Here is a 113,658-nt window from a genome sequence, read left to right as displayed (position 1 = left end):
GTGCTGCGAGCGCGATGCTGAAGGTGATGAGACCGGCCCAGTCGGTGGGGTGCGCCCGCCGGTTGAGCGACTCGCGGACCCACAGCGCGCCGATGACGATGGCGATGACACCGACCGGCACGTTGATGTAGAAGATCCAGCGCCAGGACAGCGAACTGGTCAGCGAGCCGCCGATGAGCGGCCCTGTCGCGACGGCGAGACCGACCGCAGCGCCGAAGACGGTGAAGGCGGTCGCCCGCTCCTTGCCGTGGAACTCATGGCTGAGCATCGCCGGACCGACCGCGAACATGATGGCGGCGCCAACGCCCTGGACGGCACGGTAGGCGCTCAGCGCCGTGGCATCGCCGGCCAGGCCGCAGGCCAGAGAGGCAACGGTGAAGATGGCGAAGCCCACCTGGAAGACCCTCTTGCGGCCGAGTCGGTCGGCGAGTGAGCCCGCCGCCACCAGGAAGATCGCGAGCGTGAGGGCGTAGGCGTCGAACACCCACTGCAGGTCGGCGAAGCTGCTGTCCAGGGACTCGTGGATCTGCGGCAGTGCGACGGCCACCACGCTCAGGTCGAGCATCAGCATGAACGTGCCCAACGCGACGATCCCCAGTGTCCACCACCTTGCGGGCGATGGTGCGCGTTCTGCGGTCATGCGGTGACTCTCCTATCAACCGGATTCATCGATGATGGAAAAATAGATGATTGGAAAGCAGGGGTCAACAAGCATCACCGTACGTAGCGAACACCCGGCTATCTACACAGAGGACACGTAACGATTACGCAGAGTCACCAAACTGGTCGCGACGGGACTCCGGGGCTCGGGATCTCGTGGTGGGGACGGCCGCCGACGGCATGGATCGCCTCGGCAGACGGGAACGCGAAAGCGGTGCCCGCGCGAGGCAGTCCGAACGGCGCACCGGAGAAGTAGCGCCGACATGTGCCCCGGCGCCGTGGGGCGACTCTCAGTCGGAGCAGACCGACGCGGGCCAGCGACCCGCCAGCATCCTGCCGAGCATCTTGTGCAGCACCTGGCGCTCGTCCTCCGCGAGCATGCCGAAGAAGGCCGACTCGACCTCTGTGACCACCTTGTCCGCCGCCACCAGCACCTCGCGGCCGGAGTCGGTCAGGATCAGGTTGTAGCGCCGCCGGTCGGCCGGGTTGCGCCTGCGCTCGACGTGCTGGTTCCGCTCCATCTCGTCGATGACGGTCACGACCGTGGTCGGGTCGAGATTGAGCAGTCGGCTCAGGTCCTGCTGGGAGAGCTCGGGTCCGCCGGCCAGGGACGCCAGCACGAAGAAGTAGCGGCTGCGCATGCCGACCGTTTCGAGAGCCTTCTCCACGTCCTCGACCAACAGCAACGCCGCCTTGTGGAGCAGGTACCCGGGACGCTCGGCGATGAAGAAGTCCTGCCGGGGCGACAGACGCGCCCCTTCTCGCTCGGCGTTGCCGCTGTGCGCCATGAGCAGACTCCCTCCAACCGTCCGTGTTTCCACTATCGAAGATACCAACGCTTCCTCGGGTGGAACACGGCCCGTCCACGGTGGTCGCCGCGGGCGGGCGCCCCGGGAGTGCGGAACCGGTGCCGCAGGGCGCGTGCTCGACGGCCGCGTCGAAGACGGGCCTCACCGGCCTCGCCCGCTCCCTCGCCCGGGAGCTGGGCCGCCGCGGCATCACATCCAACGTCGTGGCCCCGGGCTTTATCGACACCGACATGGTCGCGGGCGTCAGCCCCAAGCAGCGCGCCGATTACCTCTCCATGACGGCACTCGGCCGCCCCGGCGCCCCCGAGGAGGTGGCGAACGTGGTGCGGTTTCTCGCCAGTTCGGAGGCGTCGTACCTCACCGGTGCGTTCCTGCCGGTCAGCGGCGGCCTCGGGATGCAGGTGCGCGGCCTCGGGATGGGTGTATGGGTACGCCGGCACCGGGCGACCCGGCCGGTAGCGGGCTGCTCGCCGGGAAGCGGCTGCTGATCACCGGCGTGCTCAGCGACACGTCGATCGCCTTCCATGTGGCGCGGATCGCCCAGCGGGAGGGTGCCCGGGTCGTCTCAGGACGATCGCCGCGCCGAGCACGAGCGGCGAGGACGACTACGCCGACACCACGGCGAACGAGACCGCGATGAGCACGAACGCCGTGGCGCTCACGGCCCGCTGACGGCCACGGTCGGCGAACCTGCCCACCAGGCCTGTACGTCTGGCCGTCCTCGATGGGCTCCAGGGACCAGTAACTTCCGCCAGCACAGGGCTTGTTGGCGGTTGTCGGCGTCCTCATGGCCGACAAGCTCACGATCAGCGGGGTGCACCGTGGCGAACAGCGAGCCATCTACGACGCCCGGCGCGACACAGAGATTCCGGCACACGGCTTGCGCCTCGTGGCGATCCGGCCAGCGGACCTCAATGCGAACAGCCGAGGCCGGTTGACATCCCGGAACCGGGAATCTGACCTCGAAGTGGTCCGGAAGCTCCTCGCACGGGCGAGCGATGAAGACCGCGTGACCGACGACTTCCGGTGTTGGCTGCTCGCCCAGGGATGGGCGTCCGTCACCCCAGCCGACGAACACACCGACATCGAAGCAGTTCGAGGTGACGAGCGGCTGATAGGCGAGGTCAAGGGCAAAAACAAGGAGAAGGGCGGAGCTGTCGACATCGGTTACGGTCAGCTCCTGCGCCGGATGACCAACGAGTCACCGTCAACCCGATACGCGCTGGTGGTGCCCCCCTCACTGGCCTGGCACGCCGAGCGGGTTCCGGCTCACATCCGGCGTCTGCTCCGGATCGACCTGTACGAGGTGGCGGACGACGGCCAAGTGCGCCAGCTCCCGGCGTAGCGGTCCCGTCGTGGGGTCTCGCTGGCCGTCCCCCGACACACGAGAGCCCCGCCGGGCGGCGAGTACCGGCGGGGCTCTTTCGTGACCTCCGGGACTTTACGCGGCGGTAACTGCCAGCCGGAACGGGATCGCAGCCAGAGCGGACCCCTGGAAAACAGGGCTCGGCAGCCCGGTGACGCGGGCGGCGGGGCAGTGGTCGTCAGGGGGCGCGACACCAACGTGCGCCGTGCTGGGCGGTACGGCGGGGGTCGGTTTCGGTCTAGTGTCCGTCGCCGCCCAGTTGGAGAAGGGTCGGTCAACCGTCGATCGCCTGCAGAGGGGTGGCGAGATGTTGCGGCTGGAGCGTGTTCTGGTGAGCGGGGGTGAGTCCGGGCGGTTGTTGGTGTGGTGTGTCTGTCGGTCGTCGTGCCGGTCTTCCAGGAGGAGAACGGAAGTACTGATGTCGAATGCGTGACCTTTGCGGGCGGGCTTCGTTGGATGCGATGACAGGGGCTGGGGTTTTCGGGACGGAGCCGGGCGGGGGTGACGGGGTGGGCGGGCTGCGGGGTGTGGCGGAGCCGTTCGTGGCGTCCGGCCCGACCGGGGTCGCGATCCGCACCCGGATCAAGCAACTGACGTCCGAGGACGAGCAGGTGCTGCGCCTGGTGGGCGCGCATCTGGGCGCGCTGGCCTCGAAGGACCTCAAGGCGCGGTGCGCGGACGGCCTGGAGCACTCCACCGGCACCTGGGCGGCCCGCAAGCGCGCGCTGACGCCCGCCTCGTCGTCGCGCTGGGCCGGAGCGATCACCAAGGCGTCGCACGACCAGTGGGCGCTGGCCCGCCGCTGCCAGTCGGCGCACCTCCAGTCCCTTCAGGCCGGGGTCGCCACGATCACGCACCGGCTGGCGCAGCCGCTCGGGGCGAAGGGATCGAAGAATGCCCCGGGCGGCTACCGCTCACGGCAGGAGTGGCACGCGAAGTCCCGCCGCCTGCATGTCCTGCAGGACCGGCTGGAGCGGGAACGGGCCGACCACCAGGCCGGGACCGTGCACGTGGTGCGCGGCGGCAAGCGTCTGGCCCGCACTCGCCACCACCTCGATGACGCGCAGCTGACCGAGGACCAGTGGCGCGAGCGGTGGCAGGCCGAGCGCTGGTTCCTGCAGGCCGACGGCGAGTCGGGAAAGCGGTACGACAACGAGACCATCCGCATCACCCCCGAGGGCCGCCTGAGCCTCAAGTTCCCCGCCCCGCTGAGGGACCTGGCGAACGCCTCGCACGGCCGGTACGTCCTCACCGGCACCCTCCGCTTCAACCACCGGGACACCGAGTGGGCCGACCGCGTCGAGGCCAACCGGGCCATCGCCTACCGCATCCACTACCACACAGCCCGCCACCGCTGGTACGTGACCGCCGCCTGGCAGCATCCACCGCCCACGACGACGATCCCCCTGGAAGCCGCCCTCGCCCACGGCGTGATCGCCGTCGACACCAACGCCGACCACCTCGCCGCCTGGCGCCTCGACGTGCACGGCAACCCGATCGGCAACCCCAGGCGGTTCTTCTACGACCTGACCGGCACCGCCGATCACCGCGACGCCCAGGTCCGGCACGCCCTGACCCGGCTGCTGCACTGGGCGAATGCCTGCGGCGTCAAAGCCATCGCGGTCGAAGACCTCGACTTCACCGCGGAGAAGACCCGCGAGAAGCACGGCCGCAAGAAGCGGTTCCGGCAGCTGATCTCCGGCATGCCCACCGGCAGGCTGCGGGCCCGGCTGTCCTCGATGGCCGACGCCACCGGCATCACCATCATCGCGGTCGACGCCGCGTACACCTCGAAGTGGGGAGCCCAGCACTGGAAGAAGCCCCTCACCACGAAGTACAGGAAGACCACTCGCCACGACGCGGCCGCCGTGGCGATCGGAAGGCGCGCCCAGGGACACCCGATCCGGCGACGGACGGCACCGCCCCCGCACGACCGGAGTGATCGTGCGGGGCATCGGACCGTCCAGGCCCGACCGGGCACCCCTGGGCGTGAGGGACCCCGCCCCCGCATTCCCGGACCACGGCACGATCCGTCGGCGCCGGACGCGGAGCGAACGCGGGCAACCAGAACGCCCAACACCGTCCGGGGCGTTCGGCTGAGCATGAGTCCTGGCAACAGGACCCACTCCCACTCAGTCCATAGGAACGGTGTCCATGAGGCTGGCCGCCAGCCACTGTTCGACGCCGGCGATGTGAACGGCCGCGGCGGAGGCCCCCAGCAGGGCGTCGCGTGACTGGAGTGCCTGGAGGATCTCCTCGTGATCCTGGTGGGCGTTGTCCAGGGCGCGCTGGGTTCGGCTGCCGCGGACGATGCGGACGCGCTGGGTGCGGGTGGACAGCACCTGGAGGAGCATCGTCAGGACCGGGTTGCCGACGGCTTCGACGATACGCAGGTGGAAGGCGATGTCGTGGGCGACGAACTCCTCGACGGTGGCGGCGGCCCGGCATCGGTCGAGAATGTCGCGGAGTGCCCGGAGGTCGTCGGCCTGCAGCAGGGCGGCGGCGAGTCCGGTCGCCTGGGGTTCGAGCAGTCTGCGTACCTGGAGCAGTTGCAGGGCGGTGTGGCCCTGGGAGACGTCGGCGGCGAAGGAGAGCGTTTCGAGGAGGAGATGGGGCTCCAGACTGGACACATAGGTGCCGTCGCCCTGGCGGGTGACGAGGATCCGCATGGCGGTCAGCGCCCGCACCGCCTCGCGCAGTGAACTGCGGGACAGGCCGAGTTGTCCGGCGAGGACCTCCTCCTTGGGCAGACGTGAGCCGGGCGCGAGTTCACCGGCGACGATCATCGCCTTGATCTTGTCCATCGCCTCGTCGGTCAGTGCCACGACGGGTGCCTCTCTGTGCCGGGGCTCACGGGCGCGTACGGATGCGTACGGATGCGTACGGGGTACCTACGGACGCCTTCGGGTGCGTACGGGTGCCGGCTCCGCCCGGTCTCGCGCCGAGGCCGGGCGGAGCAGCCCGGGAGCCGTCGTCTACTCCTGCTTCTCGCCGGAGGCGAAGCGGGAGATGATCAGGGCGAGGATGATGATCGCGCCGTTGAGGAACTGGTTCCACAGCGCCGGCACACCCGCCAGGGTCATGACGTTGACGACGAGCTGGAGGGTGAGTACGCCGGTGAGGGCGCCGATGACGGAACCCTTGCCGCCGTTGAGGCTGACCCCGCCGATGACGGTGGCGGCGAAGACCTGGAAGATCCAGCCGCTGCCCTGCGTCGCGGAGATGGAGCCGTAGTGTCCGCTGTAGAGGATGCCGGCGAAGGCGGCGAGCAGGCCGGCGAGGATCAGGACGGCCCAGACGATGCGGTCGACGCGGATGCCGGCGGTACGGGCGGCTTCGGCGTTGCCTCCGATCGCGTACAGCGCCCGTCCGTGGCGCAGCCAGGCCAGCGCGCTGCCGCCGAGTGCGAACAGCACCGCGCAGATCCAGATGGCGGCGGGGACGCCGAGCCAGGAGGCCTTGCCCAGGTAGGTGAAGGAGGGCGGCAGGTCGACGATGGACTGGCCCTCGGAGAGGGCGACCTGGAGGCCACGGAGCATGGTCAGGCCGCCGAGGGTGACGATGAACCCGTTCAGCCGCAGCTTCAGTATCAGGAACCCGTTGAGGGCACCGATGGCCACGCCGACCAGCAGGCAGAGCGGGACCGCCATCCATTCCGGGAAGAGTCCCAGGCCGGTGAAGCGTCCGCCGGAAGCGGGCAGCACGAGCCATACGGCGATGACCGGCGCCACGCCGATGGTGGACTCCAGGGACAGGTCCATCCGGCCCACGATGAGGACGAGTGCGGTGGCGAGGACGAGCAGGCTGAGCTCGGTGGACTGCTGGGCCACACCGATGAGGTTGTCGGCGGTGAGGAAGGCCGGCGAGACGATGAACCCGATCAGGCCCAGCACGAGGATGGCCGGGACCAGGGACAGGTCACGGAAGCGGCCGAGAGCGAGTCCGCGCCGGGCGGTGTCCGCGGCGGCCGGCTCCGCCGTCTTCGCCGGCGGCTCGGTGAGATCTGTGGTGGCGGACATGACTACCTTCCGTGCTCTTCGGTGCCGGACGCGGCGGATTCGGCGGATGCTGCGGATTCGGTGAGGGCCTCGGCGACGCCCTCCATGGCGGCGACGACGTGTTCGTCCTGCCAGCCGCGGTCGAACTCGGCGACCACCCGGCCGTGGAACATGACGACGACCCGGTCGCAGACCTTGAGGTCGTCCAGTTCGTCGGAGACGATCAGCGCGGCCTTCCCGCCGTCGGCGACCTGCCGGATCCTGCGGAGCAGGAATTCCTTGGACTTGACGTCCACCCCGTTGGTGGGGCGGATGGCGACCAGGACGTGCGGGTCGGTGGCCAGGGCGCGGGCGACGACGACCTTCTGCTGGTTGCCGCCGGAGAGGGCGGAGACCGGGGTGGCCGCTGCCGGGGTCTTGATGTCGAGGTCCCGGATCATGCGCTGGGCGAAGGCCCTGGTGCGGGCGGGCAGCACCGTGCCGAACGGGCCGAGCTGGTCGGTGACGGTCAGCGTGGCGTTCTCCGCCACGCTGCGGTCGTTGACCAGCCCCTGGAGGTGGCGGTCCTCGGGGACCAGACCGACTCCGGCGGCGAGGGCGGACGGCACGCTGCCGGTGCGTACGCCGCGGCCGTCGACCGAGATACGGCCGCCGTCCGCGCGGTGCAGACCTGCGATGGCCTCTCCCACCCGCACATTGCCACTGGCCGCGGCGCCCGCCAGCCCCACCACCTCGCCGGCGCGGACCGACAGGGACAGATCCCGGCAGCCGCCGGGCAGCGTCAGGCCGTCGACGGTCAGCAGTTCCCCGGAGCCGGTCCACGCGGCCGGGGGCCCGGACGCGGCGGCCGTGCCGGCGGAGGCGGACTCGCCGGTCATGGCTTCCACCAGGGCCTGGTGGCCGAGTTCGGCGACGGGTGCGGTGAGGATGTGGGCGGCGTCGCGGTAGACGGTGACCGTGGTGCAGAGGTCGTAGACCTCCTGCAGGTGGTGGGAGATGAAGAGGAAGGCGACGCCCTGGCGCTGGAGGTCGCGGAGCTTGTCGAAGAGGCGGCCGATGCCGCGGGCGTCGAGTTTGGCGGTCGGCTCGTCGAGGATGATGAAGCGGGCGCCGAAGGACAGGGCTCGCGCGATCTCGACGAACTGCCGCTGTTCGACGGTGAGGTCCCTGGCCCGGACGGTGGGGTCGATGTCCACGCCGTACTCGGCGAGCAGTTCCCCGGCCCTGCTCCGCAGCTCCTTCCAGCGGATGGGCCGTATCGCGCCGGTGCTCTGCCGGTTCAGGAAGAGGTTCTCGGCGACGGTGAGGTCACCGATGATGGTGGACCGCTGGTAGACGCAGGCGACGCGGGAGCGCCAGGCGTCGATGTCGCCGAAGGGGGGCGCGGGTTCACCGGAGAAGCTCAGGGTGCCGGTGTCGGGCTGGCGAAGTCCGGTGAGGACGGAGACGAGCGTGGACTTGCCGGCGCCGTTGCGGCCGACCAGTGCGTGCGACTCGCCGGCGGCGATGGTGATACGGGCGTCGCGCAGCGCGACGGTGGCGCCGAACCGCTTGCTGATACCGGTCGCCTCGGCCACCGGCACCGGGTGTCCGGTGCCGGTCGCCGGGGCGGTCGCGGTGTCCGCCATGGTGGATACCGTCCTTCGTGTACGGATGCTGGGGGCCCGGGGAACGCGGGGTGCTCCTGGTTCTCGGGTGCGTGGGAGGGGTGTAGGGACGGGAGACGCCCGTCCCCCCGCTCGGCTGGGAGAGCCGTCGGTCACTGGCCGACGCTGTTGCCCCACAGGGACTCGTCGTCCACGTTGTCCTTGGTCACCAGCGGCGCGGGCAGCTGGTCCTCCAGGCCGCCCGGGATCTCGATGATGGTGGAGTCGTGGTCGGTCGGGCCCGGCTCGAAGGTCCTGCCCTCGGCGGCGGCCTGCGCGTAGAAGAGGGCGTACTTGGCGTAGAGGTCGGCGGGCTGGGAGACGGTGGCGTCGATCTGGCCCTTGCGGATGGCGTCGAACTCCTGCGGGATGCCGTCGTTGGAGATGATGCTGATGTGGCCCTCCTCACCCGCCGGCTTGAGCAGGCCCTTCTGCTCCAGCAGGGCCAGGGTGGGCTGCAGGAAGACGCCGCCCGCCTGCATGTAGATGCCGTTCAGGTCGGGGTGCTGGGCGAGCAGGCTCTGCAGCTTGGCGGAGGCGACGTCGCCCTTCCACTCGGTGGGCAGCTCGAAGACCTTGATGTCCGGGAACTTCTCCTTCATGCACTCCGCGAAGGCCTCGGAGCGGTCGCGGCCGTTGATGGAGTCCAGGGCGCCCTGGAACTCGGCGACCTTGCCCTTGCCGCCGAGCTGCTCGCCGAGGAACTCGCAGGCCTGGGTGCCGTACGCCCTGTTGTCGGCGCGGACCACCATGTAGACGTCGCCCTTGTCGGGCCTGGTGTCGACGCTGACCACCGGGATCTTCTCGGCTGCCAGGGTGTCGAGGGTCGAGGCGATGGCACCGGTGTCCTGGGGGGCCATGACGACGGCCTTGGCCCCGGTGTTCCGGAAGACCTGGACGTTGGCTACCAGCTTGGTGACGTCGTTCTGCGAGTTGCTGATCGGCAGGGCGTTGATGCCCTCGCTCTTGATGTCCTTTTCGAGGTACTGCGCGTAGGAGTTCCAGAAGTCGGAGTCCGAACGGGGCAGGTCGATGCCGATGGCGGGCTTGCCACCACCCGATGCGACCGAGTCCGTGCTCTCGCGGTTGCAGGCGGTGGCGAGCGCCATCACCGCGAGGACGGCGGTGGCGGCTGCGGCGGTGGAGCGCGTGCGGGTGAGCTTCATGGCTGGGTTCTCTCCTTGGCCAGAGCGGGGGCCGTGGGGCGGCGGTGGGAGGGGGTGGCGTTATTCGGGGGTGCGTATTCGGGGTGCGTATTCGGAGGTGGCATTCAGGGGCGGCATTCAGGGGTGGCGTATTCGCCCGAGAGGCAGGGCGAGACCGCCGACCGGGCAGCGGACGGTTCGGCACGGGGCAGGTGCGGACCGCGCCCGGTGGGGAACGGGATGAGGGGGACAGCAGACGGCCGAGGAAGCGGAGGCCGAACGGCCGCACTGTATGACCTCGGCCATTCCTCCGATGTCTCTCGGACGTCGAGGACGTTACGACGGCGTTGCCGACGTTGACAAGAGTCCACCTCCATCGATTTGTGTGACATTCCGCAGCAGGCGGCCATTCCCTGACAGGGCGCATTGCGACATACCTCACAATTCGGAAACATGGCAGGGCGAGTGGTCCTAGCTCGTCGGCGGGTTCATCGGAGGCCGAGCGATCACGGCACGATCACTGAGGCGTGAAGTGCGCGCTCAAGTCATGGCGTCTGCAGGGGAGTTGGGAGCGAGAACAAAATAGATCCGAGGTATCCGTTGCGTGTTGCTCTGGTTGGCCTCTACAGTCGCGGTGCCGCCATTCATCCGATGACTGGGCGCAAAGCGTTCAAACCCGTCCTTCGCGGTCCCCCACGAACCACCCATGGCAAGGGAGCTCGCCCTGTGAAACTGCTACGCGTCGGCGCCCCCGGCGAGGAGCGGCCCGCTGTCCGTGCCGACGACGGCCGGCTGCTGGACCTGTCCTCCGTGGCCTCCGACATCGACGGGGACTTCCTCGCCTCAGGGGGAGTCGACCGGGCCCGCGCGGCGGTCGAGGCGGGAAACCTGCCCGAACTCGACCCGGACGGACTGCGGGTCGGCGCGCCCGTGGCCCGCCCCGGCAAGGTCATCTGCGTCGGTCTGAACTACCGCGACCACGCCGCCGAGACCGGGGCCGCGATCCCGCCGCGTCCGGTGGTCTTCATGAAGGACCCGGGCACGGTCGTCGGCCCCTATGACGAGGTGCTGATCCCGCGCGGCTCGGTGAAGACCGACTGGGAGGTGGAGCTGGCGGTCGTGATCGGCCACCGGGCCCGCTATCTCGCGGGCCCCGAGGAGGCGGCGTCGGTGATCGCGGGCTACGCGGTCAGCCATGACGTCTCGGAGCGCGAGTTCCAGCTGGAGTACTCCTCGCAGTGGGACCTGGGCAAGTCCTGCGAGACCTTCAACCCGCTCGGTCCATGGCTGGTCACCGCCGACGAGGCCGGCGACCCGCAGGACCTCTCCCTGCACCTGAGCGTCAACGGTGTGAAGCGTCAGCACGGCCATACCCGCGACATGATCTTCCCGGTCCACCACATCGTGGCGTACCTGAGCCAGTACATGGTTCTTCAGCCGGGCGACGTGATCAACACCGGTACGCCCGCGGGCGTGGCCCTCGGCCTTCCCGGCACTCCCTTCCTCCGCCCCGGTGACACCGTCGAACTCGGCATCGACGGGCTCGGGGGCCAGCGCCAGACCTTCGCCCAAGCGTGAAAGGCACCCCCTTGACTGCGACACCAGCCCGGATCACCGCGGTTGACACCTACGACATCCGGTTCCCCACATCGAGGGAGCTGGACGGCTCGGACGCGATGAACCCGGACCCCGACTACTCGGCCGCCTATGTGGTGCTGCGCACCGACTCCGGCGACGGGCTCGAAGGCCACGGCTTCACCTTCACCATCGGACGCGGCAACGACGTCCAGGTCGCCGCGATCGACGCGCTGCGCCCCCACATCCTGGGCCGTTCCGTCGACGAACTGTGCGCCGACCCCGGCTCGCTCAGCCGGGACCTGATCGGGGACAGCCAACTGCGCTGGCTCGGCCCCGAGAAGGGCGTGATGCACATGGCGATCGGCGCCGTGGTCAACGCCGTGTGGGACCTGGCCGCCAAGCGGGAGGGCAAGCCGCTGTGGCAGCTGCTCGCACACGCCACCCCCGAGTGGCTGGTCTCACAGGTCGACTTCCGCTACATCGCCGACGTACTGACGCCCGAGGACGCGCTCGCCCTGCTGAGGGCGGGACGTACGGGGCTGGCGGAACGCGAGGCATCCCTGCTGGAGCGCGGATACCCCGGTTACACCACCTCGCCGGGCTGGCTCGGCTACTCCGACGACAAGCTGAGCCGGCTGGCCAAGCAGGCCGTCGCCGACGGCTTCACTCAGATCAAGCTCAAGGTAGGGGCCGATCTGGCGGACGACATCCGGCGGCTGCGCACCGCACGCGCCGCAGTCGGCAACGGCATCCGGATCGCCATCGACGCCAACCAGCGGTGGAACGTCGACGAGGCGATCGAGTGGACCAACGCGCTCGCCGAGTTCGCCCCGTACTGGATCGAGGAACCCACCAGCCCCGACGACGTCCTCGGCCACGCCGCGGTACGCGGGGCCGTCGCCCCCGTCAAGGTCGCCACCGGCGAACACGTACAGAACCGGATCGTCTTCAAGCAGCTACTCCAGGCCGACGCGATCGACGTGCTGCAGATCGACGCGGCCCGGGTCGGCGGCGTCAACGAGAACCTGGCGATCCTGCTGCTCGCCGCCAAGTTCGGCGTCCCGGTCTGCCCGCACGCGGGCGGAGTGGGCCTGTGCGAACTCGTCCAGCACCTGTCGATGTTCGACTACCTCGCCCTGTCCGGCACCACCGAGAACCGGGTCATCGAGTACGTCGACCACCTGCACGACCACTTCACCGCGCCCGTGGTGATGCGCGACGGCCACTACACCGCGCCGCTCACCCCCGGGTTCTCCGCCACCATGCGGGAGGAGTCCATCGCCGCCTACCGTTACCCGGACGGCACGTTCTGGGCCGCCGATCTCGCGGCACGCACTCAGGAAGGCAGGGCGGCATGACCGGCATGTCAGGGCTCAGGGCCGTCGTCACCGGCGGCGCGTCCGGCATCGGGCTCGCCACGGCCCGCGCACTGGCCGCACAGGGCGCGGCGGTGGCCGTGCTCGACCTCGACCCCGGTGGCGTGCCGCAGCCGCTGCTCGGCCTGAAGGCCGATGTCGGCGACGACACCTCGGTACGGGCCGGTGTGGACGCCGCGGCCACGGAACTGGGCGGCCTCGACATCCTCGTCAACAACGCGGGCATCGGCGCCGCGGGCACCGTCGAGGACAACCCCGACGAGCAGTGGCACCGCGTCCTGGACGTCAATGTCCTCGGGATCGTCCGCACCACCCGCGCCGCCCTGCCGTATCTGCGCCGCTCGTCGAACGCCGCCGTCGTCAACACCTGCTCCATCGCGGCCACCGCCGGGCTTCCGCAGCGCGCCCTGTACTCGGCCAGCAAGGGCGCCGTGCTCTCGCTGACCCTGGCCATGGCCGCGGACCACGTCCGCGAGGGCATCCGCGTCAACTGCGTCAACCCCGGCACCGCCGACACCCCCTGGGTCGGCCGGCTGCTGGACGCCGCCGACGACCCCGAGGCCGAACGCGCCGCCCTCAACGCCCGCCAGCCCATGGGCCGGCTGGTCACCGCCGACGAGGTCGCGGCCGCCATCGCCTACCTCGCGAGCCCCGCCGCCGCATCCGTCACCGGCACCGCCCTCGCCGTCGACGGCGGCATGCAGGGACTGCGACTGCGCCCGGCGGCCCGCCCGTGACGGCCACGGCCATGCGACGTACGACACTGGGCGGCAGCGCCGTCGAGGTCACGCAGCTGGCCTTCGGCTGCGCGGGCCTCGGCAACCTCTACCACCCGGTCACCGACGAGGCCGCCCTCGCCACCGTGGAGGCGGCCTGGGACGCCGGTATCCGCACCTTCGACACCGCGCCCCACTACGGACTCGGGCTCGCCGAACGCCGCCTCGGTGCCGCACTGCACGGCCGCCCCCGCGACGCCTACACCGTCTCCACGAAGGTGGGCCGGCTGCTCGTGCCGAACCCGGACGACCGCCCCGGCGACGACACCGCCCACGGCTTCGCCGTCCCCGCCACCCACCGAAGGGTCTGGGACTTCACCGCCGACGGAGTGCTGCGCTCCCTGGAGGCCAGCCTGGACCGCCTCGGCCTCGACCGCGTCGACATCGCCCTGCTGCACGACCCGGACGACCACGCCGAGCAGGCCCTGACCGAGGCGTACCCGGCCCTGGAACGACTGCGCGGCGAAGGCGTGGTCGGCGCCATCGGCGTCGGGATAAACCAGTGCGCCCTGCCCGCCCGCTTCCTGCGCGAGACCGACATCGACGTGGTCCTCCTGGCCGGCCGCTACACCCTCCTGGAGCAGGAAGGACTCGCCGAGCTGCTGCCCGAGGCCGCCGCCCGCGGCAGGAGCGTCGTCATCGGCGGCGTCTTCAACTCCGGCCTGCTCACCGATCCCCGGCCCGGAGCCACGTACGACTACGCCCCCGCGCCGCAGCCGGTGCTCGACCGTGCCCTGCGGCTCAAGGCCGTCACCGAGCGTCACGGTGTCCCATTGCGCGCCGCCGCCCTGCGCTTCCCGTTCGGCCACCCCGCGGTCGCGAGCGTCCTGACCGGCGCGCGTTCCGCCGAGGAGGTGCGCGACACCGTGGAGCAGCTGCGGCGCCCCGTCCCGGACGCCCTCTGGGCCGAGCTGCGTGGCCAGGGCCTGCTGGCCCCGGGTGTCCCCGCCCCCGTATCCACGCCCGTATCCACGCCTCTGTCCGTCCCCGTATCCACGCCCGTCGAGGAAACCCCGTCGTCGAAGGAGCCGTCGTGAGGGTCGCCCTGCACACCAAGGTCCGTGCCGACCACGTCGAGGAGTACGAGGCGGCACACCGCGAGGTCCCCGAGGAGCTGACCGCCGCCATCCGGGCCGCCGGGGTGAGCCGGTGGACGATCTGGCGCAGCGGCACCGATCTCTTCCACCTGCTGGAGGTGGAGGACTACCCGGCGATGATCGCCGAGTTGGAGAGACTCCCGGTCAACATCGCCTGGCAGGCCCGGATGGCCGGACTCCTCGACGTCACCCACGACTATTCGGCGGAGGGCGCAGACGCCTCCCTGCCCGTGGTGTGGGAACTGTGACCACCGGGACGAGCACCGGGATGAGCACCGGCCCGGAGATCGGGACGGCCGCCGGCCCGGGGATCGTCGACGCTCACCACCACGTGTGGGACCTGTCCGTCCGCGACCAGGACTGGATCACCGGAGCCGAACTCGCCCCGCTGCGCCGCGACTTCTCCCTGAGCGACCTGGAGCCGGAGGCACGCGCCGCCGGGGTCACCGCGACCGTGCTGGTGCAGACGATCACTGTGCCGGAGGAGACCCCGGAGTTCCTGGCCCTGGCGGCGGGCAGCGAACTGGTCGCCGGAGTCGTCGGCTGGACCGATCTGACCTCTCCCGATGTCGCCGACGCCCTCGCCGCGCTGCGCGAAGGCCCCGGCGGCGCACACCTGGTGGGCATCCGCCACCAGGTGCAGGGCGAACCCGACCCCCGCTGGCTGCTGCGCCCGGAGGTACTGCGGGGACTGACCGCGGTCGCCGACTCCGGACTCGCCTACGACCTGCTGGTCAAACCCCACCAGCTCCCCGCGGCCATCGAGGCCGCTCGGCGTCTGCCGGGCCTCACCTTCGTACTGGACCACCTGGCCAAGCCGCCCGTCGCCGCCGGTGAACTCCGGCCGTGGGCAGGGGAGATACGGCGACTGGCGGCCCTGCCCAACACGGTGTGCAAGCTCTCCGGCCTGGTCACGGAGGCCGACTGGGACTCCTGGACCGTCGCGCACCTCACGCCGTACGCCGATACCGTGCTGGACGCCTTCGGCCCCGAGCGGCTGATGTTCGGTTCCGACTGGCCCGTCTGCCGACTCGCCGCCGACTACGCCGAAGTCGTCGACGCGGCCCGCTCGCTGACGGCGGGCCTGTCTCCCGCCGAGCGGCGGGAGGTCTTCAGTGGCACCGCCGTCCGCACCTACGGCCTGACGACGCCTCAGGCAGACCCCACATCCGTTGGCGTGCGCTCGCTGGAGTGACATCGGATGTATTAACGGGCAACAACGCAGGACTTGTCCGGGGCTCGACTGAAACCACGAGATGAATGGTGACATCTCGCCCAAATATCAGGAACAAGCCACCGAAACGCGAGAGGGAATCAGCCGACAGATCGGATGAATGAAGCGACGCAGGGTTGACGAAGATTCGCTTCAGCCCTACGGTCTGCCGACGGAGCCGCACACAGTCCAACCATCAAGCAGCCTCTTCGAATGAGGAGCAGAATCGCGACCGACACGGTGCGCCTCTGCCCGGGACGCTGTGATCCCTGATGCCCCGACGTGCCGTCACGTTTGTGCCGGCCGCCTCCCTGAGCGTGTTCACGCTGCTCGTCCACGCGTCCACCACCCACGGCGCCCGCCTCATCCAGCGGCCCTGCGGCGCCGGCGCCAACCAGTGGTTCCAGCGGAGTGCCGTCCGACTCGTCGTCACCGCAATCAACGCCAGCAACTGACAGGAGAGTGTCATGTCCGCATCCAGAATGACTCGCCGTACGTTTCTCGGCGCGGCGGGTGCTGCGACCGCCGCGACCGCCCTGCCGGTCGTCCCCGGCTTCTCCGGCTTTCTCCCGGAGGCGGCCGCCGCGGACACCCAGACCAACCTGAGCAAGATGGTCGATATGCGGTTCGGCATGTTCAATCACTTCAGCCTGGGCACGTTCACGAACCAGGAGTGGGCGGCACCGAACCAGAGCCCCACCCTCTTCGCTCCCCCGAGCGTCGACTGCGCGCAGTGGGCCGACGCAGCGGTCGCCGCGAAGATGAGTTACGGCATCCTGACGACCAAGCACCATGACGGCTTCGCCCTGTGGCCCAGCGCCCATGGCACCCAGAACGTCGCGAACAGCTCCTACAGGCAGGACGTCGTGCAGGCGTACTGCGATGCTTTCCGGTCGAGGGGACTGAAGGTCGGGTTCTACTACTCGATCTGGGACCGCACCTTCGGCGTCGAGGCGTGGGAAGACCGGCACAACGTGACCGGGCTCGAAATCACCGATGCCATCCAGCCCAGCGACATGACCTTCATCCTCAACCAGATCACCGAGTTGCTGACCAATTACGGCACCATAGACATGTTCATGACCGACGGTTACGCATGGCAGATGGGGCAGCAGGCCATCTCCTATCAGAGGATCCGTAACCTGGTGAAGGAGCTGCAGCCGGACTGCGTCATGATCGACATCGGCGGACTGGCGGAGCCCTTCCTCAGCGACGCGATCTTCTTCGAGGAGCCGCTGGGCATCACGGCGCCGGCGGGCAACACCTACGCCGGAATGCAGGGGCAGACCATCAGCAACGGCTGGTTCTGGCACCCCTCCACCCCGACCGAGAGCCTCATGAGCAGAAGCGCGATCCTGTCGCACCTGGCCGACCTGGAACCGAAGTACACCTCGTTCATCCTCAACTGCCCGCCCAACCGCAACGGCCTGCTGGACACCAACGTCGTGAACCGGCTGGCCGAGGTCGGCGCGGCATGGAGCCCCGACACCTCCCGACCGCCGCTTCCCGCCCAGCTGCTGCGCGCCGAGCACCCCGTCACACCGGTCAACGCGTACGCGACCGACTTCCACACCGGAGAGGGCCCGCTCCACGCCATCGACGGACTCAGCGACGTCCGCTACGAGACCTGCTGGTCGACCTGGAGCCTGTCGCTGCCGCAGTCCATCACCATCGACCTGGGCGGCGTGTGGAGCAACGTCACCACCCTGGAGTACCTGCCCAAGCAGTGGAACCGCACCAACTCCACCGCCGGCGACATCACCTCGTACACGATCCTGACCAGCACCGACGGGGTCAACTTCACCCAGGTCGCCACCGGCACCTGGGCCGGCAACGGCAAGACCAAGCTGGTGGAGTGGCCCGCCCGGAACGCGGGCTTCGTACGGATCCAGGTCAACGCGGCCACCGGCGGCTACGCCAACATCGGCGGCGTCAGGATCGGCGGCCGGACGGCCAAGCCGGCGCTGGTGTCCACCACGCTGCCCGGTGACGGCACGGTCTACCAGTTGGTCGCCCGGCACAGCGGCCAGGTCGTCGACGTGGCGGGCGCGCGCACCGCCAACGGCACCAACGTCCATCAGTGGCCGTGGCTCAACCAGGCGAACCAGAGGTGGACCTTCACCAGCACCGGCGACGGCTACTACAAGATCAAGGGTGTGGGCAGCGGCAAGCTCCTGGAGGTCGCGGGTCTCTCCCGCACGGACGGCGGCAACGTCGGCATCTGGGCGGACGCCAGTGCCCCCCAGCAGCACTGGGCCGTGACGCCCACCGGTGACGGCCACTACTTCCTCATCAACCGCTACAGCGGGCTGTCCCTCGGTGTCGAGGAGGGCAGCACCACCGACGGAACCAACATCGAGCAGCAGCCGTACGCGTCACAGACGCGGCAGCAGTGGCAGATCATCCCCTCCTGACCCTGCCAGGCCGGCGGGGCTGACACCGGAGCGGCGCAGACGGCGTCCACCGCGTCGAGGCAGGCGCTCAACGAGCGTCCGGCGCCGGGGGCGCGGCCCAGCAAGGCGTTCGGCGGCGGCGCGCTGCGCGGGGGCGCGGTCGGCCAGGGCCTGGCGGGCGGTGGCCAGGCCCGCCCGCCCGGTCGGCGGGCAGGTTCACCGCGGCGGCGGTGTCGGCGAGTTCGGTGGCCGCCTCGGCCTCCCGCCGGGACGCCTCGGCCCGTGCCCGGTGCGCGGCCGTCGCGGCCGGCACGGGCCCGGTGCGCGGCAGCGAGCGCGTGTGCGCGGGGCGCGGGGCGGCGTCGTCGGAGACGGCGGCCGGCTCGGCGTCCAGGGTGCTGCGGCGCCGGGCCACGGCGGCGCGCTCGGCGTCGACCCGGGCCATGTCGCCTGCCAGGCCGTCGAGTTCGGCGCGCAGGGCCGGCGATCCGGGCCCGGCGCGCCTCCTCGCGGGCACCCTCACCGACGTACACGGCCGCCGGTTTCGACCAGCTGCCGGTCAGCGCGCTGTCGTGCAGCGCCACCGCCTGCAGGGCGCCGCGCCGCCCCAGCGCCGCGTGCACCTCTCCTCGGGCCGCAGATACACCGCGAACCGCACCGGCCGCACCGGTCGGTGCGGTCGGTGCGGCCGGTGCGGCCGGTGCGGCCGGTGCGGCCGGTGCGGCCGGCAACACCAGTTCCCGATCAGTCAGCGCCTCAGCCGGCGGCTCGCCGCTGGAACTGCTGGTTGGTTCCGGAGCCGCAGGGCCACTGGATGAGACGGGCGCCGTTGGTGGTGGACGCGTTGGCGACGTCCAGGCACTTGCCGCTGTGCCGGGCCTGGAGGCGGTGGTAGCCGTTGCCCTGATCCTGGAACAGCCACTGCTGGTTGGTGCCGGTGGTGCAGCGGTACTGCATGACGGAGGCGCCGTCGGCGGTGGAGTTGTTGGCCACGTCCAGGCACTTGCCGCTGTGCTGGGCGAGGACGCGGACGTAGCCGTCGCCCGCGTCCTGCAGCCGCCACTGCTGGTTGAGGCCGCTGTTGCAGGAGTACTGCAGGACGACGGCGCTGTCGTCGGCGGAGTTGCCGGAGACGTCGACGCACTTGGAGCTGTGCCGGGCCAGGAGGTTGTAGTACGGGCCGCCGCCCGCGCCGGTGACGGTCCCGGCCTCGGTGTCGATGGCGAGCTCCGGGTACCACGGCATGTTCATGGTGCGGGTGGTGGGGAAGGTCAGCGGAAGCCAGACGTACTGGGAGTCGTTGACGGTGCCGCCGATGGAGTTGCCCCAGCGGTCGCCCATGTAGAGGTACGAGGTGCCCGAGGTGCCCTGGACGGGCAGGACGAAGGCGGTCTGGGAGCCGTAGGCGGTCGCGTCGCCGATGTCCTCCATCGTGGTCCAGGGGCCGGAGATGCTGGTGGCGGTGGCGTACTGCTGCTGGTTGGGACTCCAGCCGCTGTTGCCGGAGGTCAGCATGAAGTAGACGCCGTTCCGCTTGAACAGGGCCGGCGCCTCACGGAAGTCGCCCGCCCAGGGGTTGGCGACCAGGCCGTCGTAGGCGGTGTAGTCCGCGGTGAGCCGGTAGATGTGCAGGTCGGCGTTGCCGTTGGTGGAGGCGATCTGGTAGGCCGTGCCGTCGTCGTCCTTGAACAGCGTCATGTCCCGTGACGTGGTGCCGCTCGACGGCCGGAAGCTGCCCTGCCAGGTGTAGTCGCCGTCGATCGTGTCGGAGACGGCGACCGCGGCGCGGGCCTGGCTGTAGTCGCTGCCGTTCTCCTTGTGCATCCACATGACGTACTTGTCGGTGGCGCTGTTGTAGATGACCTTCGGGCGTTCGATCTTGGCGGCGGCCAGTTCGGGATCGCTCGCCCGGGTCAGGACGTCGTTGCGGAACTCCCAGGTCTTCAGATCGGTCGAACGGTATGCGGAGACCGCTCGGAACGTGTTGTCGGGATTACGGTTCTCACCGAACCAGTAGTAGTACGCGCCGACCTTGATCACCCCGCCCCCGTGGGCGTGCACCACGGAGCCGGAGGTGTCGGTGAACTGCGTCCCGTTGGTGACGGTGACCGAAGCGGCGTGCGCGGGTGAGTCGATGACCAGCAGCGTGGCCGCGCCCATGAGGGCGGCCAGGAGGAATCTGAGGGCACGTCGGAGCATGGGTGTCCTTCGCGAGGAGAGAGCGAGGAGAGAGGGGGAGAGAGGCGGGGCGGGTCGTGAGGCCGGAACCGTCTTCGTGCGCGCCCGGCGCACACCAACCGGCTCAGGTTCCGCTGAATGAACGAACTGTCTACGATGCCGTGGGTTTTTGTTGAACTGTGTGCGGCTCTGTCGCAGGACCGTAAGGGGGAAGCGGGCGCGCGTCAACGGGTCCGGCAAGACGCGCGCCATGAGACAGCTTCACTACATACATCGGATGACCGGCGTCGGCTGATGCGGCTACCGCGAAGGCAGCTCGCGGTTTTCCCTTTTTCTGCGTCAACCCCTAGACAGATTCCACAAATCTGCCCCTTAATACATCCGATGTCACTACGACGAGGGGCACCTCGTGCGGCTCTCTCCCTCGCCGTCGCAACTCCCTGCCTGTGCAGTCCCCCGAGTTGAGCCGCAGCGCCCGTAGGGCCGTGTCTGCGGACAGACAGGAGACCCCACCGATGTCCGAACCGATATCGCGCCGGAGAGCACTCGTCGGCCTGGCGGCCATGACGGTCGCCGCGGTGGTGACGCCCGCCCTGGCGACACCCGCTCATGCCGCCACGCAGCCGCTGCCGATTCCCCCGCTGCGGATTCCCAGGGTGGACATGGGCGTTGAGCAGCAGCCCGACGACAAGATCCAGTGGCTGCGCGACGCGAAGCTCGGCATGTTCATCCACTGGGGCGTCTACTCCGGCCCGGCCAGGGGCGAGTGGTACATGGAGAACGCCGCCATCACGCCGGAGAACTACCGGAAGTACGTCACCGACGCCACGAGCGAGCAGTTCACCGCGAGCGCCTACAACCCCGCCGACTGGGCGCAGCTGGCCAAGGACATGGGCGCGAGGTACACCGTGCTCACGGCCCGCCACCACGACGGTTTCGCGCTGTGGCCGAGCACCACCCACTCCAACACCTGGCACTCCGGACAGGCGCCGCTGCAACGGGACTTCATCAGCGAGTACGTCACGGCCGTACGGGACGCCGGGCTCCGCGTCGGCATCTACTACTCCCCCATGAGCTGGCGCTACCCCGGCTACTACGACGTCACGGGCACCAACTGCCTGCCCAACAAGTGGGGTTACGTCACCGATCCCGCGCACAAGGAGAACGCGCGGATCATGAAGAACGAGGTGTACCAGCAGGTACGGGAACTGGTCACCCAGTACGGCAAGATCGACGACCTGTGGTGGGACGGCGGCTGGCTCGGCCAGCGGGGCTCCGACGCGGACGCCGCGTTCTTCTGGGAACCCGGCATGTTCCGCGAGGCTTCCAACGAATGGCCGGTGGACGCCGCCTACAGCGAGACCGACACCGCCACCGGCCGGCCACTGGGCCTGACCGGCCTGGTGCGCAAGCACCAGCCCGACATCGTCACCACCCTGCGGTCCGGCTGGATCGGCGACTTCACCAGCGAGGAGGGCGGCTCCGTTCCCAGCGGAGGTATCCGCACCGGGCGCGTGGCGGAGAAGTGCTTCACCATCGGCGGCGCCTGGGGCTACCGGGCCGGCGCGAGCGTGATGAGCTTCGGCAACGCCATGAACCTGCTGGTCAACGCCTGGGTGCGGGACATCACCTGCCTGGTCAACGTCGGCCCGGACCGCACGGGTGCGGTACCCACCGCCCAGGCGGACCTGGTACGCCGCATCGGCTCCTTCATGGCCACCTGCGGCGATGCCGTCTACGGCACCCGCGGCGGGCCGTGGAACCCGGTGGACGGCCGGTACGGCTTCACCCACAAGGACAACACCCTCTACGTCCACCTGCTGCCGGGCTACAGCGGCACGGCCTTCACCACCCCCTCGACCGGCGACGCGCAGGTCACCCGCGTCTACGACGTCGCGTCGGGCACCGACCTGCCGTACACCGTCGACGCCGACCGCAAGGTGACCATCACCGGCATCAACCGCACCCGCATCCCCGAGGACAGCGTGGTCGCGGTCGTACTCGACCGCTCCGTACAGCCCGTCGACATCGCCGCCGGCAGGACGACCGCCGCCAGCAGCCAGGAGACCTCCAAGGGCAACACCGCGGCGAAGGCCGTCGACGGCTCCACGGCCACCCGCTGGTGCGCGAACAACGGCAACACCGGCCACTGGCTGAAGGTGGACCTGGGCTCCACGCGGTCCCTCACGGGCGCCCGTATCGCCTGGGAGTTCGACGCCCGGAACTACCACTACCGCGTCGAGGGCTCCATCGACAACAGCAACTGGACCACCCTCGCCGACCTCACCGCCACCACCAGCACCAGCACCAGCCAGGTGCAGACCGCCACGTTCACGGCCCAGGCCAGATACGTGCGCGTAACGGTCACCGGACTCCCTTCCAGGACGTGGGCATCCATCCGCAGCCTTGAGGTCTACGACCGGCCCTTCAGCACCAGCCTGTCCATCCCCGCCTGACGGAGACGACGTACGGGGCCGCAAGCCCACTGCCGAGGCCGCTGACCCTGGAGTCGGCGGAGCCGGTGGGTGCGCGGCCCTCCGCCGCGTCGGACGAGCAGCTCGTCGCGATGCACGGCTATCGCTCCCGGTGCGACGCCTCGCGGCCGCGCAGGCCCGGAGCCCCGCCGGGCTCCCCCGGCCCGGCCGGGCTCCAGCCCCCTGGCACCGACAGCGGCCCACCCCTCCCCGGGACACCACACACCGCAGCCCACTCCCGACCAGTCACCGAACCCGGAACGCGGCCCAACCCGCTCGCCAATCCGCACCCGCCGCCGAGCCACCCGCCCATGCCGGAGCCGTTCGTCCATGCCAGGGCCGCCCGACCGGGTTCAGACCGCCCCGGCGAAACCCCCACCGAAAGCGAGCAGCACCGCCGACCGCTCGGCCGGGAGGCCCACCCGTAGGACGCGGCCCTGTCCGTCCCACTCGTACGTCGGCCGCGGGCCGGCCGCGAACAGCACATGCGGCCCGTCGCCTCCGGCCACCCAGGGCAGTGGGACAGTAGCCGTTTCCGGTGCGCCGTCACGGCGCCACAGGGCCAGCAGGGTCGTACCGCTCTCGGCGGTCAGCGCCAACGCGATCCAGCCGTCGCGCCAGCCGGGAAGGCCCAGCGGCCAGCGGGGCAGGGCGCCCGGCAGCAGGGGACGGTATGTCTTGTACGTGTCCACCGCCCGGCGCACCAGGGCCGCCTGATCCTCAGTCAGCAGGTCGGGGCGTCCGCTGAGGTGGACGCGGCCCAGCATCGCCGAGACCATCACCATGCCGAGCTCGGCCTCGCAGGGGCGCCGCGCCCCGCCAGCGAGAAGGAGGACACCGATATGGCTCTGACGGAGGAGGACCTCGACAGGATCGCCCGCCGGGTGTGGGGGCACATGGCGGACTCCCCCCTCGAAGGCGGGGACGCCAAGACCAGCATGGAGCAGCGGTCGTGGGGCATGGCCGCCCGGCTGGCCCGCGTCGAGAGGATCGCAAAGCAGCTGCTCGCGCGAGGTGCCGCGCGTGACGCGGTCCTTGCCCGCCTCGCCGAGGGGGCGGGCTGACCCTGCCGGAGATCGAGGCCGCAGCCGAGGCCGGCGCACAGGCCGCCCTCGACCGGCTCGCCACCGCACTCACGCAGGAGTCCTGACCCATGTCCAGCTTCGACCTGCCCTCGACCGAGACCGTCGTGAAGACGGCGAAGACCTACGCGCGGGACCTGACCGAGCGCGTCCTGTCCACGTTCCTGCAGGCGTTCATTGCCGGGATCGTCGTCACGACCCCGCTCGACGGCAGCATGTGGCATGCCGCCGCGGTCGGTGGAGGCGGCGCCGTCCTCGCCCTGGCGAAGGGCCTGGTAGCGCGTTGGAGGGATGTCACCAACAGCACGTCCCTCGCCAGAGGCGTGTGAGTGGTTCCATGGATCTGCTCGAATTGCTCGGAATAGCAGCCGGGTCCCTCCTCATGATCGGTGCCCTGGCTCGCGGGGGGTGGGCGGTTCTTCGCCGCCTCGTCTTCATCGGGGAGGCTGTGAAGGAGCTGGCGCCGAACGGCGGCGAGTCGATGAAGGATCAGGTGTCCAGCACGGCCCGGGACATGGGGGAGATGAAGGAGGCCGTTACCGAGCTGACGCGCCGCTTCGACGAGCATCTCGCTGAACACGCCCGTACGACGTCGTGAACCACCACGCCCCCTGCACGGCCTGATGGTCGTGCAGGGGGCTCTTCGTCGTGTCCGGGCGCCGACAAGCGTGCCGAGCGGGCCGGAGACGGGCGTATGGCCGTCCTGCTATCGGAGGGCGGGCATGTCGCCACTTCGCCAGTCGTTCACGCGCTTGCGAATGCTGGCGACCATGGGTAGCGCGTCCACTTCTTCGGGCTCGAACCACGCCACATCCGTGGACTCCTCAGACACCGCCAGGTGGCCAGCCACGGGACGCGCCAGGAAGCAGACGGAGAATTCCTGACGGACCTCTCCGTCGTCGTAGGCGAATACGTGCCGAGGGTTGGTATACGTGCCGACGATGCCCGTGACCTCGACCTCGTAGCCGGTCTCCTCGCGCGTCTCACGTACGGCGCAGTCCGGCAGCGACTCGCCGAGCTGCATCGCACCGCCGGGTAGGGCCCACATCCCGTTGTCGGCGCGCCGCTGGAGCAGGATGCGCCCGGCGTCGTCGACCACGACGGCAGAGGCCGCCGCGACCAGACTGTTCGCGGGCGGGGCAGCCGGGTCGTCTTCGTAGTCACGCCGTGCCATCGGTGATGTCCTCCCATACTGGGCTGCCCTGGCGCCACAGCTCTTCGACGTGCGACGCAAAGCGGTCGAACATGCCATCGTCCTGGTGTCGATGCAGGTGCAGCGTTGGGGCGTCATGCCCGACGCTGTGCGTCAGCAGAGGCGTAACGATCATGTCATCGTCGAAGCGGAACACGGAAAGGTACGCGTGGCCACTGCTGTACCGTGCATTGATGCCCGGCTGGCTCCTGATCTTCTCCAGCTCGGCGAGCGTCACCCGGATCCGCGTGGACAGAGTGAGCGCAACGCCCTCGTCCCGCTCCCGCGACCGCGTCAGGTCGCTGTCGGGGTTGCCGAGCAGGAAGCGCACCCGGCATCCCTGTGCCGCTTTGCGTCGAAGTGCCGTACCGAACCGGGCCTGCTCTAGCCATAGGAAGTAGTTCGTGTAACCAGCGAACGTCAGCTCTCGCTCAGCTTTGGTGATCAATGATCGCCACAGGGAGGCCGGGCAGCCGGAGCGGTACGGGTAGACGGAGACGACCTCACGGTCCGGCCCAGCCTTGATCGCTTTCTTCACGACTGCCGGCCACAACACCGCCTCGTCCTCCCCGAGAGCCTCGCAGACGGCCCAGCGGTGACGAGCATGCGGAACACGTCCGGCTTGCGTGATCCACCGGCCGACCGTCTTGGTATCGACGCCACACTTCTCGGCCAACTGTCTGTCACTCATATGCGCCTGGGCCATGGCCCGGCTCAGCGCTTCGTTCACTGACACCCCCGTGGGACGTTAGGCACGTTTCAAACGGTAGCCCTCTTCCGTGTCTAACGGCCCCAAGACGCAGTAGGAACGCACCTCTTGACTCGCAAGGGTGGACGCAAGACCCCGGCGGTGCGCGAACACCCCGGGGCGTGGCCGAACGCTGCTGAGGAGCGCCGACAGTGACTGTTTCTACCACCCGCCCAACCGACACGGCAGAGGCGGCCGCCTTGCCCGTCGATATCGAGACGATGCGCACGGCCGCGCGCCGTCTCCTCGCCGACGACGCCGTACTGCCCACGCCGGAGGAACTGGAGACCCTCACCCTCCAGCTCCGCGGGCACCTCGCGCTCACCGTCCCCGAAGTCGAGGCCGCGGCCGAGAAGCTCCCCGAGGACGACATCCCGCGCGCCTGCGCCCTCGCCTGCGTCGGCACCGCCCGCATGCACCTCGGCCTCGAACCCGGCCACGGACTCCCCGCGGGCATCGCGCACGCGCAGCGCCTCGCCCGCTCCGTGAACGCCCTGTGCGACCACGTCGAGAACCTGAGGCACGCCTCGTGAGCCGGATCGAGTGGCAGTGGCGCGACGAGGGCAGCGGGCCCGGCCACATGCAGCGCGTCTCTGTCCACGACGAGGATGACGTCACGCGCGCCCGCAGGGTCCTGCGGGCGCACCTGGCCGCCTGTAGTGCGTGCACAGGACCGGAGCAGTGGTGTCCCGCCTCCGAGCGCCTGTACGCGGCGTACCAGCGCACGAAGGAGCCGGTCTCGTGACCGTCACCGGCCGGGCGCCGCTGTCGGCGCACTGCGACGTCGCGCAGCGGCCCGAGTACAAGCATCTGCACGCTGAGTGCCGCCGGACCAAGGACATACCGCTGCCGCACTACAGCACCGTGCTGCTCGTACGGCGCTGTGGCTGCACCTGCCACCCGTGGAACCGGAAGCCGTCCACCCCCTGAACGCCCCTCCGGCCGGGACAGGAAGCCCGGCAGGAGGTGGCAAGCCCGCCCCGTCGCTGGTCCCGGAAGGACTGCGGCGGGGCGGGTCTTTGCGTGCGGAGCGCCGAACCTTGATCGGCTACCGTTCGGGCCAGCATCGGGCCAGCTAACGATCACCTGAGACGACGAAAGCCCCTCGGCTTCCGAGGGGCTGGCCACCTATCCGCAGGTGAAAACGTTCCTGCCCTGGAGGCGCTGTGGTGGGGCGGGTGGGACTCGAACCCACGGCCGACGGATTATGAGTCCGCTGCTCTAACCGGCTGAGCTACCGCCCCGTTACGGCGCGTCGCGCACATTTGTGCGCGCCGTCTGCCGCAGCATAGCCGCTCATACGATCTCCTGCTTCGGATGGTCGGCTTCGCATGCGCTTCTTGACCTTGAGGACTGTGGCGCGGCCCGCGCGGTTCCGCAGGACATGAAAAAGGACCCCTACGGGGTCCTCGTTCAGGCTGCTCCCCCGACTGGACTCGAACCAGTAACCTGCCGGTTAACAGCCGGCTGCTCTGCCAATTGAGCTACGGAGGACCGAGCTCCCCCGACTGGACTCGAACCAGTAACCTGCCGGTTAACAGCCGGCTGCTCTGCCAATTGAGCTACGGAGGAATGCCTCGTTGCATCGAACGTACCTACCTGGGTATTCGCCAGGGGGCGCGCGCTCGCTGCGACACATACATTAGCGCAAGCAGGGGGGTGCTCCGCCAATCGGTATCCCCCGGCCCCGGCGCCCGCAGGGGCAACGCAGGGGACCGACGCAGACGCAGCAGACGCAAGGGAAAGGTGGCCGCCATGCGCTATCGGCTCACGTTCGTCGCCGGAGTGGCCCTGGGGTACGTGCTGGGCACGCGAGCCGGGCGCGAGCGGTACGAGCAGTTGAAGAAGTCCGCCCGGCAGTTCGCGCAGAACCCGGCGGTGCGCAACACCGCGGAGTCGGCCGCCCAGCAGGGGCGCGCGTTCGCAGGGAAGGCGTACCACACGGTGAGCGAGAAGGTCGGGGACCGTGTGCCCGACTCGGTCGCCGAGCGGGTCCGGTCGCTGCGGGAGCGGAACGCGAACAACAGCGGCGAGGACGACTGGGGGACCAGTAACACCTAGCTCGGTCCGACATCTCGGTCCGACATCGCGGTCCGACATCGCGGTCCAACGCCTGAGGCCAACGTCTGGGTTCAGGCCCCAGGTCCAGCGTCCAGATTCAGCGTCCGGGTTCAGTGTCCAGGCCTGCGACGCCCGGCCGCGCGCCCGTCCCGGCTCGTGCAGCGCGGCACCCCCACCCCTTCCCGTACGGCAGAATTTGTGGCATGGGGATAGTCGCCGGGCTGGACAGTTCGCCCGATTTCACTCGTATCGTCGTCTGTGACTCGGACACAGGGGCCGTGCTCAGGCAGGGCTATGCCCCGCACCCGGTGGAATCGGCCGAGGGCGGTGGGCGGCCGTCGGACATCGACCCGCAGGCCTGGCTGTTGTCCCTGGGTGAGGCGGCCGGGGGCGGGCTGCTCGAAGGTGTGCAGGCGATCGGGGTGTCGGCGCAGCAGAACGGGCTGATCGCCCTGGACTCGCAGGGCAACACCGTGCGCCCGGCCATGGTCGGCGGGGACAAGCGGGCGCAGGTCGCGGCGGCTGATCTCGTCGACGCGCTCGGGGGGCGGCAGGCCTGGGCGGAGTCCGTGGGATGCGTACCGGGGGCCGCGCAGCCCGTGACCAAGCTGCGCTGGCTCAGCAAGACGGAGCCCGACGCCGCCGTACGCACCGCGGTGCTGATGCAGGCGCACGACTGGCTGGTCTGGCAGTTGCTCGGGAGACCGGTGCGGCGGACCACCGACCGGGGCGGGGCCTCCGGTACGGGGTACTGGTGCGCGGCCAAGGGCTCGTACCGGACCGACCTCGTCGAACTCGCGCTCGGGCATCAGGTCATGCTGCCCGAGGTGCTCGGGCCGTCCGACGCCGCCGGTACGACGCCGGAGGGGCTGCTCATCTCCGCCGGCACCGGGGAGACCATGGCGGCCGCCTTCGGGCTCGGGATAGGGCTCGGGGACGCGGTGGTGTCGCTGGGGGCCTCCGGGTCCGTCATGGCCGTACATCCCGAGGCGCTCGTCGACTCCAGCGGGATGATCACCTCTCTCGCCGATGCCACCGGTATGCATCTGCCGGTCGTGACGACCCTCAACGCCGTACGGACCCTGCGCGGCGCCGCCGAGATGCTTTCGGTGCCGGATCTGGAGGGGCTGTCCGACCTGGCGATGAAGTCGACGCCGGGCGCCCACGGGCTTGTGCTGCTGCCGTATCTGGAGGGTGAGCGGACGCCGAACCTGCCGCACACCGCCGGGACGCTGAGCGGGCTGCGGCGGGAGTCGATGAGGCCCGAGCACCTGGCGCGGGCGGCGTTCGAGGGCATGCTGTGCGGGCTCGCGGACGCGCTGGACGTGCTGCGCGGGCGCGGGGTCGACGTACGGCGGATCTTCCTGCTCGGCCCGGCGGCCGAACTGCCCGCCGTGCAGGCGGCCGCGCCCATGCTGTTCGGGGTGCAGGTCGTGGTGCCGCAGCCCGCGGACTACGCCGCCCTCGGCGCCGCCCGGCAGGCGGCCTGGGCCCTCGGCGCCTCCCAGGGCACCCTCGACCCGCGCACCCCGCCGGCCTGGCAGGGCGCGGTCGGGCAGGTCCTGGGGCCCGGCGAGGAACTGGCGGTCGGACAGGCGGTGCGGCAGCAGTACGTGTCGGTACGGGAACAGACGCATCCGGGGGCGTTCCGGGCCTGACGGCCTGACGGTCTGACAACCCATCGGCAACCCACGGCAACCCATTGACACCTCACCGACAAATCACCGACAAACCCACCTCTTGGCTTAATCAGTTGAGGTAACGCAGGCGGAGTGTCCGACGATGGGGGGTGGTGCACCCAACCCCGTCGCCGACTCCGAGAGACCACGCGTGCTCATACGACTGCTGAAAACCCATCTCCGTCCGTACAAGAGACCCATCGCCCTGGTGGTGCTGCTGCAGTTGGTGCAGACCTGCGCGACCCTCTACCTGCCCACCCTGAACGCGGACATCATCGACAACGGCGTCGTCGAGGGGGACACGGGTTACATCCTGACCTTCGGCGCGCTGATGATCGGCGTCTCGCTGGCGCAGGTCGTCTGCAACATCGGGGCCGTGTACTACGGCGCCCGTACGGCCTCGGCGCTCGGCCGGGACGTCCGGGCGGCCGTCTTCGACCGGGTGCAGTCGTTCTCCGCGCGTGAGGTGGGCCACTTCGGGGCGCCCTCGCTGATCACGCGGACGACGAACGACGTGCAGCAGGTGCAGATGCTGACCCTGATGACGTTCACGCTGATGGTCTCGGCGCCGATCATGTGCGTGGGCGGGATCGTGATGGCGCTCGGGCTGGATGTGCCGCTGTCGGGCGTGCTGCTGGCCGTCGTACCGGTGCTCGGCATCTGCGTCAGCCTCATCGTGCGGCGGCTGCGTCCCCTCTTCCGCACCATGCAGGAGCGGCTCGACACCGTGAACCGGGTGCTGCGCGAGCAGATCACCGGCAACCGGGTGATTCGCGCCTTCGTACGGGACGACTACGAGAAGCAGCGCTTCCGGGGCTCGAACACCGAACTCACCGATGTGTCCCTCGGGACCGGGCGGCTGCTCGCGCTGATGTTCCCCATCGTCATGACGGTCGTGAACCTGTCGTCGATCGCCGTGCTGTGGTTCGGCGCGCACCGTATCGACAGCGGCGGGATGCGGATCGGCGCCCTGACCGCCTTCCTCGCCTACCTCATGCAGATCGTCATGTCCGTGATGATGGCCACCTTCATGTTCATGATGGTGCCGCGCGCCGAGGTCTGCGCCGAGCGCATCCAGGAGGTGCTGGACACGGAGAGCAGTGTCGTGCCGCCCTCCGCGCCCGTACGGGAGCTGCGGCGGCACGGGACGCTGGAGCTGCGGGGAGCCGGGTTCCGCTACCCCGGTGCCGAGGAGCCGGTGCTCAGATCCGTCGACCTGGTGGCCCGGCCCGGCGAGACGACGGCCGTCATCGGGTCGACCGGCAGCGGCAAGTCCACCCTTCTCGGCCTGGTCCCCCGCCTCTTCGACGCCACCGACGGCGAGGTGCTCGTCGACGGTGTCGCCGTGCGGACGCTCGACCCGACGCTGCTGGCGCGGACCGTCGGGCTCGTACCGCAGAAGCCGTACCTCTTCTCGGGGACGGTCGCGACGAACCTGCGGTACGGCAATCCGGACGCGACCGACGAGGAGTTGTGGCACGCGCTGGACGTGGCGCAGGCGAAGGAGTTCGTGGAGAGGCTGGAGAACGGGCTCGACTCGCCGATCGCGCAGGGCGGCACGAATGTGTCGGGTGGGCAGAGACAGCGGCTGGCGATCGCGAGGACGCTGGTGCAGCGCCCGGAGATCTACCTCTTCGACGACTCCTTCTCGGCGCTCGACTACGCCACGGACGCGGCCCTGCGTACCGCTCTCTCCCGCGAAACCGCCGAGGCGACCGTCGTGATCGTCGCCCAGCGCGTGGCGACCATCCGGGACGCCGACCGGATCGTCGTCCTCGACGAGGGCCGGGTCGTCGGCACCGGACGCCATCACGAGCTGATGGCGGACAACGAGACCTACCGGGAGATCGTCCTGTCCCAGCTCACGGAAGCGGAGGCTGCCTGATGGCGGGGCCGATGGCTCGGATGGTGGCCGGGAGCGGCCCCGACGCGCACACGATGGACTTCAAGGGGTCCGGGAAACGGCTGATCGCGCAGTTCAGGCCCGAGCGGGCCACCATGTACGCGATGCTCGCGTGCGGAGTGCTGAGCGTGGGCCTGTCCGTGCTGGGGCCGTGGATTCTCGGCAGGGCGACGGACCTGGTGTTCGCGGGGGTCGTCGGGCGGGAGATGCCCGCAGGTGAGACGAAGGCCGAGGTGCTGGAGTCCAGGCGGGAACGCGGGGACGACGGCGTGGCGGACATGCTGTCCGGCACCGACTTCACCCCCGGCCAGGGCATCGACTTCACGGCGGTGGGCAACGTCCTGCTCGTGGCCTTCGCCGTGTTCGTGGCGGCGGGTTTGTTGATGGCCGCGTCGACGAGACTCTCGAACCGGGCCATCAACCGGACCATGTACCACCTGCGCGAGGACCTGCAGGCCAAGCTGTCGCGACTGCCGCTGTCGTACTTCGACCAGCGGCAGCGCGGTGAGGTCCTCAGCCGCGCCACGAACGACATCGACAACATCGGCCAGACCCTTCAGCAGTCGGTCGGCCAGCTCGTCAACTCGCTGCTGACGATCGTGGGTGTGCTGGTGATGATGTTCTGGGTGTCACCGCTGCTGGCGCTGGTCGCGCTGGTGACCGTACCGCTGTCCTTCGTCGTGGCCACACGGGTCGGCAAGCGGTCGCAGCCGCACTTCGTGCAGCAGTGGCGGACCACCGGGAAGCTCAACGCCCACATCGAGGAGATGTACACCGGGCACACGCTGGTCAAGGTGTTCGGGCGACAGGAGGAGTCGGCGAAGCTGTTCGCCGAGCAGAACGAGCGGTTGTACGAGGCCGGGTTCCGCGCTCAGTTCAACAGCGGGGTCATGCAGCCGCTGATGTTCTTCGTGTCGAACCTCAACTATGTGCTCGTGGCCGTGGTCGGTGGGCTGCGGGTCGCGTCGGGGGCACTGTCGATCGGTGATGTGCAGGCCTTCATCCAGTACTCGCGGCAGTTCTCGATGCCGCTGACGCAGGTGGCGTCGATGGCGAACCTGGTGCAGTCGGGGGTTGCCTCGGCCGAGCGGATCTTTGAGCTGCTGGACGCGGAGGAGCAGGGGGCGGACCCTGTGCCGGGCGTGCGGCCGGAGGAGCTGCGGGGGCGGGTGGCGTTGGAGGGGGTCTCCTTCCGGTACGAGCCCGAGAAGCCGCTCATCGAGGATCTGTCGCTGAAGGTCGAGCCCGGGCAGACGGTCGCGATCGTCGGGCCCACGGGCGCCGGCAAGACGACGCTCGTGAATCTGCTGATGCGGTTCTACGACGTCACGGGCGGGCGGATCACGCTGGACGGGGTCGACATCGCGGCGATGTCCCGTGACGAGTTGCGGGCCGGGATCGGGATGGTGCTCCAGGACACGTGGCTGTTCGGGGGGACGATCGCCGAGAACATCGCGTACGGGGCCTCTCGTGAGGTGACGCGGGGGGAGATCGAGGAGGCGGCTCGGGCGGCTCACGCGGATCGGTTCGTCCGGACGTTGCCGGACGGGTACGACACGGTGATCGATGACGAGGGGGCGGGGGTGAGCGCGGGTGAGAAGCAGCTCATCACCATTGCCCGGGCCTTCCTGTCCGACCCCGTGATCCTGGTGCTGGACGAGGCGACGAGTTCCGTGGACACCCGGACCGAGGTGCTGATCCAGAAGGCGATGGCCAAGCTCGCGCATGGGCGGACGTCGTTCGTGATCGCGCATCGGTTGTCGACGATTCGGGATGCCGACACGATTCTGGTGATGGAGAACGGGGCGATTGTGGAGCAGGGGGGCCACGCGGAGTTGCTGGCGGGGGGCGGGGCTTATGCGCGGCTGTACAAGGCGCAGTTCGCGGAGGCGGTGGCTGAGGTGGATTGATCGGGGGTGGGGGGGGTGGGGGTGCGCGTGCATTGGTTTCGCCCCCGCCGCCCCTACCCGTCCCATCCTCCAGGGGCTCCGCCCCTTCGACCCCGCCAGGGGATGGGTGGTGTGGGTTGTCGGGGAGCTGCGGGTTGTGTGTGGCTTGTCGCGCCCACGCGGCGTAGCCGCATATCGATACACCCCGCGCCCCTGAAGGGGCGCGGCTCCAGCCCACGCCAGCCTTTGCAGCCCGGGCCAGGCACCACCAGCCCGTCCGGCGCTTGAGGACGAGGCCGTTCAGGCCGATCCCGCAGCACCCCCACCCACCCGCAGGCAACCCACCCGCCCCGGGGGTCCAGGGGCGCAGCCCCTGGCGGGGTCGAAGGGGCGGCAGCCCCTGGGGGATGGGACGGGTAGGGGCGGCGGGGGCGAGAAACGCCGGTGCGGGCCCCCGCGTGCAACCCCCGTCAGTCCAAGTAACCCCGCAACTGGTCCGCGAACGCGTGGTCGCGGAGCTTGTTGAGGGTTTTGGACTCGATCTGGCGGATCCGTTCCCGGGTGACGCCGAAGATGCGGCCTATCTCCTCCAGGGTGCGGGGGCGGCCGTCCGCCAGGCCGTAGCGGAGTTGGACGACCTTGCGTTCGCGTTCGCCGAGGGTGGAGAGGACCGCTTCGAGGTGCTCCCTGAGGAGCAGGAAGGCGGCCGACTCCACGGGACTGGTCGCGTCGCCGTCCTCGATCAGGTCGCCGAGGGCGACGTCGTCCTCCTCGCCCACCGGGGCGTGCAGGGAGACCGGCTCCTGGGCGAGGCGCAGGACCTCGCTGACCCGCTCGGGCGGCAGGTCCAGGTGGGCCGCCACCTCCTCCGGGGTGGGCTCGTACCCCCGTTCCTGCAGCATGCGCCGCTGGACACGGACGACCCGGTTGATCAACTCGACCACGTGGACGGGGACCCGGATCGTGCGGGCCTGGTCGGCCAGGGCACGGGACATGGCCTGGCGGATCCACCAGGTGGCGTACGTCGAGAACTTGTACCCGCGGGCGTAGTCGAACTTCTCGACGGCCCGGATCAGACCGAGGTTGCCCTCCTGGACGAGGTCCAGCATGGTCAGACCGCGCCCCACGTACCGCTTCGCCACCGACACCACGAGCCGCAGGTTCGCCTCGATCAGGCGCCGCTTGGCCATCCGGCCCATGACGACGAGCTTGTCGAGGTCGAGGGCGAGCTGGCTGTCGAGGTCGGGGGTGTTGCCGAGCTTCTCCTCGGCGAACAGGCCCGCCTCGACACGCCGGGCGAGCTCGACCTCCTCGGCGGCCGTCAGCAGCGGGATGCGGCCGATCTCGCGCAGGTACTGGCGGAACAGGTCCGAGGAAGGTCCGCCCGTGTCGGTGCGGACACGCGGCAGGCTCACGGGTTCCGCGGATTCCACGGATTCCGGCGCCTCGGCCGTCGTCTCCACCACCGCGTCCGCGGGCGGCTCGCCGAGTTCCGGCGGCGCCTCGGGCTCCGCCTCGGGGTGGTGTGCGATCCGGCTCTGCGCGGGCACCGCCGTGAACACGGCGCTCTCCGCGTCCGGCTCCGTGCCGTCGGCGGTATCCGTACCGGCCGTACTGGCCGTACTGATGTCGGTCTGGGTGAGGGTCTGGGTCTGCACGGGGGCGACCTCCAGGAATGTCGCTGCTGAAGCGTGCGGCAGCGGAACGTCGGGGATGGCGTCGCCGGCCTCGCCGCCGTCCATCCCGTAGTCATTGAGCGGAACCGCGGGGAACTCGGACCCGTGGGGGACGGGTCGGCCGCGCTCCGAGGACTCAGGCACCGGAACCCAGTGTGGAGTACGACACATCGCCGCCACGAGGGGCGTGCGGTGACTTTTTGAGTCCGGTCCGTGACCGCGTGGTTACCCTGCCGTACGAGTGCGCTGCTGAGAGGGCGTGAAACGCCTTGAGGGGCGTACCGGATTGGCATGTGCGCCAGGGCCTCTCAGCCAAGGCCCGGCCGGGGTCGGCCAGGGCCCACGGCCTCAGAGCGCCTCCGCGCCCCTCTCCCGCAGCGCCTGGTCGTACTGCTGGAGCACCCACAACTCGTTCTGTACGGCCGCCAGGGCGGCAGGGTCGCCGCTCATCGTCAGGCGGGTCAAGGTGGACTGGACGTCGTGGATCCGGCGCTCGACCGCGCGGCGGCGGACCGAGACCAGAACGCTGCCCGCGTACATCTCGTCCACGGCGCGCCGCATGATGGCCTCGACCGCCAGCTCCGTCACCATCGCACGCACCGCGTCGTCCGGGGCAGCCTCGCGGGCCTGGACCAAGTAGTCCTGAGGGTTCTGAGCGCCGTACTCCGTGCCACCCGCATCCGCGATCGTCTGCCGTACGGCCGCGTAAGGCAGGGCGGTGAACTCGTCGACTTCGAACGCGTCGAAGGCCGGGGAGACCAACTCCGGTTGCTGCAAGGCCAGTTTGAGCAGCTCGCGCTCCGCCTTGTGGACAGGGTTGCGCAGGTTCAAAGGGGGACCCCCGAAGGCCCGGGGAGGAGACGTATCAGTCTGGCCGGAAGGTACGGGCCTGGACACCGGGCCCTGGCCGCCGCTGCGCCGATGAAGGAAGCCGACACGGTCCACTACGAACTCGGGGTCCAGAATGCCCACCAGGCCGGCAAGCTCCACGGCCATCTCACGCCGCGCGGTGCGCTCCTTGATCCGGGCCGCCACAGGGGCGGCCTCTTCCAGGGCTGCCGCTCGGCCTCCAGGGGTCTCCAAGTCGTAGCGCTTCACGATCTGTTGCAGAGCAAACTTGAACAGCGGCGTACGAGACTCGATCAGTTCTGTGACTGCCCCGTCGCCCTTCACCAGGCGCAGTTCGCACGGGTCCATGCCATCCGGTGCGATCGCGATGTACGTCTCGGCAGCGAACTTCTGATCGTCCTCGAAGGCTCGCAGGGCCGCCTTCTGGCCGGCTGCGTCGCCGTCGAAGGTGAAGATCACGCTTGCCGACGTCTTGTCCATCAGCAGGCGGCGCAGGATCTTGATGTGGTCGCCGCCGAAGGCGGTACCAGAGGTCGCGATGGCCGTGGTCACCCCGGCCAGGTGGCAGGCCATCACATCCGTGTAACCCTCGACCACCACCGCGCTCCTGGTCCTCGCGATCTCCTTCTTGGCGAGGTCGATGCCGTACAGGACCTGGGACTTCTTGTAGATCGCCGTCTCGGGGGTGTTGAGGTACTTGGGGCCGTTGTCGGACTCGTACAGCTTGCGCGCGCCGAAGCCGACGACCTCGCCGCCGATGTCACGGATCGGCCACATCAGACGGCCCCGGAAGCGGTCGATGGGGCCGCGGCGGCCTTCCTGTGAGAGGCCGGAGAGGAGGAGCTCCTTGTCGGTGAAGCCCTTGCCGCGCAGGTAGCGGGTGAGGTGGTCCCAGCCCTGGGGGCTGTAGCCGACGCCGAAGTGGAGGGCGGCGGCCTGGTCGAAGCCGCGTTCGGCGAGGAAGAGGCGGCCGGTCTCGGCCTCGGGGGAGGTGGCGAGCTGCTCGGCGTACCACTCGGCGGCGATCTTGTGGGCCTCGACCAGGCGGATGCGCTCGCCGCGCTGGTGGGACGGGTTGTAGCCGCCCTCCTCGTAGCGCAGCGTGATGCCCGCCTGGGCCGCGAGCCGCTCGACCGCCTCGGAGAAGGAGAGGTGGTCGACCTTCATCACGAACGTGATGGTGTCGCCGCCCTCCTGGCAGCCGAAGCAGTGGAAGAGCCCCTTGCTCGGGCTGACCTGGAAGGACGGCGACTTCTCGTCGTGGAAGGGGCAGAGTCCTTTGAGGTTTCCTCCGCCCGCGTTACGCAGCTGGAGGTACTCGGACACCACGGCGTCGATCGGGACCGCGTCCCGTACCGCCTTCACGTCCTCGTCGTTGATCCGTCCTGCCACGCCGTGATTCTACGGGGCAGGACCGACAACTCTGGGGCACGGGCAGCGCCCCTTCAGGGGCGCGGGGCTGTGCCATGGTGCGGCTCCGCCGCGCGGGCGCGACCAGCCACACAGAAACCGTTCCCTTCTTTCTTACGGTTGGCCGCCTGGTCGGCCTTCTCCGGGATCACCGCCCGGATCTTGCGTCTGCGCACTCATGAGGGCTGGGCTTGTCGAGGACAGACGGGTGCCTGGCCCTACGACGTGTTCGGGGCCGGTGCCGGGGTGGAGGGGTCTGTGGATCTTCAGCCGGGAGTGTCGGTAGTCCCCGGAGACAGGTCGGGCGGAGGAGGTCTCACATGCACCCATTCGGCTCCATGCACCGTCGCCGGGTCGGCGCCATGGGGTAGGAACGGTTGGCGCGGGAGGAGTACGCCATGACCTTGGAACCTCAAGATCCCCGACCGTCGCTCACTGGAGGCCGCTGCTCCGGTGACACCCGGGTTCCGCAGCGGAAGTCCCGCGGGGCGATACCGTATTCGGCCTTGAAGATTCTGCCGAAGTAACTCGGGTCGTGGATGCCCCAGCGGGCTGCCACGGCGTATGCCGGAAGGTGGGCCAGGTCGGGGTCGGCCAGGTCCTGGCGGATACGGTCCAGACGTCGTCGTCGGATGTGGTCGCCGAGCGTCTCCCCCTGTCGCTGGAACATGGCGTGCAGGGACCGGACCGAGATGTGGTGGGCGGCGGCGATCCGAGCGGGGGAGAGCTCCTCGGCCAAGTGCAGGTCGATGTGTTCAAGGACGCGCTCCAGCCGGTGCCCGTGAGCGGGCTGCGGGTGCCGGCCGTGCCGACCGTACTCGCGGACGAGGGTCCGGACGATGCCGGTGACGTGCTCGCCCATCTCTCCCTTCGACAGCGGGCCGAGGTGGTGGCCCCGGTGGGCGAGTTCGACGAGCATCGAGGAGAGGATCCGGCCGCCGGGGGACCGAGCGAGCTCCTGGTTCACCATCGCCTCGGGGGTCCGCCGCGTGAGCGTGTCCGTGCTGTGGTCCAGCCTCATCAGGAACCAGTGGTAGTCGCTGCCGAAGTCGAGGCGGAACGGGCGCCCACCGCTGTAGAGGATGAAGTCGCCCGGCGACAGCGTGCAGCGGCGGCCCTTCTGTTCGATCGTCCCGTCTCCCGCCACCAGCAGCCCCAGCAGCGTCTCGGCTCTGAGGGCCGAGGCCGGCGGGTGCGAACCGACCTGGGCCCGTTGCTCGCCGACGATGTCGCAGGCGGGAAGCGCACCGAACCGCTCCGAGCGTATGTCGGCGGCATAGGGGGCCGCCGTCTTCACCAGGACGGTGTCGGACGCCCTGGCGCGGTCGGAGGACTCCGTGTCCAGGTAACCGAAGACGAGCGTGCCGTCCGGACGGGCTTCGAGGGACATCAACTCCTCCACTGCGCTCCAGTACCAGAGGTCTGCGCTCTGGGACCAACGCGGACGTCGGGGTTGGCAGATAGTCGCACTCATCCCCGGTCCGCGGAAGTGGAAGGACACCATCACGTGGACGTACTCCTCGCGATCCTCACCCTTTTCGGCCTCTACGCGCTCACCACCGTCGGCATGGCCGTGACCTTCGCGGCGAGCCGGGTGGTGAATCTGGCGCAGGGCGACCTGGTCATGGTGGGGGCCTACACGGCGGCGATCGCCACCGGCCCGGCTTTCGGCTGGAGGGTGGCGCTTGCCCTGGTGGCGAGTGTTCCGTTGCTGCTGCTGATCGAACGGCTGCTGCTGCGGCGTCCCGTCGCGGACGGGCTGGCGACCCTGCTCGTCACCTGGGGGGTCGGCATGGCGCTGCGGCAGGTGGCGGAGCTGCTGTTCACCTCCACTTCTCGTTCGGTCGGGGCGCCGGTCGACGGGACGGTGACGGTGCTGGGCGCTCCCTATCCGGTCTACCGGCTGGTCTGCGGCCTGGCCGCGGCCGCGGTCGTCGCCCTGGTGCTGTTCGCCGCCTACCGGACCGACTGGGGTCTCACCCTGCGCGCGGTGGCCGACAACCCGACCATGGCGGCGTTGCTCGGCATCGACCCGCGCCGGCTGCGCAGCACCGCGTTCGTGGTGGGAGGGCTGCTGGCGGTGCTGGCAGGGGTGCTGTACAGCCCGCTGCTCGCGGTGAATCCGACCATGGGCTTCAGCCTGCTGGTTCCGGTGTTCTTCGGGCTGCTGTTCAGCCGCCCCGGCGCGCTCGCGACGGCGGCGGGGGCCGCACTCCTCATCGCCACGCTGTCGGTGCTGCTGCGTACCTGGCTGACCGACGTGCTGGCCGAGGTCTTCTTCTATCTGATCGTCGTCGCGGTCGCGGCGCTGCGCTCGCGTCCCTGGATTCGGAGGTACACGTCATGGCTCACTCGCGTTCGCGTTCGCGTGCCGGCACGGGCGTCCTGACCGTCGCCGCCCTGCTGGCCCTGAGCGGCTGCGGCGGATCGGCGATTTCGGACACCCAGGACGGCGGGGACGGGCCGTTGAGGATCGGTCTGATCGTGCCGCTCACCGGGCCCGTCTCCACGACCGGCAAGGCCCTGCGCAACGGCTTCGAACTGGGCGTCAAGAAGGTCAACGACGCCGGCGGTGTGAACGGCAGGAAGGTCGAGTACATCGTCGTCAACGACGCGGGCGACCCGGCCACCTCGACGCAGCTGGCCCGCAGGCTCGTCCAGCGGGACGGGGTGTCGATGCTCTTCGGCACGATCACCGGGGACACCGCCGAGGCCGTGTCCAACGTCGCGGACGACGCGGAGGTCCCGTTCGGCACGGCGATACTCGGCGATGCCGAGAAGTGCCACCCCTACGCCTGGGGCTTCGGCGAGAGCACCCGCCAACTGCTCAAGCCGACCGTCCCCGAGCTTGTCGACACCTACGGCAAGAAGGTCGCGATCGTCGGGTCGGACTACAGCTACCCACACCTCTACGCGGAAATCGCCAAGAAGGCGGTGAAGCAGGCGGGCGGCTCCGTCGTCGCCGAAGAGTTCAGCCCGATCGGGCAGACCGACTGGCAGCCGGTGATCAATCGGCTCAAGGCCGCCCGGCCGGACGTGCTGCTGACCATGGTCGTCGGTTCCGACGCGGTCTCGTTCAGCCAGCAGGCCGATCAGTTCGGACTGCTCACACCCGAACTCGGCTACGAGGGCGCACCGCTGGACAGCGACTACTACCCGGCCCTCAGCAAGCTGGTGAACGGCCGCACGCACACGGTCCGCTGGACCGACAGCCTGGACGACCCCGACAGCCGCGCGTTCGTGGCCGACTACCGGGCGGCGTACGAGTTCAAAGGCCCGATGCCCGAGGTGGCGGGCAACGCGTACTTCGGCGTCCAGTTCTTCCTGGCCGCCGCGCAGAAGGCCGACGACGCCGACGGCAAGGCGGTCAACACCGAGATCGGACGGCTGAAGTTCGACTCGCCCCTGGGCAAGGGCACCCGATTCGAGCCCACCAATCACGTGCTCCAGGCGGACATGCTCCAAGTGACGATCAAGCAGGGCGGCACATACGAGGTCAGCCGCGAGCTCGGCCGCGTCGCCGACACCACGAGCAAGCCGGGGTGCGCGTGACCGCCCCGGGGCGCGACGCCGGCCGGCGCGGCGACGAGGTCGGCGTGCTGCCGCCGCCGTCCGCCCGCGACGCACACGACGGGCCGGGCGGCCGCGGTGACACGGCCGCGCCGCGATCCGTGCGGCGACGTGCCCGCGCGGGTGCGGCGGTGCGCTTCGCGCTGGTCCTCGTGCTCCTGGCGGCGGCTCCGTTCGGGCTGAGCACGTTCGCCCTGGCCACCCTGACACTGGGACTGTGCAACGGGCTGTTCGCCCACGGCCTCGACCTTTCCTGGGGGCGGGCCGGACTGCTCAGCGTGGGCCACGCGTCGTTCTTCGGGCTCGGTGCCTACGCCGTCGCGCTCAGCCAGGAGCACCGCTGGCCGCTCACCGCGCTGTTGGCGGCGGCCCTGGTGGCCTCCGTCCTCATCGCGCTGCCGATGGTCCGGATCGGACTGGCCTCCGGTGTGCCCGACGCACCACTCATCCTGCTGACGATCGGTGTGAGCCTGCTGCTCCAGCACGCGGCCAACAGCCTCACGGATCTGACCGGTGGGACCAACGGGCTGTCGATCAGCAGCCAGGGAACGGTCTCCGCCTATTACCTGACCCTCCTGGTCGTGGCCGTCGTCGTGGCCACGACCAGCGTCACGGTGGTTCGCAGCCGGTTCGGTGCACGGTTGATCGCCGCGTCCCGCAACCCGGAGCGCGCCGCCCAGACCGGCACCGACCCGGTGCGCGTGCGGACCACGGCGTTCGCGGCCAGCGCGGCGGTGTCGGCGGTCGCGGGCGCGCTGTACGCGCCCGTCGCGGGGCTGGTGTCACCGCAGGTCTTCGGGCTCGCTCTGTCGACCAGCGTGCTCGTCTGGCTCGCCCTGGGGGGCAGGGAATCGACCCTGGGCCCGTTCCTCGGGGCGATCCTGATCACGGCGGGCGGACAGATGCTCGGCAGCACCTGGCAGGGCTGGTACGTGCTCGCGCTCGCCGCCCTGTTCGTGCTGGTGGTCCAGGTCGCCCCGGCGGGTCTGGCGGGGTTCGCCAAGGCCTTCACGCGCGGCCCGGCGGTAAAGCTGCCGCCGGCCGCGGCGGTGGCGCACCACCGGAAGGACGCGGGCGACGACGCCGGTGAAGGACCCGCCGTCGCGCTGCAAGGCATCCGCAAGTCCTTCGGCCCGGTGAACGTGCTGCGCGGCGTGGACCTTACGGTCGAGGACGGCCGGTGCGTATGCCTGATCGGCCCCAATGGTGCGGGCAAGTCCACCCTGCTCGCCGTCATCGCGGGCCAGCTCGCCGCCGACGCGGGAGAGGTGAGGATCTTCGGCGCGGACGCCACCGCGATGCCCGTCCACGAGCGCGTACGCCTGGGCCTGGGCCGGATGTTCCAGATCCCCAGCATCCTGACGCAGCTGTCGCCGGCCGACAACATCAGGCTGGCCCGGCTGGACGCGCCACGGCACGTGGAGCTGCCCGCCGAGTACGACGACCTGGCCGGCGACGAGACGAGTGAGGCCAGGGCCCTGCCGCTGGCCGACCGGCGGCGGCTGGAGCTGGCCATGGTGCTGGCCGGAGCGCCCCGGCTGATGCTGCTCGACGAACCCGCGGCCGGGCTCGGACCCGACGACGCCCGCGCTCTCGTCCGCGAACTGAGGAACGTCTCGCGCCGGACGGGTTGCGCACTGCTCGTCGTCGAGCACGACATGGCGATCGTCCGCGAACTGTCCGACGATGTCGTGGTCCTGCACGACGGACAGGTGATCGCCCACGGGTCCATGGACGAGGTCGCCGCCGATCCCACGGTGCGCGAGGCATACCTGGGGGTGCACTGATGCTGCGACTGGACGGACTGTGCGGCGGGTACGGGCAGGCGGCCGTCGTCCGCGACGTGACCCTGCGTGTCGCTCCGGGCGAGCGCGTCGCGCTGCTGGGCCGCAACGGAACCGGCAAGACCACCCTGCTGCGCACCGTCTTCGGCCTGGCCGACCGGCAGGGCGGAGGCGTGCGCCTGGCGGGACGTGCCGTGCCGCCGGGCCGCCCGGAGCTGCCGGCGCGATGGGGCGCGGCCCTCATGCCCGAGGACCGAGGTGTGTTTCCCACCCTCACGGTCGCGGAGAACCTTCGCCTGGCCGTGCGCCGGGGTTTCGTCCCGGCGGTCGATCCCCACGAAATCTTCCCCCTGCTGACCGAACGGAGCCGGCAGCCCGCGGGAACGCTGTCCGGCGGGCAGAAGCAGCAACTCGGCATCGCCCGGGCGATGCTCTCCGGACAGTCACTGATCGTGGTGGACGAGCTCACCCAGGGGCTTCAGCCCTCGGTCGTCCAGCAGGTCCTGGACGCGCTGAGCCTCATCGCCGCCACCGGCGTGGCCGTGGTGACCGTCGACCAGCACACCGGGCTTCTCGGCGACCGCTGGGACCGGGCGGTCGTCATGGAGGCCGGCCGGGTCGTCTTCGACGGCCCGAGCACAGCGCAGAACCGGGAGGAGCTCGACCGGCTGCTCACCATCGGCTGACCCCGCAGCCCCACATCCGTCACCGTCACAGATTGGACCCCCATGAACCCGTTCGACTCCGCCGTGCGTCTGGCAGAGGCGGTACGCAAGCGTGAACTCAGCCCCGTTGAGATCGTCGACACCTATCTGGAGCGCATCGACCGGTTCGACCCCGCGATCGGGGCATTCGTCTGGCGCAACGACGAGGAGGTGCGTGAAGCCGCCCGCAAGGCCGAGCGTGCCGTCATGGACGGCACAGAACTGCCCGCCCTTCACGGGGTGCCCATTCCCATCAAGGATCTGACCATGGTGGCCGGGCAGCCGGCCACGTTCGGCAGCCGTGGCTGCGACGACACGCCTCGCGCGGTCACGGACCCTGTCGTGACCAGGCTCCTGGACGCCGGGGTCCTGTTGATGGGCAGGACCAGCACGCCGGAGATGGGCCTGCTGAGCGTCACGGAGGGCTCCCGCTACGGGATCACCCGCAACCCCTGGAACACGGACTACTCGCCGGGGGGTTCGAGCGGCGGTGCCGCGGCGGCCGTCGCCGCGGGGCTCGCGCCCGTCGCCCACGCCAATGACGGCGGTGGCTCGATCCGCATGCCGGCCTCGTGCTGCGGGCTGGTCGGGCTCAAGCCCAGCCGCGGGCGGGTGCCGCAGTACGTGGCGGCCTGGGAGCACGCCACGGTCGAGGGGGCGGTCACCCGGACGGTGCGGGACGCGGCCGCGTTGCTGGACGTCATGAGCGTGCCGGACAGCCTGGTGATGTACGGGGCGCCCGCGCCGGAGCGGCCGTTCTCCGAGGAACTGGGCCGGGAGTGCGGGCCACTGCGGGTGGGCCTGCTGCTGGAGGCGCCCACCGGACTGCCCGTGGATCCGGTGTGCGTGGAGGCGGCCGAGCGGACCGCGAGGATGCTTGAGTCGCTCGGACACGCCGTCTTCCCGGTGGCGCCGCGCCTCTTCACCGAGGAGGCGGTCCTCGGGTACGCGCAGACCATCCTGGACGCGGCGCTGTGGTCCGCGCCCTACGACAAGCCTGAGCTGGCCGAACCGCATCTGCGGTTCCGGATGGAGCGTGCCGAGACCCGCCACTCGGGTGCCTACGCCAAGGCGGCCGTGCTTCTGCAGCAGGAGGCCGTGGAGGTCCGCGCCCAGTGGGGCCGCGACTTCGACGTTCTGCTCACCCCGACCCTCGCCTGCCCGCCTCCGCGGGCCGGAGCCTGTCTGGCGGAGGCCAACGCCGACCCCGGCGGACCGCGGATGACCGAGAACCAGATGATCTCGTTCACCGCCCTCTGCAACATCTCCGGTCTGCCCGCCATCACGCTGCCGGTCCACACCTCGCCCGACGGCCTGCCCATCGGCAGCCAGTTGATCGGCGGGCCCTGGGACGAGGCGACGCTCGTGCGGCTGGCCTCCGCCCTTGAGGAGATGGACGGCTGGCCCCTGCGCTGTGCTCCGCGCTTCGAGTGAACCCTGGTGGCGCCGCTGCTCGGCGCGCTCGGTCTGGAAAGCGGCACCGTGCTCGCCATCGACAACTTCGGCATCCTCACCGGGATCACCGGCGGCCCGGCCTCCCTCCTGCCCTGGCTGATCCCCGTCGCCGGTCTCCTGGCACTCGCCGCGGCGGCCTACGCCTCCCTGCGCGGACGGGTCGTACGGCTCACGGCCCCCGCCACCGCTTCTCCCACCGCGACGGCTCCGGAAGCGGCCGGAACGCCCACGACGTCGTAACCGGCCCGCGGGATCCCGAACCGCCGTACACAACCCGCCGGTCTCGAACCGCCGTGAACAACCCGCCGGACTCTAGAACCGCCGTGAACAACCCGCCGGCCTCTCGAACCGCCATAGAAAGGAACACCGTTGACCACGCGGAACCTGCAGACCCTGCTCGATCTCGACCGCCGCCACGTCGTCCACCCGTACCTCCCTCTCGACGCCAAGGACCGCACGGTCTTCGTACGGGGCAAGGGCTGCACCCTGTGGGACGCGGCGGGCCGGGAGTACCTCGACGCGACGGGCGGCCTGTGGCTGGCCCAGGTCGGCCACGGCCGGGACGAGATCGCCGACGCCGCCTCCGCACAGATGCGGTGCCTGGAGTACTTCACCACCTTCTGAGACTTCTCCCACGAGCGCTCCATCGAGCTGGCGCAGAAGCTGGCACAGCTCTCCCCGGAGGGCCTCGACCACGTCTACTTCACCTCCGGCGGCTCCGAGGGCAACGACGCCGCCATCAAGACCGCGCGCTACTACCACGCCCAGCGCGGCGAGTCCTCCCGTACGTGGATCCTGTCCCGCACGACGGCCTACCACGGCCTGACCTACGGCGGAGGCACCGCGACCGGCTTCGACTACATGAAGGCGGGCGTCGGCCCGCACCTGCCCGACGTCGCCCACCTCACCCCGCCGCACCCCTTCCGCACCTGGCTGTTCGACGGGCAGAACCCGACGGACCACTGCGTCGCCGAACTCGAAGCCACCATCGAGCGGATCGGCCCGGAGAACATCGCCGCCATGATCGCTGAGCCGGTCATGGGCGTCGCCGGCATGGTCATCCCGCCGGAGGACTACTGGCCCCGGATGGACGCCGTACTCCGCCGCCACGGCATCCTGCTCATCCTCGACGAGGTCGTCACGGCCTTCGGCCGCATCGGCCACTGGTTCGCCGCCGACCGCTACGGCATCACACCCGACATCATGATCACCGCCAAGGGCCTGACCAGTGGCTACGCCCCCCTCGGCGCGGTCCTGCTGAGCCGTGAGGTCGGCGAGACGGTCATGACGGGCCACGGCTACCCCGTCGGCTACACCTTCAGCGGCCACCCGGTCTCCTGCGCGGTCGCCCTGGCCAACCTGGAGATCATCGAACGCGAGAACCTGCTCAAGGCGGCCCTGCGCACGGGCGCCCACCTCGCCGCCCGGCTGGAGCCGCTGCGGGACCTGCCCGTCGTGGGCGAGATCCGCCAGGCGGGCATGGGCATCGCACTGGAGCTGGTGGCCGACAAGGAGAGCCGCCGGCCGCTGCCCGAGCCCGGCCCCGGCATCGCCGACGTCATCCGCGACGAGACCGGCGTCGTCGTGCGCGTCGGCAACAGCCACAACCTCGTCCTCTCCCCGCCGCTCGTCATGACCGAGGCCGAAGCGGACCGGGCGGTCGAAGCCGTCGCCGGCGTCCTGCGGCGCGTACGGCCGGGCGGCACGATCGCGAGCGCGGGCTCGGGCTCGGGCTCGGGCTCGGGCTCGGGCTCGGTGGCCTGACGGCCAAGCCCCTTACCGGCCAAGCCATTTCACCCAGCGACCGGCGGGGAACGACGACGTCCCCGCCGGTCGCTGGGTGCTGTCACGTCGGGGTGAGAATGACGGACAGCGGGCGGCAGCGCCGGTCGCGAGGTGGACCGACCACCATGCCCGCCGCCCGGTGATGCGCGGGCAGCGGTGGAGTCCACGCTGACGCCCCGATGGTGATCCGGACTCAGAACACGCCCTATGCGCCCAGGCTCTCCAACGACACATGCGGATCCGACAGCGCCTCCGGGTCCACCTCCCTGCCGGAGCGGACCAGAGCCTGAATCCCCTCTGTGACGTCCCACACGTTCACGTTCATCCCCGCCAGCACCCGCCCCTCCTTCAGCCAGAACGCGATGAACTGCCGCTTCCCCGCGTCCCCACGAATCACCACTTGGTCGTACGAACCCGGGGGCGCCCAGCCGCTGTACTCCATGCCCAGGTCGTACTGGTCGGAGAAGAAATAGGGCACACGGTCGTACGTCAGCTCACGGCCGAGCATGGAGCGGGCGGCCGCCGGGCCGCCGTTGAGCGCGTTGGCCCAGTGCTCCACCCTCAACCGCGTGTCGAACAGCGGATGCGGGAACGCGGCGACGTCACCGGCGGCGTAGACGTCGGGGTCGGACGTGCGCAGCCGCGCGTCCACCACGATGCCTCCGCCCTGTGCGCGGTCGGCCAGCTCCAGCCCCGCCGCCTCCGCGAGAGCGACCCGGGGGGCGGCGCCGATGGCGGCGAGGACGTCGTGGGCGGGGTGTTCCTCGCCGTCGTCGGTGCGGGCGGCGAGGACCATGCCGTCCTGGCCGGTGATCTCGGTGAGGCGGGCGCCGAAGTGGAAGCGCACGCCGTGCTCGCGGTGCAGCTCGGCGAAGAGCTGGCCGAGCTCGGGGCCGAGGACGCCGTGCAGCGGAGTCGGCTCGGGTTCGACGACGGTGACCTCGGCGCCGTACTCACGGGCCGCCGCCGCGACCTCCAGGCCGATCCAGCCGGCGCCCGCGATGACGATGTGGCCGTTGTCCCGGCCGAGGGCGGCGAGGACGTGCTTGAGGCGCTCGGCGTGGGCGAGGCGGCGCAGGTGGTGGACGCCGGCCAGGTCCGTGCCCGGGATGTCCAGGCGGCGGGGCTCGGCGCCGGTCGCGAGCAGCAGCTTGTCGTAGTGGACGAGGGTGCCGTCCTCGCCGAAGCGGACCGTCCTGGCGGCGCGGTCGATGGCGTCGACGGTCTGGCCGAGGTGCAGCTCGATGTCGTGGCGCGCGTACCAGCCGGGTTCGTGCACGAAGACGCTGTCGCGCTCCTCCTTGCCCAGCAGGTAGCCCTTGGACAGCGGGGGGCGCTCGTAGGGGTGGTCGCGTTCGTCGCTGATCAGTATGACGCGGCCGGTGAAGCCCTCCGCTCGGAGCGTCTCGGCCGCCTTGGCGCCGGCGAGTCCGCCTCCGACGATGACGAATGTCTGATCCGCGTCGACCACTTGATGCCTCCTGCCGGGGGTCCCGGGAATGTCTCCCGGATGAACACTGCGGCTGTCGCCACATGCGAGCGTCCCGCACGCAGCGTGATGCGGGAAGAGGGAGTGGCCCGTTCAGGCCACGCAGGGTCACACCCTGCTCGTTTGAACGTCACATACGTCCCCTCAGTCTCGCGTGCAACGTGCGCGCCGACGCGTCGGTGAGGGCCGCGATCTGATCGACGATCACACGTTTGCGCGCACGGTCGTCCGCCGCCGCGTCCGCCTCGTCGAACAGCGCGCGGAACTGCGGATCCAGTCCGTCCGGCGCGCGGGCCGTGAGCGCCTCGGCCAGTTCGGCGACGACGATGCGCTGGTCGGCGCGGAGCCGCTCCTGTTCGGCGCGCTGCATGACGTACCGGTCGGCGACCGCCTTGAGCACCGCGCACTCCATCCGTGCCCCGCGCGGGACGACCAGTTCGGCGGCGTAGCGCGTGAGCCGTCCGCTGCCGTACGCCTCCCGCGTCGCGCCCTCGGCGGCCAGGCAGAAGCGGCCGATGAGCTGGCTGGTGGCGTCCTTCAGGCGGGCCTGCGCGACCGCCGAGCCGTCGTAGCCGTGCGGCCACCACTCCTGGTCGAGGAGCCGGTCGAGGGCTTCGGCGAGCTCGGCCGGGTCGGTGCCGGCGGGGACATACCGCCCGATGGCCACCTCGAACACCGCCTGCCGTTCCGGCTCGGCCTGCAGACAGTTGGGGTCGATGTGGCCCGCGTGCAGTCCGTCCTCGAAGTCGTGCACCGAGTACGCCACGTCGTCCGACCAGTCCATGACCTGCGCCTCGAAGCAGGTCCTGTGCCGGGGCGCGCCCATGCGGACCCAGTCGAAGACGGGACGGTCGTCGTCGTACACGCCGAATTTCGGTGACGCCGGGGCGGTGGGGTGACTGCCGCGCGGCCAGGGGTACTTGGTGGCGGCGTCGAGGGCGGCGCGGGTCAGGTTCAGACCTACGCTGACGAGTTCGCCGGTCCCTGTGCTTCGTTCGCCGGTCCTCGTGTTTCTTTCGCCGGTCCCTGTGCTTGTTACGAAGCGTTTGGGTTCGATGCGAGTGAGGAGCCGGAGGCTTTGTGCGTTGCCTTCGAAGCCGCCGCAGTCCTCGGCGAACTCGTTGAGGGCCTGTTCGCCGTTGTGGCCGAAGGGCGGGTGGCCCAGGTCGTGGGAGAGACAGGCGGCCTCGACCAGGTCGGGGTCGCAGCCGAGGGCCGCCCCGAGTTCGCGGCCGACCTGGGCGCACTCCAGGGAGTGGGTCAGCCGGGTGCGGGGGCTGGGGTCCCAGGCCTGGCTTCTCGTGCCCGGGGTGACCACCTGGGTCTTGCCCGCGAGGCGGCGGAGCGCGGAGGAGTGCAGTACGCGGGCGCGGTCGCGCTGGAAGGCGGTGCGGCCGGGGCGTTTGTCGGGCTCGGGGGCCCAGCGGGCGACTGACGCCGGGTCGTAGCCGGGGGGTGGGGTGTGGTTCGCGTACGGCTGGAGGGTGCTGTTGGTGGGGGTAGGGGTGCCTTCCATGTCTCGACACTAAGCGCAGCCACTGACAAATGGGGCGTGTGCGTTGCGCCTATGCGTCTTGCGCCTATGCGTCTGCCAGGACCTGCCGTCGTGCGGGTGCGGGCTGTTGATGGCTTGTCGCGCGGTTCCCCGCGCCCCTGCCGGTGTCGGCCGGGGCTGCCATGGTCTGGTCGTAGCGGTGGAGGATCAGGCGGGCCATTCCGGGGTGGGCACCGAGGGGGGCGGCGGCGATCCAGGGGGCGGACTCGGCGCACTCGGTGGCGAAGCGGCCGGGGGCGGTGAAGTAGGAGGCGACGGCGACCCGGTGGTGGCCGCGGGCGGCGAGGGAGCGTACGGCGGCGGGGACGGTGGGCGCGGCGGCGGAGGCGTAGGCGGGGACGACCGGGACGCCGAGGCGCTCGGCGAGGAGCTGGGCGGTGCGGCCGGTGTCCACGGCCGCCTCGGGGTCGCGGGAACCGGCAGCCGCCAGCACGACCGCGCTCGCGCGGCGCTCGGCTGCGGTCGTCCGGGTGCGCCATCCGGCCTCGACGAGCCGCGTGTACAGCGTCTCCACGAGGAGGGGGTGCGGGCCGAGCGGGGCGGCCACGCGCGTGCGTGCCTCCGCGGCGGCGGCCATCTCGGGGATGTCCTGCTTGACGTGGTAGCCGCGGCTGAGGAGGAGGGGGACGAGCACGGCCTCGCTGTCGCCGAGGGCGGCGAGCGTGTCGGGCAGCAGGGGTTCGTTCAGCTCGATGTGGCCGAGGTGGACGGGCAGGCCGGGGCGCAGTTCCCGGACCCGCTCCATGAGGGTCCGTACGGTCGACAGCGCGCGTGGGTCACGGCTGCCGTGACCCACGAGGACGAGCGCGGGCGGGGCGGGGCGCCGGGTCCCGTTCAGCGAGACGACACTGAGCTGGCTGGCGAGCTGGCTGCTGATCCGGTTCATCATGTGCGCCGTACTGTCGAGGTGAGCGCCACGGAGCGGCTGGCCGCCGGGGCGGGGGCGGGCTTCGGACTCGTCGCGAGGAGGGTTCGACGCCGTCATGAACCGATGGTGGCGGGGAGAGGTTGCCACCCCGTTGCGCGGGAATGACGGGTGTTTTCCGGGGGTTCACGGTGGGGTGCTTGGGGTGTGTGAGGTGGCGTGACCTGCGTTTTTCTCCCTGCGAGTGATCCTGGTCACGTAGGCTTCGGTAAACCGGATCACCGTCTGGGGCGTCCTCCTGGTCGAAACCCGAGGGAGGGATCCCGGGGGATCAAGGGATCAGGGGATCAGGGGAAGGACCGTCGGATGCGTCGCCTGAGGCTGCCGGAGCCGCTGCGGCTGCCACTGCGAATGCCGCTCCGGCTGCGGCAGTGCCGGCCCCGGCTGCCACGCACTCGCGCGGGGCAGCGGCGCGCCGTGCAGGCGCTGATGCTGCTGTGCGTGCTGGCGCTGCTGCCGACGACGTGGCTGTTCACGATGGCGGGCGACCGGCTGCGGACGGCGTACTCCGTCCCGCGCACCGAGGTCGCGGTCGTCTTCGGCGCCGGTCTGTGGGGCGGCGAGCCGTCGCCGTACCTCGCCCACCGCCTGGACGCGGCGGCGGCGCTGTACCGCGAGGGGCGCGTGGAGGTGGTGCTGGTCACCGGTGACAACAGCCGCGCGGACTACGACGAGCCGGACGCGATGCGCGCGTATCTGACCGAGCGCGGGGTGCCCGGCCGGCGGATCGTCAGCGATTACGCCGGCTTCGACACCTGGGACTCCTGCGTCCGCGCCAAGAGGATCTTCGGCGTCGACGAGGCCGTGCTCATCGGGTGCTAGGGTCGGTCTCGTCCAGCTGGCGAAAACCAAGTTGGCCGGACCTACCGCCGGGCTGGCGGAATGTCAGGTCTGTGGAGCTGGCGTAAGACCGATGGTTGGCACACCAACCCTCGCCGTTCATTCGGGTCGGCAGCCGTCGATGAAGCAGAAAGATCAACCCGCGAGGGTTGAATCCTCCGCGTTAGCTGGGGAGAAGTCAACAGCCAGGGCTTCCACATCCAGCCATGCGGGAGCTTCGCGGCGGGGAAGGCCGCGCTGGACGCCGTGTTCGAGCCGGACCCCCGGTTCCTGGGGCCTCAGGAACCGGGGGTGGCCAGGGCTTTGGCGTCGGCCAGGTAGGTAGCGGCCGGCCGGCGCGATCAGACCTGTGCGTGGATCAGCGGTTGCCCCATGTGCCCTGGTTGACCGCGCAGCTCCAGCCCTCGCCGCGCAGGATGAGCTTGACCTTGTACACGTTGGTGTTCAGCAGGCGGGTGCGGACCTTGAAGCCGACCTTGTCCTTCTTGCCCGCCATGTTCTTGTCCTTGACGGTGATGACCTGCTTCCACTGCTTTGTGATCTTGTCGTACTTGGTCGGCGTCGCCTTGCCGAAGCGAATGTTCTTGACGTTCTTGACGGTGAACCTGACGTTCTTGAAGTGCTTCTTGCTCGTGCCCTTGATGCCGAAGTACAGGCCGCCGTTGGTCACCCAGCCGTTCGAGTCCACGTAGAAGCGGGACGGGGTGCTGATCTTGATCGGGCAGCCGGGCGTCGCCGCGGACGCGGCCCCGGCGAAACCGACCTGGGAGGCTATGACGGCCCCGGACGTGGCCAGAACAGCGGCAGTTCTGTGGATGCGGTTCATGCGGTGTTACCTCTCCCCCTGAGGCCCTTCACGGGCCCAACGACAGGACGTGCGCCACACGTTGAGCACCGGAAGACCCCCGTATCCGTGGCGCCCGTAGTTTTTAGCACGCCCAGGCGTCCACGCGGACGTCCGGTACCGGAGCGGCACGACCCGGTGACAGAACCGGGACATCGGCGCGAGACACACGGGCGCGGGGCCCTCTCAACACCGAACGGTACCGTGTCCGCCCGGCGTTGAGAGCCCAGCCCGTCGAACGGTCAGGGAACGGTCAGCGAATGAAACGCGGTTGCCGCTTCTCCAGAAACGCCCGCATCCCCTCTTTCTGATCCTCCGTCGCGAACAGCGCGTGGAACACCCGGCGTTCGAAGAGGACACCGTCACGCAGGCCCGTCTCCATGGCGCGGTCGACGCACTCGCGGGCGGCCGTGACCGCGGCGCGGCCGTAGGAGGCGACGGTGGTGGCCGCCTCCGTGGCCGCCGTCAGGACCTCGGTGTCGGGGACGACTCGGGACACGAGCCCGGCGCGTTCCGCCTCGGCCGCGTCCATCGTGCGGCCGGTGAGGATCAGGTCCATGGCCTTGGCCCTGCCCACCAGGCGGGTCAGCCGCTGGGTGCCGCCGATGCCCGGGATCACGCCCAGCTTGATCTCGGGCTGCCCGAAGACCGCCGACTCGCCCGCGATGACGAGGTCGCACATCATCGCCAGCTCGCAACCGCCGCCCAGGGCATAGCCGTTGACGGCGGCGATCTTCGGGGTACGGAAGGCGGCGAACTCCTCCCAGCCGGAGAAGTAGTCCTCGGCGGCCATGTCGGCGGCTGTCCTGCCCGCCATCTCCTTGATGTCGGCCCCGGCCGCGAAGACCTCCTCCGAGCCGGTCAGCACGAAGCAGCCGACCTGTGGGTCCGCGTCCAACGGGCGCAGGACGTCGAGGAGTTCGGTCAGCAGCTCGCCGCTCAGGGCGTTGCGGACGTGCGGGCGGTGGAGGCGTACGGTCACCGTCCCACCGTGGCGTTCGACCTTCAGGGTGCTCGTCGTGCTCGTCGTGCTCGTCGTGCTCGTCGTGTTCATCGGCTTCCCCTCAGGAGTCCCAGATCGCGCCGTACGCCGGTATCCCGCGCCGTTCAAGGCCGTGCACCACCTGCCAGGTGAGCTTCTTGTTGGAGATGCAGATGACCGCTTCGGCGCCGAAGTCGCGGTACGCGGTGTACGCGAGGCGGACCATGTCCGGCTTGCCGTGCAGGCTGGTGTCCCAGATCAGCGCGTCGGGCTGGACGGCGAGGATCTCGTCGACCAGGGCGTCGCCGTAGGTCGAACGGGGGTCACGGGTCGCCCAGACCAGGCGGGAGGGGACCTCGGCGGCTAGCAGGTGGGGCAGGCAGGGGCCGATGCCGCTGCCGGTGGCCACGTAGATCACCTTGGTGAAGAGGGTCTCGATATTGGCGACCCCGGCCGTCGTGATGCCCTTCACCCACACCTTCGACGGCCTGTCGTCGATGAACGATCCCGTCCAGTCCCCCGCCCGCGAGATCGTGAGCCGGAAGCCCGGCTCGCCGGGCGAAGGCACGTTCGCGAAGGAGTGCCACTCCTTCAGCGGGCTGCGGCTGATCGCGGTCGAGGAACCCGCGAAGGGGGTCTCGCCGTGGTCGAAGCGGGCCAGCACGACGTGGGACGACGGGCGTTCGACGCGTACGTCCACCTTGCGCAGCCGCAGCCACGGCAGCGCCACGCTGAAGGTGACGACCCCCAGGACCCAGAACCCGGCCTGTCGCCCGCCTGCGCTCAGCGCGGTGTGCGTCCAGAACAGCGCCAGTGCCGTCCAGCCGCCGAAGCGGTGGATCTTCTCGAAGTGGTCGTGGAAGCGGGAGCGGAAGGGTGGGAGGGCCGTGACGACGATGACGGCAAGCAGGGCGATCAGTCCCCAACTCACTGCCAAGAAAGACGCGTTGCTCCCCTCACCTGTCACAGTCACCGTCACGGTCAAGCCGAGGAACCACAGGCTCCCCGCCAGCGCCCCACCCACATGCAGCCCGCCGAAGTGGTACACCTTCCCCAGCGTCCATCGCACCCCCAACGGCCACGACGTCGGCGCCCAAGTCGCCAGCCGGAAGAGGGCGTTGATGACGTACTGCTGGCGTACGAGGACCGCGATCGCGAGGTTCGCGAGGGCGGCATGGCCGAGGGAGACGGTCTCCATGGGCCAACTCGCGTACAAGACAGCGAGGTTGACGCACAGGACCAGGGCGGCCAGGCGGTTGTAGTGCATCAGGCGGGGGTGCTTGAAGGCGCGTCTGACGGTCGACGTCGGCGGGGGCAGCTCGGTGGCCGCCGGTGGCGCCGTACGCCGAGCTGACGATGTCACGACCGTACGCGGAGGTGAGGACGTCATCGCGTCACCGCCGTGAGCTCCTCGGCCAGCCGCAGCAGCGCCGACTTGTCGATCTTTCCCCGGTCGGTCTCGGGGAGGGACGCCAGGGGCAGTACGTCGGCCGGCACGCAGTAGTACGGCAGGGCCGCCTCCACGGCCTCGCGCGCGGTGGCCGGGTCGACGTCGGCCGGGCAGACGAAGGAGACCAGGTTGCGGGCGTCCCGCTGCAGGGTCACCGCGCGGGTGCAGCCCGGCACCCGTTCCAGCACCGAGGAGACGGAGTCGAGTTCGACGCGGAAGCCGCGGACCTTGACCTGGTCGTCGGTACGGCCGAGGTGTTCCAGTTCGCCGTCCGCGGTCCATCTGCCCAGGTCACGGGTGCGGAACATACGGTGGTCGCCGCCGAGGAAGGGGTCGGGGGCGTACCGTTCGGCGGTCAGCCGCTCGTTGCCGAGGTAGCCCGCCGACACGCAGTCGCCGCCGGCCCACATCTCGCCGACCTCACCGATGGGGAGGGGGCGGCGGTCGGCGCCGAGGACGTACACCGTGTTGTTGGGGGTGGGGCGGCCGATCGTGAGCGAGGGCGCGCCCGGCTCGTGGCGGCGCATCGTGTTCACGATCGTCGTCTCGGTCGGGCCGCAGCAGTTGTAGAAGGCCGCCCGTGCCGCCCACCGGTCGGCCAGCGGGCGCGGGCACGGCTCGCCGGCCACCGCCACCGTCCGTACCCGGGGGCAGGCCGCCGGGTCGATGCCGGACAGCACCGTCGGCGTGGCGACGACGATGTCCGCCGTACGGGCCGCCACGGCGATGTCCTTGCCGCGGATGACGAGCGTGCCGCCGTGGGCCAGGCAGCCGAGGATCTCCCAGGCCGCCATGTCGAAGGCGATGTTGAGGAGCTGGGCCACGCGGTCGCCGGGACGGATGCCGAGGTCGCCGGGGGCGGTGAGGAGGATGTTGGCGACGTTGCGGTGGGTGACCTTCACGCCGTTGGGGCAGCCGGTGGTGCCGGAGGTGAAGAGGACGTAGCAGCCGTCGCCGGCCCGCACATCGACAGCCGGGCCGGGCTCGTACGGCATCGGCTCGTCCAGCGCGATCAGGCGGTGGCCCGCCGGCACGGGCACGCGGGCCGCGTACTCCCGCAGCGTGAGGATCACCCGGGTCCCGGCCGTGCGGATGACGTGGTCGAGCTGGGGTGCGGGTGCCAGGCCGACGTCCTGGGGGACGTAGGCAGCGCCCGCCTTCAGGGTGGCGAGCAGGCCGACCAGCATGGGCAGGGAGCGGCGGACGAAGAGGGCGACGTGGTCGCCGGGGCGGACGCCCTCGCGGACGAGGCGGGCGGCGAGGGCGTCGGCCGAGCGGTCGAGTTCGCCGTACGTGATCGTCGAGCCCTGGTGTTCGGCGGCCACGGCGGCGGGGGTGGCCGTGGCCCAGCGCTCGACGGCGTGATGGAGGAGGGGGTCGGGGATGGGGACGGTCGGCCCTCGGCCGTACGCGTGGAACAAGGCCCTGTCGTGGGGGGTGAGATGGCGCAGAGGCATGGTTCGGAGACCTCCTTGGCTGTTTCGAGAGACGGATGACATGGCCGTTGGACGCGGCCCATGCTCGGTTTCGAACGCCGTGCGGGGTCTTGCGTGGGGCCCGACTGTAGTCCCGTTTTTTGAATCCTCAACTAGGTGTGATCAGCCAACTACGGAACGGAATGAGCCACATGAGGCGTTCTCTGCCACAGCGGCAACTCTCGTCGCGGCCGGTGGCGACTTGAAGTGGGCACCTCTGTGCCCGGCGCCCGGCCCCTGCTCCGGCCCCTGCTCCGATCTCTGCTCCGCCCCGCTCCAGTCCCTGCTCCGGTCCTTGCTCCGGCCCTCACGCCCGCCTCTCCCCCGCCGGGAGGTCCCCGTCCCGGCCGCGTAACGGGCCGCGTTCCGCCGCGTAACACGCCCGCCGCACGCTGAGCGGTATGGAGACCTCCGCGACGCCCACGCACTGCCCGTACTGCGCCCTGCAGTGCGGGATGAACCTGACGCCCGCGCCGGACGGGGGCGTGGAGGTCGGGGAGCGTACGGACTTCCCGGTCAACCGGGGCGCGCTGTGCGGCAAGGGGCGTACGGCTCCCGCGCTGCTCTCGCCGGCGGTACGGCTGACCTCGCCGCTCGTCCGGCGGGACGGGGTGCTCACGCCCGCCACCTGGGACGAGGCGCTCGACCGGATCGCCGAGGGGCTGTCCCGCACGCGTACGGAGCATGGCCCGGACGCGTGCGGGGTGTTCGGCGGGGGCGGGCTGACGAACGAGAAGGCGTACGCGCTGGGCAAGTTCGCGCGGATCGCCCTCGGGACCTCGCAGATCGACTACAACGGCCGCTTCTGCATGTCGTCGGCCGCGGCGGCGGGCATCAAGGCGTTCGGACTGGACCGCGGGCTCCCCTTCCCCCTGGAGGACATCCCGAAGACGGGGTGCGTGATCCTCGTCGGCTCCAACCTCGTGGAGACCATGCCTCCCGCGCTCCGCTACCTCACCGAACTCAAGGAGAACGGCGGCAAGCTGGTCGTCATCGACCCGCGCCGCACCCGTACGGCCGAACAGGCGGACCTCCACCTGGCGCCCCGCCCCGGAACCGATCTCGCCCTCGCCCTGGGCCTGTTGCACCTGATCGTGGCCGAGGGGCGCACGGACGAGGCGTACATCCGGGAGCGGACCAGCGGCTGGGAGGAGACGCGGGCCGCCGCCATGGCGCACTGGCCGGAGTACGTGGAGCGGATCACCGGCGTCTCCGTGCCCGAGCTCCGGGAAACCGTACGGCTGTTCTGTGAGCCGGAGGCCGCCATGGTCCTCACCGCGCGCGGGCCCGAGCAGCAGTCCAAGGGCACGGACACGGTCGGTGCCTGGATCAACCTCTGCCTGGCCACCGGCCGTTCGGGGCGCCCCCTCTCCGGCTACGGCTGCCTGACCGGCCAGGGCAACGGGCAGGGCGGACGCGAGCACGGCCAGAAGGCCGACCAGTTGCCCGGCTACCGCAAGCTGACCGACCCCGAGGCGCGGCGGCACGTGGCCGAGGTGTGGGGCGTCGACCCGGACTCGCTGCCCGGGCCGGGCCGGAGCGCGTACGAGCTGCTCGACGCGCTGGGGACGGACATTCGCGCCCTGCTTCTGATGGCCTCGAACCCGGTCGTGTCGGCCCCGCGCGCGGCACACGTCGAGGACCGCATCCGCTCGCTGGACTTCCTGGCCGTGTGCGACGTCGTCCTCTCGGAGACGGCGGCCCTCGCGGACGTGGTCCTGCCGGTCACCCAGTGGGCCGAGGAGACCGGCACGACGACCAACCTGGAGGGCCGCGTGCTGCTGCGCCGCCAGGCGATCACCCCGCCGGAGGGCATCCGCAGCGATCTGCACGTCCTGCACGAACTGGCCGCCCGGCTGGGTGTGGAGAAGGGCTTCCCGACCGATCCGGAGGAGGTCTTCGAGGAGCTGCGGCGGGCGAGCGCGGGCGGGGTCGCCGACTACTCGGGGATCACGTACCGGAGGCTGGTGGAGGAGAACGGGGTGTTCTGGCCGTGCCCTGCGGACGGTCATGCGGACGGTCATGCGGGTGGTCAGACGGACCAGGGCTCGGACGACTGCGAGGACGCCGCCCTCGACGTACTCCCCGACGACCCGACGGGCGAGCCCACCCAGGTAGCCACCCAGGCAGCCGCCGAGGCGGCCTCCGGGGCGGCCTCGGTCCACCCCGGCACTCCCCGCCTCTTCCTCGACCGTTTCGCCACCGAGGACGGGCGGGCACGCTTCGTGCCCGTGTCGCACCGGGCGGTCGCCGAGGAGCCGGACGACGAGTACCCCGTCCTGCTGACCACCGGACGCGTGGTCGCCCAGTACCAGTCCGGCGCGCAGACCCGGCGCGTCGACGAGCTGAACGCCGCCGCGCCCGGCCCGTTCGTCGAGCTGCACCCGCGGCTGGCCGAGCGGCTCGGGGCGGCCGAGGGCGACCCGGTGGCGGTGGTCTCCCGCCGTGGACGCGCGGTCGCTCCGGCCCGCATCACCAGCACGATCCGCCCCGACACGGTGTTCATGCCGTTCCACTGGCCGGGCGAGGGCCGCGCCAACACGCTGACCAACCCGGCGCTCGACCCGACGTCCCGTATGCCGGAGTTCAAGGCGTGCGCGGTACGGCTGGAGACGGTACGGAACTGACGTTCACCTCGGGGTTCGCCAGTCCCCGCCCTCGATGAGCTTGCCGCGTGCCCGCAGCCGGGCGGCGACGGCGGGGGCGGCCACGTACACCCAGGCCCGTACGGCGGTGCCGTCCGCGCGGGTGACCTCCCGTGCCACGCGCTCGTAGAGGTTGCAGGGGTCGCCCGGCGCGTAGTTCTCCAGGTGGTCGAGTGCGCGGAGCAGTTCGTCGTACGCCCCGGGGCGCGCCGTCACCACCTCCCCGGCGACGACGCCACCCGGTTCTTCCACGGCGTACGGGTAGCCGGGGCCGTCGTACAGGACGAGCCCCCGCATCACCGCCGGCTCCTCGGACTCCGTGCGGCCGCGCAGGAAGAAGTCGTGGTTGTGCTCGCCGGGGCGGAGGGTGCCGTAGACGAAGAACGGGAGCGTCACTCGGCGGTCTCCTCGGGGTGATCCGGGGGACGGGGGGGCCTACTCAATGATGCGGTCACGCGGGGCATCGATGCACCGCCTCGGAGGTCGTGGGGGTCACTGCCCGACGAGTCCGGTTCCTGGATCACCGAGAAGTCGATCTCCCCATCAGCCACCATCTGCCGCATCCGTTCCACCGCCGCCGCACGCCGCCGCCGGTCGGCGATCTCCCGCAGCGCATCCGGCGTACGACGGCGTCCCGGTCTACGGCCAGAATCCCATGGCGCCGAGACTACGAGGGCGGCTTCGCCCCATAAGGGCAGGCCAGTCCCTCCGTAAGCGGGCAAGCGGCTCAAGCGACACCCCGCCTCTTGGTCTCGTCCACGGCGAGCCGCTCCAGCAGCGCGTCGGCCTCCGGGGCGGGTACGGCCTCCAGCATCCAGTGCCGCATGACGGCGTGGATGTCGTGCACCCCGGCCCCATTGATGGCCCGGTCGAACTCCTCCTGCCGCCCCTCAGGCAGGGCCGCGCGGATGGCGGGGATGCTGTTGGGCACCTCGGTCTCGACGCCGTTGACCTGGTCGGGAGCCACCGGTCGTACAACATCGAGCTCACACCACACCGACTTCCCGACCGTCAGCTCGCACACCCCCCACCGGTCGGCCACCTCCCGCACGATCAGCAGCCCCCGGCCGAACATGTCGTTCTCCGCCGCCACCCGCGGCTTCGGCAGTAACTCGCCCTTCGGGTCGGAGACGGATACGCGTACGACGTGCTCGGTGAGGGTCAGTTCCACTCGGAAGAGCCGGTCGCGCAGACAGCCGTGCAGTACGGCGTTGCCGCCGAGCTCCGACACCAACAGGGCGGTGTCGGCGGCGAGTTCGGGGTGCCCCCATTCGGTGAGGAGGCGGTGGGCGCGGTGGCGGGCGAGGGTGACGCTCTTGGGGAGAGGGGTGTAGTCGAGACGGTCGTGGTGGAGGGCTGGGGGTTCGTCCATGTCGTGTGCCTCCGGGCAGGGTTGGGCAGCGCCATGCATCAACTGGCGGGCGCTCTGCGAGCGATTCGTCACCGACGGTAGGGGCAGCATATGGAAGCCCGCAAGCTCCTCTGGGAGGAAATCCTCCGATCGAGTTGCATGGCGATCACGCACCGCGCCAGACTGACCGCGCACCGACACCACGAGGAGCGCCAACGTGACCGCGAGCCAGCCGACGCAGGGCAACAGCACGTCCACTGTCCTGGGGCGCCGACTGGGCGCCGAACTCATCAAGTTGCGCACCGCGGCGGGGCTGACGCAGACCCACGCAGCCAAGGCACTCACGGCATCGACCACCAAGGTCGCGAAGATGGAGCGCGGTTGGGTGCCGATGCGTGACCCGGACATCCGGGCGTTGTGCGAGCTGTACGACGTCCGCGACCCCGGCGTCGTCGGCGGGCTCCTGGAACTGGCGAGGATCGACCGGGAACGGCGCAAGGCAAAAGGCTGGTGGGACGACTACGCGATCCTGGGTGACATGCAGGAGTACGTGTCCCTGGAGAGCGCCGCCACCGCCATCAAGGCATGGCAGCCCGCGTTCGTACCCGGTCTGCTCCAAACCCCTGACTACGTACGCGCATTGAGACATGGGCGCGCTTCGGTGAACACGACAGAGGACGACGAGTTCGTAGCGGCACGTCTCGCCCGACAACAGCGCCTCACGGACGACCCGCCCATCACCCTGCGAGCAGTGATCTACGAAGCCGTCCTGCGGAACTTCCCCGGCGACGCGAAAGTCGCTCGCAAGCAGCTGGACCACCTTGCGAAGATGGCCGAACAACCGAACATCAACCTGCTGGTCCAGCCTTTCAGTGCCGGCCCGCACAGAGGGTTGAACAGCTCATTCAACATCATCTCGTTCGCAGACCCCGGAGCCATGGACGTCGTATACCTGGAGATCCCCTTCACCCGCCTCTGGATCGAGGGCGGTGAAGGCGCTGCGGCTCACGACGAGTTGTTCGAGACAATCGCCGAAAGCTCCCTGAACGAACGCGACTCCGTCTCCCTCCTCCATCGCCTCCGCAAGGAACTCTGAGCCATGCCCGACTTCCAGTACCGCACGTCCAGCTACAGCAACCCCGATCGTGAGTGCGTCGCAATAGCCACCAACATCCCCACCACCATCGCCATACGCGACTCCAAACACCCCACCGGCCCCTCCCTCCACCTCCACCCCACCACCTGGACAACCTTCCAAACCGCCCTCGTGCGCGGGCAGTTGTGACCCACCACGCGTCCCACTCAAGAGTCCGTCGGGCAGGTCTCCGCCCCGCCCTCGTGCAGGCGGCGGAGATTACGGCGGCGACTCATCCGGCTGAGGGCGGTGTACAGCCACCCCACCGGATTGACGAGCCGCACCAAGCCAAAGAGCGTGGAGTCGGCCAACGACAGCCAATACGCCTCCTGTTCGGCCACGGTGACGACCCGTTACACAGGAACAGGGTCGAAGATTCTCGCCAGGTCGAGCAAGGTCGCCGCACGTCATCGCGGCATCAAGTAGACGACCCACGCCCCTGCCTCGCCGGCCACAGGTGAGGCGTGCGCGTTGCGCAGGGCACCCTCTGGAGAGTCAGATTCTGCGTTCGTAACACACGACCAGCCAAAACCCGGCGATCGCACGCGGAGAGACAACGATGTCTCAAGTTTTACTCGCCGGTAGGGATATTTGACTCTACTGTGACTCCGCTCCCTGGCAGATACTCAGTCGCGCCGGAATCGCGGCCTCATCGGGCTACAGGAAGAGCGGAAACAGTGGATTCCTTCGCATCCCCAGAACCGCAGAACTCGGACGCGCCGAGCAAGGCTCGGCCCTCGCGGAAGCGCAAGCGCGGCAAGGCCAAGCTGGCAACGCTGGGCGTCGCCGCGGCGGTCGTCGGCGGCGCCTTTGCCGCCACACTCTCGGCGAACGCAAACGCCAACCAAACCGAAACCGAAACCGCCCAAACCTTGGCGGACGAAGACCCGCCGACCGACCAGGAGTTACTCGATGCCTGCCAGGGGGCGGACGTCTGCCAGTACAACGTGACGAGTACCTCTCGCTACCCCGGCCCGGAGCACGTGGTCGGCGACATAGTCATCAACTGCGAGCCCGAGACGGTTACGCGCAACATCACCTGGTCGGACACGACGAAGGCAAGCGCGAACGTCAATCTCTCGCTCGCAGGCAAGGTTGGCTTCCTGAGCGTCCTCAACGCCAGTTTCACCGCGTCACTCGGGGTCGGCTTCGAGAGTTCCCACACCACGTCAGAGTCGTTCACCGAAACGCTCCGGCCATTCTCAAAGTCGGAGGTCGTCAGGGCAGCCCCGATGATGGCGACTGTCGGCGACTGGGAACTGCATTTCCCAAGCCGCTTCCACGGTCACTTCATCTGGTTCGACAGGAATGTAGTGATCGAGGCGGAGGATTCTAACGGCGCCGGATTCATCGTTTTCCGCCAGAGGGCCTTGACTCAGGCCGAGATCGACAGAGACTGCACCGATTTCGCCAATGCTGTCGCGCCCGAACCGTTCGAGGAGGAAAAGATTATCTCGGCACTCACCGAGAATGGTTCGAAGCCGGGCGGGAGCGGGAGGATCGAACCCGGGGACGCCGCGGCGGCTCCCGAAGAGACACTTCCTCCTGTCGAGGACGCACCTACGCTTCCTCCTGTCGAGGACGGGCCCGCGGATAGCTGAACAGTGCAAACGATGGCCGACCCGCGTTGTGAGTCGGCCATCCGGCCAAGGTCCCGGAACAACACGGTCGCGCCCACGAACGTGACCGACCGGCAAACCGGCAAACCGGCGAAGCAGCCCTGCGTACCAACGGCGACTTCGAACACCTACTGGACCTGGCACGAGAAGCAGGAGTTCACCCGCAACCACCAAGCCCGCTACCGCGACCAACTCAAACTCACCGCCTGACCGACAGCACCCTCACCGGATCTGCACCCGAGTCAGATCCCGGGCCCATAACCGGGATCCGGCTCCTGGCGGGGGTTCCACCACTCGGTGAGCCCCCACACCCCGAGCGCGAGCGCGGCCACGGCGGTGAGGGCCGCGACCCAGGGGCGGCGTACCCACCGCACCGTCAGCGTCCAGGTGAAGAGCGGGACCAGAACGCCGCCGAGCACGATGAGCGGCAGGTCGACGAAGAGTACGGTCAGGTCGCGGGCGTGGGCCTCGAAGCCGCCGTCGAGGCTGAACGCGGCTCGCGGTGCCCAGACGAGCACGGCGGTCGTGGCGCCGAGGGCGGCGAGGAGGTACCGGGCCGAGTCCCTGGATCTCGGAGTCACGACTGTGCCGCGTTCCGTGGCGCTCCGTTCACTCCTACGGCAGCGGCCTCGCCTCCCGTGAGGGTCACCAGTTCCTCGAAGGTGGTGCGGAACATGGTGTGGGGCAGCCCGGCGCCGGCCCAGACCTGGGGGTGGTCGGCCAGGGCGGTGTCGACCAGCGTGCGCAGTGGGGAGGGGTGGCCGACGGGAGCCACCCCGCCCACCTCTTGTCCCGTGGCCCGGAGAACGAACTCCGGGGTGGCGCGGCGGACCTTGCGGACTCCGACCAGGGCCGCTGCCTTCTTGACGTCGACGCGGTGGGCGCCGCTGGCCACGACGAGCAGCGGGGTGCCGTCGGCCTCGAAGACGAGGCTGTTGGCGATGGCCCCGACGGGGCAGGCCAGTTGCTCGGCGGCAGCGGCCGCGGTGGGGGCCGGGCTGGGCAGTTCGGTGATGTCACCGGAGTGGCCGTGCAGGGTCAAGGCCAAGCGGACATGTTCCATGGCTGAGTTCACGGGGCTCACAGCGCTCCAAGGGTCAGCGGCGGTCGAGTACGCGTGCCGGGTAGAACACGACGAGGGTCGCGCGCGTCTCGCCGTGCAGGCTCTCGTAGGAATGAGGGCGGTCCGCGGTGAACGAGACGAAGTCGCCCGCGCGGAGGTACACCTGCCTGTCGTGCGGGCCGACCAGCATCTCTCCGTCATGCACGATGAGGTGCTCCAGTACGCCTTCGCCGTGCGAGTCCGACTCGTACGTGCCCTCGGCCAGGCGGAGGTCGAAGATCTCGTACAGGACACGTTCCCCGGTGGCACTGTGGACGAGTCGCAGCGCGAGGCCGTCGTCCCGGACCACCATGCCTTCGGCGGCCCGGGTGACCTGAGGCTGCGGGGTGCCGTCCGTCGCGAACAGCTCGGGCAGCGGGATGCCGAGGTGGGTCGCCAGGGAGGTCAGCGTCTCCAGCGTCGGATTGCCCTGCCCGCGTTCCAGTTGGACCAGCGTCGCCTTCGCCACGGCAGCCAGTCTGGAAAGCTCGTTCAGGGACAGTCCCCGGGCCAGCCTGGCACGGCGAATCCTGCCGCCGACCTGGGCCGTCACGCTCGTACTCGTCACAGTGAGGGAGCGTACTGGCCGCACCGGGAGGGTGGCAAGGCGACCGGACGGTCATTATAACGACCAGCACCAGCACCCCTATTCCCCGTACGGCCGCCTCCCCTTCGCCTCCCTCAACGCCCGCCCCCACCAAGCCAGCTGATCCAGCATCACCTTCGCCGCCGCGTCCGGCCCGGACGGGTCCCGCAGGCGGCCCCGGTCGTCGAACGAGCCGTGCGCGTTGTGGAAGGACACCGTGTCGCGGACGGTGACGGCGTGGAGTTCGGCGAAGACCTGGCGGAGGTGTTCGGTGGCGCGCAGGCCGCCCGCGAGGCCGCCGCAGGAGACGAGGGCGACGGGTTTGGCGCGCCACTCGCGGAAGTGCCAGTCGATCAGGTTCTTGAGGGCGGCGGGGTAGGAGTGGTTGTACTCGGGGGTCAGGACGACGAAGGCGTCGGCGTTCGCGAGCTTCGGGGTGATTTCGGCGAGCTGCGCCGTCGCCTCGGGGGTCGGGGCGAAGCTCGTGGGCAGCTGGACCTCGGCCACGTCGACGACGTCGGCCTCGAAGTCGTCGCGGGAGCGGAGCCGGTCCAGCAGCCAGTCGGCCACGACCGAGCCGAAGCGGCCCTCGCGGTTGCTGCCGACGACCAGGGCGACACGGACGGGCGCGTCCGCAGGGGTGACCGGTGCTGGGGTGTCTGTTGCTGTCTTCATGGCCCCTACCCTCGTACCTCAACTTTGGTCGAGGTCAAGTCGTCGCCCGGGGACCGCCCGTGCGCGGCCCGGTCACCCGTTCACAGCCCCGCCCGCCGCTCTTCGGGGTGCTCTTCGCGACACGCCGGACGTACGGCCATGACCTGCCTGAACGCCCGCCGTCATGCCCCCGGGTGCCGCCCCCCTGACACCCATTCACCTCAATTCCGACGATCCGTCAGGAAGCGGTCGCGCCCGTATGCCCCTTACCTCAGAAGGAGGCCCCGCCCACCGAGGACCAACGCGCTCGACAGGAGCAGGCACGATGCGACGTACCGTCGACCGGCGTACCGCCCGGCCGCTGACCGCCACCGCGCTCGGCGCCGCCGCGCTCGCCGTCACGGGGTTCGTCGCCGCGCCCGCGCACAGCCGCGAGACGGCGGAGGGCAGCCTGGACGTGCGGCCGGCCGGTGGTGTCGTACCGGGCGGCGAGGTCACCGTCAGTACGGGGGCGTGCGGTGCCGGCGGTACGGCGGTGGGGGACGCCGGCGCGGTCGGCGCGGGTGCCTTCTCCCTCGTGTCCCACGCCGGGGAGCGGAACTCCGTCGGACGGTTCAAGGTGCCGCCGAGCGCGCATCCGGGGACGTACGAGATCGCCGCGCGGTGTGCCGGGGACGGGCGGCGGGTCGCGGGGGATCTGGTGGTCAGGCTGACCGCCGCCCCGGAGCGACAGCCGCACCAGCAGGTGCATCCGCGAGGAAGTGTGAAGACGGGGGTCGGCGGCGCACTCGGCCCCGACCCCGTGCAGACCGCGGCAGGCGTGGCCACCCTCGCCGTCGCCGCCGCGGGCGGTACCTGGCTCCTGCATCGCCGGGCGAGAGGCGACGGGATCTGACGGGCACCCTCCGCTGCCCGTCCGCCGGTACCGCCGTCCCCCCCTCCCCTCCGGGCCCGACGCCCCTCGGCCCGGAGGGGCGGAACACCACCGAGGAACACGACAGGAGGAGGCCCTGTGCGCCGGTTCCCCAGCACCGCCATAGCGGGCGTCACCGTCGTCGCCCTCGTCACCGGCGCGTGGCTGCTCCGCAGCGGCACCGAGTCCCATGCGCCGCCCCAGCCGTCGGCCGCCCAGGCCCGCACCGCGAGCGCCCCGGACCATGGCCATGAAGCGCTTCCGCCCTCCCGGCCCCACCGCATCCGCATCCCCACCCTCCGCGTGAACGCCCCCCTCATGGGCCTCGGCCTCACCCCCACCGGCAGCCTCGACGTCCCCCCGGCCGAGTACGACAGCCTCGCGGGCTGGTACGAGGCCGGGACCACGCCCGGCGAGAAGGGCACCGCGATCGTCGCCGGGCACGTCGACAACGCGGACGGGCCCGCCGTCTTCCACCGTCTCGGGGCGGTGGAGAAGGGTGCGCGCATCGACGTGGAGCGCCGGGACGGGCGTACGGCGGTCTTCACCGTCGACGCCGTGGAGGTATACGACTCCCGCGCCTTCCCCGACGAGAAGGTGTACGGCGCCGCCGCCCGGCCCGAGCTGCGGGTGATCACCTGCGGGGGCGGCTACTCGAAGCGCACGGGGTATCAGGGCAACGTGGTCGTCTTCGCCCACCTCACCGGCGTACGGTAAGGACTCGACGGCGTACAACGGCGTACGTCGTCCCCACCGCTCTCAGACGGTCACGCCACCCACTGCTCGTACGCCATCTTGGCCACCAGCGTGAACACCACCGTCAGCAGGACCACCCGCACGAAACCGCTCCCCTTCTTCAGCGCCGTGCGCGCCCCCACCGTGCCGCCCACCAGGTTGAAGACGGCCATCAGCGCGGCGAGCTGCCAGTACACCGTGCCCTTCCAGGCGAAGGTGGCGAGGGCGCCCGCGTTGGTGCAGCAGTTGACGATCTTGGCGGTGGCGGAGGCGGTGACCAGGTCGAGGTGGAGGACGGCGGTCAGCGCGAGGACGAGGAAGGTGCCCGTGCCGGGGCCGACGAGGCCGTCGTAGAAGCCGATGCCGACGCCCGCGAGGCCGATCGCGGCGAGGACGCGGCGCGCGGAGACCGGGCCGGCGGCGGGCGCCGTGCCGAAGGCGGGGCGGAGGATCACGAAGGCGCCGACGGCGACGAGCACCACCATGACCACCGGCTTCAGTACGTCCGTGCTCATCCCGGCGGCCACGAAGGCGCCCGCCGTCGATCCGGCGAGCGCCGCCAGGCCGATCCGTACGGCGATCCCGACGTCCACGGGCGTCTTGCGAGCGAACGTCACCGCCGCCCCCGTGGTGCCGACGATCGCGACCGCCTTGTTGGTGCCGAGGGCGTACTGCGCGGCCGACGCGTTGTTCGGCAGGCCGAGCAGCAGGGTGGGGAGCAGGAGGAGCCCGCCACCGCCCACCACGGCGTCGATCCAGCCGGCCGCGAGGGCGGCGAGGCAGAGCAGGACGACCATGGTCAGCGATATGTCGGGCATGATCGCGACCCTACGGACGGGATAGGTGTGCCGTCCATGGATTTGAGGGTCTACTGAGGGTCCGGAGCCTGCCAAGGGGCTCGACCTGCGCCTTCGCCTCATCTCACACGGGCCCCGGGCAGGCCGGAAAACCCCTCACACCCGCCCGGCAGCGGTGCTGAGGGCAGCGTTCCCCGTGGGAAACAGACGTGATGCGGCCGGGTAACACCGGCACCGCACGCTGCGATGCATGACCTCGAATACGCGTGTGGTGGTGATCGGCGCCGGACTCGCGGGCGTACGTCTCGCCCGGCGGCTCGGTGAGCTCGGTGTGCCCGCCACACTTGTGGGCGACGAGGAGCACGCCCCGTACAACCGTGTGCTGCTCGCCGAGGTCCTCGCCGGGCGGTACGCGCCCGAGGTGATCTCGCTCCCGGCGCCGGCGGGGCTGGTCCGGGCCCGGGTCACCCACATCGACCGGCAGGCGCGGGAGGTCCACTGCGCCGACGACGGTCCCGTGATCGCATACGACACGCTCGTCCTCGCGACCGGCTCCAACCCCGTACTGCCGCCGCTGCGCGGACTGTGGGACCCCGAGCGGCACGAACTCCCCGAGGGCGTGCACGCGTTCCGCACGATGGACGACTGCCTCGGGCTCTCCAAGGCCGTACGGACGGGGTCACGGGCGGTCGTCATCGGCGGCGGACTCCTCGGTGTCTCCGCCGCCCGCGCGCTCGCCGTACGCGGTGCACAAGTCGTCCTCGCCCAGCAGGGCGAGCGGCTGATGGAGCATCAACTCGACCCAGCCGCATCGAAGTTGGTACGACGCCATCTGACCGACCTCGGGGTGGAGGTGCACACCGAGTCGCGGGTACGGGGTGTGCGCTGCGTCGGCGGGGCGGTCCGGTCGGTCGAGATGGCCGACGGGTACGCGCTCGACGCCGACCTCGTCGTCCTCGCCTGCGGGGTGCACCCGCGTGTGGGGCTCGCCCAGGAGGCGGGGCTCGCCGTGCACAAAGGCGTCATCGTCGACGACGAGCTGTGCACCTCCGACCCGCACATCCGGGCGATCGGGGACTGCGCGCAGCACGAGGGGGTCGTGTACGGCCTCGCCACACCCGCGCTCGAACAGGCCGACGCACTGGCCGAATCGCTGGCGGGTGACCCGAACTCGCGCTACACCGGCACCCGCACACTCACCCGGCTCACCCTCACCGGGCCCACCGGGCCCACCGGGCAGGAGGGCCCCTTCGGCCCTCTCGACCTCGCCGCGTTCGGCGAGCCCGAACCCCGTCCGGGCGATGACGTCATCCAGCTCGCCGACGCCACCCGCGGCACGTACCGCAAGGTCGTCGTCCGTGACGACCGGCTGGTCGGCGGGGTGCTCGTCGGCGAACTCGGCACCGTCGGCGCGCTCGCCCGCGCCTGGGAGGGAGCAGAGCCGCTCCCGTCGGACGGCGCTCCACTGCTCCACCTGCTCACCAACGATGGAGGCTCCTGATGTCCGCGACCGCACTTGTTGGGGACCGGCCCCGCCCCACGATCGTGCTCGTCGGCCATGGCATGGTCGGCCAGCGCTTCCTCGAAGCGCTCGCCGAGCGCGGCCTGACCGCCACGCACCGCGTGGTCGTGCTGTGCGAGGAGCCGCGCCCGGCGTACGACCGTGTCCAGCTCACCTCGTACTTCTCGGGCAAGACCCCGGACGAACTCTCCATGACCGACATGGAGTTCATCGAGAAGCACGGCATCGAGCTGTACGTCGGCGACCCGGCGGAGACGATCGACCGCGACGCCCGCAAGGTGACTGCCCGCTCAGGCCTGGTCGTCGAGTACGGCACCCTCGTCCTCGCCACCGGCTCCTACCCCTTCGTGCCGCCCGTCCCCAACAAGGACGCCGAGGGCTGCTTCGTCTACCGCACGATCGAGGATCTGCTCGCGATCGAGGAGTACGCGAAGTCGAGGGCGACGACCGGCGCCGTGGTCGGCGGCGGTCTGCTCGGGCTGGAGGCGGCGGGCGCGCTCAAGGGCCTCGGACTGACCACCCACATCGTCGAGTTCGCGCCGCGCCTGATGCCGGTCCAGGTCGACGACGGCGGTGGCGCCGCGCTGCTCCGCACGATCGAGGACATGGGCCTGACCGTCCACACCGGTACGGGCACGCAGGAGATCGTGGTCGCCAAGGACGGTTCCGTCTCCGGCATGAAGCTGTCCGACGGCTCCGAACTCGCCACCGACATGGTGGTGTTCAGCGCCGGTGTCCGCCCCCGCGACCAGCTGGCCCGCGACTGCGGACTGACGGTCGGCGAGCGCGGCGGCATCACGGTGGACGAGCAGTGCCGTACCGTCGCCGACCCGCACGTGTTCGCGATCGGCGAGTGCGCGCTGGCGGCGGACGGCCGGGTGTACGGGCTGGTGGCGCCCGGCTACGAGCAGGCGGAGACCGTGGCCGCCACGATCGCCGCCGACGAGGCCTCCTTCACCGGCGCCGACCTGTCCACCAAACTGAAGCTGCTCGGCGTGGACGTGGCGTCCTTCGGCGACGCGCACGGTGCCGCCGAGGACTGCCTCGACGTCGTCTACTCCGACTCCCGCGCGGGCCTGTACAAGAAGCTGGTCATCGGCCGGGACGGCACGCTGCTCGGCGGCATCCTGATCGGCGACGCGGACGCGTACGGCACGCTGCGTGCGCTCACCGGTTCCGTACCTCCCATCGCGCCCGAGGCGCTGGTGCTGCCGGCCGGCGCCGGGGCCCCCGCGCAGCTCGGCCCGTCCGCGCTGCCCGACGAGGCGGTCATCTGCTCCTGCCACAACGTCACCAAGGGCGCGATCCGCGGGGCGGTGACGGAGCACTCCTGCACGACCGTGCCCGAGGTGAAGAAGTGCACCAAGGCCGGTACGGGCTGCGGGAGTTGCGTCAAGGTCCTCGGCCAGCTGGTCACGGCCGAGCTGGAGGCCGGCGGCGTCGAGGTCGACAAGGGCCTGTGCGGCTGCTTCTCGCAGACCCGCGAGGAGCTGTACGAGATCGTCCTCGCCCTGCGCATCAACTCGTACCAGCAGCTCCTGGACCGCTACGGCCGCGAGGGCGCCCGCGGCGGCGACGGCTGCGAGATCTGCAAGCCGACGGTCGGCTCGATCATCGCCTCCCTCGCGCCCACCATCGGCGCCGACGGCTATGTCCTTCAGGGCGAGCAGGCAGCCCTCCAGGACACCAACGACCACTTCCTCGCCAACCTCCAGAAGAACGGCTCGTACTCGATCGTGCCGCGCATCCCCGGCGGCGAGATCACGCCCGAGAAGCTGATCGTGATCGGCGAGGTGGCGCGGGACTTCGGCCTCTACACCAAGATCACCGGCGGCCAGCGCATCGACATGTTCGGCGCGCGGGTCGAACAACTCCCCCTGATCTGGGCGAGGCTGGTGGACGCGGGCTTCGAGTCCGGGCACGCGTACGGCAAGGCGCTGCGCACGGTGAAGTCCTGCGTGGGCCAGACCTGGTGCCGCTACGGCGTCCAGGACTCGGTCCGCATGGCGATCGACCTGGAGCTGCGCTACCGGGGGCTGCGCTCCCCGCACAAGCTGAAGTCGGCCGTGTCGGGCTGTGCCCGTGAGTGCGCGGAGGCCCAGTCGAAGGACTTCGGCGTGATCGCCACCTCGAACGGCTGGAACCTGTACGTCGGCGGCAACGGCGGCGCCACCCCGCGCCACGCGGACCTGCTCGCCCAGGACCTCTCCGACGCCGAGCTGATCCGCCTGATCGACCGGTTCCTGATGTTCTACATCCGCACCGCGGACCGCCTGGAGCGCACGTCGACCTGGCTGGAGCGGATCCCGGGCGGCCTGGACCACATCCGGGACGTGGTGGTGGAGGACTCCCTCGGCATCTGCGAGGAGCTGGAGGCCCTGATGACGGCCCACGTCGCGGGCTACCGCGACGAGTGGGCCGAGACCATCAACGACCCCGAGAAGCTCGCCCGGTTCGTGTCCTTCGTGAACGCGCCCGACACCCCCGACCCGGTCGTCGGCTTCGTCCCCGAGCGGGACCAGATCAAGCCGGACCTGCCCCTGCTGTCCATCGGCATGCGGCCCGCCGAAGAAGTCCTGGAAGGAAGCGCCCAGCGATGACCCTGGCCCCCGAGAAAACCGACGTCAATGTCCAACTGCGCCTCGACGGAGACTGGTTGACGATCTGCGACCTGTCGGCGCTGCTGCCCGGCCGGGGCGTGGCCGCCCTGCTCCCCGACGGCCACCAGGTCGCCGTCTTCCTGGACCGCGCGGGCAAGCTGTACGCCATCGACAACCGCGACCCGTTCAGCGGCGCGGCCGTCCTCTCCCGCGGCCTGACCGGCACCCACCAGGGGCGCCCGTTCGTCGCCTCACCTCTGCTGAAGCAGCGGTTCGACCTGGAGAGCGGGCAGTGCCTGGACGACGAGGCGGTGCGGGTGGGGACGTACGAGGTTCGGGCGAGCTGAGGTCGGGCGTCACCTGACTTACGGCTTACGGCCGTTACACCCTCAGTGCGTCGTACGTCACCCCGGTGAGCCGCTCCGAGGCTTGCCAAAGAAGCTCGCCCGCCCGGTCGTTGAGGGTCCACGGGGCCCGCCCCCGGGTCTCGGTGGGCGTGCTGCGCCACATCAGGAACGCCGGCCCGATGAAGGAGTCGGGCCGGACGCCGGGCTCGGTGGCGGCGTACAGCGTGGGGAGGGCGCCGGTCCGGGCGGGTTGCGCGAAGAAGCGGTTGCCGATCCGCATGAACAGCTCGGTGCCCTTGCGGCCTTCCCGCCTGGCCGCGGCGGTCTGGAGGTTCGTCGCGGCGTACCCGGGGTGCGCGGCGGCCGCGACGACGTCCGCGCCGGCTGTGGCGAGGCGCCGGGCCAGCTCGTGCGTGAAGAGCAGGTTGGCCGTCTTGGACCGGGCATACGCCGTCCAACGACCGTACCGCCGCTCGCTGTTGAGGTCGTTGAGGTCGATGTTGGCCATCATGTGCATACCGCTGGACACCGTGACGACCCGCGCCCCCGGCGTGGCGAGCAGCGCGGGCAGCAGCAGCCCGGTGAGCGCATAGTGCCCGAGGTGATTGATCCCGAACTGCGTCTCGAACCCTTCGGCCGTGCGCCCCTTGGCCACGGCCATGACACCGGCGTTGTTGATCAGCAGGTCGAGCCGGTCGCTCTCCCGCTCGTAGGCTGCCGCGAACTTCCGTACGGAGTCCAGGTCCCCGAGGTCGACCACCGCCAACTCGACGTCGGCCTCCGGCACTTCGGCAGCCATCCGGTCCCGGGCCGCCCCGCCCCGCTCCGCACTGCGGCAGGCGAGGATCACCCGGGCGCCACGGCGGGCGAGTTCGCGGGCGGTGGCGTAACCGAGGCCGCTGTTGGCACCGGTGACGATCGCCGTGCGGCCGCTCTGGTCGGGGATGTCGTGCGCGGTCCAGCCGGTCATGACGGTTCCCTCTCGACTCCCTGTCGGCCTGTCGGCTCCCTGTCGACGTACTCGGAAGCTTCTTCAGGTTAGTCGGTGAGGGGCGGACCCCAGGATGCGGCAGACGGGGTTTACAGAACACAACCTCATGAGCGGATAGCTACCTTCCGGTCACGTCACGTTCGCATCACGGGTCCGCCATTCCGCCTCCGCATCAGCAGCCCCCCAATACGTTCATCACCTCAAATCCGGCCGATCGCCAGTTCGTGATCAAGCGTACGGATATCCACACGAACCCCTGGGGGCTCTCCATGAACTCGTTCCGCAAGTCCGGTGCTGTCGCAGTAGCCATAGCCGCGCTGTCGCTGGCCGCCCTGCCGTCCGCCGCCCAAGCCCATGACGGCAACCACCCGTTCGAGAACTGCACCGAGGCGTACGAGAACGGATACTCCAACATCCCCGAGGGCGACGAGCACTACGGCAAGCACCTGGACCGCGACGGCGACGGCATCGGCTGCGACCAGCCGCCCTCGGACTTCGTCCCCGCCGACGACGAGACCAGCGGCAGCGGCGAGGCCGACGCATCCGGAGAGCAGCAGGGCACCGACCTGGCCGAAACCGGAGGCAGCGACGCCACCCCGTACCTCGCGGGCGGCGGCGCCGCCGTCCTCCTCGCCGGGGGCGGCGTACTGATCGCGGCACGCAGACGCCGCAGCGCCGACTGACCCGCACACGGGGACACCCCGAAAGGGCGGCGCCTCCGCCGCGCGTCCCGTTCCGGCGAGACCGCACCCGTGTGGCGGCGGCGTCGTGTTGCGGGCCTCCGTGCCCGGTGCGACGGTGATCGAGGGGGCGGTGCCGACGGTCTGGCAGGGGTCAGCCTTGCCTGCACGGCGGCATGACGCGTCGATGCGCGACTGAGCCACGCCCCTATTCCTTGGCGTTGACACTTCGTGATTCGGCATGTGTCCACGATCGGGGGGAAGCACACAGAAAGCGGGAAATTCAATGGCGAACGGACCCATGGACAGGCGCGCCTTCGGCGAGCAGCCCGATCGGCCCACTGGCCCCCTCACGGGCCAGAGTTCGGAGTACACCGGTCGGTACGTGGTCCTGCTCGACCCGAGTGACCAGGAAAGCGGACTGAACGCACTGCGTTCCAACGCCGGTATCGCGTCTGTCGAACGTGTCCGAGGAACAGAGACCGCGAACATCTCCGAACTCCTTGAGCGCTCCGATGTCTCGGTGCTCTTCGAGGACCTCGCCGCCGCCGTCGTCGAGGTCCGGCCCGAGCAGCGCCACGCGCTGGTGACCACGGCCGAGACGGAGAACTCGATCATCGCCGCCGAGCCGGAGCGCATGGTCTACGCCATGCCGATCACCGCTCCGCACCAAGCGCCGACCGAGTTCTTCCCGGCCTTCCGCAGTGACGAGGAAGTGGTCAGCCGCCACACCGAGGCCGAGATGGCGCTCGCCCAGGGCCCGGCCTGGGAAGAGAAGAACTGGACCTGGGGTCTTCAGGCGATCAAGGCCAACCTGGCCCACCAGACCGGAAGGGGTGTGAAGGTCGCCGTCCTCGACACCGGCGTGGACCCGAACCATCCGGACCTGGCCGGACGCATCGCGGCGACGGCCTCCTTCGTGCCCAACGAGACCGTCGAGGACGGCAACGGCCACGGCACACACTGCATCGGCACCGCCGCCGGTCCGGCCAACCCCAAGCAGGGACCCCGCTACGGCGTGGCACCCGAGGCGCAGATCCTCGCGGCGAAGGTGCTCAGCAACGCGGGCTCCGGCACCGACGGCCAGATCCTGGCGGGTATGGCCTGGGCCGTCTCCCAGGGCGCGAAGGTGATCTCCATGTCGCTCGGCGCCCGGGTCCGTCCGGGTGAGCTCTTCCCGCAGACGTACGAGCACCTGGCCCTGCGCGCGCTCAAGCTCGGGACGGTGATCGTCGCCGCCGCAGGCAACGACAGCCTCCGGCCGGGCGCCATCGTGCCCGTCAGCCGGCCCGCCAACTGCCCCTCCATCCTCGCGGTGGCCGCGCTCGACAAGGCACTCAGTCCTTCGTACTTCTCCAACGGAGGGATCAACGGCCAGGGCGGCGAGATCAACATCGCCGCGCCCGGCAGGGACGTGCGATCGGCCACCCCTGGTGGCGGGTACCAGGTCCTGAGCGGCACCAGCATGGCCACCCCGCACGCCGCGGGTGTCGTCGCGCTGCTCGCCCAGGCGAACCCCAGCGCTTCCGGGGTCCAGCTCGCGGCCATGCTGAAGGGCAGTGCGTTCCCGCTGGTACAGCCCGCCGGAGACGTCGGCTCGGGCCTCCTCCAGGCCCCGTGAGCGAGTCCCCCCAGTCCGCACCGGTCGGGGTCATCCTCGCAGTCGACCCCGACCGGTTCGCGGAAGTCGTCGAGGCCTTGCGGCGGGCCGGACTGACGGTCAGGAGCGAGCAGCCGATCCTCGGCACTCTCTCCGGCACCGTCGCGGAGGACCGGATACCAGCTCTGGAGGCCGTCGACGGCGTCGATTCCGTCGACCGTGACCGCACCATCCGGCTTCCCCCGCCGGACTCCCCCATCCAGTGAGTCTCAGGGGGCGGCACCCCCGCACGGGTGCCGCCCCCTTCTTTTGCGCACCGGAACCGCCGCCGCGTCGGTGAGGGTCAGGGCGACCGACGGCGGTTCCGGGGGTTCAGGGCCGTCGGCTACCGGTGGTCGCTGCCCGTGGACTGGGAAGCCGCGCGCCCCGCCTCCAGCCGGGCCACCGGAATCCGGAAGGGCGAGCAGGAGACGTAGTCGAGCCCCACCTCGTGGAAGAAGTGGACGGACTCGGGGTCGCCGCCGTGCTCGCCGCAGACGCCGAGCTTCAGGTCGGGCCGGGTCTCGCGGCCCGCCTTCGCCGCCGACTTGACCAGCGAACCCACGCCGTCCTTGTCGATGGTCTCGAAGGGGGAGACGCCGAAGATGCCCTTCTCCAGGTACGCGGTGAAGAACGAGGCCTCCACGTCGTCCCGGCTGAAGCCCCACACCGTCTGGGTCAGGTCGTTCGTGCCGAAGGAGAAGAACTCCGCCGCCTCCGCGATCTGACCGGCGGTCAGCGCGGCCCGCGGCAGCTCGATCATCGTGCCGATGGCAAGCTTCAGTTCCGTACCCGTCGCCGCCTGGACCTCCGCGATGACCTGGTCGGCCTCCTCGCGGACGATCTCCAGTTCCTGGACGGTGCCGACGAGCGGGATCATGATCTCGGCGCGTGGGTCGCCCTTCGCCGCCTTGCGCTCGGCCGCCGCTTCCGCGATGGCCCGTACCTGCATGGTGAAGAGCCCCGGGATCACCAGTCCCAGCCGCACACCCCTCAGCCCCAGCATCGGGTTCTGCTCGTGCAGGCGGTGGACGGCCTGGAGCAGGCGCAGGTCGTTCTCGTGCGGGTCCTTGCGGGACTCCGCCAGGGCCACCCGCACCGACAGCTCCGTGATGTCGGGGAGGAATTCGTGCAGCGGCGGGTCCAGGAGCCGGATCGTGACCGGGAGGCCGTCCATGGCCTCGAAGAGCTCGACGAAGTCCTGCTTCTGGAGCGGGAGAAGCTCCTTCAGCGACTCCTCGCGCACCGCGTCCGTGTCCGCGAGGATCAGGCGTTCCACCAGCTCACGCCGGTCGCCGAGGAACATGTGCTCCGTACGGCAGAGCCCGATGCCCTGGGCGCCGAAGCGGCGGGCGCGCAGGGCGTCCTCGGCGTTGTCCGCGTTCGCCCGTACCCGCAGGCGGCGCTTGCGGTCCGCGAAGGCCATGATGCGGTGGACGGCCTCGACCAGCTCATCGGCGTCGTCCGCGCCCGCGTGCATCCGGCCTTCGAAGTACTCGACGACCGGGGACGGGACGACCGGTACCTCGCCCAGGTACACCTTGCCGCTCGAACCGTCGATGGAGATCAGGTCGCCTTCCTCGACGACGTGTCCGCCCGGGACCGTCATCCGGCGGCGCTTGGTGTCGACCTCAAGCTCTTCCGCACCGCATACGCAGGTCTTGCCCATGCCCCGGGCGACCACGGCCGCGTGCGAGGTCTTGCCGCCGCGCGACGTCAGGATGCCCTCGGCCGCGATCATGCCGTCCAGGTCGTCGGGGTTCGTCTCCCGGCGGACCAGGATGACCTTCTCGCCCGAACGGGACCACTTCACCGCCGTGTACGAGTCGAAGACCGCCTTGCCGACCGCCGCGCCCGGCGAGGCCGCGATGCCCCGGCCGACCTGGTCGACCCCCTTCCCGCCGCCGGCGTACTCGTCGTCGAAGCGGGGGAACATGAGCTGCGCGAGCTGGGCGCCCGTCACGCGCTGGAGGGCCTCCGCCTCGTCGATCAGACCCTGGTCGACGAGCTGCGTGGCGATACGGAAGGCCGCGCCCGCCGTGCGCTTGCCGACGCGCGTCTGGAGCATCCACAGCTGGCCGCGCTCGATGGTGAACTCAATGTCGCAGAGATCCTTGTAGTGGTTCTCCAGGGTCTCCATGATCTGCATCAGCTGGTCGTACGACTTCTTGTCGATCGTCTCCAGCTCGGCGAGCGGCACCGTGTTGCGGATGCCCGCCACCACGTCCTCGCCCTGGGCGTTCTGCAGGTAGTCGCCGTACACGCCCTGGTGGCCGGAGGCGGGGTCGCGGGTGAAGGCGACGCCCGTGCCCGAGTCCGGGCCGAGGTTGCCGAAGACCATGGAGCAGACGTTCACCGCCGTACCCAGGTCGTGCGGGATGCGCTCCTGGCGGCGGTACAGCTTCGCCCGGTCGCCGTTCCACGAGTCGAAGACCGCCTTGATGGCGAGGTCCATCTGCTCGCGCGGGTCCTGCGGGAAGTCGCGGCCGGCCTCGGCCTTGACGATCTTCTTGAACTTGGTGACCAGCTTCTTGAGGTCCGCGGCCTCCAGCTCGGTGTCGACGACGACCTTCTTGGCCGTCTTCGCCGCCTCCAGCGCGTCCTCGAAGAGGTCGCCGTCGACGCCGAGGACCGTCTTGCCGAACATCTGGATGAGGCGGCGGTACGAGTCCCACGCGAAGCGGTCGTCGCCGGCCTGCTTGGCGAGGCCCTGGACGGACTTGTCGGAGAGGCCGATGTTCAGGACGGTGTCCATCATGCCCGGCATAGAGAACTTCGCCCCGGAACGCACCGATACGAGGAGGGGGTTATCGGCCTGCCCGAGCTTCTTCCCCATCGTCGTTTCGAGGGCTTCGAGGTGCGCGCTCACCTCGTCACGCAGTGCCGCGGGCTCCTCACCGCTGTCGAGGTAGACCTTGCAGGCCTCGGTGGTGATCGTGAAGCCAGGAGGGACGGGAAGACCCAGATTGGTCATCTCGGCGAGGTTCGCACCTTTGCCGCCGAGCAGGTCCTTGAGGTCCCTGTTGCCCTCGGTGAAGTCGTAAACGAACTTTTTGTTTTCCGACACGGGTCCCAACTCCTCGAGGACGCGGTGGCTGCCCTGACGGCGAGGAACATACCCAGATCGAAGGCTCCTGGGTACGTCCACTTGCGCGTCACGTGCCTGTAACCACCCGTCCGCCAGCAGATCGAAAGTCAAGGCTTGGCAAGGAGTCGGCGAGGGATGTGTTCACTTCTTGAAGAGGTGAGTGAAGTGAGCCCGATTGGATTGCTCACGTGAGCGGCAATCTCTACGTCTGAGTTCAGTCGATGAACGATCAAAGGATGGCACTCAGTGTCACACCTTGAAGAACCGGAACCATCCAAGATTCGCTCATCTGAGCGCACCCCTGATCAGAGGTGGCGAGAATCACGCCTTGAGGCGCGGCGGGATTTCACCATGCGGACGGCGATACAGACGGAAACACGACCGTCACACCCCCAGCGCCGCCAAGCGCTCCTCGACCCGCTCCGGCGCGTACAAGTACTCGACGACCAACGCACCCGCGCCGACGAGCCCCGCGCGCTCCCCCAGCCGGGAGGTCACCACGTCGAGGCGGGCGGTGGAACGGGGCAGCGCGCGCTGGTACAGGAGTTCGCGGACGCCCGTGAGGAAGGGAGTTCCGGCCAAATCCCCGGCGATCATCAGAACGCCCGGGTTGAGGAGGGTCACGACCGTCGCCAGGACGTCCCCGACACGACGGCCCGCCTCGCGCGCGAGCGCCATCGCCTCCGGGTGCCCGGAGGTCAGCAGATCGCGCACATCCGAGCCCGAGGCGGCCCGGACCCCGGCCTCGGCCAGCTTCCGCGCGACGGCGCCCCCGCTCGCCACGGCGGCCAGACAGCCGTACGAACCGCACTTGCACAGCGCGTCCGCGCCCTCGGGGACCCGGATGTGGCCGATGTCGCCGGCGCCGCCGTCGATGCCGCGGAAGACCGAGCCGTCGACGACCATGCCCGCGCCGATGCCGGTGGAGACCTTGACCAGACAGAAGGCCGAGCAGTCGCGGTAGGCGGTGCGCTGTTCGCCGTACGCCATGAGGTTGGCGTCGTTGTCGACGAGGACCGGGAGGTCGGCGGGGCCGCCCGCGTGCTCGGTGACGGCGCGGGACAGGCGGCCTGTTATGTCGTAGCCGTCCCAGCCGGGCATGATCGGCGGCTGGACGACGCGGCCGGTGTCGGTGTCGACGGGGCCGGGGACGGCGAGGCCGATGCCGCAGACCGCGTCCGCCGGCCGGCCCGCCTTCACCAGCAGGTCGGCGAACCACCGGCCCAGTTCGCCCAGTACGGCATCGGGGCCCTCCTCGATGACCAGGGTGCCCGTGTGCTCGGCCTGGATCTCGCCGGTGAGGGAGAGGACGGCGGCGCGGGCGTGGCGGGTGTCGAGGTCGGCGGCGAGGACGACGGCGTGGGCGTCGTCGAACTCCAGAGTGATCGAGGGACGGCCGCCCAGGGGTGAATCGACCGGGCCGCCCGCGCCCTCGCGGAGCCACCCGGCGCGGAAGAGTCGGTCGAGGCGCTGGCCGACCGTGGCCCGGGACAGGCCCGTGGCCTGCTGGAGCGCGCCGCGTGTGGTGGCCCGGCCGCTGCGGACCAGGTCCAGCAGATCTCCGGCTCCGGCGTGACTGCCCACCTTCACGGCCCTTCCACTCATGCGCACCCCCTTGCGTTCACCAACTCTGCATTACATATTGAGTTTTGCGTGTTAAATAGACGTAACCCTACGGTAGCCACTGCCGAACCGGTCGGCCCGACGTCATCGGGGAGCCCAGCGTGGACCGCACAACCCAGCTCACCACTCGTCACACGGGAAGCGCAGGCACTTCCGGCCCCGCGTTCACCCCGACCTCACCACCCGCGGTCGGCACCGGTGAGATCGGGCACGGTCCGGGAGGCCGGGGGAACGGTCCGGGAGGCCGGGGGCACGGTCCGGGAGGCCGGGGGAACGGTCCGGGCGGGGCCGGGCATTCCGGAACGCGCGTCTCGCAGGTACCTGCCGTATACGATCCGGCCGCGGTGGCGGGTTCTCTCCACTCCCGGGCGGCCGGGGTGCTGGAGGGCAACTGGACGGGTGCCTCGACGGTGCCCTCGCGCGGACTGTATCCGCACCAGTGGTCGTGGGACTCGGCATTCATCGCGATCGGGCTGCGGCATCTGTCGCCGCTCCGGGCCCAGACGGAGCTGGAGACGCTGCTCGCCGCCCAGTGGGGCGACGGCCGGATCCCGCACATCGTCTTCAACCCCTCCGTGCCCCTCGACGCGTACTTCCCGAGCCCCGACTTCTGGCGCTCCTCGACCGCGGGGCGCGCTGCGGGCGCCCCGCGCACCGTGCAGACCTCGGGCATCGTGCAGCCACCGGTGCACGCGCTGGCCGCGTGGCTCGTCCACCGGGCCGACCCGGGCCTGTCCCGGGCGCGCGGCTTCCTGCCCCGGGTCTACCCGCGCCTCGCCGCCTGGCACCGCTATCTGCTGCACCGCCGCGACCTGGGCGGTGGTGGCCTCGCCTCGGTGGTCCACCCCTGGGAGCAGGGCATGGACAACTCCCCGTGCTGGGACGCCCCGCTCTCCCGCATCACCCCGGCCCCGGCCCGCTCCTTCCGCCGCGCCGACCTCGGCCACGGGGCGGCGGAGGACCGGCCCACGGATCTGGACTACGGGCGGTATGTGCGGCTGGCGACGGAGTACCGGGACGGGGGGTATGCGGACGGGCACCGGGACGGAGGGTACGCCGACGGATACCGGGAAGAGGGGTACGCCGACGGCAGGGGCCGGTTCGCCGTCGAGGACCCCGCCTTCAACGCCCTGCTGATCGCCTCCGAGCACGCGCTGGCCCGGATCGCGAAGGAGCTGGGCGCGACGGGGACGGCCCGGCACGCGCGCGCGGAGCGGCTGACGGCGGCGCTGGTGGAGCGGCTGTGGGACCCGGCGGAAGGGATGTTCTTCTGCCGGGACGCGGTGACCGACACGCTCATCCCCGAGCGCAGCGTCTCCGGGCTCGTCCCGCTGCTCCTGCCCACCCTCCCCCGCGAGGTCACCGCCACCCTCGTGCGGACCATGTCCGGCCCGCACTTCGGGCTCGGCGGCACGACACGCCTCGTCCCGAGCTACGACCTCACCGGGGAGGCCTTCGACCGGCACCGGTACTGGCGTGGGCCGGCCTGGTTCAATACGAACTGGCTGCTGGAGCGGGGGCTGCGGCTGCACGGGGAGCGGGCGCGGGCGGACACGTTGCGGGCCGCGGTGCTGGACACGGCGGGGGCGTCCGGGTTCGCCGAGTACGTGGACCCGTACACCGGTGAGGCCTGCGGAGCGCTCGGGTTCAGCTGGACCGCCGCGCTGACGCTCGACCTGCTGCACCAGGACACGGGGCACGGGGGCCAGGGGGAACAGAGGGACCACAGGGATCGCGGAGATCGCAGGGATCACGGGGATCACGCGAGCCATGGGGATCACGGAGACCACAAGGCCGGGGAAATCGGCCTGCCCGGCGCGGTGATCGGCACGTTCGCGTTCACGTTCGACATGAAGGACACGCAGGACACGCAGGACACGGGAGGGGACCGGCGATGACGGACCGGCATCATCTGCTCGTGCGCGGCGGGACGTTCGCCGCCGTGGGCGACGGCGGGGACATCAGCGGAGTACGGGGCGGTGGTGCGCCGGACGGGTTATTCGTACGGGACGCCCGCCACCTCAGCCGTTGGCAGCTCACGGTCGACGGGGCCGTGCCCGAGACGCTCACGCCGGTGGCCGGCGGCGACACCGCGCGGTGTGTGCTCGTGCCGCGCGGCGGCCGCCAGGAACCGGCCGCGTACACGTTCTTCCGCGAACAGGCCGTCACCGACGGCGCGTTCGTGGAGTCGCTGCGCGTCACCAGCAACCGCCCGGTGCCGACCACGGTCCGCATCGCGGTCACCGCCGACGCGGACTTCACCGACCAGTTCGAGCTGCGCTCCGACCACCGTACGTACGCCAAGACCGGCGCCGTACGCCGCCGCCAAGTCCTCGACGACGGCGTGGAGTTCACCTACCGGCGCGGCGAGTGGAAGTCCTGCACCACCGTCCGCTCCGAGCCCGCCCCCGACGCCGTCGAGGAGACGGGCACCGGCGCGCGCCGCCTCGTCTGGGCCCTGGACCTCGAACCGCACGGCTCGGCGGAGCTGATACTGCGGGTCATCGCCCGCCCGCACGGTGAGCGTCGCGCTGTGCGCGTACCGCGCTCCCCCACCGCCGCCAACGAGCAACTCCTCGCCCTGGAAGGCGAGTTCGCCCAGGGTGTGCCCTTCCCCACCGGCTGGCCGGAGCTCGCGGCGGCCTGCTCGCGCGGCCTCGCCGACCTCGCCGCGCTCCAGGTCCCCGCAACGGGCCCCGACGGGCGGGAACTTCGCGTCCCGGCCGCCGGAGTCCCCTGGTTCCTCACCCTGTTGGGCCGTGACGCCCTGCTGACCTCCCTCTTCGCCCTCCCCTACCGCCCCGGCCTCGCCGCCGCCACCCTGCCCGCGCTCGCCGCGACCCAGGCGACCGAGGTCGGCGTGGACGCCGTGGCCCAGCCCGGCAAGATCGTGCACGAGGTACGGCACGGAGAGCTGGCGCACTTCGGGCAGGTGCCGTACGGGCGCTACTACGGTTCCGTGGACGCGACCCCGCTGTTCCTCGTGCTGCTCGGCGCGTACGTCGACCAGACCGGCGACCTGGCGCTGGCCCGCCGCCTGGAGCCCAACGCCCGCGCCGCCATCGGCTGGATGCTCGACCACGGCGGCCTCACCTCCCGCGGCTACCTCGTCTACCGCGCCGACCAGGGCGGCCTCGCCAACCAGAACTGGAAGGACTCCCCCGGCGCCATCTGCTCCGCCGACGGCAGCCGACCCGGCGGGCCGGTGATGGCGGCGGGCGCGCAGGGATACGCATATGACGCGCTGCGCCGCACGGCGTGGCTGGCGCGGACGGTGTGGGAGGACGAGACGTACGCTGCGCTGCTGGAGCAGGCGGCCGGTGACCTGCGCGACCGGTTCCAGCGGGACTTCTGGATGGCCGAACGCGCCTTCCCCGCACTGGCGTTGGACGGCGAGGGCAACCACGTCGACGCTCTCGCCTCGGACGCGGGGCATCTGTTGTGGTCCGGGTTGCTGGACAAGGAGTACGGGGAACTGGTGGGGCGGCGGTTGCTGGAGTCCGACTTCTTCTCCGGCTGGGGCGTGCGGACGCTCGCCTCCGGGCAGGCGGCGTACCATCCGCTGTCGTATCACCGGGGGTCGGTCTGGCCGCACGACAATGCGCTGATCACGTTGGGGCTGGCGCGGTACGGGTTGCATGACGAGGCTCGTACGGTCGCCCATGCGCTGGTCGACGCGGCGGCGGCCACGGGGCATCGGTTGCCCGAGGTACTCGCCGGGTACGGGCGGGGGGCTTATGCGGAGCCTGTGCCGTATCCGCATGCGTGCGTGAGGGAATCGAGGTCGGCGGCGGCGCCGTTGGCGTTGTTGACGGCGGTGGGTGGGGCCTGAGGGCTCTGTTCGTGGGTGCCGATAAGGGTCGTTGGGAGACTGCGGGCCGGTTTGTGGCTGGTCGCGCCCACGCGGCGGAGCCGCAAAATGTCACAGCCCCGCGCCCCTGGGGCGCGCTCACCTCAGCTCAGCCAGCAGCCGGACCGCTGCTTCCCTCGCCTCTCCTTCCGACCATGCCCACATCGCCGCCGCGTCCGGAGTGGTTGGAGCCCTGCGCGCCGTCCACGTCTCCCAGTAGTGCCGCGCCTTGCCGTACCGGTCGGCGATGAGGACGTGCGGTAAGCCGAGGAGCAGGCTGAGCACATGGCCGTGGAGGCGGTCGGTCACGGCCACCCGCCCTGCCCGCAACAACCGGCAGCCACGCCGGAGTTGGAGGAGGGCGAGGCCGTCGTAGGCGTCGAGGAGGGCGGGCATGGCGCCGGCCGGGTCGCCGGAGCGGGCCCGGCACAGGGCGCGTGCCCGGCTGCGCCACAGGGCCTCCTTCGCCTGCCGCCAGGCCCCGTCGCCCCTGGGCTCGCGGGTCCAGTCGAAGACGTGTGCGCCGTCCGGGAGTCGTCCGGCGCGTCGGGCCGACTCCTTGTCCTGCCTCGCCAGCCAGACGACGTCGTGCGAGGCGTCACCGTCGGCGCACGCCAGGACGGCCAGCGGGAGCGCGAACGCCAGGTCGGGGGCGAGCAGCGCGGGTGCCTCGAAGACCGTACGGGCGCGGCGCAGGCTGTGCAGGTCGCGCAGCAGCAGCGTGAGGTCGGGGTGGGCGTCGAAGACCCGGCGGGCGCGGGTCAGGTTGGCGTGCTCGATGAAGTGGATGGACTGGGGCAGTTGGACGACCCGGCTGTCGGGGAAGTCGCGGATGACTTGTTCGCGCAGGAGCTGGCCGGCCTCCCACACATCGCCGAGGGTGCCCCCGCCCGTCAGCAGGATCGGCCCGTCCGGCACACAGGCGGCCAGCTGCCCGGCGTCGTACGACATCCGGTCGCACGCGTAGCGCACCTCGGCCCCCAGCGCGTGGAGCAGTGCCCGCTGGCCGAGCCAGATCGCGCTGTCGCCGACGCCCGAGTGCAGGGGTGCGTCGATGAGCGCGCAGCGCGTGCCGGCCGGCACCAGGCGGTCGAGGACGGTCAGGGCGTAGGAGACGTACGGCACGCAGGGGCCGACGTACGAAGGCGTCCAGTCCATGGACCGGCGCTACCCGACCTTTCGGGCCAACAGTCCAGGTGGCGGTAAAACAGCCGAAGAGCGGCCGATGCAAAGAAATGAGAGGAAAGGGCGCTGGCGCACGCAGGCCGCGCGCCGCGACGCGCCCGCGGAAACCAGCCCCCCGATGCGCCCGGCTCAGCCCCCGGAGGTGTCCAGCTCCGCGTCCTCGCTCACGCCCGCGCAGTCGTACGGGTCCTTGAGCCAACCGTCCGGCAGGACGACCCGGTTATTGCCGGAGGTACGGCCACGCGGCCCGTCGGCGCCGGTCGGCCAGGGCTGGTCGAGGTCCAACTCGCCGAGCCCGGAACGGAGTTCGTCGAGGGACGACGTGATCGCCAGCCGCTTGCGCATCTCGGAGCCGACGGCGAAGCCCTTGAGGTACCAGGCCACGTGCTTGCGGAAGTCGATGACGCCACGGGAGTTGTCGCCGATCCACTCGCCGAGCAGGGTAGCGTGACGGACCATCACCTCGGCGACCTCGCGGAGCGTCGGGCGGGCGCTGCATCCATCAGTGCCTCCGGCACGGGCCTGGCCCCGCCCCTCGAAGGCCGCCACCAGATCCGCGAACAGCCACGGCCGCCCCAGGCACCCACGCCCGACCACGACCCCGTCACACCCGGTCTCCCGCACCATCCGTACCGCGTCCTCGGCGGACCAGATGTCGCCGTTGCCGAGCACCGGAATCTCGGGCACGTGCTCCTTCAGCCGGGCGATGGCGTCCCAGTCGGCCGTACCGCCGTAGTGCTGCGCGGCCGTCCGCCCGTGGAGCGCGATCGCGGTCACGCCCTCCTCGACGGCGATGCGCCCGGCGTCGAGGTAGGTGATGTGGTCGTCGTCGATGCCCTTGCGCATCTTCATGGTGACCGGGAGGTCGCCCGCCCCGCTCACGGCCTCCCGCAGGATCGCGCGCAGCAGGTTCCGCTTGTAGGGCAGGGCGGAGCCGCCGCCTTTCCGCGTGACCTTCGGGACCGGGCAGCCGAAGTTGAGGTCGATGTGGTCGGCGAGGTCCTCCTCCGCGATCATGCGGACGGCCTTGCCGACGGTCGCCGGGTCCACGCCGTACAGCTGGATCGAGCGCGGCGTCTCGGTCGCGTCGAAGTGGATCAGCTGCATGGTCTTCTCGTTGCGTTCGACCAGCGCCCGGGTGGTGATCATCTCGCTCACGAAGAGGCCCTTGCCCCCGCTGAACTCCCGGCACAGGGTGCGGAAGGGCGCGTTCGTGATCCCGGCCATGGGGGCCAGGACGACGGGCGGCCGGACGGGGTGCGGACCGATCTGCAGAGGGCTCCGTGTGAGACGCTGCACAGGGATCTGCACGGGGTTTGTGGGCGCGGGCATTCCCCTATTGTCGCGTACTCCGTAGACGCTCAAAAGCCCGCAATTCATTAGTTAGGCGCACTATCGACTTAGTTGTACGGTGGAACGTATGCCCGAGCTCAGCCACCGTTGTCGTCTGCTCGTGCTCGCGATCTGCTGCATGAGTCTGCTGATCGTGAGCGTCGCCGACAGGTTCCGTGGGGGAGCCTCGAAGGTCGATTTGTACGGCACGATCTGCCGGGAGCACCGTGAGCGGATGCTCTTGATCCGGGCTATGCAGAGTCCCGGATCGGAGGTGCGACGGCAGGCCGGAACTGGGGCCTGGCTGTCCGCCGCGGGCGTTAATCGCCTTTCGCGCCGGGTCGCCGAGGGCTAGTGTTCGGGTGCAGCGAGTGACCCACCAGGAGCCGAGACATGCCCAGTCGTCCGAGCGCGCGTTGACGTTGTAGGCCGTGATCGGCCTGTCATCGCGTGCTGCCCTTGATGTTGCGGCACAGCGAGCCTTCCCCTGCCTGAATCGCAGGCGCACCTGGTGTGCGCCGGGTGATGGGCCTCGTCGTCGGCAATCCAAGGGATCTTCGTGCCGTCCGCTTCCTCCGCTGTATCCGATTCCAGTCGACCTGTTCCGCCAAGTCTGTGGCGGGATCGCGACTTCCGCAGACTCTGGGTGGGTCAGACGGCCTCCCAACTCGGCGAACACACCACTCTGATCGTTCTCCCGCTCTTCGCCGTCCTGACGCTCAACGCCGGCGCCGGCGAGTTGGGCGTCCTGCGCGCGGTGGGGCAGGCGCCGCTCCTGTTGCTCTCGCTCTTCGTCGGCGCGTGGGTGGACCGGTGGCGGACCCGCACGGTGATGGTGGTGACGGACGCCGGCCGAACCCTGATACTGGGCGCCGCCGCCGTGGCCGGTCTCCTCGGTTGGCTCGGTCTGCCCCCACTGCTCGTGGTCGCCTTCGCCGTCGGGGCGCTGTCCGTGTTCTTCGACGTGGCCTATCAGGCGTCTCTCGTACGACTGGTGAGACGCGATCAGTTGCTGCAGGGCAACAGCGCGCTCGAGGGCAGCCGGTCCGCGGCGCAGATCGGCGGGCCCGCCCTCGGCGGTGCGTTGGTGTCATTGCTGTCGGCGCCGATCGCTGCCGCCTCCAGCGCGCTGTTTTTCGCGCTGTCGTTCCTGTCGATCCGGCGGATCCGTCGGACCGAATCGATCCCGGAACGCTCGGAACGTCCCCCTCGGGTCTGGCGGCGTATCCATGAGGGCCTCCGCTTTGTCGTCAGCGATACCTCGCTGCGGACCGTGTGCCTCGCCTCGGCCGCCTTCCAGTTCTCCTTGGCGGCCATGATGACCGTCTATCTGCTCTTCCTGCCGCGGGAACTGCACTTGTCGGGCACCGCCGTCGGGCTGGCGCTTGCGGCGATGGGGCCGGGCGCGCTGCTGGGCTCGGTGCTGGCCGCTCGCCTGCCGAGCCGGTTCGGTTACGGCGCGGTGCTCGTGTCCGCGGCGGCACTCGGCGACGGTGTGTTCCTGTGTGTGCCTGCGCTGCACGGCTCCTCGGCGGTGACGGTTTCCGCGCTCCTGGCGATCAACTTCGTGTTCGGGACCGCTGGCCAGTTGGTGAATGTCACGGTCATGGCGGTGCGGCAGGCCGTCACTCCGGACGGGATGCAGGGCCGCGCGGCCGCGACGATCACGTTTGTCGGCATGGGGATGGCCCCGCTCGGCTCCCTGCTCGGTGGGTTTCTCGCGATGGAGTGGGGGTTGCGCACCAGCCTCCTCGTGACGGCCGCAGGCATGATGCTCTCCCCAGTGCTGATGGCCTTGTCCCCGCTCGCCCGCCTGGGACGGGCACTCCCGGTCTCGCAGGACGCGCCGCCGCCCGGGCCAGTGCCTGGTTGAGGCGGCGGATGCGGGCGCACACCCGCTCGTACTCGGTCTGCAGCACCGCGGCTTCGTCCAGGAGGTCGGCCCAGGCCAGGTGGCCCCGCCCACAAGTTGAGCGACTGCCCTCGGGTAGGCCAACTCACGCCGCGAGACACCCCGTTGATCTTGACCTTGCTGCACACTCCTTGCGGACAGGCATCCCCGAACTGTCGTCCGGAGGCGTCATGCTGCAGATCAACACGAGCAAGGTGAGCCGCTGGGACCAGCACGGGCGCGAGCACACCGTGCGGGTCATGCGCTCGGGCGTGCAGCGCACGGTCAGATGCGATACGTGCGGCTGGCGGAAGGGCGCGCAGTTCCTGCCGTGGCTGAAGGCGGCGGACCACCTCGCCGAGGCCCACCAGGCGACGGTGGACCCGAGGGACACGTGAGTCCCCCGACAGTCCCCCGCCGCGTCAGGCCCGTTCGTCGAGGGCGGCGGCGACCCGGTCCATCACCCGCCGCCAGTGGGCCCGTTGGCGTTCGCGCTGCTCGGCGCTCGCCATGCGTTCCTGGTGGAAGCGGAGTACGGTCCTGCCGCCCTCGGCGGCCGTCACGGCGACCTGGACGGTCGTGTCGCCGTAGGTGACGCGGACGCGGTCACCCGGGCGGTAGCCGCGCACCTCGCCGCCGATGCCCTCTGCGGTCTCGTACGGCGCGCCGCGCTCCGGCACGAGTCGGGCGCCGGGGCCGAGCCACAGTTCCAGGCCGCGCGGGCCGCTGATGAACTCCCATACAACGGAGGGCGGTTGGGGCAGTGTGCGGGAGACGCCGATCTGCCGGCCGGCGTCCTTCGTGAGTCCGGTGGTCATGGTTGGTCACCTTCCCCGAGTGATTCCTCCTCGGAGCGGCGCGCGCGCAGGGCCCGCACCTTGTGGCGGTTGCCGCAGTGCTCCATCGAGCACCAGCGGCGGCGGCCGGGGCGGGAGGTGTCGACGTAGAGGAGGTAGCAGCGCTCACCGGAGCACATGCGGATGCGGTGCGCGTACGGCCCGGTGAGCAGGTCGACGGCGTCCCGGGCCACGGTGGAGAGCAGCTGCGCCCCGGTTGCCGCCCCGGCCGCCCAGCCCCGTGTGCCGTCCACTCCGACGGCGGGGGCGAGCGGCGGCCGGGCTGCGGCCTCGTTGATGACGTCCAGGTCGTCCTGCCCGGCCTCCGGGACACCCAGCTCGGGCAGTCCGCCGTGGGCCCGCGTCACGGCCGTACGGAAGAGGGCGTCGCGCAGTCGGCGGGCGTACGGCACGTCGTGTTCCGTGAGCGCCAGCTCGGGGGTGGGGGTGAGCCGGGAGCGCCCGGCCCAGGCAATCAGGTCGGCGGGGGTGTGCAGCACCTCGTAGCGGGCGAAGGCGCCCGGGCCGCCGGTGGTGAGGAGTTCGAGGCAGAGGGTGCCCGGGTCGAAGCGGTAGGCGGTCCCCGTGTGGGACCGCATCGGGATGCCCGACACGCCCGTTCCCGCTGATGCTGTGGACCAAGACGCCATGTAACCAATATAACTGGTTACATGACGGCACTGAACTGGAAACTGGTCATCGATACGCACGACGCCCAGACCCTGGCGGACTTCTGGGCCGCCGCGCTGGAGTACGAGGTGGAGGACCCGAGCAAGCTGATCGAGCAGCTGCTCGCCACGGGCGCCCTCCCCGAGGCGGCCGTCGCCGAGCACCACGGCCACCGCGTCTTCCGCGGCTACGCCGCCGTGCGGCACCCCGAGGACCCGTACGACGCCTTCACCGGTATCGGCAAGGGCCGCCGGCTGCTCTTCCAGGACGTCCCCGAACCCAAAACGGTGAAAAACCGCCTCCACATCGACGTCCACGCCGAACCCGGCGACCGCGACGCCCTCGTCGGCCGCCTGGAGACCCTCGGTGCGGTCCGCGTCCGCGAGGTGGACAAGGGACCGGCGGGGCACTGGTGGCTCATGCGGGACCCGGAGGGGAACGAGTTCTGCGTGGCGTAGGTGCCACCCCTTCGGCACCCCTGGCCGCACAGGAAAAAGCCCCGGTCCCGTCACATCCACCACAGACGTGACGAAACCGGGGCCTTACGGATGGACTAGCAGCCGATCAACCGCCCCGCCAGGTACCCCTCGATCTGGTCCAGAGACACCCGCTCCTGCTTCATCGAGTCCCGCTCACGCACCGTCACCGCATCGTCGTCGAGCGTGTCGAAGTCGACGGTCACGCAGTACGGCGTACCGATCTCGTCCTGGCGGCGGTAGCGGCGGCCGATGGCGCCGGCGTCGTCGAACTCGATGTTCCAGTGCTGGCGGAGGGCGGAGGCCAGCCCCTTGGCCTTCGGGGACAGCTCCGGGTTGCGGGACAGCGGCAGCACCGCGACCTTGACCGGCGCGAGGCGCGGGTCGAGGCGCAGCACCGTGCGCTTCTCCATCTTGCCCTTGGCGTTCGGGGCCTCGTCCTCGATGTAGGCGTCGAGGAGGAACGCCAGCATGGCGCGGCCGACACCGGCGGCGGGCTCGATGACGTACGGGGTCCAGCGCTCGCCGGCTTCCTGGTCGAAGTAGGAGAGGTCCTGGCCGGAGGCCTTGGAGTGGGCGCCCAGGTCGTAGTCCGTGCGGTTGGCGACACCCTCCAGCTCGCCCCACTCGTTCCCGCCGAACTGGAAGCGGTACTCGATGTCCGCCGTCCGCTTCGAGTAGTGGGAGAGCTTCTCCTGCGGGTGCTCGTACCAGCGCATGTTCTCTTCACGCAGGCCCAGGCCGGTGTACCAGCCCCAGCGCTGCTCCATCCAGTACTCCTGCCACTTCTCGTCCTCGCCCGGCTTGACGAAGAACTCCATCTCCATCTGCTCGAACTCGCGGGTACGGAAGATGAAGTTGCCCGGCGTGATCTCGTTGCGGAACGACTTGCCCATCTGGGCGATGCCGAACGGCGGCTTGCGGCGCGAAGTGGTCTGCACCTGGCCGAAGTTGGTGAAGATGCCCTGCGCGGTCTCGGGGCGCAGGTAGGCGACCGAGCCGGAGTCCTGGGTCGGGCCGAGGTGGGTGGAGAGCAGGCCCGAGAACTGCTTGGGCTCGGTGAACTGGCCCTTGTTGCCGCAGTTGGGGCAGTTGACGTCCGCGAGGCCGTTCTCCGGGGGGCGGCCCTTCTTCGCCTCGTACGCCTCCTCCAGGTGGTCCGCGCGGAACCGCTTGTGGCAGGAGGTGCACTCGGTGAGCGGGTCGGTGAAGGTGGCGACGTGCCCGGAGGCGACCCACACCTCGGAGGCCAGGATCACCGACGAGTCGATACCGACGACGTCCTCGCGCGACGTCACCATGTAGCGCCACCACTGACGCTTGATGTTCTCCTTGAGCTCGACACCCAGCGGTCCGTAGTCCCAGGCGGCGCGCTGACCGCCGTAGATCTCGCTGCACGGGAATACGAAGCCACGGCGCTTGCTCAGGCTGACGATGGTGTCGATCTTGTCGGCGGCCACGGTGCTCTCTTCATTACGACGACGGGCGACGAAGCGGATGCGCTCCACAGCTGCGTTCGCGGCTGTGTTCCACGGCTGCGTTCCACGGCGGAGCGGCTGCGCTTCAGAGCGAATGCTTCAGGTTACCGGCGGGGCCTGCCCTCCAATCAAATCGGTTCGGACCTCTGGACCGTCACCCGGTCCGTCACCGATCACGCACCGGTCCCATACCGGGATGAAGCGAGGATCACAAGACAGCTTGTTGACAATGATTTCCAGAAGAGCTGAAAATGACTGTCATGAACGTACGACGACCCCATATATCCGCGATCGTGGTCACGGCGGCCACCGCCCTCGGTCTCGGCACCCTCTCCGCCTGCTCGGACTCGTCCGCCGCGTCGGGCAACACGGACAAGTTCGACGTGGTCGCGTCGTTCTATCCCATGGAGTTCCTCGCCGAGCAGATCGGCGGTGAGCACGTGAACGTCACCAGCCTCACCGCGCCCGGCCAGGAGCCGCACGACCTGGAACTCAGCGCCAAGCAGACCGCGGAGCTCCAGGAGACGGACGCGGTGCTCTACCTCAAGGACCTCCAGCCCGCCGTCGACGAGGCGGTGGACCAGTCCGAGGTCACGACGAAGATCGACGCGGCCACGCTCACCACGCTGGAGGACCACGGCGACACCGAGCACAGCCACGAGGGCGAGGAGGAGCACGCCGAGGAGGAGTCCGAGGAGGAGGAGCACGCGCTCGACCCGCACATCTGGCTGGACCCGGTCAAGTACGCCGAGGTCGCCGAGGGCGTCGGCAAGGCCTTCGAGGAGGCCGACCCGGACAACGCGGCGGACTACAAGAAGAACACCGAGGACCTGGTCGAGAAGCTCGGCGCCCTCAACACCCAGTTCGAGGACGGCCTGAAGAACACCGAGAGCAAGGTCTTCTTCACCAACCACGCGGCCTTCGGCTACCTCGCCGAGCGCTACGGCCTGACCCAGGAGGCCATCTCCGGCCTGGACCCGGAGAGCGAGCCGAGCGCGGCGCGGATCAAGGAGTTGCAGGAGGAGGCGAAGGCGGACGGCGTCACCACCGTCTTCTACGAGACACTGGTCTCCGACAAGACCGCGAAGACCCTCGCCGCCGACGCCGGGCTCAAGACGGACGTCCTCGACCCGCTCGAAGGCATCACCGAAAAGTCCCGGGGCGACGACTACATCTCGGTCATGGAGGCCAACCTCAAGGCGCTGCAGACCGCACTGGGCGCCAAGTGACCGTGGTTCGGAGGAAGCAGGCATGAGCGCATGAGCGGCGAGCCCGTCATATCCCTGCGCGGCGTCCACGCCGAGCTGGGCTCGCGCCGTGTCCTGCGCGGCATCGACCTCACCGTGCACCGCGGTGAGGTCGTCGCGCTGCTCGGCGCCAACGGTTCCGGCAAGTCCACCGCCGTCCGTACGCTCATCGGCCAGGTGCCGGTGAGCGACGGCGAGATCAAGCTGTTCGGCACCCCGCGCCACGGCTTCCGCGACTGGCGGCGCGTCGGATACGTACCGCAGCGCACGACGGCCGCGGGCGGCGTGCCCGCGACGGTGACCGAGATCGTGGCCTCCGGCCGGCTCTCCCGCGCCCGCTTCGGCCTCCTCCGCAGGGCCGACCACGACGCCGTACGCCGTGCCCTCGGCCTCGTCGGCATGGCGGACCGCGCCAAGGACTCCGTCAACGCCCTCTCCGGCGGCCAGCACCAGCGCGTCCTCATCGCCCGTGCCCTCGCCTCCGAACCCGAACTGCTGATCATGGACGAGCCCATGGCGGGCGTCGACCTGGCCAGCCAGGAGGTGCTGGCGCACACGCTCAGGGAACAGGTCGCCGCCGGTACGACGGTCCTGCTCGTCCTGCACGAACTCGGCCCCCTGGAGCCGCTGATCGACCGCGCGGTCGTCCTCCGCGACGGCTGCGTCCTGCACGACGGCCCGCCCCCGAAGGCGGTCGGCCAGCACGCCCTGCCCGGCCACGACCACGTACACCCGCACGCGGCTCACGGTGCCGAACCGATCCAGACGGGGCTGCTGAGCTGATGGAGATCCTGAACTACGCGTTCATGCAGCGGGCCCTGCTCGCCGCGGTCCTGGTCGGCGTCACCGCCCCCGCGATCGGCATCTACCTCGTCCAGCGCCGCCAGGCCCTGATGGGCGACGGCATCGGCCATGTGGCGATGACGGGCGTCGGCCTGGGCTTCCTGCTGTCCTGGTCCCCGGTGTGGATGGCGATGGCCGTGTCCGTGCTCGGCGCGGTGCTGATGGAGCTGATCCGCTGGTACGGCAAGACCCGCGGCGACATCGCCCTCGCCATGCTCTTCTACGGCGGTATGGCGGGCGGTGTGATGTTCATCAACCTCGCGCCCACGGGCTCGAACGCGAACCTCACCTCGTACCTGTTCGGCTCGCTGTCGACGGTGAGCCGGTCGGACGTGACGGCGATCTGCGTGCTGGCGGCCTTCGTGGTCCTCGTCACGCTGGGCCTGCGCCGCCAGCTCTTCGCGGTGAGCCAGGACGAGGAGTTCGCGCGGGTGACGGGGCTGCCGGTACGCGCGCTGAACCTGCTGACGGCGGTGACGGCGGCCGTGACGGTGACGGTGGCCATGCGGGTGGTGGGCCTGCTGCTCGTATCGGCGCTCATGGTCGTCCCCGTGGCCGCGGCCCAGCAGCTCACCCGCAGTTTCGCCGCCACGTTCGCGATCGCCGTGGCCATCGGGGTGTCCGTGACCATCGGCGGTACGGTCACCTCGTACTACCAGGACGTGCCGCCCGGCGCGACGATCGTGCTGCTGACGATCGGGGCGTTCCTGCTGCTCACGGTGGTGGCGACACCGCTGGCCCGGCGGCGGGCGCGGGCGTTGGAACAGCTGGCCGGGGACCCGGCGGAGTGTGTGATCCCCGGACCCGGGCAGGAGACCGTTCCGGCCGGCCGGGTCTCCTCCGACGGGGCCGGTGTCTGACCGCCCACAGTCCGGGCTGGCACAATGGCCCCGGCAAGGCGCAGATGTGAGGAGGCAACGGTGACGACCGCTGGACCCGTACGAGGCCGTTCCACCCGGCAGCGGGCCGCCGTGGCGGCGGCGCTCGACGAGGTCGACGAGTTCCGCAGTGCTCAGGAACTGCACGACATGCTCAAGCACAAGGGCGACTCGGTCGGGCTCACCACGGTCTACCGCACCCTCCAGTCCCTCGCCGACGCCGGTGAGGTCGACGTCCTGCGCACCTCCGACGGCGAGTCCGTGTACCGCCGCTGCTCGACCGGGGAACACCACCACCACCTCGTCTGCCGCGTCTGCGGCAAGGCCGTGGAGGTGGAGGGTCCGGCCGTCGAGTCGTGGGCCGACTCGATCGCCACGGAGCACGGGTACGTCAACGTGGCGCACACGGTGGAGATCTTCGGGACGTGCGCGGAGTGCGCGAGCGCGGCGGCGGGGGCGTGAGGGGTTTTCGCCCCCGCCGCCCCTAGCCGTCCCATCCCCAGAGGCTGCCGCCCCTTCGACCCCGCCCCGGCAGGCGTGCGATTCCCGGTGGTCCGGGTCTGCTGGTCCAGCCATGTCGTGCGAACCACGGACAGGGTGTTGGTGTCGCCGAGGTCCATGGCCTTCCAGATCCGGCCCACCATCCTGGGATCCTGCGGCTCAACGACGGTGACCGAGTCCGCGCGGGACGCCACAGGCGCTGACAGCGGGGTCAGCAGCCGGTACCTGGACGTCGTGTCGTCCACGTACGCCTGGCCCTCAAGATTCAGGACGATGCCCGGCCCACCACTGTGAAAGATCGCGCCCTGCGCTTGGTAGATCACTGTGTCGGGCGGGGTTTCGTATTCGCCCGTTTCGGAGCACGTTCGGTCGATCTGAGTACAGCCACCCGAAGGCCCTTCACGGGATTCGTCGGACCCTCGTATCGTCGGCGACTACTGTACGGACACGCAGCACTGCCCACGGTAAACCGAGGAGGAATCCTGTGTCATCGCCCTGCGACCCCCAGCACGCTCCCGCCGGCGATGTGGGCGCAGCCCTCATGGCGATCGACTCTCGGCTCAAAACCATCTACGACGACAAGATCCAGACCGACGCCGAACAACAAGCGCTGACCGACCAGTTCGTCGCGTCCTTGGGTCCCAGCGGAGTCGATGACCTGCTGGACGGCGCGTGCACGCTCATCTACATGTTCATGCAGTGGCTGCGGATGGCCTACGAGGACCACGACAAGGACGTCATCGAGTACGTGGTGCCCAACCTCGTGGCCACGATGCGCATGATGCCCAAGAGCATCCGTCCCGAGGCCATCCCCACCATGGCCGGCCTGCTCGTCGCCGCAGGTACCGGCCTGAGCCCCAGCCTGTGGCGCAAGCAGTACGGAGACTGGACCAAGGACGAGATGAATCCCCTGGAAGCCACCGCCTTCCTGCTCGCGGAGCACATCAACCGAATCACCGACGACCACGACTTCGCCACCCGCATGATCACCGAAGCTCTGTCCCGTGCGGACGAATGCTGACGTGCCTCCCCAGGTGATCAACCTTCAGTGGCAAACGGTCAAGGTTCCGTGACACGGAACAGCTACGTACGGGGGCGGACTGCCCGGCCTGAAGGGCACCGCGCCCGACCCCGGCGAGCGGCTCGATTGCGACTCCACGGCCGCGAAGAAGTACCTGCGGCACCTGGACAGCCGTCGCGACGAGGTGCTGGACGCCGTGCTGTTCCAGCAGTCCGAGCACCGACGGCTTCCACGACCGCCACAAGGGACCCGCGACCCCGTGAAGCACGTCGGCAAGGGCATCCGTGCCGTAGCCGACGACACTCTTGGGCAGAGCGGCCTCGCACCCAGCCAGGGAGCGAGGCCGCTTGTCCGGCGTCCGATCACCACGGCAAACCCCACCCACCCGCAGACAACCCACCCACCCCCTGGGGGTCCAGGGGGCTCAGCCCCCTGGCGGGGTCGAAGGGGCAGAGCCCCTGGGGGATGGGACGGGTAGGGGCGGCGGGGGCGAAAACAACCCCCGGGTCGTCCGTCAGTCCTCCTCCGGCCGCCCCTCCATCGCCAACAGCTCCTCGTTCGGGATGGCACCCCCGAAGCGGCGGTCACGGGAGGCGAATTCGACGCACGCGCGCCAGAGGTCGCGCCGGTCGAAGTCGGGCCACAGCACATCCTGGAAGACCATCTCGGCGTAGGCGCTCTGCCAGAGGAGGTAGTTGGAGGTGCGCTGCTCGCCGCTGGGCCGCAGGAAGAGGTCGACGTCGGGCATGTCGGGGTAGTAGAGGTACTTCGCGAAGGTCTTCTCCGTGACCTTCGCCGGATCGAGCCGCCCGGCCCGCACATCCTCCGCCAGCGCCTGCGCCGCGTCCGCGATCTCGGCCCGCCCGCCGTAGTTCATGCAGAAGTACAGCGTCAGCCGGTCATTGTCCTTCGTCTGCTCCTGGGAGATCTGCAGCTCCTTGGCCACCGACTTCCACAGCTTGGGCATCCGCCCCACCCAACGCACCCGGACCCCGAGCTCGTCGAGCTGATCCCGGGTCTTGCGGATGAAGTCACGGTTGAAGTTCATCAGGAAGCGCACCTCGTCCGGAGACCGCTTCCAGTTCTCGGTGGAGAAGGCGTACAGGGAGATCGCCCCGACGCCCATCTCGATCGCGCCCTGCAGCACATCGAGCACCCGCTCGGCCCCGACCTTGTGCCCCTCGGTCCGCGGCAGCCCCCGCGCCTTGGCCCAACGCCCGTTCCCGTCCATGACGATCGCCACATGGCGGGGGAGCAGCTCCCCCGGGAGCTTGGGTGCACGGGCGCCGGACGGATGCGGCTCCGGCGCCCTGTACTCGTGGCGCCGGCGCCCCAGGATCCCGCGTACGGCCATGTGCTTCTCGTCTCCCTTTGCTTTCTTGCTTTCTTTGCTTTCACTTTTCCACGTACCGGAGCGAGCGCAGCCCGCGCTCCAGGTGCCAGTGCAGATACGCGGACACCAGCCCGCTCCCCTCCCTGACGTACCGCGGCTCGCACGCGTCCGCGGTCTCCCAGTCTCCCGTAAGCAGCGCGCCGAGGAGTTCGAGGGCCTGCGGCGAGGGTACGACGCTGCCGGGCACCCGGCAGTCGACGCAGACGGACCCCCCGGAGGCCACGGAGAAGAACCGGTTCGGTCCGGGCATCCCGCACTTCGCGCAGGCGCTGAAGCTGGGCGCGTACCCGTTCACGGCGAGGGAACGGAGGAGGAACGCGTCGAGGACGAGGTGCGGCGCGTGCTCCCCGCGCGCGAGCGTCCGCAGCCCGCCCACCAGGAGCAGGTACTGCTGCACGGCGGGCTCGCCCTCGTGATCGGTGAACCGCTCGGCCGTCTCCAGCATGGCCGTCCCGGCCGTGTACCGCGCGTAGTCGGCCACGATCCCGCCACCGTACGGAGCGATCGTCTCGCTCTGCGTGCACAGCGGCAGCCCGCGGCCCACCAGTTCGCTCCCCCGCGCGAAGAACTGGACGTCCACGTGGGAGAAGGGCTCCAGGCGGGCACCGAACTTGGACTTGGTACGGCGCACCCCACGGGCCACGGCCCGCACCCGTCCGTGCCCCCGCGTGAGCAACGTGATGATCCGGTCCGCCTCACCCAGCTTCTGGGTGCGCAGCACGATGCCGTCGTCGCGGAACAGACTCATGGGCTCCATTCTCGCCTACGGCGCCCGCACCCCGGGCCGGTCGGGCACCTTCCGCCGGGACGGCCTGCGTCGCCGCCTTTCCCGCCGCCTTCGACGCGCCTTCGTCGCCGCGTTCAAGGGACCTCCCCGCGGCTCCGTGCGTTCTCGTACGCCGTCGCCGCGCGCAGGCGCTCTATGGTCGTCGCCGTCCGCACGGACTCGGGCGCGCAGTCCCACTCCCGGCCGCCGCCCACGGGTCTCAGCTGAACGTACGGCCCCTCGTACCCCATGACGCGGCCCACCCTCCCGGTGCGGGTGTCCACGGCGTACGACCCGACCGGCAGCCTCGGCCCGCCGGCGCTCACCGCAACGCCGCCGCGAGGCGTGCCGCGACCTCCACGGAACAGCCGCCCAATTGCACCAGCGGACGAGGCACCTCCCGCGCAAGACTTGCCGGGTCGATCCCCAGTGACGGCAACACAATTCCGGCCCTCGCGAGCGCCAGCCGCAATTCCTTCACCGTTTCCTCCGCCTCTTCGACGCACCGCGCCGAGTGTCGCCCCCCGAGTCCTTCACGTTCTGACTTCACGCTGCTCCCCTGAGTCGCCGAGTTTCACTCTTTGCATCTCCAGCGTGACACTCTGCGCCTACACTCGGCAGGAGTCTGCGCCCTACAAGTGCAGGGCAGTACAAAGGGGTTGGCCATGGCCAATGGTTCACATGCGTCACGACAGGCCGCGTGGGAGTTCTTCGGTACCGAGCTGAAGCGCCGGAGGGAGGACGCGGGATTCACTCAAGTCGAACTGGGAGATCGGATATTCGTCTCGGGTGGCTACATCGGGCAGTTCGAACAGGCCATTCGCAAGCCGCAGTTGGATGTGGCGAAGCGGATTGATGAGGTGCTGCAAACCGATGGTTTTTTCGAGCGTACGTGGCGAAAGCTGATTGACGACGACCGGTACGCGGATTACTTCGCGAAGGCGGCGGAGCTGGAGGCGCTGGCGACGAAGATCTGCGAGTTCGCGCCCGCGTTGGTGCCGGGTCTGTTGCAGACGGCGGCGTACGCACGGGCGGTCACGCTCGCGATGAACCCGTTCGCGCCGGACGAGTACATCGGGGACAAGGTATCGGGGCGCCTGGAGCGCCAGCACATCCTCAAGGACGCTATACGGCCCGTGTATTGGGTGATCCTGCACGAGAACGTGCTGCGCATCCCGGTCGGCGGCGCCGCGGCGATGGCCGAGCAGCTGGAGCGCATCGCGGCGCTGGCCCGGGAGCGGACGGTGCTGGTGCAGGTGCTGCCGTATGCGGCTGGGGCGTACGCGCTCATGAACGGGATGCTGGAGCTCATGGAGTTCGAGGACGCACCGCCAACGGCCTATACAGAAGCCGTGTATTCGGGGAATCTGCTGGACGATCCGGCTGTGGTGAAGCGCGCGCAGTCGGCATACGATCTGATCAGGGCCGCCGCGCTGTCGCCGGAGGCGTCCCTGGCCCTGATCGAGTCGGCGGCGGAGGACCACAGACGATGCGCGAGTACGACCTGAGCAACGCATGCTGGCGCAAGAGCAGCTACAGCGACGGCAACGGCGGCAGTTGCGTCGAGGTCGCGTACGACTTCCCCGGCGCCGCCCGCTGGCGCAAGAGCAGCTACAGCGACGGCAACGGCGGCGACTGCGTCGAGGTCGCCGACGGAGTCCCCGGCGTCGTGCCCGTCCGCGACAGTAAGGTCCCCCACGGTCCCACCATCGTGATCGGCTCTTCCGCCTGGACGGAGTTCATCGGAGCCGTAACGAGGTGACCCTGCCCCAGGACCTCAAGCGACCGTCGGGGCCGCCCGCTTCGCGCCTCAGCTCGTGACCGCGTACGTAGCGCCGCTGCCACGGCGTCTCCACGGCGTGCCGGTCGTAGTGCCCCCGTACGAAGTCCACCGCCTCCGCCGCCGGTACGCCGTCCAGGACCGCCAGGCAGGCCAGCGCTGTTCCGGTACGGCCCCGGCCTCCGCCGCACGCGACCTCGACCAGGTCGGTGGCCGCCCGGTCCCACGCCTCCCGCAGGACCTCCGCCGCCTCCGTACGACTGCTGGGCAGGCGGAAGTCCGGCCATCTCAACCAGCGGGCCTCCCAGGGGACTTCGGGCGGCTGCTTGCCGAGGAGGTGGACGGCGTACGTCGGGGCCTGGCCCTCCGGGAGCGGGCGGCCCAGGGCGCGCCCGCGGACCAGGCGACCGGAGGGAAGGCGCAGCACACCGGGGTCCGTCGACCTCCAGCGTTCGGTCATCCGGTCAGGGTAGCGGATTCAGGTCCCGAGGAATTCCCCGGAGAGCACGCATGGAATACGCCCGGGCCCCGGGATCGGCCCGGGAATTCCGCCGTCGACTTCTCGCCGACTATCCGTATTTCATACCGGCATTGTTCGCACCTTTGGAAAATACGCCATTCGTGTGCGGTTCCTTGACCGCCCCCACCCGCCCTCTTATGGTCACGCTGCCCCCTATGACGTAGGACGTCGTATCTCCTACTCACCGGACCACTCCTTGCTGGAGGAACCGTGCGCGACGTGACCCATGACGTACCGCTGCACCGCCGGTCGTTCCTGAAGTGCTCCGGAGCGGTGGGCGCGGCCGCTGCCCTCTCCTCGTCGCTGTCGGCCTGCTCGTCCGGGCCGGAGTCCACCAATGAGACCGGTGGCGGGAAGAACGGGACGCTGACGGCGGTCATCGGGTACGGCAACGACGGCAGCTGGGACCCCACGCAGACCGCGTCCGCGTTCTCGATGGCCGCCAACAACCACATCTACGAGGGGCTCCTCGACACCGATCCCATCTCGCGCGAGCCGTACGCGGCGCTCGCCACGCAGGTGCCGAGCGACCTGAGCGGTACGTCGTGGACGTTCGAGCTGCGGCCCGGTGCCACGTTCCACGACGGGAAGCCGGTGACGGCCGACGACGTCGTGTTCGTGTACGAGCGGATTCTCGACCCGGACACGCAGTCCCTCGCCAAGAGTTTCTTCGCGGGCTGGCTGGAGGGTGTGCGGAAGATCGACGCGCGGAATGTCGAGCTGATGCTCAAGTTCCCCTTTCCGGAAGGGCTTTCACGGCTCACGCTGGCGAAGATCATGCCGAAGCACGTCTTCTCCCGGCCGGGCGCCTGGGACGACGCGATCAAGGGCAAGGCGGTCGGCTCGGGGCCGTACCGGCAGACGGCGCACCATCCGAAGTCCAACACCACCTTCGAGGCGTATGACGACTACAACGGCCCGCGTCCGCCGGTCTTCGAGAAGATGAACTGGCTGACCGTCGTGGACGCGTCCTCGCGCGTCGCGAAGATCTCCGGTTCCAGCGCCGGCGCGCAGATCGCCGACAACATCCCGTACGCCAACATCGAGCAGCTCAAGAGCGGCGGTATGGCCGTCGAGGGCGGCTCCGGGATGAACAACCTCTTCCTGATGTTCAACACCAGGCACCAGCCCTTCGACGACGTACGCGTCCGCCAGGCCCTGCACTACGCCATCGACCGCGAGAAGATGATCGAGGTCGCACTCAAGGGGCATGGGACACCGGCGAGTTCGTTCCTCAACGAGGGCAACCCCGCCTACCGCCCGGCGAAGACGGTCTACGGGTACAACCCCGGCAAGGCGAAGGCCCTGCTGAAGAAAGCCGGGGTCAGCGGTCTGAAGGTCGAGATCCTCGCGGTGAACGTGAGCTGGATCGTGGACTGCCTGCCGACCATCAAGGCGTCGTGGGACGCGATCGGCGTCGAGACCACCCTCTCCCCGCAGGAGACCACGGCCGTCTTCACCAAGATGGACCAGAAGCAGGACTACCAGGTCGTCGCCGCCGCCTCGAACCCCAACCAGTTCGGCCTCGACGCCGATCTGATCATGCGTTACAACTACACGCCCACCAACCTGTGGATGCAGTACACCCGGTGGGCCGACGACTCCGTCGCCCGGCGGCTCTTCAGGCAGATGGACCAGGCGGCGCGGGAATCGGACGCGGACCGCAAGCGCGCCATGGTCCAGGACTACATCGACATCGTCGCCGAGCAGGCCGTTCTCTACCCGGTCGTCCACAACGAGCTGATGACCGCGTGGGACCCCGGGCGGCTGACGGGGATAAGGGCACAGCCGTACCCCGGCATCAACCTGCTCCAGGCCAAGTGGTCCCAGTAATCCTCCGGGAGTTCGTCCGTGGTCGCCGTCGTCCGCATTCTGCTCCGCCGGATCGCCCTGCTGGTTCCGCTCATGCTCGGGATCGTGCTGTTCGTGTTCCTCGTGATGAGGTTCTCGGACATCGATCCCGCGTCCGCGTTCTTCCAGGGCGCCAACCCCACCCCGGAGCAGCTGCACCAGTTCCGTGAAGAACACGGCCTGCTGGACCCGCTGCCGGTCCGCTATGTCGCCTTCGTCGGGGATCTGCTCCACGGCGACATGGGCATGAGCGCACTCACCCGGTCGCCGGTCGTCGACCAGATCACCACCGCGCTGCCGCTCACCATGCAGCTCACCTTCATGGGGCTCGGCATCGCGATGGTCCTCGCGCTGCTCGGCGGGGTCACCGCCGCGATCTACCGCGACCGGCTGCCCGACCAGATCATCCGGGTCGTGTCCCTGACCGGTGTCGCGGCCCCCGGCTTCTGGCTGGCGCTGCTGATGATCCAGTACCTGGCGGTGGACCTCGGCTGGTTCCCGACCGGCGGGTACATCAACCCGGCCGACTCCTTCACCGGCTGGCTGAGGACGATGACGCTGCCCGCCCTCGCGCTGTCGTTGCCGGTGGCGGCCCAGCTCACCCGTACCGTGCGCACGGCGGTGGTCGAGGAGCTCGACAAGGACTACGTGCGGACGGCGATCGGCAGCGGTCTGCCGCCGAGAGTCGTGGTCGGCCGGAACGTGCTCCGCAACGCGCTCATCAACCCCCTCACCGTCCTCGGCCTGCGCGTCGGCTACCTCCTCGGCGGCGCCGTCGTCATCGAGACGATCTTCTCCCTCCCCGGGATGGGCAAGCTGATGATCGACGCCGTGAAGAACGGCGACCCGGCGGTCGTGCAGGGCGTGGTGCTCACCACGGCGACCGGTTTCGTGGTCGTGAACCTCGTCATCGACATCCTCTACCTGCTGGTCAACCCACGACTGAGGGACGCGACCTGATGGACGGCCCCGTACTGAGCACCCGCAAGCGCCTCACGGACGTCATGTCCCGGCCGGGCATCCGGCTGCGCGGCTGGCGCCGGCTGCCGATGCTCTCCCGGATCGCGGTCTGCTTCCTGACGGTCGTGGTCCTCATGGCCGTGTTCGCCCCCCTGATCGCGCCGCACGACCCCCTCGACCAGCAGCAGCTCGCCGACGGCACAGGACACCCGTCCGCCGCCCACTGGATGGGGCAGGACAGTCTCGGCCGGGACATCCTCAGCCGCCTGATGTACGGCGCCCGCTGGTCGCTGGCCATCGGCCTCGGCGCCACCGGGCTCGCCCTGGTCGTGGGCTCCCTCCTCGGCGCGATCGCAGCCACCTCGCGCAAGGCGGTCGACGAGACGCTGATGCGCTGCCTGGACGTGGTCATGGCCTTCCCCGGCATCGCCCTGGCCGCCGTACTGGTCGCGGTCTTCGGCGGCGGCATCGGCGTCCTGATCTGCGCGATCGCGTTCCTGTTCACCCCGCCCGTCGCCAGGGTCGTACGGGCGAACGTCCTCGATCAGTACGGCGAGGACTATGTGATCGCCGAGCGGGTGATCGGCGCCCGCACCCCGCACATCGTGCTCAGGCACGTGGCCATCAACTGCGCCGCACCCGTGCTGGTGTTCTGCACGGTCCAGGTCGCCGAGGCCGTCGTCTTCGAGGCGTCCCTGTCCTTCATCGGCGCGGGCGTGCGGCCCCCGGACCCGTCCTGGGGCAGCGTCATCGCCGACGGCAAGAACATGGTGCTGACGGGCGGCTGGTGGGCCACCGTCTTCCCCGGCCTGCTGATGCTGGTCACGGTCCTGTCGCTGAACGTCCTCTCCGAGGGCGTCTCCGACGCGTGGGCGGCACCGGCCCCGCGCGACGTGGAGCCCAGGAGGGAAGAGGACCGCCTCGAAACCCCTGAGAGCCGGTGTCATATCCCCGGCCGGATCAGCGCGCGTCGTCTGGTGCGTGCGATCGCAAGGCGCCGGAAGGTCCTCGATGGGGGTCCCCCCGCGCGAGCGAAGCCGAGCGTGGGGGAGGAGCTACCAGGGCCTTCCGGCAACGCGGCGAGCGTGCGTGCCAGGCGGCGGGCGCCCGGCCGGGGACATGACACCGGCTCTGAGCCGGGCAGCGGCAGGATCACCGAACTCCCCGGGCTGACGGAGGCCGCCGCACGCCTGCGTTCCCGGGCCCGCCCCCTCCCCGACGGGCAGCCCGTCCTCGCCGTCGAGAACCTGGCCATCGGCTTCGCGGACCGCCATCACGGCGTGGACATCGTCGACGGCATCAGCTTCGACGTCCACCCCGGCGAAGTCCTGGGCCTGGTCGGCGAGTCGGGCTGCGGCAAGTCGCTGACCGCGCTGGCGGTGATGGGCCTGGAACCGAAGGGCGCGCTGGTACGCGGCCGGGTCCGGTTCGACCGGAGGGACCTGCTGGCCGAGCCGATGCGCGTACGGCGCAAACTCCTCGGCCACGACATGGCCATGATCTACCAGGACGCCCTGTCGTCCCTGAACCCGGCGATGACGATCCGGGCGCAGCTCAAGCAGGTCGTCCGGCGGGGCGGCAGGCGCACTGCCGCCGAACTGCTGGAGATGGTGGGCCTCGACCCCGAACGCACCCTCCGCAGCTATCCACATGAACTGTCGGGCGGTCAACGTCAAAGGGTCCTCATCGCCATGGCGTTGTCCCGCGACCCGAAGCTCATCGTGGCGGACGAGCCGACGACGGCGCTGGACGTGACGGTCCAGGCCCAGATCATCGAACTGCTGCTGAGCCTGCGCGAGGAGCTGGGCTTCGCGCTGATCCTGGTCTCGCACGACCTGGCGCTGGTGGCGGACGTGACGGACCGGGTGGTCGTCATGTACGGCGGCCAGATCGTCGAGACGGGTGTGACGGCGGACCTGGTGGAGTCCCCGTCCCACCCCTACACGCGCGGCCTGCTCGGCAGTGTCCTGTCGCTGGAGTCGGCGCAGGAACGGATGACCCAGATCAAGGGCGTCGTCCCCTCCCCCGCCGACTTCCCGGCCGGCTGCCGCTTCGCCGACCGCTGCCCGACGGCCACCGACATCTGCCGTACGACTACTCCGGACCTCCTCGGCGCCCGCACCCACCTGGCGGCCTGCCACCACCCGGCGATCGACCTGACCACGGCCCCGGCGCCGGACCGCTCGAAGGGAGCCGTCACATGACCGACCTGGTCAAGGTCTCCGACGTGCACGTCGTCCACAAGGCGCGCTCCGGCGGGGTCCTCACCCGGGACAAGGTGTACGCCCTCACCGGCGCCGACCTCGTCATCGCGCCCGGCGAGACGGTGGGCGTGGTGGGCGAGTCGGGGTGCGGCAAGTCGACGCTGGCGAAGGTGCTGGTCGGGGTGGTGCGGCCCACGGCCGGGACGGTGTCCTTCCGTGGCGACGACCTGTGGACCATGAACCCGTCCGCGCGACGTGCCGCGATCGGCGAGGGCACCGGCATGATCTTCCAGGACCCCGCCACGGCCCTGAACCGCCGCCTGACGGTCCGCCGGATCCTGCGGGACCCGCTGGACGTGCACAGGCGCGGGACTCCCGCGGAACGGGAGGACCGGGTACGGGAGTTGATGACACTGGTGGGCCTGCCGCGCGTGCTGGCGGACGGTCTGCCCGGACAGCTCTCGGGCGGTCAACGCCAACGGGTCGCCATCGCCAGGGCGCTGGCCCTGGACCCCGACCTGGTGGTGGCGGACGAACCGACGAGCGCGCTGGACGTGTCGGTGCGCGCCCAGATCCTCAACCTGCTGCTGGACCTGAAGGAACGCCTGGGCCTGGCGCTCGTCTTCGTGTCGCACGACATCCAGACGGTACGGAGGATGAGCGACCGTGTCATCACGATGTACCTCGGCCGGATCGTGGAGGAGGCCCCGGCGGACGAGGTGACGGACAGGGCGCGGCATCCGTACACGCGCGCCCTCTTCTCGGCCACCCCCGGCCTCCTCGACCCCATCGACCCGATCCCGCTCGTGGGCCCGGTCCCGTCGGCGACCCGTCCGCCGAGCGGCTGCCCGTTCCGTACGCGGTGCTGGAAGGCGGACGAGGTGTGCGCGGAGGTGATGCCGGACTCCGTGGCCGCGTCGGCGCCCGGTCATCGCTTCCGTTGCCATCATCCGGTGCGAGAAGGGCAGCACACGCGGGAACTCGTCGCGCAGGCGCTCGCTTCACCGGCCACCGCCAACGCCACGGACACGGCCGACGCGTCGCACGTCAGGCAATAACTCCAGGGAGCCCCCATGCCGTCCGTCCCGACCCCCCTCACCGGAGTCGTCCCGCCCGTCTGCACCCCCCTGACACCGGACCGCGAGGTCGACGTCCCCTCGCTGCTCAGGCTGGTGGACCACCTGGTGGCGGGCGGTGTGCACGGTCTGTTCGTGCTCGGCTCGTCGTCGGAGGCGGCGTATCTGACGGACGGGCAGCGGCGGCTGGTCGTGGAGTCGGTGGTGAGCCATGTGGGCGGCGCGCTGCCGGTGCTGGCGGGGGCGATCGACATGACGACGCCGAGGGTGCTGGAGCATGTGCGGTACGTCGAGGAGGCGGGGGCGGATGCGGTGGTGGTGACGGCGCCGTTCTACACGCGGACGCATCCGGTGGAGATCGCCCGCCACTTCCGCCTGATCGCGTCCCGGTCGTCCATCCCCGTCTTCGCGTACGACATCCCGGCCTCCGTGCACGCCAAGCTGGACGCCGAGCTGGTGCTGGAACTCGCCACCGACGGGACGCTCACGGGGCTGAAGGACTCCAGCGGCGACCTGGCCGGCTTCCGTGCCGTCGTCGCCGGGGCGCGCGCCCGCCCCGGCTTCAGCGTCCTCACCGGCTCCGAGCTCCTCGTCGACTCGGCGCTCGCGCTGGGCGCGCACGGGGCGGTGCCCGGTCTCGCCAACGTCGACCCCGTCGGTTACGTCCGTCTCGATCGCCTCTGCCGGGCCGGTGACCGGGAACGGGCGCGGGTCGAGCAGGAGCGGTTGTGCGCGCTGTTCGGGATGGTGGGGGTCGGTCGGGCCGGGGGGCGGATGGGGGGCAGTTCGTCGGGGCTGGGGGCGTTCAAGGCGGCGCTTCGGTTGCGGGGGGTCATCGCGTGCGGGGTTACCGCTGAGCCTCAGGTGGGGTTGTCGGAGGGGGAGGTTGAGGAGGTGGGGAAGTACTTGGCGGGGGCGGGGTTGCTGTAGGGGGTCTGTTCGCCCCTCAACCGGCGACGTCAGTCACCGGCACCCGGCGGAACACAATCGTGTCGTACGCCCCCGTCGCCCCGGTCTCGTACAGGAGGCCCAGCCGGACGGCGCTCAGTTGGACGAGGTCGGAGTAGGCGGCGTGCCGGGTGGAGATCGTCTTGGCCCTGGTGAAGGTGGAGCCCGCGTCGGTGCTGCGCCAGATGGCCATCGACCGGCGGGCCGTGGGCACGGAAGGGCCGGAGAAGAGCAGGGGGCCGTTCTTCAGTTGAAGGACACTGCCCTGCACGATCGGGACGTCGTTCAGGGTGGGCTGGACCGTGTAGGGGCGGTCCAGGGTGACCCCGCCGTCGCTGGAGTAGGCATCCAGGCGGTTGCCGGTGCTCGTGCCCCGCTCGTCGCGCACGCTGAAGTACAGGCGGCCGTCCGGCAGTTCCGTCGCGATGCTCTCGTTGGAGTTGTCCGTGCCGTCGTAGGTGTCGTCGACGAAGCCCAGGTGCCAGGTGGCGCCGCCGTCGTCGGAGTAGATCGCGTGGGCGCCGTAGTACTTGGGCTCCTGGCCCGTGTCGGTCGAATCGGCGGGCGGCGCGACGGAGTGGTTCGACGGGACGACCAGGCGGCCCGCGTGCGGGCCCCGGGTGAGGGCGACCGCGTGGCCGGGGCCCGTGGCGTACCAGCGCCAGTTCGGGAGCTTCACCTCGGCCGTGATCTCCCGCGGAGCGGAGAAGTGGCGGCCGTCGTCCCCGCTCGTCTGGACGAAGACTCGGCGGCTCTGATCCGCCGTCACCTCACCCCGTATGATCTGCGCCTCGGTCACCGCCCCGCCGTTGTACGACGTGACCAGGACGACCCGGCCCGTCGTCGGGTCCACCACCGGTGCGGGGTTGCCGCGCGTGTCGCCCTTTCCCGCCGTCACGATCTTCATCGGGCCCCAGGTGCAGCCGCCGTCGACGGAACGTCTCACCACCACGTCGATGTTGCCCGTGTCGCCCGCACCGTCGCGTCTTCCCTCGGCGAAGGCGAGCACCGTGCCCGCGCGGGTCCTGACCGCGGCCGGGATGCGGTAGGTGTCGTAGCCGCCCTTGCCCGAGGTGTACGGCACGGAGGAGACACAGCCCCGGAACGGCTCCATCGCCACCGAGTCCGGGCTCCCTCCGGCGGCGACGACGACGGCGGTGAGCAGACCCACGGCGGCGACCGGCACGACCGTACGGTTCATGAGGGACAAGACGGCTCCCCAGGTGGTGGGATGGCGGATGTCCCGTGAACCTATTGTGTCCGGCGAGGCGCAGCAACGACATCGAGCTGCATGGGTATTGAGTCGATATCAAGTGGTCCCCCTCGGCTCAGGCGGCTCCCGGCGTCACCAGCCCCGACTCGTACGCCACGATCACCAGTTGTGCCCGGTCCCGCGCCCCGAGCTTGCCCATGATGCGGCTGACGTGAGTCTTCGCGGTGAGCGGGCTGAGGCCCAGCGTCTCGGCGATCTCGGTGTTGTTGAGGCCGCGTGCGACCAGGGTGAGGACCTCGCGCTCACGGTCGGAGAGGCAGTCGGGGCCGGCGCCGCTGGGCACGGGGGGCGTGGCGGGGCCGCGGAGGAGGCGGGCGATCAGACGGGCCGTGGGGCCCGGTGAGAGCAGGGCCTCGCCCGCGGCCACCGTACGGATGGCGTCGAGGAGTTCGGCCGGTCTCGTGTCCTTCACGAGGAAGCCGGAGGCGCCGGCGCGCAGGGCCTCCACGATGTACTCGTCGGTGTCGTAGGTGGTGAGGACCAGGACCCGGACCCCGGCGAGGTCCTCGTCCGCCGCGATCAGCCGGGTCGCCTCGATGCCGTCCAGGTCGGGCATCCGCAGGTCCATGACGACCAGGTCGGCCCGTGCGCTGCGCGCCAGTTCCACGGCCTGACGGCCGGTGCCCGCCTGCCCCACCACCTCCATGTCCCGCGCCGACTCCACGAGCATGGCGAAGGCGGCCCGGACGAGGGTCTGGTCGTCGGCGAGGAGTACGCGGATGGTCATGGCGCCTCGCTCCCCTCGTACGCCTCGTGCACGTCGTCCCGTACGGTCGCCCCCAGCGGCAGCGTCGCCTCCACCCCGAAGCCTCCCCCTTCCCTGGGCTCCGCCGCCACCGTGCCCCCGACGCTGCGGGCGCGCTCGCGCATGCCGACGAGTCCGAAGCCCGCGCCCCCGGCGGGAGCGGTCGTCGGCCCGGTGCCGTCGTCGGTGACCGTGACGTGCAGGGAGCCGTCCCTCTCGTGCAGGTCGGCGTGGATCGTCAGGTCCGGTCCGCCGTGCCGTACGGCGTTGGTGAGCGCCTCCTGGACGATGCGGTAGGCGGCGGCGCCCACGGCGGGCGGCGGGGCGTGGTCCGTGCGTACGGACAGTTGGACGCGGGCTCCGGCGATACGTGCCGTCTCCGCCAGGTGGGCCAGTCCGTCGAGGCCGGGCAGGGGCCCGCGCCCGCCGTCGTTGCCGCCGTGCTCGGCGGCGCGCAGCACCTCCAGGGTGGTGCGGAGTTCGCCGCGGGCCGTGCGGCAGGTCTCCGCGATGTCGTCCAGCGCCTTGGCGACGGCCTCGCGGTCCAGGCGGTCCGGGTCGGCGGCCAGGACGTGGGCGGCGACGGAGGTCTGCACGCCGATGAGGGTGATGCTGTGGGCGAGCAGGTCGTGCAGGTCGCGGGCGATGCGGAGGCGCTCCTCGGCGACCCGGCGGCGGGCCTCCTCCTCGCGGGTGCGTTCGGCTCGTTCGGCGCGCTCGACGATGGAGGCGACGTACTGCCGGTAGTAGCGGACGTCGATGCCGCAGAAGAGGACGGCGACGACCCAGCCGAAGATCCGCAGGACCTCCCGCACCCCGTCGGGGTTGGTGAGGGCGTTGAGGATGAGCGTCACGCCGAGGACGGCGGCGCCGGTGAGCAGCGTACGGCGCACCGTGCCGGTCGCCGCGATCGTGTAGAGCACCACCATGGTCGCGGGGATGGGCGCGGTGTGGTTGTTGTCGAGGGCGTGGTACGGAGCGACGCAGGCCACCACCATGAGCAGAGCCACCACGGGACGGTGCCGCCGCCACACGACCGGCACGTGCGCGGCGAGCAGCAGGGTCCAGCCGAGCGCGTCGGGCCGGAGCCCGTGGTTGCCGAGCAGGGCGACCGCCGTGGCGAGGGCGGCCAGCGCCACGGCCAGCAGCGCGTCGTTGCGGGTGCCGTGCGGGGCGGTGCGGGGGTCGCGGTTGATCGCCGCCATAACCCGCTCGCCGGGGCGGCGCCGCGTCACCGGTGTCGTCGTAACGGTCGTAACCGTCGTGTCCGTCGTCGTATCTGGTACGTCCGCCGCGTCCGTCGTGTCCTGCACGGGTTCATCTTCCGGGAGGAGGGCGCCCCTCCGGGAGGGGAGGGGCGCCCGGCGGATCACACCGGCTCCGGCTGGCGTTCCGGCTCCACCGGGTCCGGCGCCTTGGACAGCCTGCCGGGCCACCACACCCGGCGGCGCAGCAGGACACTGGCCGTCGTCACCAGGTACGTCCGCACGAGGAACGTGTCGAGCAGCACCCCGACCGCGATGACGAAGCCGAGTTCCACGAGCCCCACCAGCGGCAGGGTGGTCAGAACGGCGAACGTCGCCGCGAGCACGATGCCCGCCGAGGCGATCACCCCGCCCGTGGTGCGCAGCGCGGTGAGCGCCGCGGCCTGCGGTTCCGCGCCCGCCATCGACTCCTCGCGCATCCGGTGCATCAGGAAGATGCCGTAGTCGACACCGAGGGCGACCAGGAACACGAAGGAGAGCAGCCCGAGCCCGGGATCGTTCCCCTCGAAGCCGAACGCCGGCCCGAACACCAGTCCCCCGATGCCGAGGGCCGCACCCCATACCGCCACCACGGCCGCGAGCAGCATCAGCGGTGCGACGAGGCTGCGCAGCAGTGCCACGAGGATGACGAACACGGCGGCGAGCACGAGCGGCACGACCACACCGCGGTCGCGGGCCTCGCTGTCGGCCAGGTCGATCTGCTGGGCGCTGGGCCCGCCGACGTACGCGCCGTGGGCCTCGTCGATCCCGTCCCGCAGCGCCCCGATGGTGCGCCGTTCGCCGTCCGTCTCGGGCGCGGCGGTCGCGTAGACGGAGATCTCGGTCCAGCCGCCGCCGCTGCGTCCGGCCACCGCGTCCGCGACCCCGTCGGTGGTACGGGCCTGGTCCACGACGGCATCGGCCCGGTCGGAGGGCGCGACCACCGTGATCGGCCGGCTGCTGCGCTCGGGGTACTCGCGGGCCAGCGTCTGCGTCGCCGTGATCGACTCGGGCTTCTCGGTGAAGGAGTCCTCCTGCTTGAGGCTGCCGGGCAGGTTGAGCGTGCCCAGCGCGAGGGCCCCGAGCAGTACGGCCCCGCCCGCGAGCACGGCGGCGGGGCGGCGCGTGGCGGAGGTGCCCATGGCGGCGAACAGCGACCGGCGTTCCTTGGGCCGGCTGCCGAAGGCGGGGATCATCGGCCAGAAGACCCGGCGCCCGAGCAGCACCAGCACGGCGGGCAGCAGCGTCGTCATCGCCACCAGCGCGGCCAGGACGCCCACCACACCGACCGGGCCCATGCCCCTGCTGCTGTTGAGGTCGGCGGCGAGCAGGCACAGCAGCCCGGCGGCGACGGTGCCGGAGGAGGCGAGGATGGCGGGGCCGCAGCCGCGCAGGGCGGTGCGCATGGCGTCGTACGGCCGCTCGTGGCGCCGTAGTTCCTCGCGGTAGCGGGAGATCAGCAGCAGCGCGTAGTCGGTGCCCGCCCCCAGCACGAGGATGGTCATCACGCCGCCGCTCTGCCCGGTGATGGTGACGTCGAAGGCCTTGTGCAGTCCGTACGCGGAGGCCATCGCCAGGCTCGCGGCGACACCGGCGACGGTGAGGGGCACCAGCCACAGGAACGGGCTGCGGTAGATGAGGATCAGCAGGACGGTGACGACGCCGAGCGTGGCGAACAGCAGGGTGCCGTCGATGGTCTCGAACACCTTGCCCATGTCGGTGTTGAGGGCGCCGGGCCCGCCGACCTCGACGCTCAGTCCCCCGCCACCGTCCGCGATCTCGCGCACCCCGTCGACGAAGGCGTTCCGCGCCTCCTCGTCCTGGCCCGGCGCGGTGCTGGACACCGGGTACATCAGGGTGGAGCCGTCCGCGGAGGGGATGCCCTCGGGGCTGCCGCTCAGCTCGTACGCCCCGCTCACCTCGCCGACCTGCTCGGCGGCCGTCCGCTCGTCGGCCGCGGTCAGCCCGCCCTCCCGGTGGTAGACGAGGACGAGGTCGGTGGACTCCCCGCCGGGCAACTCGTCCTGGATCCGCGCCACCTGGGTGGAGTCCGCGCTGTCGGGCAGATAGTCGACCGCCCGGTTCTGCTGTACGTCGCCGAACTTGCCGGCGAACGATCCGGCGGCCAGGAACACGGCCACCCACAGACCGAGCACCAGCCACGGCACGGCTCGTCGCCGCGTACGCGTGGATGTCTTCCTTCCGGGCCCCATGACGGGGTCCTCCCCTCGTTGACGCTGTCTGGACTTCCACCAGACTCCCGGCGCGAGGGGAGGCATTCGTCGGGCGTGGGGGCGAGTTCGGCGGTACTGCGCAGGGCGGCCCCGGGGGTGGAGTACTCCCCGGGGAGTACCGGTCAGGCGTGGGTGTCCACGAACGTCCGGACCCGTTCCACGAGTGCGGCGTTGCCGCGGACCCAGCCGTAGTGGGGGTTGCCGCGCGCGCCGTCGTCGAGGACGAGGTCCCAGTGGGTGACCCGGGCGCTCCTGAGCTTGTCGCAGAGCCCGCGGGTTCCGCCGGAGGATGCCATCCGGTCGCCCTCGATGGTCACGGCCAGCACCGGCAGGTCCACCTTGGGCAGCAGTGCCTCGAAGTCCACGTCGGAGGA

102 protein-coding genes, 3 tRNA genes and 6 pseudogenes (2 of these 111 only partly in view) are annotated in these 113,658 nt (G+C 70.3%); 61 read left to right on the top strand and 50 right to left on the bottom strand.

Features of this window, described 5'->3' with window-relative positions:
* Both ACWD3C_RS02280 and ACWD3C_RS02275 read right to left on the bottom strand, forming a co-directional pair.
* Positions 1–640 carry the 5' portion of an MFS transporter gene (locus ACWD3C_RS02280; protein ID WP_451139128.1) on the bottom strand. Its footprint begins 962 nt before the window's first position, so only the first 640 of its 1,602 coding nucleotides appear in the window; the start codon lies at positions 638–640; its stop codon lies beyond the left edge, outside the window.
* Between the two features lie 310 nt (positions 641–950).
* A complete protein-coding gene (locus ACWD3C_RS02275; RefSeq protein WP_451139126.1) occupies positions 951–1,448 on the bottom strand; it encodes a MarR family winged helix-turn-helix transcriptional regulator in 498 nt (165 codons plus the stop codon).
* Positions 1,449–1,576: 128 nt separating this feature from the next.
* On the opposite strand from ACWD3C_RS02275, the pseudogene ACWD3C_RS02270 reads away from it, so the two are divergent.
* The 3 genes and pseudogenes from ACWD3C_RS02270 to ACWD3C_RS02260 form a co-directional block, all read left to right on the top strand.
* A pseudogene (locus tag ACWD3C_RS02270) lies at positions 1,577–1,867 on the top strand (SDR family oxidoreductase); the annotation flags it as partial.
* A gap of 611 nt (positions 1,868–2,478) precedes the next feature.
* Complete coding sequence (locus tag ACWD3C_RS02265) at positions 2,479–2,814, top strand: hypothetical protein (protein WP_451139124.1); 336 nt, start codon at positions 2,479–2,481, stop codon at positions 2,812–2,814.
* 530 nt (positions 2,815–3,344) lie between these two features.
* A pseudogene (locus ACWD3C_RS02260) lies at positions 3,345–4,978 on the top strand (IS200/IS605 family accessory protein TnpB-related protein).
* Here ACWD3C_RS02260 and ACWD3C_RS02255 read toward each other — a convergent pair.
* The 4 genes from ACWD3C_RS02255 to ACWD3C_RS02240 all read right to left on the bottom strand — a co-directional run bounded on the left by ACWD3C_RS02255 (position 4,968) and on the right by ACWD3C_RS02240 (position 9,645).
* A complete protein-coding gene (locus tag ACWD3C_RS02255; protein ID WP_451139123.1) occupies positions 4,968–5,660 on the bottom strand; it encodes a FadR/GntR family transcriptional regulator in 693 nt (230 codons plus the stop codon). The pseudogene ACWD3C_RS02260 and the gene ACWD3C_RS02255 sit on opposite strands and share 11 nt — an antisense overlap.
* Positions 5,661–5,810: 150 nt before the next feature.
* The gene (locus ACWD3C_RS02250; protein WP_451139122.1) at positions 5,811–6,854 is read right to left on the bottom strand and encodes an ABC transporter permease; all 1,044 of its coding nucleotides are present in this window, start codon (positions 6,852–6,854) and stop codon (positions 5,811–5,813) included.
* A gap of 2 nt (positions 6,855–6,856) precedes the next feature.
* On the bottom strand, positions 6,857–8,461 hold the full coding sequence (locus tag ACWD3C_RS02245) for a sugar ABC transporter ATP-binding protein (RefSeq protein WP_451139121.1): 1,605 nt from the start codon (positions 8,459–8,461) through the stop codon (positions 6,857–6,859).
* A 131-nt stretch (positions 8,462–8,592) separates the two neighbouring features.
* Entirely contained in the window at positions 8,593–9,645 is a 1,053-nt protein-coding gene (locus ACWD3C_RS02240; RefSeq protein ID WP_451139119.1) for a sugar ABC transporter substrate-binding protein, read from the bottom strand.
* Between the two features lie 705 nt (positions 9,646–10,350).
* Between ACWD3C_RS02240 and ACWD3C_RS02235 the strand changes: the two genes are divergently transcribed.
* The 8 genes from ACWD3C_RS02235 (at position 10,351) to ACWD3C_RS02200 (ending at position 18,078) form a co-directional block, all read left to right on the top strand.
* Positions 10,351–11,202 carry a fumarylacetoacetate hydrolase family protein gene (locus ACWD3C_RS02235; protein WP_451139117.1) on the top strand — a complete coding sequence of 284 codons (852 nt, stop codon included), beginning with the start codon at positions 10,351–10,353 and terminating at the stop codon, positions 11,200–11,202.
* A gap of 11 nt (positions 11,203–11,213) precedes the next feature.
* On the top strand, positions 11,214–12,560 hold the full coding sequence (locus tag ACWD3C_RS02230) for an L-fuconate dehydratase (RefSeq protein ID WP_451139115.1): 1,347 nt from the start codon (positions 11,214–11,216) through the stop codon (positions 12,558–12,560).
* Entirely contained in the window at positions 12,557–13,315 is a 759-nt protein-coding gene (locus tag ACWD3C_RS02225) for an SDR family NAD(P)-dependent oxidoreductase (protein WP_451139113.1), read from the top strand. Before ACWD3C_RS02230 ends, ACWD3C_RS02225 begins: the two co-directional genes overlap by 4 nt.
* Positions 13,316–13,326: 11 nt before the next feature.
* Positions 13,327–14,391 carry an aldo/keto reductase gene (locus tag ACWD3C_RS02220; RefSeq protein WP_451139111.1) on the top strand — a complete coding sequence of 355 codons (1,065 nt, stop codon included), beginning with the start codon at positions 13,327–13,329 and terminating at the stop codon, positions 14,389–14,391.
* Positions 14,388–14,699, top strand: a complete 312-nt coding sequence (locus tag ACWD3C_RS02215; RefSeq protein ID WP_451139109.1) for an L-rhamnose mutarotase — start codon at positions 14,388–14,390, stop codon at positions 14,697–14,699. The genes ACWD3C_RS02220 and ACWD3C_RS02215 overlap by 4 nt, the downstream gene beginning before the upstream one ends.
* A 20-nt stretch (positions 14,700–14,719) precedes the next feature.
* Positions 14,720–15,646: an amidohydrolase family protein gene (locus ACWD3C_RS02210; protein WP_451139107.1), complete on the top strand. Its 927-nt coding sequence runs from the start codon at positions 14,720–14,722 to the stop codon at positions 15,644–15,646.
* Positions 15,647–15,936: 290 nt separating this feature from the next.
* Positions 15,937–16,119 carry a hypothetical protein gene (locus tag ACWD3C_RS02205; RefSeq protein WP_451139105.1) on the top strand — a complete coding sequence of 61 codons (183 nt, stop codon included), beginning with the start codon at positions 15,937–15,939 and terminating at the stop codon, positions 16,117–16,119.
* 12 nt (positions 16,120–16,131) lie between these two features.
* Positions 16,132–18,078, top strand: coding sequence for an RICIN domain-containing protein (locus ACWD3C_RS02200; RefSeq protein ID WP_451139103.1), 1,947 nt, complete (start codon positions 16,132–16,134; stop codon positions 18,076–18,078).
* 67 nt (positions 18,079–18,145) lie between these two features.
* On the opposite strand, the gene ACWD3C_RS02195 is transcribed toward ACWD3C_RS02200, so the two are convergent.
* Positions 18,146–18,574, bottom strand: a complete 429-nt coding sequence (locus ACWD3C_RS02195) for a hypothetical protein (RefSeq protein ID WP_451139101.1) — start codon at positions 18,572–18,574, stop codon at positions 18,146–18,148.
* A gap of 239 nt (positions 18,575–18,813) precedes the next feature.
* Positions 18,814–20,256 carry an RICIN domain-containing protein gene (locus tag ACWD3C_RS02190; RefSeq protein ID WP_451139099.1) on the bottom strand — a complete coding sequence of 481 codons (1,443 nt, stop codon included), beginning with the start codon at positions 20,254–20,256 and terminating at the stop codon, positions 18,814–18,816.
* A gap of 494 nt (positions 20,257–20,750) precedes the next feature.
* Between ACWD3C_RS02190 and ACWD3C_RS02185 the strand changes: the two genes are divergently transcribed.
* The gene (locus ACWD3C_RS02185) at positions 20,751–22,691 is read left to right on the top strand and encodes an alpha-L-fucosidase (protein ID WP_451139097.1); all 1,941 of its coding nucleotides are present in this window, start codon (positions 20,751–20,753) and stop codon (positions 22,689–22,691) included.
* A 371-nt stretch (positions 22,692–23,062) separates the two neighbouring features.
* On the opposite strand, the gene ACWD3C_RS02180 is transcribed toward ACWD3C_RS02185, so the two are convergent.
* Complete coding sequence (locus tag ACWD3C_RS02180; protein WP_451139095.1) at positions 23,063–23,476, bottom strand: hypothetical protein; 414 nt, start codon at positions 23,474–23,476, stop codon at positions 23,063–23,065.
* Positions 23,477–23,551: 75 nt separating this feature from the next.
* Here ACWD3C_RS02180 and ACWD3C_RS02175 point away from each other — a divergent pair, with 75 nt between their 5' ends.
* The 3 genes from ACWD3C_RS02175 (at position 23,552) to ACWD3C_RS02165 (ending at position 24,389) form a co-directional block, all read left to right on the top strand.
* A complete protein-coding gene (locus tag ACWD3C_RS02175; protein WP_451139093.1) occupies positions 23,552–23,773 on the top strand; it encodes a hypothetical protein in 222 nt (73 codons plus the stop codon).
* Between the two features lie 89 nt (positions 23,774–23,862).
* Entirely contained in the window at positions 23,863–24,120 is a 258-nt protein-coding gene (locus ACWD3C_RS02170; RefSeq protein WP_451139091.1) for a hypothetical protein, read from the top strand.
* 8 nt (positions 24,121–24,128) lie between these two features.
* Positions 24,129–24,389: a hypothetical protein gene (locus ACWD3C_RS02165; protein ID WP_451139089.1), complete on the top strand. Its 261-nt coding sequence runs from the start codon at positions 24,129–24,131 to the stop codon at positions 24,387–24,389.
* A gap of 108 nt (positions 24,390–24,497) precedes the next feature.
* On the opposite strand, the gene ACWD3C_RS02160 is transcribed toward ACWD3C_RS02165, so the two are convergent.
* Positions 24,498–24,965, bottom strand: coding sequence for an NUDIX hydrolase (locus tag ACWD3C_RS02160; RefSeq protein WP_451139087.1), 468 nt, complete (start codon positions 24,963–24,965; stop codon positions 24,498–24,500).
* Entirely contained in the window at positions 24,952–25,713 is a 762-nt protein-coding gene (locus tag ACWD3C_RS02155) for a DUF5919 domain-containing protein (RefSeq protein WP_451139085.1), read from the bottom strand. The genes ACWD3C_RS02160 and ACWD3C_RS02155 overlap by 14 nt, the downstream gene beginning before the upstream one ends.
* A 170-nt stretch (positions 25,714–25,883) precedes the next feature.
* Here ACWD3C_RS02155 and ACWD3C_RS02150 point away from each other — a divergent pair, with 170 nt between their 5' ends.
* Genes ACWD3C_RS02150 through ACWD3C_RS02140 form a run of 3 tightly spaced genes read left to right on the top strand, consistent with a single transcriptional unit; the run spans position 25,884 to position 26,661 of the window.
* Entirely contained in the window at positions 25,884–26,264 is a 381-nt protein-coding gene (locus tag ACWD3C_RS02150) for a DUF6415 family natural product biosynthesis protein (protein ID WP_451139083.1), read from the top strand.
* Positions 26,261–26,476: a hypothetical protein gene (locus ACWD3C_RS02145; RefSeq protein ID WP_451139081.1), complete on the top strand. Its 216-nt coding sequence runs from the start codon at positions 26,261–26,263 to the stop codon at positions 26,474–26,476. Before ACWD3C_RS02150 ends, ACWD3C_RS02145 begins: the two co-directional genes overlap by 4 nt.
* Positions 26,473–26,661: a hypothetical protein gene (locus ACWD3C_RS02140; protein WP_451139079.1), complete on the top strand. Its 189-nt coding sequence runs from the start codon at positions 26,473–26,475 to the stop codon at positions 26,659–26,661. The genes ACWD3C_RS02145 and ACWD3C_RS02140 overlap by 4 nt, the downstream gene beginning before the upstream one ends.
* A 237-nt stretch (positions 26,662–26,898) precedes the next feature.
* On the opposite strand, the gene ACWD3C_RS02135 is transcribed toward ACWD3C_RS02140, so the two are convergent.
* The 3 genes from ACWD3C_RS02135 to ACWD3C_RS02125 form a co-directional block, all read right to left on the bottom strand.
* A tRNA-Ile gene (locus ACWD3C_RS02135) sits at positions 26,899–26,975 on the bottom strand.
* 177 nt (positions 26,976–27,152) lie between these two features.
* Positions 27,153–27,225: transfer RNA gene (locus ACWD3C_RS02130), tRNA-Asn, on the bottom strand.
* 5 nt (positions 27,226–27,230) lie between these two features.
* Positions 27,231–27,303: transfer RNA gene (locus tag ACWD3C_RS02125), tRNA-Asn, on the bottom strand.
* 183 nt (positions 27,304–27,486) lie between these two features.
* Here ACWD3C_RS02125 and ACWD3C_RS02120 point away from each other — a divergent pair.
* The 4 genes from ACWD3C_RS02120 to ACWD3C_RS02105 all read left to right on the top strand — a co-directional run bounded on the left by ACWD3C_RS02120 (position 27,487) and on the right by ACWD3C_RS02105 (position 33,284).
* A complete protein-coding gene (locus ACWD3C_RS02120) occupies positions 27,487–27,792 on the top strand; it encodes a YtxH domain-containing protein (protein WP_451139077.1) in 306 nt (101 codons plus the stop codon).
* A gap of 203 nt (positions 27,793–27,995) precedes the next feature.
* A complete protein-coding gene (locus ACWD3C_RS02115; RefSeq protein ID WP_451139075.1) occupies positions 27,996–29,450 on the top strand; it encodes an FGGY family carbohydrate kinase in 1,455 nt (484 codons plus the stop codon).
* 172 nt (positions 29,451–29,622) lie between these two features.
* Positions 29,623–31,356, top strand: a complete 1,734-nt coding sequence (locus tag ACWD3C_RS02110) for an ABC transporter ATP-binding protein (protein ID WP_451139073.1) — start codon at positions 29,623–29,625, stop codon at positions 31,354–31,356.
* The gene (locus ACWD3C_RS02105; protein WP_451139071.1) at positions 31,356–33,284 is read left to right on the top strand and encodes an ABC transporter ATP-binding protein; all 1,929 of its coding nucleotides are present in this window, start codon (positions 31,356–31,358) and stop codon (positions 33,282–33,284) included. The genes ACWD3C_RS02110 and ACWD3C_RS02105 overlap by 1 nt, the downstream gene beginning before the upstream one ends.
* A 449-nt stretch (positions 33,285–33,733) precedes the next feature.
* Here ACWD3C_RS02105 and ACWD3C_RS02100 read toward each other — a convergent pair whose 3' ends face one another.
* The 3 genes from ACWD3C_RS02100 to ACWD3C_RS02090 form a co-directional block, all read right to left on the bottom strand.
* Positions 33,734–35,083 (bottom strand): RNA polymerase sigma factor, encoded by a 1,350-nt coding sequence (locus ACWD3C_RS02100; protein ID WP_451139069.1) that lies wholly within the window; start codon positions 35,081–35,083, stop codon positions 33,734–33,736.
* Positions 35,084–35,287: 204 nt separating this feature from the next.
* A complete protein-coding gene (gene dnaG, locus ACWD3C_RS02095; RefSeq protein WP_451139067.1) occupies positions 35,288–37,180 on the bottom strand; it encodes a DNA primase in 1,893 nt (630 codons plus the stop codon).
* A gap of 430 nt (positions 37,181–37,610) precedes the next feature.
* Positions 37,611–38,588, bottom strand: coding sequence for a helix-turn-helix domain-containing protein (locus tag ACWD3C_RS02090; RefSeq protein ID WP_451139065.1), 978 nt, complete (start codon positions 38,586–38,588; stop codon positions 37,611–37,613).
* 117 nt (positions 38,589–38,705) lie between these two features.
* Here ACWD3C_RS02090 and ACWD3C_RS02085 point away from each other — a divergent pair, with 117 nt between their 5' ends.
* The 7 genes and pseudogenes from ACWD3C_RS02085 (at position 38,706) to ACWD3C_RS02055 (ending at position 46,475) form a co-directional block, all read left to right on the top strand.
* Positions 38,706–39,587, top strand: a complete 882-nt coding sequence (locus tag ACWD3C_RS02085) for a branched-chain amino acid ABC transporter permease (RefSeq protein ID WP_451139063.1) — start codon at positions 38,706–38,708, stop codon at positions 39,585–39,587.
* A complete protein-coding gene (locus tag ACWD3C_RS02080) occupies positions 39,542–40,750 on the top strand; it encodes an ABC transporter substrate-binding protein (protein WP_451139061.1) in 1,209 nt (402 codons plus the stop codon). Before ACWD3C_RS02085 ends, ACWD3C_RS02080 begins: the two co-directional genes overlap by 46 nt.
* On the top strand, positions 40,747–42,555 hold the full coding sequence (locus ACWD3C_RS02075; RefSeq protein WP_451139059.1) for a branched-chain amino acid ABC transporter ATP-binding protein/permease: 1,809 nt from the start codon (positions 40,747–40,749) through the stop codon (positions 42,553–42,555). The genes ACWD3C_RS02080 and ACWD3C_RS02075 overlap by 4 nt, the downstream gene beginning before the upstream one ends.
* Positions 42,555–43,238 carry an ABC transporter ATP-binding protein gene (locus tag ACWD3C_RS02070; RefSeq protein WP_451139057.1) on the top strand — a complete coding sequence of 228 codons (684 nt, stop codon included), beginning with the start codon at positions 42,555–42,557 and terminating at the stop codon, positions 43,236–43,238. The genes ACWD3C_RS02075 and ACWD3C_RS02070 overlap by 1 nt, the downstream gene beginning before the upstream one ends.
* A gap of 42 nt (positions 43,239–43,280) precedes the next feature.
* Positions 43,281–44,690 (top strand): amidase, encoded by a 1,410-nt coding sequence (locus tag ACWD3C_RS02065; protein ID WP_451139055.1) that lies wholly within the window; start codon positions 43,281–43,283, stop codon positions 44,688–44,690.
* Between the two features lie 6 nt (positions 44,691–44,696).
* Positions 44,697–44,951 carry a hypothetical protein gene (locus tag ACWD3C_RS02060; protein ID WP_451139053.1) on the top strand — a complete coding sequence of 85 codons (255 nt, stop codon included), beginning with the start codon at positions 44,697–44,699 and terminating at the stop codon, positions 44,949–44,951.
* A gap of 129 nt (positions 44,952–45,080) precedes the next feature.
* Positions 45,081–46,475 (top strand): annotated as a pseudogene (locus tag ACWD3C_RS02055) (aminotransferase family protein).
* 226 nt (positions 46,476–46,701) lie between these two features.
* On the opposite strand, the gene ACWD3C_RS02050 reads toward ACWD3C_RS02055, so the two are convergent.
* The 3 genes from ACWD3C_RS02050 to ACWD3C_RS02040 form a co-directional block, all read right to left on the bottom strand.
* Positions 46,702–47,967, bottom strand: coding sequence for an NAD(P)/FAD-dependent oxidoreductase (locus ACWD3C_RS02050; protein ID WP_451139051.1), 1,266 nt, complete (start codon positions 47,965–47,967; stop codon positions 46,702–46,704).
* Between the two features lie 148 nt (positions 47,968–48,115).
* Positions 48,116–49,501, bottom strand: coding sequence for a deoxyguanosinetriphosphate triphosphohydrolase (locus ACWD3C_RS02045; protein WP_451139049.1), 1,386 nt, complete (start codon positions 49,499–49,501; stop codon positions 48,116–48,118).
* A gap of 64 nt (positions 49,502–49,565) precedes the next feature.
* Complete coding sequence (locus ACWD3C_RS02040) at positions 49,566–50,525, bottom strand: sirohydrochlorin chelatase (RefSeq protein WP_451139047.1); 960 nt, start codon at positions 50,523–50,525, stop codon at positions 49,566–49,568.
* Positions 50,526–50,816: 291 nt separating this feature from the next.
* Between ACWD3C_RS02040 and ACWD3C_RS02035 the strand changes: the two are divergent.
* A pseudogene (locus ACWD3C_RS02035) lies at positions 50,817–51,626 on the top strand (SanA/YdcF family protein).
* A gap of 37 nt (positions 51,627–51,663) precedes the next feature.
* Here the strand turns inward: ACWD3C_RS02035 and ACWD3C_RS02030 are convergent.
* The 4 genes from ACWD3C_RS02030 to ACWD3C_RS02015 all read right to left on the bottom strand — a co-directional run bounded on the left by ACWD3C_RS02030 (position 51,664) and on the right by ACWD3C_RS02015 (position 56,038).
* Positions 51,664–52,131 (bottom strand): hypothetical protein, encoded by a 468-nt coding sequence (locus ACWD3C_RS02030; protein WP_451139045.1) that lies wholly within the window; start codon positions 52,129–52,131, stop codon positions 51,664–51,666.
* Between the two features lie 271 nt (positions 52,132–52,402).
* A complete protein-coding gene (locus ACWD3C_RS02025; protein ID WP_451139043.1) occupies positions 52,403–53,203 on the bottom strand; it encodes an enoyl-CoA hydratase-related protein in 801 nt (266 codons plus the stop codon).
* 10 nt (positions 53,204–53,213) lie between these two features.
* A complete protein-coding gene (locus tag ACWD3C_RS02020) occupies positions 53,214–54,521 on the bottom strand; it encodes a hypothetical protein (RefSeq protein ID WP_451139041.1) in 1,308 nt (435 codons plus the stop codon).
* Positions 54,518–56,038 carry an amino acid adenylation domain-containing protein gene (locus tag ACWD3C_RS02015; protein WP_451139039.1) on the bottom strand — a complete coding sequence of 507 codons (1,521 nt, stop codon included), beginning with the start codon at positions 56,036–56,038 and terminating at the stop codon, positions 54,518–54,520. The genes ACWD3C_RS02020 and ACWD3C_RS02015 overlap by 4 nt, the downstream gene beginning before the upstream one ends.
* 419 nt (positions 56,039–56,457) lie before the next feature.
* Between ACWD3C_RS02015 and ACWD3C_RS02010 the strand changes: the two genes are divergently transcribed.
* Positions 56,458–58,683, top strand: a complete 2,226-nt coding sequence (locus ACWD3C_RS02010; RefSeq protein WP_451139037.1) for a molybdopterin oxidoreductase family protein — start codon at positions 56,458–56,460, stop codon at positions 58,681–58,683.
* 3 nt (positions 58,684–58,686) lie between these two features.
* Here the strand turns inward: ACWD3C_RS02010 and ACWD3C_RS02005 are convergent, their stop codons facing one another.
* The 3 genes and pseudogenes from ACWD3C_RS02005 to ACWD3C_RS01995 all read right to left on the bottom strand — a co-directional run.
* The gene (locus ACWD3C_RS02005) at positions 58,687–59,097 is read right to left on the bottom strand and encodes a gamma-glutamylcyclotransferase family protein (RefSeq protein WP_451139035.1); all 411 of its coding nucleotides are present in this window, start codon (positions 59,095–59,097) and stop codon (positions 58,687–58,689) included.
* 331 nt (positions 59,098–59,428) lie between these two features.
* The gene (locus ACWD3C_RS02000; RefSeq protein ID WP_451139222.1) at positions 59,429–59,668 is read right to left on the bottom strand and encodes a hypothetical protein; all 240 of its coding nucleotides are present in this window, start codon (positions 59,666–59,668) and stop codon (positions 59,429–59,431) included.
* Between the two features lie 72 nt (positions 59,669–59,740).
* Positions 59,741–60,073: pseudogene (locus ACWD3C_RS01995) on the bottom strand (ATP-binding protein); the annotation flags it as partial.
* Between the two features lie 196 nt (positions 60,074–60,269).
* On the opposite strand from ACWD3C_RS01995, the gene ACWD3C_RS01990 reads away from it, so the two are divergent.
* From ACWD3C_RS01990 to ACWD3C_RS01975, 4 genes are all read left to right on the top strand, one after another.
* Positions 60,270–61,148: a helix-turn-helix domain-containing protein gene (locus ACWD3C_RS01990; RefSeq protein WP_451139033.1), complete on the top strand. Its 879-nt coding sequence runs from the start codon at positions 60,270–60,272 to the stop codon at positions 61,146–61,148.
* A gap of 3 nt (positions 61,149–61,151) precedes the next feature.
* On the top strand, positions 61,152–61,337 hold the full coding sequence (locus tag ACWD3C_RS01985; RefSeq protein WP_451139031.1) for a DUF397 domain-containing protein: 186 nt from the start codon (positions 61,152–61,154) through the stop codon (positions 61,335–61,337).
* 527 nt (positions 61,338–61,864) lie between these two features.
* On the top strand, positions 61,865–62,788 hold the full coding sequence (locus ACWD3C_RS01980; protein WP_451139029.1) for a hypothetical protein: 924 nt from the start codon (positions 61,865–61,867) through the stop codon (positions 62,786–62,788).
* 81 nt (positions 62,789–62,869) lie between these two features.
* Positions 62,870–63,016, top strand: a complete 147-nt coding sequence (locus ACWD3C_RS01975) for a hypothetical protein (RefSeq protein ID WP_451139027.1) — start codon at positions 62,870–62,872, stop codon at positions 63,014–63,016.
* A gap of 32 nt (positions 63,017–63,048) precedes the next feature.
* On the opposite strand, the gene ACWD3C_RS01970 is transcribed toward ACWD3C_RS01975, so the two are convergent.
* The 4 genes from ACWD3C_RS01970 to ACWD3C_RS01955 form a co-directional block, all read right to left on the bottom strand.
* Positions 63,049–63,387, bottom strand: coding sequence for a hypothetical protein (locus tag ACWD3C_RS01970; RefSeq protein WP_451139025.1), 339 nt, complete (start codon positions 63,385–63,387; stop codon positions 63,049–63,051).
* On the bottom strand, positions 63,384–63,869 hold the full coding sequence (locus tag ACWD3C_RS01965) for a YbaK/EbsC family protein (RefSeq protein ID WP_451139023.1): 486 nt from the start codon (positions 63,867–63,869) through the stop codon (positions 63,384–63,386). The genes ACWD3C_RS01970 and ACWD3C_RS01965 overlap by 4 nt, the downstream gene beginning before the upstream one ends.
* Before the next feature lie 34 nt (positions 63,870–63,903).
* Positions 63,904–64,476, bottom strand: a complete 573-nt coding sequence (locus ACWD3C_RS01960; RefSeq protein WP_451139021.1) for a helix-turn-helix domain-containing protein — start codon at positions 64,474–64,476, stop codon at positions 63,904–63,906.
* A 78-nt stretch (positions 64,477–64,554) separates the two neighbouring features.
* Complete coding sequence (locus tag ACWD3C_RS01955) at positions 64,555–65,169, bottom strand: NADPH-dependent FMN reductase (RefSeq protein WP_451139019.1); 615 nt, start codon at positions 65,167–65,169, stop codon at positions 64,555–64,557.
* 304 nt (positions 65,170–65,473) lie between these two features.
* Between ACWD3C_RS01955 and ACWD3C_RS01950 the strand changes: the two genes are divergently transcribed.
* Both ACWD3C_RS01950 and ACWD3C_RS01945 read left to right on the top strand, forming a co-directional pair.
* Positions 65,474–66,043: a hypothetical protein gene (locus tag ACWD3C_RS01950; protein ID WP_451139017.1), complete on the top strand. Its 570-nt coding sequence runs from the start codon at positions 65,474–65,476 to the stop codon at positions 66,041–66,043.
* A gap of 117 nt (positions 66,044–66,160) precedes the next feature.
* Positions 66,161–66,778 (top strand): class F sortase, encoded by a 618-nt coding sequence (locus ACWD3C_RS01945; RefSeq protein ID WP_451139015.1) that lies wholly within the window; start codon positions 66,161–66,163, stop codon positions 66,776–66,778.
* A gap of 50 nt (positions 66,779–66,828) precedes the next feature.
* Here ACWD3C_RS01945 and ACWD3C_RS01940 read toward each other — a convergent pair whose 3' ends face one another.
* On the bottom strand, positions 66,829–67,614 hold the full coding sequence (locus ACWD3C_RS01940; RefSeq protein WP_451139013.1) for a sulfite exporter TauE/SafE family protein: 786 nt from the start codon (positions 67,612–67,614) through the stop codon (positions 66,829–66,831).
* 229 nt (positions 67,615–67,843) lie between these two features.
* Between ACWD3C_RS01940 and ACWD3C_RS01935 the strand changes: the two genes are divergently transcribed.
* From ACWD3C_RS01935 to nirD, 3 genes are read left to right on the top strand one after another with little or no spacing between them, the layout of a single operon-like run.
* Entirely contained in the window at positions 67,844–69,094 is a 1,251-nt protein-coding gene (locus ACWD3C_RS01935; protein ID WP_451139011.1) for an NAD(P)/FAD-dependent oxidoreductase, read from the top strand.
* On the top strand, positions 69,094–71,715 hold the full coding sequence (gene nirB, locus ACWD3C_RS01930; RefSeq protein WP_451139009.1) for a nitrite reductase large subunit NirB: 2,622 nt from the start codon (positions 69,094–69,096) through the stop codon (positions 71,713–71,715). The genes ACWD3C_RS01935 and nirB overlap by 1 nt, the downstream gene beginning before the upstream one ends.
* On the top strand, positions 71,712–72,062 hold the full coding sequence (gene nirD / locus ACWD3C_RS01925; protein WP_451139007.1) for a nitrite reductase small subunit NirD: 351 nt from the start codon (positions 71,712–71,714) through the stop codon (positions 72,060–72,062). The genes nirB and nirD overlap by 4 nt, the downstream gene beginning before the upstream one ends.
* Before the next feature lie 34 nt (positions 72,063–72,096).
* Here the strand turns inward: nirD and ACWD3C_RS01920 are convergent, their stop codons facing one another.
* Positions 72,097–73,032 carry an oxidoreductase gene (locus ACWD3C_RS01920; RefSeq protein WP_451139005.1) on the bottom strand — a complete coding sequence of 312 codons (936 nt, stop codon included), beginning with the start codon at positions 73,030–73,032 and terminating at the stop codon, positions 72,097–72,099.
* Positions 73,033–73,322: 290 nt separating this feature from the next.
* On the opposite strand from ACWD3C_RS01920, the gene ACWD3C_RS01915 reads away from it, so the two are divergent.
* The 3 genes from ACWD3C_RS01915 (at position 73,323) to ACWD3C_RS01905 (ending at position 75,599) form a co-directional block, all read left to right on the top strand.
* The gene (locus ACWD3C_RS01915; protein WP_451139220.1) at positions 73,323–73,736 is read left to right on the top strand and encodes an LAETG motif-containing sortase-dependent surface protein; all 414 of its coding nucleotides are present in this window, start codon (positions 73,323–73,325) and stop codon (positions 73,734–73,736) included.
* Between the two features lie 283 nt (positions 73,737–74,019).
* On the top strand, positions 74,020–75,354 hold the full coding sequence (locus tag ACWD3C_RS01910) for a S8 family peptidase (RefSeq protein ID WP_451139003.1): 1,335 nt from the start codon (positions 74,020–74,022) through the stop codon (positions 75,352–75,354).
* Entirely contained in the window at positions 75,351–75,599 is a 249-nt protein-coding gene (locus ACWD3C_RS01905; RefSeq protein ID WP_451139001.1) for a hypothetical protein, read from the top strand. The genes ACWD3C_RS01910 and ACWD3C_RS01905 overlap by 4 nt, the downstream gene beginning before the upstream one ends.
* Positions 75,600–75,718: 119 nt before the next feature.
* Here ACWD3C_RS01905 and ppdK read toward each other — a convergent pair whose 3' ends face one another.
* Together ppdK and ACWD3C_RS01895 are read right to left on the bottom strand one after the other, a co-directional pair.
* Entirely contained in the window at positions 75,719–78,448 is a 2,730-nt protein-coding gene (ppdK, locus tag ACWD3C_RS01900; RefSeq protein WP_451138999.1) for a pyruvate, phosphate dikinase, read from the bottom strand.
* Between the two features lie 396 nt (positions 78,449–78,844).
* The gene (locus ACWD3C_RS01895; RefSeq protein WP_451138997.1) at positions 78,845–80,065 is read right to left on the bottom strand and encodes an ROK family protein; all 1,221 of its coding nucleotides are present in this window, start codon (positions 80,063–80,065) and stop codon (positions 78,845–78,847) included.
* A 362-nt stretch (positions 80,066–80,427) separates the two neighbouring features.
* Between ACWD3C_RS01895 and ACWD3C_RS01890 the strand changes: the two genes are divergently transcribed.
* Entirely contained in the window at positions 80,428–81,981 is a 1,554-nt protein-coding gene (locus tag ACWD3C_RS01890) for an MGH1-like glycoside hydrolase domain-containing protein (protein ID WP_451138995.1), read from the top strand.
* Positions 81,978–83,915, top strand: coding sequence for an amylo-alpha-1,6-glucosidase (locus ACWD3C_RS01885; RefSeq protein WP_451138993.1), 1,938 nt, complete (start codon positions 81,978–81,980; stop codon positions 83,913–83,915). The genes ACWD3C_RS01890 and ACWD3C_RS01885 overlap by 4 nt, the downstream gene beginning before the upstream one ends.
* Positions 83,916–84,032: 117 nt before the next feature.
* Here the strand turns inward: ACWD3C_RS01885 and ACWD3C_RS01880 are convergent, their stop codons facing one another.
* Both ACWD3C_RS01880 and dusB read right to left on the bottom strand, forming a co-directional pair.
* A complete protein-coding gene (locus tag ACWD3C_RS01880) occupies positions 84,033–85,091 on the bottom strand; it encodes a polysaccharide pyruvyl transferase family protein (protein WP_451138991.1) in 1,059 nt (352 codons plus the stop codon).
* Positions 85,092–85,247: 156 nt separating this feature from the next.
* Positions 85,248–86,450, bottom strand: a complete 1,203-nt coding sequence (gene dusB / locus ACWD3C_RS01875; protein WP_451138989.1) for a tRNA dihydrouridine synthase DusB — start codon at positions 86,448–86,450, stop codon at positions 85,248–85,250.
* Positions 86,451–86,538: 88 nt separating this feature from the next.
* Between dusB and ACWD3C_RS01870 the strand changes: the two genes are divergently transcribed.
* The 3 genes from ACWD3C_RS01870 (at position 86,539) to ACWD3C_RS01860 (ending at position 88,739) form a co-directional block, all read left to right on the top strand.
* Entirely contained in the window at positions 86,539–86,805 is a 267-nt protein-coding gene (locus ACWD3C_RS01870; RefSeq protein ID WP_451139232.1) for a hypothetical protein, read from the top strand.
* A 204-nt stretch (positions 86,806–87,009) separates the two neighbouring features.
* On the top strand, positions 87,010–88,323 hold the full coding sequence (locus tag ACWD3C_RS01865) for an MFS transporter (RefSeq protein ID WP_451138987.1): 1,314 nt from the start codon (positions 87,010–87,012) through the stop codon (positions 88,321–88,323).
* A gap of 209 nt (positions 88,324–88,532) precedes the next feature.
* A complete protein-coding gene (locus ACWD3C_RS01860) occupies positions 88,533–88,739 on the top strand; it encodes a hypothetical protein (protein ID WP_451138985.1) in 207 nt (68 codons plus the stop codon).
* 24 nt (positions 88,740–88,763) lie between these two features.
* Here ACWD3C_RS01860 and ACWD3C_RS01855 read toward each other — a convergent pair whose 3' ends face one another.
* Both ACWD3C_RS01855 and ACWD3C_RS01850 read right to left on the bottom strand, forming a co-directional pair.
* The gene (locus ACWD3C_RS01855) at positions 88,764–89,159 is read right to left on the bottom strand and encodes an SRPBCC family protein (protein WP_451138983.1); all 396 of its coding nucleotides are present in this window, start codon (positions 89,157–89,159) and stop codon (positions 88,764–88,766) included.
* A complete protein-coding gene (locus ACWD3C_RS01850) occupies positions 89,156–89,827 on the bottom strand; it encodes a CGNR zinc finger domain-containing protein (protein WP_451138981.1) in 672 nt (223 codons plus the stop codon). Before ACWD3C_RS01850 ends, ACWD3C_RS01855 begins: the two co-directional genes overlap by 4 nt.
* Positions 89,828–89,848: 21 nt before the next feature.
* Here ACWD3C_RS01850 and ACWD3C_RS01845 point away from each other — a divergent pair, with 21 nt between their 5' ends.
* Positions 89,849–90,304, top strand: coding sequence for a VOC family protein (locus tag ACWD3C_RS01845; protein ID WP_451138979.1), 456 nt, complete (start codon positions 89,849–89,851; stop codon positions 90,302–90,304).
* A 95-nt stretch (positions 90,305–90,399) separates the two neighbouring features.
* Here ACWD3C_RS01845 and ACWD3C_RS01840 read toward each other — a convergent pair whose 3' ends face one another.
* Positions 90,400–91,782 (bottom strand): glycine--tRNA ligase, encoded by a 1,383-nt coding sequence (locus tag ACWD3C_RS01840; RefSeq protein ID WP_451138977.1) that lies wholly within the window; start codon positions 91,780–91,782, stop codon positions 90,400–90,402.
* 278 nt (positions 91,783–92,060) lie between these two features.
* Between ACWD3C_RS01840 and ACWD3C_RS01835 the strand changes: the two genes are divergently transcribed.
* The 4 genes from ACWD3C_RS01835 to ACWD3C_RS01820 are packed head-to-tail and all read left to right on the top strand — an operon-like array spanning position 92,061 to position 95,230.
* Positions 92,061–93,029, top strand: coding sequence for a metal ABC transporter solute-binding protein, Zn/Mn family (locus ACWD3C_RS01835; RefSeq protein WP_451138975.1), 969 nt, complete (start codon positions 92,061–92,063; stop codon positions 93,027–93,029).
* A gap of 30 nt (positions 93,030–93,059) precedes the next feature.
* Positions 93,060–93,830 (top strand): metal ABC transporter ATP-binding protein, encoded by a 771-nt coding sequence (locus tag ACWD3C_RS01830; RefSeq protein ID WP_451138973.1) that lies wholly within the window; start codon positions 93,060–93,062, stop codon positions 93,828–93,830.
* The gene (locus ACWD3C_RS01825) at positions 93,830–94,750 is read left to right on the top strand and encodes a metal ABC transporter permease (protein ID WP_451138971.1); all 921 of its coding nucleotides are present in this window, start codon (positions 93,830–93,832) and stop codon (positions 94,748–94,750) included. The genes ACWD3C_RS01830 and ACWD3C_RS01825 overlap by 1 nt, the downstream gene beginning before the upstream one ends.
* A 60-nt stretch (positions 94,751–94,810) precedes the next feature.
* Positions 94,811–95,230: a Fur family transcriptional regulator gene (locus ACWD3C_RS01820; RefSeq protein ID WP_451138969.1), complete on the top strand. Its 420-nt coding sequence runs from the start codon at positions 94,811–94,813 to the stop codon at positions 95,228–95,230.
* Between the two features lie 116 nt (positions 95,231–95,346).
* Here ACWD3C_RS01820 and ACWD3C_RS01815 read toward each other — a convergent pair.
* Positions 95,347–95,643, bottom strand: a pseudogene (locus ACWD3C_RS01815) (DUF6093 family protein); the annotation flags it as partial.
* Positions 95,644–95,753: 110 nt separating this feature from the next.
* On the opposite strand from ACWD3C_RS01815, the gene ACWD3C_RS01810 reads away from it, so the two are divergent.
* Complete coding sequence (locus ACWD3C_RS01810; RefSeq protein ID WP_451138967.1) at positions 95,754–96,290, top strand: hypothetical protein; 537 nt, start codon at positions 95,754–95,756, stop codon at positions 96,288–96,290.
* A 514-nt stretch (positions 96,291–96,804) separates the two neighbouring features.
* Here the strand turns inward: ACWD3C_RS01810 and ACWD3C_RS01805 are convergent.
* The 3 genes from ACWD3C_RS01805 to ACWD3C_RS01795 all read right to left on the bottom strand — a co-directional run bounded on the left by ACWD3C_RS01805 (position 96,805) and on the right by ACWD3C_RS01795 (position 98,775).
* Positions 96,805–97,644, bottom strand: coding sequence for an isoprenyl transferase (locus tag ACWD3C_RS01805; RefSeq protein WP_451138965.1), 840 nt, complete (start codon positions 97,642–97,644; stop codon positions 96,805–96,807).
* 40 nt (positions 97,645–97,684) lie between these two features.
* Complete coding sequence (gene recO, locus ACWD3C_RS01800; protein ID WP_451138963.1) at positions 97,685–98,431, bottom strand: DNA repair protein RecO; 747 nt, start codon at positions 98,429–98,431, stop codon at positions 97,685–97,687.
* 113 nt (positions 98,432–98,544) lie between these two features.
* Entirely contained in the window at positions 98,545–98,775 is a 231-nt protein-coding gene (locus ACWD3C_RS01795; RefSeq protein ID WP_451138961.1) for a hypothetical protein, read from the bottom strand.
* 339 nt (positions 98,776–99,114) lie between these two features.
* On the opposite strand from ACWD3C_RS01795, the gene ACWD3C_RS01790 reads away from it, so the two are divergent.
* Together ACWD3C_RS01790 and ACWD3C_RS01785 are read left to right on the top strand one after the other, a co-directional pair.
* The gene (locus ACWD3C_RS01790) at positions 99,115–99,957 is read left to right on the top strand and encodes a helix-turn-helix domain-containing protein (RefSeq protein ID WP_451138959.1); all 843 of its coding nucleotides are present in this window, start codon (positions 99,115–99,117) and stop codon (positions 99,955–99,957) included.
* Entirely contained in the window at positions 99,939–100,211 is a 273-nt protein-coding gene (locus ACWD3C_RS01785; protein WP_451138957.1) for a DUF397 domain-containing protein, read from the top strand. Before ACWD3C_RS01790 ends, ACWD3C_RS01785 begins: the two co-directional genes overlap by 19 nt.
* Here ACWD3C_RS01785 and ACWD3C_RS01780 read toward each other — a convergent pair.
* Complete coding sequence (locus ACWD3C_RS01780; RefSeq protein ID WP_451138955.1) at positions 100,189–100,689, bottom strand: phosphatase domain-containing protein; 501 nt, start codon at positions 100,687–100,689, stop codon at positions 100,189–100,191. The two genes, ACWD3C_RS01785 and ACWD3C_RS01780, sit on opposite strands and share 23 nt — an antisense overlap.
* 270 nt (positions 100,690–100,959) lie before the next feature.
* Between ACWD3C_RS01780 and ACWD3C_RS01775 the strand changes: the two genes are divergently transcribed.
* Genes ACWD3C_RS01775 through ACWD3C_RS01755 form a run of 5 tightly spaced genes read left to right on the top strand, consistent with a single transcriptional unit; the run spans position 100,960 to position 107,770 of the window.
* Complete coding sequence (locus ACWD3C_RS01775; protein WP_451138953.1) at positions 100,960–102,582, top strand: ABC transporter substrate-binding protein; 1,623 nt, start codon at positions 100,960–100,962, stop codon at positions 102,580–102,582.
* An 18-nt stretch (positions 102,583–102,600) separates the two neighbouring features.
* Positions 102,601–103,560: an ABC transporter permease gene (locus ACWD3C_RS01770; protein ID WP_451138951.1), complete on the top strand. Its 960-nt coding sequence runs from the start codon at positions 102,601–102,603 to the stop codon at positions 103,558–103,560.
* Entirely contained in the window at positions 103,560–105,764 is a 2,205-nt protein-coding gene (locus ACWD3C_RS01765) for a dipeptide/oligopeptide/nickel ABC transporter permease/ATP-binding protein (RefSeq protein WP_451138949.1), read from the top strand. Before ACWD3C_RS01770 ends, ACWD3C_RS01765 begins: the two co-directional genes overlap by 1 nt.
* Entirely contained in the window at positions 105,761–106,822 is a 1,062-nt protein-coding gene (locus ACWD3C_RS01760; RefSeq protein ID WP_451138947.1) for an oligopeptide/dipeptide ABC transporter ATP-binding protein, read from the top strand. The genes ACWD3C_RS01765 and ACWD3C_RS01760 overlap by 4 nt, the downstream gene beginning before the upstream one ends.
* Positions 106,823–106,837: 15 nt before the next feature.
* Positions 106,838–107,770 carry a dihydrodipicolinate synthase family protein gene (locus tag ACWD3C_RS01755; protein WP_451138945.1) on the top strand — a complete coding sequence of 311 codons (933 nt, stop codon included), beginning with the start codon at positions 106,838–106,840 and terminating at the stop codon, positions 107,768–107,770.
* Between the two features lie 16 nt (positions 107,771–107,786).
* On the opposite strand, the gene ACWD3C_RS01750 is transcribed toward ACWD3C_RS01755, so the two are convergent.
* The 5 genes from ACWD3C_RS01750 to ACWD3C_RS01730 all read right to left on the bottom strand — a co-directional run.
* On the bottom strand, positions 107,787–108,989 hold the full coding sequence (locus ACWD3C_RS01750; RefSeq protein ID WP_451139218.1) for a sialidase family protein: 1,203 nt from the start codon (positions 108,987–108,989) through the stop codon (positions 107,787–107,789).
* Positions 108,990–109,116: 127 nt separating this feature from the next.
* Entirely contained in the window at positions 109,117–109,788 is a 672-nt protein-coding gene (locus ACWD3C_RS01745) for a response regulator (RefSeq protein ID WP_451138943.1), read from the bottom strand.
* A complete protein-coding gene (locus tag ACWD3C_RS01740; protein ID WP_451138941.1) occupies positions 109,785–111,179 on the bottom strand; it encodes a sensor histidine kinase in 1,395 nt (464 codons plus the stop codon). Before ACWD3C_RS01740 ends, ACWD3C_RS01745 begins: the two co-directional genes overlap by 4 nt.
* Positions 111,176–113,263, bottom strand: coding sequence for an MMPL family transporter (locus tag ACWD3C_RS01735; RefSeq protein WP_451138939.1), 2,088 nt, complete (start codon positions 113,261–113,263; stop codon positions 111,176–111,178). Before ACWD3C_RS01735 ends, ACWD3C_RS01740 begins: the two co-directional genes overlap by 4 nt.
* A gap of 143 nt (positions 113,264–113,406) precedes the next feature.
* A protein-coding gene (locus ACWD3C_RS01730; protein WP_451138937.1) for an alpha/beta hydrolase family protein crosses the window boundary here: on the bottom strand, positions 113,407–113,658 show its end. The gene runs 615 nt beyond the window's last position; 252 of the gene's 867 nt are visible here — the last part of the coding sequence; its start codon lies off the right edge, out of view; the stop codon is at positions 113,407–113,409.

Source organism: Streptomyces sp. NPDC002845 (genome assembly GCF_053591955.1).
Note: the sequence above shows the minus strand (reverse complement) of the source record. Positions and strands in the feature narration are given on the sequence as shown.

Bases quoted from the DNA above. Each gene is read 5' to 3' on its own strand.
- ACWD3C_RS02275 (WP_451139126.1), bottom strand. From the start codon at position 1,448: ATGGCGCACAGCGGCAACGCCGAGCGAGAAGGGGCGCGTCTGTCGCCC.
- ACWD3C_RS02250 (WP_451139122.1), bottom strand. From the start codon at position 6,854: ATGTCCGCCACCACAGATCTCACCGAGCCGCCGGCGAAGACGGCGGAG.
- ACWD3C_RS02245 (WP_451139121.1), bottom strand. From the start codon at position 8,461: ATGGCGGACACCGCGACCGCCCCGGCGACCGGCACCGGACACCCGGTG.
- ACWD3C_RS02240 (WP_451139119.1), bottom strand. From the start codon at position 9,645: ATGAAGCTCACCCGCACGCGCTCCACCGCCGCAGCCGCCACCGCCGTC.
- ACWD3C_RS02225 (WP_451139113.1), top strand. From the start codon at position 12,557: ATGACCGGCATGTCAGGGCTCAGGGCCGTCGTCACCGGCGGCGCGTCC.
- ACWD3C_RS02220 (WP_451139111.1), top strand. From the start codon at position 13,327: ATGCGACGTACGACACTGGGCGGCAGCGCCGTCGAGGTCACGCAGCTG.
- ACWD3C_RS02210 (WP_451139107.1), top strand. From the start codon at position 14,720: ATGAGCACCGGCCCGGAGATCGGGACGGCCGCCGGCCCGGGGATCGTC.
- ACWD3C_RS02205 (WP_451139105.1), top strand. From the start codon at position 15,937: ATGCCCCGACGTGCCGTCACGTTTGTGCCGGCCGCCTCCCTGAGCGTG.
- ACWD3C_RS02200 (WP_451139103.1), top strand. From the start codon at position 16,132: ATGTCCGCATCCAGAATGACTCGCCGTACGTTTCTCGGCGCGGCGGGT.
- ACWD3C_RS02190 (WP_451139099.1), bottom strand. From the start codon at position 20,256: ATGCTCCGACGTGCCCTCAGATTCCTCCTGGCCGCCCTCATGGGCGCG.
- ACWD3C_RS02185 (WP_451139097.1), top strand. From the start codon at position 20,751: ATGTCCGAACCGATATCGCGCCGGAGAGCACTCGTCGGCCTGGCGGCC.
- ACWD3C_RS02180 (WP_451139095.1), bottom strand. From the start codon at position 23,476: ATGCTGGGCCGCGTCCACCTCAGCGGACGCCCCGACCTGCTGACTGAG.
- ACWD3C_RS02175 (WP_451139093.1), top strand. From the start codon at position 23,552: ATGGCTCTGACGGAGGAGGACCTCGACAGGATCGCCCGCCGGGTGTGG.
- ACWD3C_RS02170 (WP_451139091.1), top strand. From the start codon at position 23,863: ATGTCCAGCTTCGACCTGCCCTCGACCGAGACCGTCGTGAAGACGGCG.
- ACWD3C_RS02165 (WP_451139089.1), top strand. From the start codon at position 24,129: ATGGATCTGCTCGAATTGCTCGGAATAGCAGCCGGGTCCCTCCTCATG.
- ACWD3C_RS02160 (WP_451139087.1), bottom strand. From the start codon at position 24,965: ATGGCACGGCGTGACTACGAAGACGACCCGGCTGCCCCGCCCGCGAAC.
- ACWD3C_RS02120 (WP_451139077.1), top strand. From the start codon at position 27,487: ATGCGCTATCGGCTCACGTTCGTCGCCGGAGTGGCCCTGGGGTACGTG.
- ACWD3C_RS02115 (WP_451139075.1), top strand. From the start codon at position 27,996: ATGGGGATAGTCGCCGGGCTGGACAGTTCGCCCGATTTCACTCGTATC.
- ACWD3C_RS02105 (WP_451139071.1), top strand. From the start codon at position 31,356: ATGGCGGGGCCGATGGCTCGGATGGTGGCCGGGAGCGGCCCCGACGCG.
- ACWD3C_RS02090 (WP_451139065.1), bottom strand. From the start codon at position 38,588: ATGTCCCTCGAAGCCCGTCCGGACGGCACGCTCGTCTTCGGTTACCTG.
- ACWD3C_RS02080 (WP_451139061.1), top strand. From the start codon at position 39,542: ATGGCTCACTCGCGTTCGCGTTCGCGTGCCGGCACGGGCGTCCTGACC.
- ACWD3C_RS02070 (WP_451139057.1), top strand. From the start codon at position 42,555: ATGCTGCGACTGGACGGACTGTGCGGCGGGTACGGGCAGGCGGCCGTC.
- ACWD3C_RS02065 (WP_451139055.1), top strand. From the start codon at position 43,281: ATGAACCCGTTCGACTCCGCCGTGCGTCTGGCAGAGGCGGTACGCAAG.
- ACWD3C_RS02045 (WP_451139049.1), bottom strand. From the start codon at position 49,501: ATGGAAGGCACCCCTACCCCCACCAACAGCACCCTCCAGCCGTACGCG.
- ACWD3C_RS02040 (WP_451139047.1), bottom strand. From the start codon at position 50,525: ATGACGGCGTCGAACCCTCCTCGCGACGAGTCCGAAGCCCGCCCCCGC.
- ACWD3C_RS02030 (WP_451139045.1), bottom strand. From the start codon at position 52,131: ATGAACCGCATCCACAGAACTGCCGCTGTTCTGGCCACGTCCGGGGCC.
- ACWD3C_RS02025 (WP_451139043.1), bottom strand. From the start codon at position 53,203: ATGAACACGACGAGCACGACGAGCACGACGAGCACGACGAGCACCCTG.
- ACWD3C_RS02020 (WP_451139041.1), bottom strand. From the start codon at position 54,521: ATGACGTCCTCACCTCCGCGTACGGTCGTGACATCGTCAGCTCGGCGT.
- ACWD3C_RS02015 (WP_451139039.1), bottom strand. From the start codon at position 56,038: ATGCCTCTGCGCCATCTCACCCCCCACGACAGGGCCTTGTTCCACGCG.
- ACWD3C_RS02010 (WP_451139037.1), top strand. From the start codon at position 56,458: ATGGAGACCTCCGCGACGCCCACGCACTGCCCGTACTGCGCCCTGCAG.
- ACWD3C_RS01985 (WP_451139031.1), top strand. From the start codon at position 61,152: ATGCCCGACTTCCAGTACCGCACGTCCAGCTACAGCAACCCCGATCGT.
- ACWD3C_RS01965 (WP_451139023.1), bottom strand. From the start codon at position 63,869: ATGGAACATGTCCGCTTGGCCTTGACCCTGCACGGCCACTCCGGTGAC.
- ACWD3C_RS01955 (WP_451139019.1), bottom strand. From the start codon at position 65,169: ATGAAGACAGCAACAGACACCCCAGCACCGGTCACCCCTGCGGACGCG.
- ACWD3C_RS01950 (WP_451139017.1), top strand. From the start codon at position 65,474: ATGCGACGTACCGTCGACCGGCGTACCGCCCGGCCGCTGACCGCCACC.
- ACWD3C_RS01940 (WP_451139013.1), bottom strand. From the start codon at position 67,614: ATGCCCGACATATCGCTGACCATGGTCGTCCTGCTCTGCCTCGCCGCC.
- ACWD3C_RS01935 (WP_451139011.1), top strand. From the start codon at position 67,844: ATGACCTCGAATACGCGTGTGGTGGTGATCGGCGCCGGACTCGCGGGC.
- nirB (WP_451139009.1), top strand. From the start codon at position 69,094: ATGTCCGCGACCGCACTTGTTGGGGACCGGCCCCGCCCCACGATCGTG.
- nirD (WP_451139007.1), top strand. From the start codon at position 71,712: ATGACCCTGGCCCCCGAGAAAACCGACGTCAATGTCCAACTGCGCCTC.
- ACWD3C_RS01920 (WP_451139005.1), bottom strand. From the start codon at position 73,032: ATGACCGGCTGGACCGCGCACGACATCCCCGACCAGAGCGGCCGCACG.
- ACWD3C_RS01915 (WP_451139220.1), top strand. From the start codon at position 73,323: ATGAACTCGTTCCGCAAGTCCGGTGCTGTCGCAGTAGCCATAGCCGCG.
- ACWD3C_RS01910 (WP_451139003.1), top strand. From the start codon at position 74,020: ATGGCGAACGGACCCATGGACAGGCGCGCCTTCGGCGAGCAGCCCGAT.
- ACWD3C_RS01895 (WP_451138997.1), bottom strand. From the start codon at position 80,065: ATGAGTGGAAGGGCCGTGAAGGTGGGCAGTCACGCCGGAGCCGGAGAT.
- ACWD3C_RS01885 (WP_451138993.1), top strand. From the start codon at position 81,978: ATGACGGACCGGCATCATCTGCTCGTGCGCGGCGGGACGTTCGCCGCC.
- ACWD3C_RS01880 (WP_451138991.1), bottom strand. From the start codon at position 85,091: ATGGACTGGACGCCTTCGTACGTCGGCCCCTGCGTGCCGTACGTCTCC.
- dusB (WP_451138989.1), bottom strand. From the start codon at position 86,450: ATGCCCGCGCCCACAAACCCCGTGCAGATCCCTGTGCAGCGTCTCACA.
- ACWD3C_RS01870 (WP_451139232.1), top strand. From the start codon at position 86,539: ATGCCCGAGCTCAGCCACCGTTGTCGTCTGCTCGTGCTCGCGATCTGC.
- ACWD3C_RS01860 (WP_451138985.1), top strand. From the start codon at position 88,533: ATGCTGCAGATCAACACGAGCAAGGTGAGCCGCTGGGACCAGCACGGG.
- ACWD3C_RS01855 (WP_451138983.1), bottom strand. From the start codon at position 89,159: ATGACCACCGGACTCACGAAGGACGCCGGCCGGCAGATCGGCGTCTCC.
- ACWD3C_RS01850 (WP_451138981.1), bottom strand. From the start codon at position 89,827: ATGGCGTCTTGGTCCACAGCATCAGCGGGAACGGGCGTGTCGGGCATC.
- ACWD3C_RS01845 (WP_451138979.1), top strand. From the start codon at position 89,849: ATGACGGCACTGAACTGGAAACTGGTCATCGATACGCACGACGCCCAG.
- ACWD3C_RS01835 (WP_451138975.1), top strand. From the start codon at position 92,061: ATGAACGTACGACGACCCCATATATCCGCGATCGTGGTCACGGCGGCC.
- ACWD3C_RS01830 (WP_451138973.1), top strand. From the start codon at position 93,060: ATGAGCGGCGAGCCCGTCATATCCCTGCGCGGCGTCCACGCCGAGCTG.
- ACWD3C_RS01825 (WP_451138971.1), top strand. From the start codon at position 93,830: ATGGAGATCCTGAACTACGCGTTCATGCAGCGGGCCCTGCTCGCCGCG.
- ACWD3C_RS01805 (WP_451138965.1), bottom strand. From the start codon at position 97,644: ATGGCCGTACGCGGGATCCTGGGGCGCCGGCGCCACGAGTACAGGGCG.
- recO (WP_451138963.1), bottom strand. From the start codon at position 98,431: ATGAGTCTGTTCCGCGACGACGGCATCGTGCTGCGCACCCAGAAGCTG.
- ACWD3C_RS01790 (WP_451138959.1), top strand. From the start codon at position 99,115: ATGGCCAATGGTTCACATGCGTCACGACAGGCCGCGTGGGAGTTCTTC.
- ACWD3C_RS01785 (WP_451138957.1), top strand. From the start codon at position 99,939: ATGCGCGAGTACGACCTGAGCAACGCATGCTGGCGCAAGAGCAGCTAC.
- ACWD3C_RS01780 (WP_451138955.1), bottom strand. From the start codon at position 100,689: ATGACCGAACGCTGGAGGTCGACGGACCCCGGTGTGCTGCGCCTTCCC.
- ACWD3C_RS01765 (WP_451138949.1), top strand. From the start codon at position 103,560: ATGGACGGCCCCGTACTGAGCACCCGCAAGCGCCTCACGGACGTCATG.
- ACWD3C_RS01760 (WP_451138947.1), top strand. From the start codon at position 105,761: ATGACCGACCTGGTCAAGGTCTCCGACGTGCACGTCGTCCACAAGGCG.
- ACWD3C_RS01755 (WP_451138945.1), top strand. From the start codon at position 106,838: ATGCCGTCCGTCCCGACCCCCCTCACCGGAGTCGTCCCGCCCGTCTGC.
- ACWD3C_RS01750 (WP_451139218.1), bottom strand. From the start codon at position 108,989: ATGAACCGTACGGTCGTGCCGGTCGCCGCCGTGGGTCTGCTCACCGCC.
- ACWD3C_RS01745 (WP_451138943.1), bottom strand. From the start codon at position 109,788: ATGACCATCCGCGTACTCCTCGCCGACGACCAGACCCTCGTCCGGGCC.
- ACWD3C_RS01735 (WP_451138939.1), bottom strand. From the start codon at position 113,263: ATGGGGCCCGGAAGGAAGACATCCACGCGTACGCGGCGACGAGCCGTG.